Annotated in this window: 102 protein-coding genes, 1 tRNA gene and 17 pseudogenes (2 of these 120 cut by a window edge); 61 read left to right on the forward strand and 59 right to left on the reverse strand. The window is 43.3% G+C overall.

Annotated elements, in window-relative coordinates; translation table 11 throughout:
- A protein-coding gene (locus tag GQR42_RS26310) for a response regulator (protein ID WP_158202225.1) crosses the window boundary here: on the reverse strand, positions 1 to 693 show its 5' portion. Its footprint begins 21 nt before the window's first position; only the first 693 of its 714 coding nucleotides appear in the window; its start codon is at positions 691 to 693; the stop codon falls past the left edge of the window.
- A gap of 919 nt (positions 694 to 1,612) precedes the next feature.
- The gene (mtnA, locus tag GQR42_RS26315; protein WP_158202226.1) at positions 1,613 to 2,674 is read right to left on the reverse strand and encodes an S-methyl-5-thioribose-1-phosphate isomerase; all 1,062 of its coding nucleotides are present in this window, start codon (positions 2,672 to 2,674) and stop codon (positions 1,613 to 1,615) included.
- Between the two features lie 374 nt (positions 2,675 to 3,048).
- Here mtnA and GQR42_RS26320 point away from each other — a divergent pair, with 374 nt between their 5' ends.
- The 3 genes from GQR42_RS26320 to prmC all read left to right on the forward strand — a co-directional run bounded on the left by GQR42_RS26320 (position 3,049) and on the right by prmC (position 5,562).
- On the forward strand, positions 3,049 to 3,483 hold the full coding sequence (locus GQR42_RS26320; protein ID WP_158202227.1) for a hypothetical protein: 435 nt from the start codon (positions 3,049 to 3,051) through the stop codon (positions 3,481 to 3,483).
- Positions 3,484 to 3,871: 388 nt separating this feature from the next.
- Positions 3,872 to 4,672, forward strand: a complete 801-nt coding sequence (locus GQR42_RS26325) for a Tic22 family protein (protein WP_158202228.1) — start codon at positions 3,872 to 3,874, stop codon at positions 4,670 to 4,672.
- A 5-nt stretch (positions 4,673 to 4,677) separates the two neighbouring features.
- Positions 4,678 to 5,562, forward strand: a complete 885-nt coding sequence (gene prmC, locus GQR42_RS26330; RefSeq protein ID WP_158202229.1) for a peptide chain release factor N(5)-glutamine methyltransferase — start codon at positions 4,678 to 4,680, stop codon at positions 5,560 to 5,562.
- Here prmC and GQR42_RS26335 read toward each other — a convergent pair.
- The 5 genes from GQR42_RS26335 to GQR42_RS29685 form a co-directional block, all read right to left on the reverse strand.
- Positions 5,559 to 6,095, reverse strand: coding sequence for a hypothetical protein (locus tag GQR42_RS26335; RefSeq protein ID WP_158202230.1), 537 nt, complete (start codon positions 6,093 to 6,095; stop codon positions 5,559 to 5,561). The two genes, prmC and GQR42_RS26335, sit on opposite strands and share 4 nt — an antisense overlap.
- Positions 6,059 to 6,760 (reverse strand): orotidine-5'-phosphate decarboxylase, encoded by a 702-nt coding sequence (gene pyrF, locus GQR42_RS26340; protein WP_158202589.1) that lies wholly within the window; start codon positions 6,758 to 6,760, stop codon positions 6,059 to 6,061. Before pyrF ends, GQR42_RS26335 begins: the two co-directional genes overlap by 37 nt.
- Positions 6,761 to 6,863: 103 nt before the next feature.
- A complete protein-coding gene (locus GQR42_RS26345; RefSeq protein ID WP_158202231.1) occupies positions 6,864 to 7,328 on the reverse strand; it encodes an MEKHLA domain-containing protein in 465 nt (154 codons plus the stop codon).
- A gap of 22 nt (positions 7,329 to 7,350) precedes the next feature.
- Positions 7,351 to 8,532, reverse strand: coding sequence for a M20 family metallopeptidase (locus GQR42_RS26350; protein ID WP_158202232.1), 1,182 nt, complete (start codon positions 8,530 to 8,532; stop codon positions 7,351 to 7,353).
- A 31-nt stretch (positions 8,533 to 8,563) separates the two neighbouring features.
- A complete protein-coding gene (locus tag GQR42_RS29685; protein ID WP_257792607.1) occupies positions 8,564 to 8,692 on the reverse strand; it encodes a hypothetical protein in 129 nt (42 codons plus the stop codon).
- Between the two features lie 20 nt (positions 8,693 to 8,712).
- Here GQR42_RS29685 and queF point away from each other — a divergent pair, with 20 nt between their 5' ends.
- A complete protein-coding gene (gene queF, locus GQR42_RS26355; RefSeq protein WP_002740916.1) occupies positions 8,713 to 9,108 on the forward strand; it encodes a preQ(1) synthase in 396 nt (131 codons plus the stop codon).
- 603 nt (positions 9,109 to 9,711) lie between these two features.
- Here the strand turns inward: queF and GQR42_RS26360 are convergent.
- Positions 9,712 to 10,815: a glycosyltransferase family 4 protein gene (locus GQR42_RS26360; protein WP_158202233.1), complete on the reverse strand. Its 1,104-nt coding sequence runs from the start codon at positions 10,813 to 10,815 to the stop codon at positions 9,712 to 9,714.
- A gap of 585 nt (positions 10,816 to 11,400) precedes the next feature.
- Between GQR42_RS26360 and GQR42_RS26365 the strand changes: the two genes are divergently transcribed.
- The 3 genes from GQR42_RS26365 (at position 11,401) to GQR42_RS26375 (ending at position 16,115) form a co-directional block, all read left to right on the forward strand.
- Positions 11,401 to 13,008 carry an MFS transporter gene (locus GQR42_RS26365; RefSeq protein ID WP_158202234.1) on the forward strand — a complete coding sequence of 536 codons (1,608 nt, stop codon included), beginning with the start codon at positions 11,401 to 11,403 and terminating at the stop codon, positions 13,006 to 13,008.
- 967 nt (positions 13,009 to 13,975) lie between these two features.
- Positions 13,976 to 15,775 (forward strand): acyl-CoA dehydrogenase family protein, encoded by a 1,800-nt coding sequence (locus GQR42_RS26370; RefSeq protein ID WP_158202235.1) that lies wholly within the window; start codon positions 13,976 to 13,978, stop codon positions 15,773 to 15,775.
- Positions 15,753 to 16,115 (forward strand): acyl carrier protein, encoded by a 363-nt coding sequence (locus tag GQR42_RS26375; RefSeq protein WP_158202236.1) that lies wholly within the window; start codon positions 15,753 to 15,755, stop codon positions 16,113 to 16,115. Before GQR42_RS26370 ends, GQR42_RS26375 begins: the two co-directional genes overlap by 23 nt.
- 284 nt (positions 16,116 to 16,399) lie before the next feature.
- Here GQR42_RS26375 and GQR42_RS26380 read toward each other — a convergent pair whose 3' ends face one another.
- The 3 genes and pseudogenes from GQR42_RS26380 to GQR42_RS26390 form a co-directional block, all read right to left on the reverse strand.
- Positions 16,400 to 17,023 (reverse strand): cytochrome c oxidase subunit 3, encoded by a 624-nt coding sequence (locus tag GQR42_RS26380; RefSeq protein WP_158202237.1) that lies wholly within the window; start codon positions 17,021 to 17,023, stop codon positions 16,400 to 16,402.
- Between the two features lie 136 nt (positions 17,024 to 17,159).
- Positions 17,160 to 18,837 (reverse strand): annotated as a pseudogene (gene ctaD, locus GQR42_RS26385) (cytochrome c oxidase subunit I).
- Positions 18,838 to 18,866: 29 nt separating this feature from the next.
- Positions 18,867 to 19,832 carry a cytochrome c oxidase subunit II gene (locus GQR42_RS26390; protein WP_158202238.1) on the reverse strand — a complete coding sequence of 322 codons (966 nt, stop codon included), beginning with the start codon at positions 19,830 to 19,832 and terminating at the stop codon, positions 18,867 to 18,869.
- Positions 19,833 to 20,146: 314 nt separating this feature from the next.
- On the opposite strand from GQR42_RS26390, the gene GQR42_RS26395 reads away from it, so the two are divergent.
- A complete protein-coding gene (locus GQR42_RS26395) occupies positions 20,147 to 21,067 on the forward strand; it encodes a COX15/CtaA family protein (protein ID WP_158202239.1) in 921 nt (306 codons plus the stop codon).
- A gap of 13 nt (positions 21,068 to 21,080) precedes the next feature.
- On the forward strand, positions 21,081 to 22,031 hold the full coding sequence (locus tag GQR42_RS26400; protein WP_158202240.1) for a heme o synthase: 951 nt from the start codon (positions 21,081 to 21,083) through the stop codon (positions 22,029 to 22,031).
- Positions 22,032 to 22,339: 308 nt separating this feature from the next.
- Here GQR42_RS26400 and dnaA read toward each other — a convergent pair whose 3' ends face one another.
- Positions 22,340 to 23,674, reverse strand: a complete 1,335-nt coding sequence (gene dnaA / locus GQR42_RS26405) for a chromosomal replication initiator protein DnaA (RefSeq protein ID WP_158202241.1) — start codon at positions 23,672 to 23,674, stop codon at positions 22,340 to 22,342.
- A gap of 84 nt (positions 23,675 to 23,758) precedes the next feature.
- On the opposite strand from dnaA, the pseudogene GQR42_RS26410 reads away from it, so the two are divergent.
- Together GQR42_RS26410 and GQR42_RS26415 are read left to right on the forward strand one after the other, a co-directional pair.
- Positions 23,759 to 24,076: pseudogene (locus tag GQR42_RS26410) on the forward strand (peptide deformylase); the annotation flags it as partial.
- A gap of 59 nt (positions 24,077 to 24,135) precedes the next feature.
- Positions 24,136 to 24,981, forward strand: coding sequence for an IS5 family transposase (locus GQR42_RS26415; RefSeq protein ID WP_158202242.1), 846 nt, complete (start codon positions 24,136 to 24,138; stop codon positions 24,979 to 24,981).
- A 796-nt stretch (positions 24,982 to 25,777) separates the two neighbouring features.
- Here GQR42_RS26415 and GQR42_RS26420 read toward each other — a convergent pair.
- A complete protein-coding gene (locus GQR42_RS26420; RefSeq protein WP_158202243.1) occupies positions 25,778 to 26,467 on the reverse strand; it encodes a lecithin retinol acyltransferase family protein in 690 nt (229 codons plus the stop codon).
- An 80-nt stretch (positions 26,468 to 26,547) separates the two neighbouring features.
- On the opposite strand from GQR42_RS26420, the gene GQR42_RS26425 reads away from it, so the two are divergent.
- Positions 26,548 to 26,781 carry a hypothetical protein gene (locus GQR42_RS26425; protein WP_002771307.1) on the forward strand — a complete coding sequence of 78 codons (234 nt, stop codon included), beginning with the start codon at positions 26,548 to 26,550 and terminating at the stop codon, positions 26,779 to 26,781.
- Positions 26,782 to 26,803: 22 nt separating this feature from the next.
- Positions 26,804 to 27,298: a phosphoribosyltransferase gene (locus GQR42_RS26430; RefSeq protein WP_158202244.1), complete on the forward strand. Its 495-nt coding sequence runs from the start codon at positions 26,804 to 26,806 to the stop codon at positions 27,296 to 27,298.
- 207 nt (positions 27,299 to 27,505) lie between these two features.
- On the opposite strand, the gene cydB is transcribed toward GQR42_RS26430, so the two are convergent.
- Together cydB and GQR42_RS26440 are read right to left on the reverse strand one after the other, a co-directional pair.
- Positions 27,506 to 28,519 (reverse strand): cytochrome d ubiquinol oxidase subunit II, encoded by a 1,014-nt coding sequence (cydB, locus tag GQR42_RS26435; protein ID WP_002792975.1) that lies wholly within the window; start codon positions 28,517 to 28,519, stop codon positions 27,506 to 27,508.
- 8 nt (positions 28,520 to 28,527) lie between these two features.
- Complete coding sequence (locus tag GQR42_RS26440; protein ID WP_158202245.1) at positions 28,528 to 29,955, reverse strand: cytochrome ubiquinol oxidase subunit I; 1,428 nt, start codon at positions 29,953 to 29,955, stop codon at positions 28,528 to 28,530.
- Positions 29,956 to 30,313: 358 nt separating this feature from the next.
- Between GQR42_RS26440 and mnmG the strand changes: the two genes are divergently transcribed.
- Positions 30,314 to 32,221, forward strand: coding sequence for a tRNA uridine-5-carboxymethylaminomethyl(34) synthesis enzyme MnmG (gene mnmG / locus GQR42_RS26445; RefSeq protein ID WP_158202246.1), 1,908 nt, complete (start codon positions 30,314 to 30,316; stop codon positions 32,219 to 32,221).
- Between the two features lie 44 nt (positions 32,222 to 32,265).
- Here the strand turns inward: mnmG and GQR42_RS26450 are convergent, their stop codons facing one another.
- Positions 32,266 to 32,406 (reverse strand): CHAT domain-containing protein, encoded by a 141-nt coding sequence (locus tag GQR42_RS26450; protein WP_158202247.1) that lies wholly within the window; start codon positions 32,404 to 32,406, stop codon positions 32,266 to 32,268.
- A 126-nt stretch (positions 32,407 to 32,532) separates the two neighbouring features.
- Here GQR42_RS26450 and GQR42_RS26455 point away from each other — a divergent pair, with 126 nt between their 5' ends.
- Positions 32,533 to 34,353: a DUF262 domain-containing protein gene (locus tag GQR42_RS26455; RefSeq protein ID WP_158202248.1), complete on the forward strand. Its 1,821-nt coding sequence runs from the start codon at positions 32,533 to 32,535 to the stop codon at positions 34,351 to 34,353.
- A gap of 56 nt (positions 34,354 to 34,409) precedes the next feature.
- On the opposite strand, the gene GQR42_RS26460 is transcribed toward GQR42_RS26455, so the two are convergent.
- From GQR42_RS26460 to GQR42_RS26470, 3 genes are all read right to left on the reverse strand, one after another.
- Positions 34,410 to 34,661 (reverse strand): DUF2283 domain-containing protein, encoded by a 252-nt coding sequence (locus GQR42_RS26460; RefSeq protein ID WP_158202249.1) that lies wholly within the window; start codon positions 34,659 to 34,661, stop codon positions 34,410 to 34,412.
- 490 nt (positions 34,662 to 35,151) lie between these two features.
- Positions 35,152 to 35,424: a transposase gene (locus GQR42_RS26465; RefSeq protein ID WP_233271435.1), complete on the reverse strand. Its 273-nt coding sequence runs from the start codon at positions 35,422 to 35,424 to the stop codon at positions 35,152 to 35,154.
- Between the two features lie 159 nt (positions 35,425 to 35,583).
- Positions 35,584 to 36,426 carry a methyltransferase domain-containing protein gene (locus tag GQR42_RS26470; protein ID WP_158202250.1) on the reverse strand — a complete coding sequence of 281 codons (843 nt, stop codon included), beginning with the start codon at positions 36,424 to 36,426 and terminating at the stop codon, positions 35,584 to 35,586.
- Positions 36,427 to 36,603: 177 nt separating this feature from the next.
- On the opposite strand from GQR42_RS26470, the gene GQR42_RS26475 reads away from it, so the two are divergent.
- From GQR42_RS26475 to GQR42_RS29285, 7 genes and pseudogenes are all read left to right on the forward strand, one after another.
- Entirely contained in the window at positions 36,604 to 37,677 is a 1,074-nt protein-coding gene (locus tag GQR42_RS26475) for an extracellular catalytic domain type 2 short-chain-length polyhydroxyalkanoate depolymerase (RefSeq protein ID WP_158202251.1), read from the forward strand.
- 60 nt (positions 37,678 to 37,737) lie between these two features.
- The gene (locus tag GQR42_RS26480) at positions 37,738 to 38,280 is read left to right on the forward strand and encodes a phasin family protein (RefSeq protein ID WP_158202252.1); all 543 of its coding nucleotides are present in this window, start codon (positions 37,738 to 37,740) and stop codon (positions 38,278 to 38,280) included.
- 344 nt (positions 38,281 to 38,624) lie between these two features.
- The gene (locus GQR42_RS26485) at positions 38,625 to 39,830 is read left to right on the forward strand and encodes an FAD-dependent hydroxylase (protein WP_158202253.1); all 1,206 of its coding nucleotides are present in this window, start codon (positions 38,625 to 38,627) and stop codon (positions 39,828 to 39,830) included.
- Positions 39,831 to 39,921: 91 nt separating this feature from the next.
- Positions 39,922 to 39,995: transfer RNA gene (locus tag GQR42_RS26490), tRNA-Pro, on the forward strand.
- Positions 39,996 to 40,126: 131 nt separating this feature from the next.
- A complete protein-coding gene (locus GQR42_RS26495; RefSeq protein WP_158202254.1) occupies positions 40,127 to 42,049 on the forward strand; it encodes a S9 family peptidase in 1,923 nt (640 codons plus the stop codon).
- A gap of 208 nt (positions 42,050 to 42,257) precedes the next feature.
- Positions 42,258 to 42,551 (forward strand): annotated as a pseudogene (locus GQR42_RS26500) (transposase family protein); the annotation flags it as partial.
- Between the two features lie 9 nt (positions 42,552 to 42,560).
- A pseudogene (locus tag GQR42_RS29285) lies at positions 42,561 to 42,791 on the forward strand (IS982 family transposase); the annotation flags it as partial.
- Positions 42,792 to 43,020: 229 nt separating this feature from the next.
- On the opposite strand, the gene GQR42_RS26505 reads toward GQR42_RS29285, so the two are convergent.
- The 3 genes and pseudogenes from GQR42_RS26505 to GQR42_RS26515 all read right to left on the reverse strand — a co-directional run.
- Positions 43,021 to 43,335, reverse strand: a complete 315-nt coding sequence (locus GQR42_RS26505) for a hypothetical protein (RefSeq protein ID WP_233271183.1) — start codon at positions 43,333 to 43,335, stop codon at positions 43,021 to 43,023.
- 228 nt (positions 43,336 to 43,563) lie between these two features.
- Positions 43,564 to 43,833 carry a hypothetical protein gene (locus GQR42_RS26510; RefSeq protein WP_158202255.1) on the reverse strand — a complete coding sequence of 90 codons (270 nt, stop codon included), beginning with the start codon at positions 43,831 to 43,833 and terminating at the stop codon, positions 43,564 to 43,566.
- Between the two features lie 219 nt (positions 43,834 to 44,052).
- A pseudogene (locus tag GQR42_RS26515) lies at positions 44,053 to 44,304 on the reverse strand (helix-turn-helix domain-containing protein); the annotation flags it as partial.
- Positions 44,305 to 44,552: 248 nt separating this feature from the next.
- Between GQR42_RS26515 and GQR42_RS26520 the strand changes: the two are divergent.
- Positions 44,553 to 45,890 (forward strand): helix-hairpin-helix domain-containing protein, encoded by a 1,338-nt coding sequence (locus GQR42_RS26520; RefSeq protein WP_158202256.1) that lies wholly within the window; start codon positions 44,553 to 44,555, stop codon positions 45,888 to 45,890.
- Between the two features lie 3 nt (positions 45,891 to 45,893).
- On the opposite strand, the gene GQR42_RS29690 is transcribed toward GQR42_RS26520, so the two are convergent.
- A complete protein-coding gene (locus GQR42_RS29690; protein ID WP_257792608.1) occupies positions 45,894 to 46,019 on the reverse strand; it encodes a hypothetical protein in 126 nt (41 codons plus the stop codon).
- Here GQR42_RS29690 and GQR42_RS26530 point away from each other — a divergent pair.
- Both GQR42_RS26530 and GQR42_RS26535 read left to right on the forward strand, forming a co-directional pair.
- Positions 46,005 to 46,371 (forward strand): annotated as a pseudogene (locus GQR42_RS26530) (M42 family peptidase); the annotation flags it as partial. The gene GQR42_RS29690 and the pseudogene GQR42_RS26530 overlap by 15 nt on opposite strands.
- Positions 46,372 to 46,681: 310 nt before the next feature.
- Positions 46,682 to 47,027, forward strand: a pseudogene (locus tag GQR42_RS26535) (M42 family peptidase); the annotation flags it as partial.
- Here the strand turns inward: GQR42_RS26535 and GQR42_RS26540 are convergent.
- Positions 47,024 to 47,515: a hypothetical protein gene (locus GQR42_RS26540; RefSeq protein ID WP_158202258.1), complete on the reverse strand. Its 492-nt coding sequence runs from the start codon at positions 47,513 to 47,515 to the stop codon at positions 47,024 to 47,026. The pseudogene GQR42_RS26535 and the gene GQR42_RS26540 sit on opposite strands and share 4 nt — an antisense overlap.
- Positions 47,516 to 47,655: 140 nt before the next feature.
- On the opposite strand from GQR42_RS26540, the gene GQR42_RS26545 reads away from it, so the two are divergent.
- Positions 47,656 to 49,185 carry a hypothetical protein gene (locus tag GQR42_RS26545; RefSeq protein ID WP_158202259.1) on the forward strand — a complete coding sequence of 510 codons (1,530 nt, stop codon included), beginning with the start codon at positions 47,656 to 47,658 and terminating at the stop codon, positions 49,183 to 49,185.
- 28 nt (positions 49,186 to 49,213) lie between these two features.
- On the opposite strand, the gene GQR42_RS26550 is transcribed toward GQR42_RS26545, so the two are convergent.
- A protein-coding gene (locus tag GQR42_RS26550) for an IS1 family transposase (RefSeq protein WP_158202260.1) occupies positions 49,214 to 49,910 on the reverse strand; the annotation gives its coding sequence in 2 pieces (ribosomal slippage) (positions 49,214 to 49,510 and positions 49,512 to 49,910; 696 coding nt in all).
- Positions 49,911 to 49,947: 37 nt separating this feature from the next.
- On the opposite strand from GQR42_RS26550, the pseudogene GQR42_RS28065 reads away from it, so the two are divergent.
- The 12 genes and pseudogenes from GQR42_RS28065 to GQR42_RS26595 all read left to right on the forward strand — a co-directional run.
- Positions 49,948 to 50,163, forward strand: a pseudogene (locus tag GQR42_RS28065) (transposase); the annotation flags it as partial.
- A gap of 256 nt (positions 50,164 to 50,419) precedes the next feature.
- Positions 50,420 to 50,658 (forward strand): annotated as a pseudogene (locus GQR42_RS30225) (transposase); the annotation flags it as partial.
- A 467-nt stretch (positions 50,659 to 51,125) separates the two neighbouring features.
- Positions 51,126 to 51,368 carry a gas vesicle structural protein GvpA gene (gvpA, locus tag GQR42_RS26555; protein ID WP_425311603.1) on the forward strand — a complete coding sequence of 81 codons (243 nt, stop codon included), beginning with the start codon at positions 51,126 to 51,128 and terminating at the stop codon, positions 51,366 to 51,368.
- A 375-nt stretch (positions 51,369 to 51,743) separates the two neighbouring features.
- On the forward strand, positions 51,744 to 51,959 hold the full coding sequence (gene gvpA / locus GQR42_RS26560) for a gas vesicle structural protein GvpA (RefSeq protein ID WP_002735503.1): 216 nt from the start codon (positions 51,744 to 51,746) through the stop codon (positions 51,957 to 51,959).
- A 440-nt stretch (positions 51,960 to 52,399) separates the two neighbouring features.
- Positions 52,400 to 52,939: a gas vesicle protein GvpC gene (gvpC, locus tag GQR42_RS26565; RefSeq protein ID WP_158202261.1), complete on the forward strand. Its 540-nt coding sequence runs from the start codon at positions 52,400 to 52,402 to the stop codon at positions 52,937 to 52,939.
- A 604-nt stretch (positions 52,940 to 53,543) separates the two neighbouring features.
- Positions 53,544 to 54,584, forward strand: a complete 1,041-nt coding sequence (gene gvpN / locus GQR42_RS26570; RefSeq protein ID WP_158202262.1) for a gas vesicle protein GvpN — start codon at positions 53,544 to 53,546, stop codon at positions 54,582 to 54,584.
- Between the two features lie 29 nt (positions 54,585 to 54,613).
- The gene (locus GQR42_RS26575; RefSeq protein ID WP_158202263.1) at positions 54,614 to 55,024 is read left to right on the forward strand and encodes a gas vesicle protein; all 411 of its coding nucleotides are present in this window, start codon (positions 54,614 to 54,616) and stop codon (positions 55,022 to 55,024) included.
- Entirely contained in the window at positions 54,981 to 55,289 is a 309-nt protein-coding gene (locus tag GQR42_RS26580) for a gas vesicle protein (protein WP_158202264.1), read from the forward strand. Before GQR42_RS26575 ends, GQR42_RS26580 begins: the two co-directional genes overlap by 44 nt.
- Before the next feature lie 63 nt (positions 55,290 to 55,352).
- Positions 55,353 to 55,562 (forward strand): hypothetical protein, encoded by a 210-nt coding sequence (locus GQR42_RS28075; protein ID WP_233271189.1) that lies wholly within the window; start codon positions 55,353 to 55,355, stop codon positions 55,560 to 55,562.
- Between the two features lie 101 nt (positions 55,563 to 55,663).
- Positions 55,664 to 56,137: a gas vesicle protein K gene (locus GQR42_RS26585; protein ID WP_158202265.1), complete on the forward strand. Its 474-nt coding sequence runs from the start codon at positions 55,664 to 55,666 to the stop codon at positions 56,135 to 56,137.
- A 15-nt stretch (positions 56,138 to 56,152) separates the two neighbouring features.
- Positions 56,153 to 56,887, forward strand: a complete 735-nt coding sequence (locus GQR42_RS26590) for a GvpL/GvpF family gas vesicle protein (protein WP_158202266.1) — start codon at positions 56,153 to 56,155, stop codon at positions 56,885 to 56,887.
- Positions 56,888 to 56,901: 14 nt separating this feature from the next.
- Entirely contained in the window at positions 56,902 to 57,168 is a 267-nt protein-coding gene (locus GQR42_RS26595) for a gas vesicle protein GvpG (RefSeq protein ID WP_158202267.1), read from the forward strand.
- Positions 57,169 to 57,322: 154 nt separating this feature from the next.
- On the opposite strand, the gene GQR42_RS26600 is transcribed toward GQR42_RS26595, so the two are convergent.
- Positions 57,323 to 57,658 carry a gas vesicle protein gene (locus tag GQR42_RS26600; RefSeq protein ID WP_158202268.1) on the reverse strand — a complete coding sequence of 112 codons (336 nt, stop codon included), beginning with the start codon at positions 57,656 to 57,658 and terminating at the stop codon, positions 57,323 to 57,325.
- A 92-nt stretch (positions 57,659 to 57,750) separates the two neighbouring features.
- Here GQR42_RS26600 and GQR42_RS26605 point away from each other — a divergent pair, with 92 nt between their 5' ends.
- The 3 genes from GQR42_RS26605 to GQR42_RS26615 all read left to right on the forward strand — a co-directional run bounded on the left by GQR42_RS26605 (position 57,751) and on the right by GQR42_RS26615 (position 62,276).
- Positions 57,751 to 58,434 carry a GvpL/GvpF family gas vesicle protein gene (locus GQR42_RS26605; protein WP_158202269.1) on the forward strand — a complete coding sequence of 228 codons (684 nt, stop codon included), beginning with the start codon at positions 57,751 to 57,753 and terminating at the stop codon, positions 58,432 to 58,434.
- A gap of 12 nt (positions 58,435 to 58,446) precedes the next feature.
- Positions 58,447 to 60,348, forward strand: a complete 1,902-nt coding sequence (locus GQR42_RS26610; protein WP_158202270.1) for an ArsA family ATPase — start codon at positions 58,447 to 58,449, stop codon at positions 60,346 to 60,348.
- Between the two features lie 83 nt (positions 60,349 to 60,431).
- The gene (locus GQR42_RS26615) at positions 60,432 to 62,276 is read left to right on the forward strand and encodes an AAA family ATPase (protein WP_158202271.1); all 1,845 of its coding nucleotides are present in this window, start codon (positions 60,432 to 60,434) and stop codon (positions 62,274 to 62,276) included.
- A 418-nt stretch (positions 62,277 to 62,694) separates the two neighbouring features.
- Here GQR42_RS26615 and GQR42_RS26620 read toward each other — a convergent pair whose 3' ends face one another.
- The gene (locus GQR42_RS26620; RefSeq protein ID WP_158202272.1) at positions 62,695 to 64,260 is read right to left on the reverse strand and encodes a B12-binding domain-containing radical SAM protein; all 1,566 of its coding nucleotides are present in this window, start codon (positions 64,258 to 64,260) and stop codon (positions 62,695 to 62,697) included.
- A 669-nt stretch (positions 64,261 to 64,929) separates the two neighbouring features.
- On the opposite strand from GQR42_RS26620, the gene GQR42_RS26625 reads away from it, so the two are divergent.
- On the forward strand, positions 64,930 to 66,030 hold the full coding sequence (locus GQR42_RS26625) for an alkene reductase (protein WP_158202273.1): 1,101 nt from the start codon (positions 64,930 to 64,932) through the stop codon (positions 66,028 to 66,030).
- Positions 66,031 to 66,299: 269 nt separating this feature from the next.
- On the opposite strand, the pseudogene GQR42_RS30230 reads toward GQR42_RS26625, so the two are convergent.
- A pseudogene (locus GQR42_RS30230) lies at positions 66,300 to 66,461 on the reverse strand (PEP-CTERM sorting domain-containing protein); the annotation flags it as partial.
- A 271-nt stretch (positions 66,462 to 66,732) separates the two neighbouring features.
- Here GQR42_RS30230 and GQR42_RS26635 point away from each other — a divergent pair.
- Positions 66,733 to 67,335: pseudogene (locus tag GQR42_RS26635) on the forward strand (Rpn family recombination-promoting nuclease/putative transposase); the annotation flags it as partial.
- Positions 67,336 to 67,364: 29 nt separating this feature from the next.
- Positions 67,365 to 67,523: pseudogene (locus GQR42_RS26640) on the forward strand (DUF2887 domain-containing protein); the annotation flags it as partial.
- A 74-nt stretch (positions 67,524 to 67,597) separates the two neighbouring features.
- On the opposite strand, the gene grrA reads toward GQR42_RS26640, so the two are convergent.
- From grrA to GQR42_RS26665, 5 genes are all read right to left on the reverse strand, one after another.
- On the reverse strand, positions 67,598 to 67,972 hold the full coding sequence (gene grrA / locus GQR42_RS26645; protein WP_158202274.1) for a GrrA/OscA1 family cyclophane-containing rSAM-modified RiPP: 375 nt from the start codon (positions 67,970 to 67,972) through the stop codon (positions 67,598 to 67,600).
- Between the two features lie 14 nt (positions 67,973 to 67,986).
- A complete protein-coding gene (grrP, locus tag GQR42_RS26650) occupies positions 67,987 to 68,886 on the reverse strand; it encodes an extracellular substrate binding-like orphan protein GrrP (protein ID WP_158202275.1) in 900 nt (299 codons plus the stop codon).
- Positions 68,887 to 68,974: 88 nt separating this feature from the next.
- Complete coding sequence (locus tag GQR42_RS26655; RefSeq protein ID WP_158202276.1) at positions 68,975 to 70,144, reverse strand: PQQ-dependent sugar dehydrogenase; 1,170 nt, start codon at positions 70,142 to 70,144, stop codon at positions 68,975 to 68,977.
- A 39-nt stretch (positions 70,145 to 70,183) separates the two neighbouring features.
- Complete coding sequence (locus tag GQR42_RS26660; protein ID WP_158202277.1) at positions 70,184 to 70,966, reverse strand: DUF3226 domain-containing protein; 783 nt, start codon at positions 70,964 to 70,966, stop codon at positions 70,184 to 70,186.
- A complete protein-coding gene (locus GQR42_RS26665; RefSeq protein ID WP_158202278.1) occupies positions 70,963 to 72,147 on the reverse strand; it encodes an AAA family ATPase in 1,185 nt (394 codons plus the stop codon). The genes GQR42_RS26660 and GQR42_RS26665 overlap by 4 nt, the downstream gene beginning before the upstream one ends.
- Positions 72,148 to 72,441: 294 nt before the next feature.
- Here GQR42_RS26665 and GQR42_RS26670 point away from each other — a divergent pair, with 294 nt between their 5' ends.
- Together GQR42_RS26670 and GQR42_RS26675 are read left to right on the forward strand one after the other, a co-directional pair.
- The gene (locus GQR42_RS26670) at positions 72,442 to 72,891 is read left to right on the forward strand and encodes a DUF29 domain-containing protein (protein ID WP_158202279.1); all 450 of its coding nucleotides are present in this window, start codon (positions 72,442 to 72,444) and stop codon (positions 72,889 to 72,891) included.
- Between the two features lie 12 nt (positions 72,892 to 72,903).
- A pseudogene (locus tag GQR42_RS26675) lies at positions 72,904 to 73,653 on the forward strand (amino acid ABC transporter ATP-binding protein).
- Between the two features lie 196 nt (positions 73,654 to 73,849).
- Here the strand turns inward: GQR42_RS26675 and GQR42_RS26680 are convergent.
- From GQR42_RS26680 to GQR42_RS26700, 5 genes are all read right to left on the reverse strand, one after another.
- On the reverse strand, positions 73,850 to 75,415 hold the full coding sequence (locus tag GQR42_RS26680; protein ID WP_158202280.1) for a cation:proton antiporter: 1,566 nt from the start codon (positions 75,413 to 75,415) through the stop codon (positions 73,850 to 73,852).
- 12 nt (positions 75,416 to 75,427) lie between these two features.
- Entirely contained in the window at positions 75,428 to 75,586 is a 159-nt protein-coding gene (locus tag GQR42_RS26685) for a hypothetical protein (RefSeq protein ID WP_158202281.1), read from the reverse strand.
- Positions 75,587 to 75,665: 79 nt separating this feature from the next.
- Positions 75,666 to 78,968 (reverse strand): efflux RND transporter permease subunit, encoded by a 3,303-nt coding sequence (locus tag GQR42_RS26690; RefSeq protein ID WP_158202282.1) that lies wholly within the window; start codon positions 78,966 to 78,968, stop codon positions 75,666 to 75,668.
- A gap of 6 nt (positions 78,969 to 78,974) precedes the next feature.
- A complete protein-coding gene (locus GQR42_RS26695) occupies positions 78,975 to 80,174 on the reverse strand; it encodes a hypothetical protein (protein ID WP_158202283.1) in 1,200 nt (399 codons plus the stop codon).
- A 286-nt stretch (positions 80,175 to 80,460) separates the two neighbouring features.
- Positions 80,461 to 81,594: a glycosyltransferase gene (locus GQR42_RS26700; RefSeq protein ID WP_158202284.1), complete on the reverse strand. Its 1,134-nt coding sequence runs from the start codon at positions 81,592 to 81,594 to the stop codon at positions 80,461 to 80,463.
- Positions 81,595 to 81,887: 293 nt separating this feature from the next.
- Here GQR42_RS26700 and GQR42_RS26705 point away from each other — a divergent pair, with 293 nt between their 5' ends.
- The 4 genes from GQR42_RS26705 to hflX all read left to right on the forward strand — a co-directional run bounded on the left by GQR42_RS26705 (position 81,888) and on the right by hflX (position 86,667).
- On the forward strand, positions 81,888 to 82,067 hold the full coding sequence (locus tag GQR42_RS26705; protein WP_002738058.1) for a hypothetical protein: 180 nt from the start codon (positions 81,888 to 81,890) through the stop codon (positions 82,065 to 82,067).
- A gap of 76 nt (positions 82,068 to 82,143) precedes the next feature.
- Complete coding sequence (locus GQR42_RS26710) at positions 82,144 to 82,491, forward strand: DUF4359 domain-containing protein (RefSeq protein ID WP_158202285.1); 348 nt, start codon at positions 82,144 to 82,146, stop codon at positions 82,489 to 82,491.
- A gap of 115 nt (positions 82,492 to 82,606) precedes the next feature.
- A complete protein-coding gene (gene nblS, locus GQR42_RS26715) occupies positions 82,607 to 84,598 on the forward strand; it encodes a two-component system sensor histidine kinase NblS (protein ID WP_158202286.1) in 1,992 nt (663 codons plus the stop codon).
- Positions 84,599 to 85,023: 425 nt separating this feature from the next.
- Positions 85,024 to 86,667 (forward strand): GTPase HflX, encoded by a 1,644-nt coding sequence (gene hflX, locus GQR42_RS26720; RefSeq protein ID WP_158202287.1) that lies wholly within the window; start codon positions 85,024 to 85,026, stop codon positions 86,665 to 86,667.
- Here the strand turns inward: hflX and GQR42_RS26725 are convergent.
- The 4 genes and pseudogenes from GQR42_RS26725 to GQR42_RS30325 all read right to left on the reverse strand — a co-directional run bounded on the left by GQR42_RS26725 (position 86,664) and on the right by GQR42_RS30325 (position 89,672).
- Positions 86,664 to 86,846: a hypothetical protein gene (locus tag GQR42_RS26725; RefSeq protein WP_158202288.1), complete on the reverse strand. Its 183-nt coding sequence runs from the start codon at positions 86,844 to 86,846 to the stop codon at positions 86,664 to 86,666. The genes hflX and GQR42_RS26725 overlap by 4 nt on opposite strands.
- Positions 86,847 to 87,565: 719 nt before the next feature.
- Positions 87,566 to 89,114 (reverse strand): annotated as a pseudogene (locus tag GQR42_RS30235) (HMA2 domain-containing protein).
- Between the two features lie 12 nt (positions 89,115 to 89,126).
- Positions 89,127 to 89,276 carry a hypothetical protein gene (locus tag GQR42_RS26735; protein WP_158202289.1) on the reverse strand — a complete coding sequence of 50 codons (150 nt, stop codon included), beginning with the start codon at positions 89,274 to 89,276 and terminating at the stop codon, positions 89,127 to 89,129.
- A 183-nt stretch (positions 89,277 to 89,459) separates the two neighbouring features.
- The gene (locus GQR42_RS30325; RefSeq protein WP_442789589.1) at positions 89,460 to 89,672 is read right to left on the reverse strand and encodes a hypothetical protein; all 213 of its coding nucleotides are present in this window, start codon (positions 89,670 to 89,672) and stop codon (positions 89,460 to 89,462) included.
- A 58-nt stretch (positions 89,673 to 89,730) separates the two neighbouring features.
- On the opposite strand from GQR42_RS30325, the gene GQR42_RS26740 reads away from it, so the two are divergent.
- Together GQR42_RS26740 and GQR42_RS26750 are read left to right on the forward strand one after the other, a co-directional pair.
- On the forward strand, positions 89,731 to 90,429 hold the full coding sequence (locus GQR42_RS26740) for an alpha/beta hydrolase (protein ID WP_442789598.1): 699 nt from the start codon (positions 89,731 to 89,733) through the stop codon (positions 90,427 to 90,429).
- Between the two features lie 641 nt (positions 90,430 to 91,070).
- Positions 91,071 to 91,961: an alpha/beta fold hydrolase gene (locus tag GQR42_RS26750; RefSeq protein ID WP_158202290.1), complete on the forward strand. Its 891-nt coding sequence runs from the start codon at positions 91,071 to 91,073 to the stop codon at positions 91,959 to 91,961.
- A 6-nt stretch (positions 91,962 to 91,967) separates the two neighbouring features.
- Here the strand turns inward: GQR42_RS26750 and GQR42_RS26755 are convergent, their stop codons facing one another.
- The 5 genes from GQR42_RS26755 to GQR42_RS26780 all read right to left on the reverse strand — a co-directional run bounded on the left by GQR42_RS26755 (position 91,968) and on the right by GQR42_RS26780 (position 95,336).
- Positions 91,968 to 92,798: a hypothetical protein gene (locus GQR42_RS26755; protein WP_158202291.1), complete on the reverse strand. Its 831-nt coding sequence runs from the start codon at positions 92,796 to 92,798 to the stop codon at positions 91,968 to 91,970.
- 640 nt (positions 92,799 to 93,438) lie between these two features.
- Entirely contained in the window at positions 93,439 to 93,690 is a 252-nt protein-coding gene (locus GQR42_RS26760; protein ID WP_158202292.1) for a hypothetical protein, read from the reverse strand.
- Positions 93,691 to 94,128: 438 nt separating this feature from the next.
- Positions 94,129 to 94,332 (reverse strand): hypothetical protein, encoded by a 204-nt coding sequence (locus GQR42_RS26770; RefSeq protein ID WP_158202293.1) that lies wholly within the window; start codon positions 94,330 to 94,332, stop codon positions 94,129 to 94,131.
- 60 nt (positions 94,333 to 94,392) lie between these two features.
- A complete protein-coding gene (locus GQR42_RS26775; RefSeq protein WP_158202294.1) occupies positions 94,393 to 95,004 on the reverse strand; it encodes a class II aldolase/adducin family protein in 612 nt (203 codons plus the stop codon).
- A complete protein-coding gene (locus GQR42_RS26780; RefSeq protein ID WP_158202295.1) occupies positions 95,001 to 95,336 on the reverse strand; it encodes a hypothetical protein in 336 nt (111 codons plus the stop codon). The genes GQR42_RS26775 and GQR42_RS26780 overlap by 4 nt, the downstream gene beginning before the upstream one ends.
- A gap of 241 nt (positions 95,337 to 95,577) precedes the next feature.
- Here GQR42_RS26780 and GQR42_RS29315 point away from each other — a divergent pair, with 241 nt between their 5' ends.
- The 4 genes from GQR42_RS29315 to GQR42_RS26795 all read left to right on the forward strand — a co-directional run bounded on the left by GQR42_RS29315 (position 95,578) and on the right by GQR42_RS26795 (position 98,450).
- Positions 95,578 to 95,781, forward strand: a complete 204-nt coding sequence (locus GQR42_RS29315; RefSeq protein ID WP_233271194.1) for a hypothetical protein — start codon at positions 95,578 to 95,580, stop codon at positions 95,779 to 95,781.
- A 42-nt stretch (positions 95,782 to 95,823) separates the two neighbouring features.
- Complete coding sequence (locus GQR42_RS29320; RefSeq protein ID WP_233271195.1) at positions 95,824 to 96,012, forward strand: hypothetical protein; 189 nt, start codon at positions 95,824 to 95,826, stop codon at positions 96,010 to 96,012.
- Positions 96,013 to 96,328: 316 nt separating this feature from the next.
- A complete protein-coding gene (locus tag GQR42_RS26790) occupies positions 96,329 to 97,222 on the forward strand; it encodes a ferritin-like domain-containing protein (RefSeq protein WP_158202296.1) in 894 nt (297 codons plus the stop codon).
- Between the two features lie 163 nt (positions 97,223 to 97,385).
- The gene (locus GQR42_RS26795; RefSeq protein ID WP_158202297.1) at positions 97,386 to 98,450 is read left to right on the forward strand and encodes a pentapeptide repeat-containing protein; all 1,065 of its coding nucleotides are present in this window, start codon (positions 97,386 to 97,388) and stop codon (positions 98,448 to 98,450) included.
- 78 nt (positions 98,451 to 98,528) lie between these two features.
- Here the strand turns inward: GQR42_RS26795 and GQR42_RS26800 are convergent, their stop codons facing one another.
- The 3 genes from GQR42_RS26800 to GQR42_RS29695 all read right to left on the reverse strand — a co-directional run bounded on the left by GQR42_RS26800 (position 98,529) and on the right by GQR42_RS29695 (position 100,673).
- Positions 98,529 to 99,281, reverse strand: coding sequence for a Uma2 family endonuclease (locus tag GQR42_RS26800; RefSeq protein WP_158202298.1), 753 nt, complete (start codon positions 99,279 to 99,281; stop codon positions 98,529 to 98,531).
- 119 nt (positions 99,282 to 99,400) lie between these two features.
- On the reverse strand, positions 99,401 to 100,033 hold the full coding sequence (locus GQR42_RS26805; protein ID WP_002737320.1) for a response regulator: 633 nt from the start codon (positions 100,031 to 100,033) through the stop codon (positions 99,401 to 99,403).
- 514 nt (positions 100,034 to 100,547) lie between these two features.
- On the reverse strand, positions 100,548 to 100,673 hold the full coding sequence (locus GQR42_RS29695; protein WP_257792609.1) for a hypothetical protein: 126 nt from the start codon (positions 100,671 to 100,673) through the stop codon (positions 100,548 to 100,550).
- Between GQR42_RS29695 and GQR42_RS26810 the strand changes: the two genes are divergently transcribed.
- From GQR42_RS26810 to GQR42_RS26820, 4 genes are all read left to right on the forward strand, one after another.
- The gene (locus tag GQR42_RS26810) at positions 100,658 to 102,895 is read left to right on the forward strand and encodes a sensor histidine kinase (RefSeq protein ID WP_158202299.1); all 2,238 of its coding nucleotides are present in this window, start codon (positions 100,658 to 100,660) and stop codon (positions 102,893 to 102,895) included. The genes GQR42_RS29695 and GQR42_RS26810 overlap by 16 nt on opposite strands.
- 23 nt (positions 102,896 to 102,918) lie before the next feature.
- Entirely contained in the window at positions 102,919 to 104,430 is a 1,512-nt protein-coding gene (locus GQR42_RS26815) for a glycosyltransferase family 39 protein (RefSeq protein ID WP_158202300.1), read from the forward strand.
- Between the two features lie 216 nt (positions 104,431 to 104,646).
- Positions 104,647 to 104,781, forward strand: coding sequence for a hypothetical protein (locus tag GQR42_RS29700; RefSeq protein ID WP_255520608.1), 135 nt, complete (start codon positions 104,647 to 104,649; stop codon positions 104,779 to 104,781).
- 198 nt (positions 104,782 to 104,979) lie between these two features.
- Positions 104,980 to 105,981 (forward strand): pentapeptide repeat-containing protein, encoded by a 1,002-nt coding sequence (locus GQR42_RS26820; protein WP_158202301.1) that lies wholly within the window; start codon positions 104,980 to 104,982, stop codon positions 105,979 to 105,981.
- A 189-nt stretch (positions 105,982 to 106,170) separates the two neighbouring features.
- Here the strand turns inward: GQR42_RS26820 and GQR42_RS26825 are convergent, their stop codons facing one another.
- From GQR42_RS26825 to GQR42_RS28085, 8 genes and pseudogenes are all read right to left on the reverse strand, one after another.
- A complete protein-coding gene (locus tag GQR42_RS26825; protein WP_158202302.1) occupies positions 106,171 to 106,413 on the reverse strand; it encodes a hypothetical protein in 243 nt (80 codons plus the stop codon).
- 290 nt (positions 106,414 to 106,703) lie between these two features.
- A pseudogene (locus tag GQR42_RS26830) lies at positions 106,704 to 107,273 on the reverse strand (Rpn family recombination-promoting nuclease/putative transposase); the annotation flags it as partial.
- Positions 107,274 to 107,456: 183 nt separating this feature from the next.
- Complete coding sequence (locus tag GQR42_RS26835; RefSeq protein ID WP_158202303.1) at positions 107,457 to 109,097, reverse strand: MBL fold metallo-hydrolase; 1,641 nt, start codon at positions 109,095 to 109,097, stop codon at positions 107,457 to 107,459.
- Between the two features lie 24 nt (positions 109,098 to 109,121).
- Complete coding sequence (locus GQR42_RS29705) at positions 109,122 to 109,244, reverse strand: hypothetical protein (protein WP_002737208.1); 123 nt, start codon at positions 109,242 to 109,244, stop codon at positions 109,122 to 109,124.
- A 393-nt stretch (positions 109,245 to 109,637) separates the two neighbouring features.
- Positions 109,638 to 109,877: an ISAzo13-like element transposase-related protein gene (locus GQR42_RS30240; RefSeq protein WP_158202304.1), complete on the reverse strand. Its 240-nt coding sequence runs from the start codon at positions 109,875 to 109,877 to the stop codon at positions 109,638 to 109,640.
- Positions 109,822 to 110,773 (reverse strand): annotated as a pseudogene (locus GQR42_RS30245) (ISAzo13-like element transposase-related protein). The gene GQR42_RS30240 and the pseudogene GQR42_RS30245 overlap by 56 nt, the downstream one beginning before the upstream one ends.
- Positions 110,774 to 111,425: 652 nt before the next feature.
- Positions 111,426 to 111,821 (reverse strand): transposase family protein, encoded by a 396-nt coding sequence (locus GQR42_RS28080; protein WP_199273365.1) that lies wholly within the window; start codon positions 111,819 to 111,821, stop codon positions 111,426 to 111,428.
- A gap of 34 nt (positions 111,822 to 111,855) precedes the next feature.
- Positions 111,856 to 112,227: a helix-turn-helix domain-containing protein gene (locus GQR42_RS28085; RefSeq protein WP_199273248.1), complete on the reverse strand. Its 372-nt coding sequence runs from the start codon at positions 112,225 to 112,227 to the stop codon at positions 111,856 to 111,858.
- Between the two features lie 566 nt (positions 112,228 to 112,793).
- Here GQR42_RS28085 and GQR42_RS26865 point away from each other — a divergent pair.
- A pseudogene (locus GQR42_RS26865) lies at positions 112,794 to 113,833 on the forward strand (IS630 family transposase).
- Here the strand turns inward: GQR42_RS26865 and GQR42_RS26870 are convergent.
- Positions 113,820 to 115,343, reverse strand: the 3' portion of a protein-coding gene (locus tag GQR42_RS26870) for a putative Ig domain-containing protein (RefSeq protein WP_158202306.1). 3,885 nt of this gene lie beyond the right edge of the window; 1,524 of the gene's 5,409 nt are visible here — the last part of the coding sequence; the start codon falls outside the window, past its right edge — the gene reads right to left on this strand; the stop codon is at positions 113,820 to 113,822. The pseudogene GQR42_RS26865 and the gene GQR42_RS26870 sit on opposite strands and share 14 nt — an antisense overlap.

A 115,343-nucleotide genomic window follows, 5' to 3' on the forward strand; every position in this document is an offset into this window, starting at 1 on the left:
CAGGGCCAGCACTGCCGCTTGAGTGCGATCATCGACAGAGAGTTTATTTAAGAGATTGCGGACATGGGTTTTCACCGTGCCGATGGTGATATAGAGTCGGTCGGCAATCTGAGCGTTACTAAAACCCGCGACAATCAGAGCGAGAATTTCTAGCTCTCGTTCCGTTAGGGGCGCATTTTCCAATAATTGACTATATTCTGGGTCAACGCCGTGAATTGCCACTGTTTTGACCCCGGCAGCCCCACCCACGGCAACATTTTGGCGCACTTGTTCCAGGACAATATTGGCGATCGCAGGATCGATCCAGGGATTGCCTTCGTGGGTGCAATAAATCGCCTCGACTAATTTATCGACGCTAATATCCTTCATACAGTAGGAATCAGCCCCAGCAGTAAAAGCCGCTAAAACCAGTTCTGGGGTTTTGTGCATGGTTAGCATGAGGATTTTCGTGGCCAAGCTGTCTTCACCCCGATTTTGTTGGAAGCGTCGCACTAACTCGATCCCATCGATCGTGGGTAAACCTATATCGATGATCGCTACATCGGGTTTAGTCTCCTCTAGCAATTTCAGTCCCTGTAATCCACTGATCGCTTCTCCCACCACTTGAATACCCTCCCGATACTGGAGAGCCGCCACCAACCCCATGCGGGTTAGATCGTGATCTTCTATAAGGATAACCCGCACTTTATCCATATTTTTTGACCAGTTTTGCTGAATTAAGCGGGGATTTGATAATTTTTGATTTTGGATTATTCAGATTCCCCCCAAACATTGACGTCAATCCGTTCTCCCTTTCTTGAATTCCACTTTCTTATCTTCATTCAGCAATCCCCTTTTTCCGGTTGATTTTATTTCTATTTACTGAAAGCAGAGCTTGCCAAGATACTCGAATCCTCCTCAAATCTACCCAAATCTACACTTTACTGTTCGTATCTTGGTCTTTACCCTTGCATTATAACATCGTTTAAATCTCGATTATATTAAAGATTTAACAGGAATAAATCTTTAATTTTCTTGAATTTTATTTAATATAATCAGAATCTGGTTTAATGATTTTTTTAGCCGATATCAACAAAAATATTTTAAGTCAACAAAAAAGATACATGGCTCTTCTCGTTTCTGTGTGGCAGGAAGAAGAATAGGGATAATTTTCCAGAAATATAGTCTTCAAAGCCTTGCCTAGCAAGACTACTAGGAATAATCAGCACTGATTATCACACAAAGTCGAGAAGAGCCGATACATTTGGAGATTAATTAGGATTATTAACTGAATAATAGTATTTAACTATAGATAAAAGTAAATCTTAATCATTATTTTTATTCATGTTATGGACATAGACCATTTTGGTTTATTTGTCAATAGTGATCTTACCCATTTTTTTCCTTGGCCGTCACCTCCAATTGGATTGAGGCAGAATTTTTCCCCACTGTGCCAAGGGACTTGCGTGGGAATAATATCCCAATCGATCGGAGGGCGCAAGCTTTGCGCCCCTACAGTAACGGATTTTGTCCACAATGTAGGGGCGAACTGCGTTCGCCCAAAAGGTACATTATCAAAGCGCAAGTCCCCAATCCAGATAAAAATGGTGTCAGTAGGGAAAAAGCTCACCCCCTAGGAGTCCTGTAAAAAAATTAATTCAGCCGGCGTTACCGCTCCTTTTTCGGTAATGATAGCGGTGATTAAAGCGGCCGGAGTAACATCGAAGGCGGGGTTATAAAAGTTAACATCTCTAGGGCAAAGGGTAGTCGTCCCCACCTGATAAATTTCGGCACGATCGCGCTGTTCGATCGGTATCCCCGTACCATCCTGAAGGGAAAAATCCACCGTCGATAGAGGCGCGGCCACATAAAAAGGCAGATTATGAGCTTTTGCCACCACTGCGAGGGAATAGGTGCCGATTTTGTTGGCCGTGTCCCCATTGGCCGCAATGCGATCGGCCCCAACGATCACCGCATCGATCAGTTTTTGCTGCATACAGTGGGCCGCCATACTATCGGTGATCACGGTGACGGGGATTCCCTCCCGCACACATTCCCAGGCGGTTAATTTTGCCCCTTGCAGCCGCGGCCGGGTTTCGTCTGCATACACTTGTATTAATCTCCCTGCCGTCCAAGCGGAACGAATTACCCCTAAAGCAGTACCATAACCGGCCGTGGCCAGGGAACCAGTATTACAGTGGGTTAAAATTGTCAGTTTTTCAGGGTGATTCGGCAGCGCCAATAGACCATGATGACCGATCGCCCGACAGGTTTCCACGTCTTCTCTTTGGATATTTTGGGCAGTTTCAAGGAGATTTTTGGTAATTATTGCCACTTCAGGTCCACTTTCCCTGGCCACTTTTAACATTCGCTCGATCGCCCAGAATAAATTCACCGCCGTCGGCCGGGTTTGCGCTAATCGATCAGCTATTCTAGTTAAATCAGCCAGAAATTCCTCTTTCTGGTCGGTGGTAATTTCCTGCGCTCCTAAAACCATACCATAGGCAGCCGCTACCCCGATCGCCGGAGCGCCGCGCACAATCATCGTTTCGATCGCCCGGGCCATGGCTTCACTGCTGGTGATCTCAACTTCCTCATAGTCCATGGGTAAACGGGTTTGATCGATCAGCCAGACTTTGTTATCGTGCCAACGCACGGGATAGATTGAGTTACTCTCGTAAGTGGTTGTGGTCATAAACATTTTTAGATTGAGAATTAGCCAAATTTACCAGTATAGCAGCGGGCTTTCCCCCTTCTCCCCACTACCATGCAGTCTTAACGAGTAATTGGCTCTCTTGGATATTGGGTGAAAAATGTTCACAATGTTACATTATGGGCGCAAGCGTTGCGCCCCTACACTATTTTGTGTTTTTTTGTAAAAAGTAATTTTAAATACAGAAACTTTTTTTAGAATGTATAGATAAGTGACTAGGAAAAATTGAAGAATGCTTGGGTGCATCTATGGTGAGCAGCAGAAGTTATTAAAAGAGGGCGAAGGCAATTCGCCCCTACAATAATATTATTGCGCCGCCTGAGCTTTTATATTAACTAATTCCGAGGATAATTACCGTGAAAACAGCGAAATATCCCGAAAAAATTGCCGCTCTCTGGACAACATTCCTCTTGGGAACTCTATTTCACACCCAACTGGGTTTAATGCCGCTTTTCCATGGTCAATCGATCGTCGAGAGTCAGCAAACCAGCAATCTCGATCCGATTTTCTGGGGAATGTTGCTCTTTTTTTTGCTGCCAATGTTAGCGATTATCGGGGTCAATTTTAGCGAAAGTCGCTCCTTGAGAAAAGTCCATTTCTGGCTGACAATTCTCTATTCTGTCTTGAATTTAGCCCATCTGATCGCCGATCTTTTGGTCAGACCGATCGCTTGGTATCAAATCGCTCTCATGGCAATTTTATTGATCATCGGACTGATTTTAAATCTAGTTTCCTATCAATGGCTGCGGTTAGCGATCCCCCATCCGCACCATCTCTCGGAAAGTCATTAGTAGTGCCAAGATCAAGAGGTGGCCGGTTGACTAACTGATTCAGACCAGAGGATGCCTTTTGATCTTAAGTTGATGCTTATTAGGGTAAAAGCAAGCTTAAACCGGAGCTAAAGCGATTTTTTCTGAAACAATCGCTCAAAAAATCTAATTAATCCCTATTATTTCCTAGATCAGTCCGTAAATTGCCCCTGTTTCTGGGCTGCCGCTGGGACCACATCTCACCAAGTATGGATCTTTTTAGCTATGATAGTTCAGAAGCAAGCCAATAAAGGGAACTTTCGGGGCTTGTTATTCATCAAAAAACTCCTGATCGGAGGAGTTAAGTAGACGATATAGTTCAGATTAACGGCAAATATTGGTTAATAGTAATAACGAGGTAATTATTTTGATGAAATCTCTCATTCGTTGGACGGCAACTCTTGGGTTAGTGGGAACGACAATGTTGACTTCGCTGCTGGGCAGCTATTCTAAAGCACTCGCTTTACCGGAAGAACAAATCGTCAAAACCTTGCAGTCTGTACCTGTCTTCGCTATTGCCGACGATCAAGGAGTTCCCCTAATTGCCGTAGGAGAAAAAGAACAGAAATTCACGGGAGTTTTTATCAGTCAGCAGGACGCACAAAACTTTTTTGAACGCCTGAAAAAAGAGAATCCTGAAGTGGCCAGCAAAGTTAAAGTTCAGGCTGTTTCTTTGGCACAAGTCTATAAAATGCAAACCAGTCAAACCGATCAAAATCGTTTAATTATCGATTTTGTTCCCAAAGAGTCGGAAGTAGAATCGGCGAAAAAACTGCTCAGTGAAAGAGGTCAACAATATCAAGGTGGTGTACCTTTATTTGTGCCGAAAGCAGGAAAAGAGAGTAATTTTCTGGTGGTCAATCGCAATAATCAGGATTTTATTCCTTTCTTCTTTGAAAAAGCCGCCGCTTTGCAAATGGTAGAACAATACAAAAAAGCTAATCCCGCAGAAGCAGCCACGGTGAAAATTGATGTTATTCCCTTAGAAAGTGTCATCGCAACTCTGCAACAAAGTAACGATGAAGCTTTAACTAAAATTCTTCTCTATCCTAGCCAAGAAACGATTAATTTTATTCGGGCAAATAGCAACCAAAATGCTCCCAACCAACCCCCAGCAAATCAGCCACGCCCTAATAATAATACCAATAATCGCCCCGCCCCCAATCGTTAAGCCTTGTGTCTGCTAGTATTTCCGGTCAAGAATTAAGTCAATGGCGCCAACAGGCGATCGCTGATTTAGAGCAAGCGCAACTATCTGCCAAGGAAGTGGATATCTTTCTGCAAGCAGTGACAGATTTAGATACTCTTTCCCTGCGCTTACAATCCTTTCGCGAACGAGAAAAAATCCCTTTGAGTTATTCTTGGTCGGAAATTACTAAACGCTGGCAAAAACGCCTTCAAGCAAGGGTTCCCTTGCAGTATTTGCTCGAATCGGTGGTCTGGCGTAATTTTACCCTGAAAGTCTCCCCAGAAGTCTTAATTCCTCGTCCCGAAACCGAGTTATTAATCGATATTGTTGGAGAAACCGTCAGAGGAGACGACGGGGGAATCTGGGTAGATCTGGGAACCGGTAGCGGTGCGATCGCTATTGGTTTAGCTAGTATCTTGACAAAAGCAGCAATATATGCCATTGATTACAGTCAAACGGCTTTAGCGATCGCCAAAGAAAATATCATCAATACCGGTTTTGCCGACAGAATTATCTTAAAACAGGGTTCTTGGTGGACACCCCTAGAGAAGTGGAAAGGACAGATTAGCGGGATGGTGTCCAATCCTCCCTATATCCCCAGTGCAGAAATCCTCGACCTACAAATTGAAGTGCGGGAACATGAACCCCGTTTGGCCCTCGATGGAGGTGAAGACGGATTGACTGCGCTGCGCTATCTAGTGGCCACTGCACCCGATTATCTGCGATCGGGAGGCCTTTGGCTAGTGGAAATGAGAGCCGGTCAAGGGGAAAAAGTAGCGCAAATGCTAGAAAATCAGGGCAATTATCGACAAATTCAGATTATTAACGACCTAGCCGGTTTCGATCGCTTTGTTTTGGCCGAGCGAATTTAGCGCAATGTCCCCGCTTCGCAGTCCCGCAGCCAGAGACGCACCGCTTGGCCGATGGTGCCTTGACTGGTTTCTAGGGGAGGTAAGGGGACTTGAGCGGGTTCAAGGGAGGCTAATTGACTGTAAATCGTCACTAATCGCCATCCTTCCCCAGTTTTAGTTAAAAATAACCAATGATAATTCTGGAGAGTGACCGAGCGATTTTTGCTATACTGACGCTCTAAAGTCGTAAAAAAAACCTGTTGAGTGTCATCGGCAATTTGACCGGAATATTGACTAGCAGTTAAAGGTAGGGGTGCAAATTCGGGACGACCGGCAATAATCACAAAAACTGGTGTAGATAATTTTTGATCGATTTGGGAACGGGTAATAACTCGATTAGCATAACCGGGTAAATCTGACAAGAGGCGATCGACTAAAAGATTTAAATCCTCCGGACAGCTAGAAAGAGGAAGACTAACTGCTGGGAAGTTAATCCCGAAAATAACCAGCAATACAGCTAAATATCGGCTAATTCTTGACAAATTTTTGCCCATGCTACCTTTGGCTCCTCGGCACCGGTGATCGGTCGTCCAATTACTAGATAATCAGCCCCAGCTTTAAGCGCTTGGGCCGGAGTCATCACCCGACTTTGATCCCCTTTCGTTGACCAGGAGGGACGAACTCCGGGGCAAACTAAGAGAAAATCCTCTCCACAGACGCGCCGCAATTGCGCCACTTCTTGGGGAGAACAAACCGCCCCATCAATTCCCGATTCCTTAGCCAATAATGCCAGATTTAAGGCATATTCCGATAGTTCTAGGGGAATTTTGAGGTCGAGGGCTAATTCCTTGGCGTTAAGGCTGGTTAAAACGGTGATAGCGAGAAGTTTTGGCGGTGATAGCAGGTCAGAGATGGCCCCTTTCGCCGCCGCCAGCGCTTGCCGTCCGGCCGTTGCGTGCAGGGTGAGTAAATCCACTTGATAGCGACTAGCTGAACGACAGGCCCCGGCGACCGTATTGGGAATATCATGAAATTTGAGATCGAGAAAGCTCTTTTTTTGTCTTTCTTGCAGAATCGCCAGAATTTCTGCACCGCTACTGACAAATAATTCTAGTCCCACTTTCCAAAAATTGACTTCCGGCAACAGATCGAGCATTGCGATCGCTGATTCTAAATCCGGCACATCGAGAGGAACAATAATTCGGTCTGAGTTGGTCATATTTGGGCGATACAGTGGGGTAGTGGGGTAGTGGGGGAGTGAGGAAGTGGGGTGTGGGGGAGTGGGGGAGTGGGGACGGAGTTTAAAGGCAGTACAGCTTAAATCAGAGAAAAATCCAATCGGCAAAAGTGGCAGCCTGTCCGCAATAAATGCCATCACGATGGATGATATTCCAAACGATCGCTTTTTCAATGCGAAATAGTTGACCGTTTTTCGTGATCCTTACGCCGTGATAATCGTTGATATAGCCCTGTTTTTTGACTAAATCCAGCATTTTTTGGCGTTCTTGGGCGATTTCATCTCCCTCTACCGTCGCTCGCGAAGGAGTTGCTAATAATTCTGGCCAAGTTAAACCCCAGAGATCGAGGGCGGTGCGATTACCATAATTAAAGATCGGATTAGTTTGCGTACCGTGGGAAACTAGGACAAAAGGGGCATAAAAGAGCATTTTACTCTGTTCTTTGCCAGTACCGATCCGGGGTAAAAGCGATCGCCCGATTAACCGTTCATAACTATCCAGCAGCAATTCTGTCCAAGCTATAATAGCTGAATCTTGCCAAATTTCCATAAAATTATGGTTAAAAACCAGTTTAATCTTCCCTTTGCCAATATTTATAGGCTGCGTAGGCTAAAGTAATCACTCCCGTGAGAATTGCCGACTCATCCACTAAAAATTCCGGATGGTGAAGGGGGGGATTGAGGAGGTGAGGAGAACCCACTCCTAGACGGAACATTGTACCGGGGGCCTGTTGCAAATAAAGAGAAAAATCCTCGGCCCCCAGGGAGGGTTCCGAGAGAATTAAAACCCGATCCTGTCCCCAAGCTTCTAAACCAGCTTCTTCGACTAACCGGGTTAAAAATTGGTCATTTTGCACCGATGGCACCCCCCGACGATAATTTACTTGACATTTAGCGTTATATGTGCTACAGACATTCGTGACCAAACTCTCGATCCATTCCGGGAGATGGGCGTGGGTTTCTGGGTGCAGCGATCGCACGGTTCCTGCCATGCGTACCTGATCGGCGATGACGTTGGGGGCGCGACCACCGCTAATCTGGCCGATGGTAAGGACAATGGGACGCAAAGGGTTTTGAGTCCGACTAATGGCCTGTTGCAAGGTGGTGATTACTTGCGAGGCGATCCAGATAGCATCGATCGCCTCGTGAGGCCGGGCCCCGTGGCCGGATTCCCCTTGAATAAAAATCTCCAGATCGTCGGCAGCTGCGGTTAAGGCCCCGTAACGAACCCCGATCGATCGGGCCGGAATCGAGGGGAAAACGTGCAGCCCGAAAACGGCGCTGACATCCCGCATCACCCCCTCCCGGATCATCCAACTGGCCCCCTGGGCGATTTCCTCTGCCGGTTGAAAGAGAAAGCGTATTTTTCCTGGCAAAGGTTCCGAGAGACGGGAAAGCACCATCGCCACCCCTAAACCGACGGTAGCATGAACATCGTGACCGCAGGCGTGCATAATCCCCGGTTTACGGGAAGCAAAGTCTAAATCGGTTCTTTCTTGGATTGGTAGGGCATCCATATCGGCCCGGATAGCTAAAAGCCTTCGATCACTGCCTTTTCCCGCCAATTCTCCCTTAACTCCCGTTTTTCCCACCGCTTCCTGCACCGATAGACCACAGGAAGACAAAACTCCGGCAATATAGGCGGCAGTTTGATATTCTTGCCCGCTTAACTCTGGATTCGCGTGAATGTGGCGGCGAATCTCCACTAATCGGGGTGCGAGACTCTCGGCTATGTTTTTAATCTCGGAGAGCATGAAACCAGTTTTACAGTATCTTTAGGGTTAATCATAGAGCATTTTTTACCTGAAAATTCGACTTGGCTGATTTTAAGTCTGCATTGTCTTCTCGGCATTCTTTCATCTGTTGATTCGGTAACACCTCTTGAGAGAATATTCCCGCTATGATAGGAAACATTGTCTAGTTAGGAAAAAAACATGGTTCAGTCTTCCGAAAAAATTGAAGTTAAGTACGGGGAAAGAGAAATTGCCGAAGGAACATTAATTACTTTCCCCAATCCACGTCCGGGCAGAAATTACGATATTCAGATCACTCTGCCGGAATATACCTGTAAGTGTCCCTTTTCCGGTTATCCCGATTTTGCCACTATTTATCTTAGCTACGTTCCCGATCAAAAGGTGATGGAATTAAAGGCGATTAAACTTTATATTAATAGTTATCGCGATCGTTATATTTCCCACGAAGAAGCAATTAACCAAATTTTAGATGATTTGGTAGCGGCTTGCGAACCCTTGCAGATGAAAGTTAAGGGGGATTTTCATCCCAGAGGTAACGTACATACCGTGGTGGAGGTGATGTATAAAAAAGAATAGCATAATTGTCTAGTTTGGGGATCGGTTGACCCCCATCTCTAGCTGTTCTAGTTCTTATCGTTGATCTTTTCAAGTGAACTACTCTCAACAGAGTTGAGAGCTTCCTGCTGCAATGGGATGCGCTTTCTACCTCGAAAGATAGCAAGTCTTACCTTCCCTGCACAGGCATCCGTCCTAGTTCCTAAGACCCAGATTTTTTCTGGCAACACGACCCGCCGAAGCTCGGTTATCGCTTAAGGAATAGTGGTCAAGATATATTTGTTATAGCATCGGTTTTTGAGAATTGTCTATATACAAAGTCAGCATTCATGAGGGGAACCCTGGGGCGAATTACTTCGCCCCTTTAAAAGCCCCCTCCCCTCGCACTAAGCGCTTCGGGACGAATGCTGACACTAAGTTAAACGCTTTTTAAGTGTTATTTTTTCACCTCCATTGTTCCTGTGTTTTAAGTGTTTAATTTGGGTAGACTGGTTGAATGATAGGAAGGACGGGCTAGAAGCCTAGCCCACAGATAAAATTAGAGAATCTATCTAGAACAGCTTATCCTGCCAGTGCAGCTCTGGGATGCTCCCCAAAACCCGCAGTAACATAGAGCATAGAGATTTAGATTAACTGCTCTAATTTTGCTCGTAAAGTCTTTTTGCCGAATTTAGTTAGAGTTTGTTGACGCAACCATTGCGGGTGACAACATTGATCCTGACCTAGCAAAATTTCTAAACAAGCTTTAGCCACTTTTTCGGCATCTCGATAGGGAACCCGCCACCCCACCAAACCATCCTGCAGCGGTTCTGCTGAACCGTCCTCATCTCCAGAAATCACGGGAATACCAGAGGCCATGGCCTCTAGGTACACAATCCCGAATCCTTCCCGGGAGGGCATAACGTAAGCATCGGCTAAACGATAATGGTCGGCTAATTCCTCTGTGGGGACAAAACCCGCGAAAATTACCTGTTTATCCACTCCTAACTGCTTGGTTAAAGCTTCTAATCTGGGGCGATCGTCTCCTCGTCCGATAACTAGATATTTTACCTCGGGATAAGTCTCTAGAATTGTCGGCAGGGCCCGAATGGTCACATCTACCCCTTTATGGATATCCCCCGACCACAACCGGGCCACTGTTAATAAAACTTTGGCATTTTCCATATCATATTTTTTGATTAATGTCAAGGACTTTTCGCCTAAATTAAACTTTTCTTCATCCACCACACAGGGGAGAATTGCTACTTTTTTGGGATCAATAGCGTTAGCCTCACACATAAGATCGCGAGTGTAACGGCTAATTGTCCAGATCGATGCGGCCGCTTGCAGGGCCCGTTTTTGCGAATTTGGTAAAGGTTCCCAGACTTCATTGCCGTAGGTGAGGACGGTGTAGGGTATGTCTAAAGCTTGACAGTAAAGACGGGTGAGGGGGGCTAAATTTATATGACCACAAAAAACCCGTTGGGGACGTTTCCGGAGGAGAGAAACTAAAAACTTAAGGGCTAATTGGATGCGTCCGAGAGTTGCTGAGTTATTTTTCAGGTAATGAAAGGTAATACCTTGATTTTTGAAAGGATTAGGACAATCAGGGGCATCCCGCAGTAAAAAAACCTCGGCCGCCTCGGAATCGGGCAAAGTGAGATAAGCTTGCAGGACATCCTTGATATATGATTGAATACCGCCTTCTTGGGAAAAAATCTCTAAAAATAGGAAGATATGAGCCATCATAGAACGTCAGTGTCAAAAAGGTTTAGGTTAGGCGAGAAAAATTTCCCCGATCTCTTATCTGTACTATCACACTTTCTTGATCTATTTCGAGCGTCTCCCAACTAATACCATTTTTCTTTATTCGTAGCAGGTATCTTACTCCCCTCTCCCTTTCTGGGAGAGGGGTTGGGGGTGAGGGCAATTAACCATCTCTGCCATTACTTTTGAAAAATGGTATAACAGATCATAACGGCTAAAAGTCCGAAAAAGAACAATCTAGCCGATCTTCTTGCGTGTAACCGCTAGAATAAGGATAATTCTGATGCTGATAGCTAAAATAACTGATATTAGTCAGTTTAGCTCATAATGCTGGCCAAGGCGATAGATAAAAAGTGAAGGACGGGGAAATAGTCAGAATTTTCTGGGATGCCAAAGATAAAGCTATTTCTCTGTCCCCGGTGTCATCGAGGAATCTTCCCTTTTTAGCGCTGGATATTTTCGGGAATTACTAGAGATAAAAAAAATTAAAGTTCCTCAACTGTTCTGACAAAGGTTACAAATGCCCCCAGAACGGTTAAGCTTATTTTAGTCTCTGTAATTGCTTTTATGGCTCATTTAACTGCTGAAAGACTCAATTTAACCACAAAAATCGCCTATGGCGCGGGGGATTTGGGACCGGCTATCACTGCCAATATCTCGGTATTTTACCTGCTATTTTTCCTCACTGATGTGGCAGGATTATCGGCAGGATTAGCGGGTAGTGTGCTGATGGTGGTGAGAATTTTCGACGCTATTAACGATCCGATCATCGGTATGTGGAGCGATCGAACTCGTACTATCTGGGGTCGTCGCTTACCATGGATGTTATTGGGGTCAATTCCCTTCGGAATTAGCTATTTTTTACTGTGGTTAATCCCGACTAATAACCAATTATGGTTATTTTTATATTATATTTTTATCGGCATTATCTTTAATTTAACCTATACAGTAGTCAATCTTCCCTACCAGGCACTCACCCCTGAATTAACCCATGATTATAACGAGAGAACCCGCTTAAATAGTTTTCGTTTTGCCTTTTCTATCGGGGGCAGCATTCTCTCATTAATTCTCTATATTCTCGTCTCATCGTCCTATGCCAATGATCTCCATCAAGCTTTTTTATTGTTAGGTATAGTTTGTGCTTTAATGTCGATTATAGCAGTTATTTGTTGTGCTTTGGTTTTGCAAGAACGAGGAGCAAAAGCGATTCTCAATTCTCCCCAGAAAAAAGTTTTGGCAATTGCTTGTATAGTTATCGGTGCGCTTGCCTTGGTCTATGGACTAGGAAAAATTGGGGTAAATCCGAGGGACTTTATCGCTATTTCCACAATTTTATTAGGAATAGAAGGGATAGTTTCGGGGTTAACCCTTTACTATGGCAAAACTGAAAATCATCTCAAGGATAGCGCAGCAATTAAACAGAGAGAAGCGGCTAATAATACCGAAACTATTCCCCTGAAAGAACAATTAAAAATAGTTTTTGGTAATCGTCCCTTTTTATACGTTATTGGCATCTATCTTTGTGCTTGGTTAGGAGTACAATTAACCGCCTCGATTTTGGTTTACTACGTCGTCAGCTACATGAGACTATCGGAAGCAGCATCGGGTTTAGTCGCTTTAGCAGTACAGGGAACAGCTTTAGTGATGTTATTTTTCTGGCAAGCAGTTAGTCAGAAATTAGACAAAAAGATAGTCTATTTTTTAGGGATGACATTCTGGATTATTGCCCAAATTGGTTTATTTTTGCTCCAACCAGGACAGATAATTTTAATGTATGCTTTGGCGGTTTTGGCGGGATTTGGCGTATCTGTGGCCTATTTAATTCCTTGGTCAATGGTTCCTGATGTGATTGAATTAGACGAATTAGAAACAGGAAAACGTCGAGAAGGTATTTTTTATGCTTTCATGGTACTTCTGCAAAAAATTGGTTTAGCTTTGGGGTTATTTCTTGTCGGTATTGCCCTAGAAACATCGGGTTTTAAACCGAGAATCCCAGGAGAAGCAATTCCCCTGCAGCCAGATAGTGCTTTAATAGCAATTCGCCTAGCAATTGCCCCTTTACCAGCATTTTTCCTGATCATTAGCTTAATCCTTGCCTATTTTTATCCAATTACTCGCCAAGTTCACGCCGAAATTTTAGATCGATTAGCAGCCAGAAGACAAGAAGAAAAGTAAACATCAGTTGTCAGCCGTCAGGAGATAGGAGATTATTTTGATTTATTCCCGAACTTCCTCCCAAGAAAAATCACGAAACTATTTTATGATCAAACACAGGTAAAGTTTCTACTGCCAAGCGAAGGCTGAGGTCTAACGTTGCATCACCCGCCGCAGATAACCTTAGCGTCATAACCGATTAACTCTCAGCAGTCGCTGTGCATGGGCGTTATTAGCTGGCAATCACTTGCTTCAATTCTTTGAATGAGCATGGTGCGTTCCCCAAAAATCTATCGGTGTAGCAGTTAGGAACCACATTCGGGAACGCACCCTACAGCTGAAAAAGTTTTTCGTGGGGGCAGGGTGTGGGGTGTGGGGTGTGGGGTGTAGGGTTTTACCCATTTTCAGGGGGTCAATGACCTAATTTTTTTTCGGGGAAAAAGTCCCGGAATTTTCCCCCCGATCACTCCCATCGCCGGTACTTTTTGATTGACAAAAGGTCTAAAAGTCTCACCCAACAAAGTTTTTAGATTTATTCAGCCAACCCTAACTAGAGTTTGCTGAATAAATGTGAAATGTATGCAAAGTAAGGGTTTTGGGGCTTTACGAGCGAAACAGGTGCAAGATTTTGAGAGAATCGTGGTTCAAAACCTTGCATCTTCATCGGCCCGCGTCCTGTAGGGGCGAAGCATTCGGGCAATAACCTATCGGTGAAACCGTAGATTTTCTATCCGAATGCTTCGCCCGTACTTTTTCAGCCAACCCTAACTAAGGCGGTTTAATCACCTCAATTTGGGCATAATTACCGCAGAGGACGATCTAGCACCCCACCCAAGTGGGTTCTAGCACATTTAAGGTAAAAGCGAAATTAAAAATTGTTGCTATCGTACAGCCAAACGTCTAGAATGGTCATTAATTTTTGTGAATGGTCGGGTCTTCTAACCGAAGGCATTGACGAAAAACACATTGTATCTGTCCTAGAGGCACTATGAAAAAGCTTAAGCAATACTGGACTGCTGAAGCACTGGAAAAAGACTTAGGCGATCCTCTCAATCCCGATAATCCTCTATCCTACAAGCGGGTGATCGAAATTGACGAGAGCGAAGAATTTCCCCACGAGGAAATTCGCTGGTTATACGACTGGAAACTCCAACACTACTACATTCCCACGGACTGCGGCGGTGAATTCACCTCTTTTGAGGAATTTGTCGCTTTTGTGCGGGTACTTTCCCGACGGGATCAAACTATCGGCATCGCTTTTACTACCCTATTCTGGTCGTTTTTAAACTGGATGGCGGGAACCCCGGAACAGAAACAGAAGCTCGCCCGTTTTATCATGGATGACTATGGGGCGATGTGTCTGGGTTACTCGGAAAAGGAACACGGCAGCGATCTGATCAATGGTGATCTAACCGCGACGAAGGTGGAAGGAGGTTATATTCTCAATGGGGAGAAATGGCCGATTAACCGGGCGACTATCTCTGGAGTTTCCTTTATTTTGGCGAAAACCGATGCTAACGGCGGGCCGAAGTGTTTAACCCTATTTATGGTCGATAAACGGCAATTAGACCCCGAAAAATACTATAATTTGCCGAAAATATACACCCATGGCGTGCGGGCCTCGGATATGAGTGGGATTGGTTTTAAGGATTGTTTCGTCCCCGATTCTATGCGTTTACGGGAGGAGGGAGACGGTTTAGAATTAGCTCTGAAAGGTTTCCAGATTACCCGGATGTTGTGTGCTGCTTTTTCCCACGGGGCAGCCGATACCGCTTTGAGAACTACCCTCAGTTTTGCCGTTAATCGGGTAATTTATCAGAAAACTGTGATGGATTTGCCCCAACCCCGGCGCACTCTCGTGGATGCTTTCCTTGACATCCTTATTTGTGATTGCGAGACGATTCCGGCCGCAAGAGGTTTTCATATCATCCCCGAACAGTTTAGCGTCTGGGCTTCGGTGGTAAAATATTTTGTTACTGTCCGTCTGGAGGAGATGGTTAATAGTGTTTATGTGGTCTTGGGATCGCGTTTTTATATGCGAGAAGAACACGAATGCGGCATCTTCCAGAAGCTACTGCGGGATAATTCGATTATCAGTATGTTTGACGGCAGTTCGATCGTCAATCTTCATGCTTTAATCCTACAATTGCGTCCTTTAACCAAATATCGGGCTAAACGCAACTTGCGCACCATGTCGGCGTTAAAAACCCGTTTAGAGGCGATTTTTAGCCTAGAAAAGTCAGTTCCTCCCTTTGAACCCAATAATTTAGAATTATTTGGCCGGGGAATGGATGATTCCCTGCAAGGTTTAGAGATTGCCCTTGATATGGTGGAAGGATTGAAGGATTCTCAGGAGGTGGACCAGGAAGTATTAGAAAATCTATTGATGTTGGGTAATTTAGTTTTAGAGGAACTAAATGCTCACGATGAACAGATTAGTCAATCGAAATTCGAGTATGGTCATGACCAATCACCCGAATTGTTCGAGATTGCCAAGAAATACTGCACTTTACACGCTGCTTCCGCTTGTTTACACACTTGGCTTTATAATCGTTCCATCTTGGGTGAATTTTTTGCCCGGGGGGAATGGTTGGTGTTGAGTTTACACCGATTACTGCGAACTCTGCGGCCGCTGCCTTACACTCTATCTGAGGTGTATGTAGAAAATGTTGCCCAAGAATTGCTGAAATTATATCGAGAAAATCAACATTTTTCGATCGTGCCTTTTCAATTAGCCCATTCACAAACTACCGAGGAAAAAACCCATGAACTCCAACTCCAATCTTAATAATCTGGTACAAAATTGGTTAGTTAAACAGTTAGCCGATCAGTTATCTTTGGATGCACAAACGATTAATGTAACTGAACCTTTAACCCGTTATGGTTTAGATTCGATCGATGCGGTAACGATGGTGGGTGATCTAGAAGATTGGGTTGGTCAAGAGTTACCTTCTACCCTTTTCTGGGATCATTCTACTATTGAAAAAGCGTCTCTTTTCCTAGTAGAAAACTACGATCTTTCTAATCTTTCCGGTGAGGAAACCCCCGCAGAAGTTGCCCCCGTCGCTGAAAAAGCTGAACCGGCCGTTAGTGGTGGCAAAGGTTGGAGTTTATTCGGTCGTCGTTAATTATCAGTGATCAGTTATCAGTGATCAGTTATCAGTTACTCGGTTATCAGTTACGGCATTTCTCTTAAAAATGAAGTATAACCTATAATACTAAATCTGGTTATTAAAGACTGATTATTTATTCCCCTTTTTGCATGAGTGCGTGAGCAGAAAACGGGTTTCTCGGAGAAACCCGTTTTCTGTGCGTTACTCAACGGATTTAGTATAAGATAACGGCTGTAAATTGAAATATACAAAAAAGGGCGCTCAATTGAGCGTCCTTTTCTCCTACTAAATAACAAAAATTATCTCAAGATATACACCAGTAAAAACAGGATAATCCAGACCACATCGACGAAATGCCAGTATAATTCTGCCGCTTCGACACCAAAGTGAGATTGACTAGAATAGTGGTCTTTTTGACGAGAACGCCAGAGGACCGATAGAATTAGCACTAAACCAAAAGTAACGTGGAGACCGTGGAATCCGGTTAAGGCATAAAAAGCGCTGGTGAAAACATTAGTTGTCAGACCGAATTCAGCGTGATAATATTCGTATCCTTGACCACAAAGGAAGATAATTCCCATCAGGGCAGTAATGCCGAACCACAATTGTAAACCGGCATTATTGTTTTGTTTAATCGCCTTTTGTCCTATGTGCATAACAAAACTACTGGACACCAGAATAATCGTGTTAATTGTCGGTAGGGTTAATTCTAATTCGGGCGTGCCGGCGGGGGGCCAAACGGGTAACATGGTACGGTAGAACAAGAAAGCGGCAAATAAGCCTAAAAAGATGGAACTTTCCGCCACTAGAAACAAAACCACACCGAATAGGCGATGATCTGGGTGGCCATGATGTCCGTGTTCCACCGTTTCCTGATGATAATTGACAGAGAGTTGAGACTCTTCGAGCGTTGAACCTTGCATGATTGAATGTCCTTAGTTTACACGGGAGACGGGGAGCTTTTTTTCAGTGGGAAGTGGGAAGTGGGAAGCTTTTTTTCGGTAAACAGCAATCAGTGAACTGATAACTGATAACTGATAACTGATAACTGATAACTGATTATTGCGATTCCGCACCCACTTCAGCGAGGAGATCTTGTACTGATTCCTCTGCTTCCGATTCTTCCATATCAATACCGTAATCGTAGGGGCCAGACCAAAGAATCGGCATTTCCTCGAAATTCTCGATAATTGGGGGAGAGGAGGTTTGCCATTCTAGGGTTAAAGCGCGCCAAGGATTACGGCCGGCGGGTTGACCTTTAAAGGCACTCCAGACCATATTAATAGCGAAGGGAATACTCGATATACCGAGAATATAAGCTCCTGCGGTACTAAGAACATTTAAACTCTGAAATTGCACATCATACAGGGCAATACGACGGTTCATACCCAATAATCCCAATTCGTGCATCGGCATGAAAGTTAAATTCAAACCGATAAAAGTGAGAACAAAGTGGATACGACCGAGAGTCTCGTTATACATCCGTCCGGTCATTTTTGGGAACCAATGGTAAACGGCAGCAAACAGGGCCATTGCCGTACCACCGAATAGTACATAGTGGAAGTGACCGACGACAAAATAGGTATCGTGGACGTGGATATCGAAGGGAACAGAAGCCAACATAATCCCAGTCAAACCACCGATGAGGAAGGAAGACAGAAAACCGACCCCAAATAATAAAGACGTATTGAGACTAAGTTTACCCCCCCCAAAGAGTGGCACACCAACTAAAGATTTTAATGCCCGTGGGAACGGCGATTAACATGGTTGCCGCCATGAAAAACATCCGTAACCAACCGGGGGTACCGCTGGTGAACATATGGTGGGCCCAAACGATTAAACCCAAGAAACAGATGGTGAGACTGGAATAGGCGATCGCTCGATAACCAAAAATCGGTTTGCGGGCGTGAACTGGTAATATCTCCGAGATCGTGCCGAAAAAGGGCAAAATCATGATATAAACGGCAGGATGGGAGTAAAACCAGAACATATGCTGATAAACCACCGGATCGCCGCCGCCGGCGGGGTTAAAAAAGCTCGTGCCAGCGATTAAATCAAAGGACAAGAGAACGAGAGCAGAAGCAAGAACGGGGGTGGAAAGCAGCACCAGAGTCGAGGTAGCCAGCATTGCCCAACAAAATAGCGGCATACTGTACAAATCCATCTCAGGAATCCGCATTTTCAGGATCGTGGTGATGAAATTAATCGAGCCTAAAATCGAAGAAGTCCCGATCAATAAAAGGCTCAAAATCCACAATTCTTCCCCCCATTTGCCGCTAATTAAGCTTAAAGGTGGGTAGGAAGTCCAACCGGACTGGGGAGCGCCGACAAAGAAACTGGATAATAATAGCAGCCCGCCGGGGGGATTAAGCCAGAAAGCCACAGCGTTAAGACGAGGAAAAGCCATATCTTCCGCCCCAATCATCAGGGGAATGAGATAATTGGCAAAACCTGCCCCAACCGGAACGATCCAAAGAAAGATCATGATCGTTCCGTGCATGGTCATGAATTGGTTATATAGTTCTGGGGAGACGAAATCGGGGTCGGGAGTGGCTAATTCTGTCCGCAGCACTTCTGCGAAAGCACCGCCAATAAAGAAGAAAAGAAAGGCAGTCACCAGATATTGAATACCGATGACTTTATGATCGGTGCAGAAAGTAAAGTAATCCGTCCACTTGCGGTGATGGATCACCTCGGGAACGGTTGCTGGGGTGGTTATTTCCGTTGATGCTGTCATAATGCCAAGATTTTAGATGACAAGAAAAATTACATTTGGTGCTGATGGGGAACTTGGGCGAGGATTTCAGCGTCTATGCCCATTTCTTCGGTGTAGGGGGTCAAATATTGACTATCAGAGCGATCTTTAGCGGTCATAGCTACGGTTTGATCGCTGTCAACTTCGGCGATCGTGTTATCCTGCACCCATTGGTCGTAATCTGCTGGGGAGTGAACCACAAAGCTAGATTTCATGCCGCCGTGATAGGCCCCGCAAAGTTCCGCACAAATGATCGGATATTGACCAATTTGGTTGGATGTGAACGATAACACCGTTTCCTGTCCGGGGATAACGTCCTGTTTTAGACGCAATTGGGGAACCCAGAAAGCATGGATCACATCTCCCGCTTCCATATTCAGTTGCACGGGGCGATTGACGGGAGCGTGCAGTTCCCCGGAAACAATGCCGGTTTCGGGATAGGTGAAGATCCAAGCGTATTGAATACCTTTAACATTGACCACTAGGGGGGGGACTCCTTCACCATCGTAGGAATTGCCGATACCTAGGGCTACCCTGCGATCGCCGCCCAAGGCCATCATCGTGCCGTGGTGATGACCGTGGTGGGCGATTTCTCCTTTGTCACCCTTGGAAATCAAGGGATCGAGACCGCCGATATTGTTATAAATCTCGAAGCTATAGACGGCAAGGATAAAGACGATTACCGTCGGGATGGCTGTCCAGAAGATTTCTAGGGGGACATTGCCCTCCACTGCTGGCCCGTCGGTTTGATCCCCCGGTTTACGGCGAAAGCGAATCACTATATAAATGATCACGCCTTCAACTATTAAAAATAGTCCCGTAGAGATGGTCATCATCAGATTAAAGATATTATCTATTTCCTTGGCATCTTCGGAAGCGGCCACGGGCATTAAGCCATGATTTTGGCCATACCAGAGACTAATTAAGGTCAAGGCGATCCCGAGTACGAGCGTCAGGATACTGCTGGGAATTTTCACGGTCTTTTCAATATTTTCAATAGTGGCTACTTATTCAAGGCTAAAACATGATTCCCCTATAGATGGGAAATTTAACCAGCATCTTCTGAGAATTTTATCTTTTCTTTGGGATCGTTTTCAGGGAAAGTATTTAAAATAACTAATTTTTATGTTTTATTCTGAGTTTTTGTAAACAAATGTAACGGAAATGGCCAGAAATCTAAAGAATATCTAAAAGGTTTTACCAGTCGTAAAAAAACTCATTCACAGTGATAACTAACTGGCAAACAAAGCCAGGATCTTTGATGACAGACTCCTTGAGAACAGGCAAACCGATGACCGAATCTGTTTTTAACCCGACACCCCTAAGAGAAACTGGCAATATTCAGGTGTGGATGCGCCGCTTAGTCTGGAAAATTGCGATCGCTACTTTCGCCCTCATGGTGGTGGGCGCTGCCACCAGAGTTATGAACGCCGGTTTAGCTTGTCCCGATTGGCCCCTGTGTTACGGTCAATGGATTCCCAGTCAGCAGATGAATCTACAGGTATTTCTGGAGTGGTTTCACCGTCTCGATGCCTCTTTGATCGGGTTTAGTACGATCGCTCTCGTCGGTCTGTCTTGGTGGCATCGTCGCCATCTTCCCCCTTGGCTGTTTCCCTCTGCGATCGCATCTTTAGCTTTAATTCTCCTGCAAGGAGTCCTGGGAGGATTAACCGTCACCCAATTACTGCGATTTGACATCGTAACCGCCCATTTAGGCACAGCTTTGCTCTTTTTCTCCACCCTAATCGTCATTGCTATCTGTCTGACTCCCTATCGTGGCACAGGTACAGTCGGGAAACTAACTGGGATGGGAATGGTCGCCACCGCTCTAGTTTATCTGCAATGTCTCCTCGGCGGTCTCGTCGGTTCCCGTTGGGCAGCCCATCAGTGTTTAACGGTTTCCCAACTCTGCACGGTGATGAATAGCCACATTATCGGGGTTTTTCCCGCAACTATCTCGGTTTTAACCCTAGTTTTCTTCGCTTGGCGAACTGCCGCTATCCATCCTCTCCTCAAAAAACTAGCTTTTAGCGCCGGGGGATTAGTCGCCCTACAGGTGTTTTTGGGCGTTGCCACCCTGAAACTGCATCTACAGGTGGAACCCTTAACCGTTACCCACCACAGCATCGGTGCGCTATTGGTGGGAACCCTCGTCGCTTTTACCACTTTTGCCCTTCGCGATCGTTATTTCGCGCCTATAAGCCATCTCTAAGGATTTAATCACGATGACTGGAACTCAAGCCCTTCGCCACCACGATAATTTTTTACAAGTCGCTAAAAGTTATTATCAACTCACTAAACCGCGAATTATTCCTCTACTGCTGATTACCACGGCTGCTGCTATGGAAATCGCCTCTAAAGGTCAGGTTTCCCCCCTCTTACTCTTTCTTACCCTCCTCGGTGGCACTCTCGCCGCCGCCGCCGCTCAAACCTTAAACTGCATCTATGATCGCGACATCGATCACACCATGCTTCGCACCCGCGCCCGTCCCATTCCCTCCGGTCGCGTGCAACCCCTCCACGCCCTCATTTTTGCCCTCGTTTTAGCCTCCCTTTCCCTAGCACTTTTTGTCTTTTTTGTCAATACTTTGAGCGGATTTTTAGCAATGACCGGCATCGCATTTTATATGCTGATTTATACCCATCTGCTCAAGCGTCATAGTATCCAAAATATTGTTATCGGTGGCGCAGCCGGCTCGATTCCTCCCCTCGTCGGTTGGGCGGCAGTAACGGGCGATCTCGGTTGGATTCCCTGGATTTTATTCGCAATTATTTTCCTCTGGACTCCTCCCCATTTTTGGGCTTTAGCTTTAATGATCAAGGATGATTATGCAGAAGTGGATATCCCGATGATGCCCGTAGTTAAAGGGGAAGAAGCCACTAGCGAGCAGATTTGGCTTTATACTTTAATCGTTGTTCCTTTCACTTTCCTCTTGATTTATCCCTTGGCTGCCTGTGGTGTGGTTTATGGTGTAGCGGCTTTATTTTTAGGGTTTGTTTTCCTGAAAAAAGCTTGGCAATTAAAACAGAATCCTTTTGATCGGGACATGGCTCGATCGCTGTTTAAATATTCCATTCTTTACATGATGTTATTATGTACAGCTATGGTGATCGATAGTTTACCCATGACCTCTCGTATCCTCGCTACAATTGCCAGTTTATTCCCCTGTAGTTAATCTCAGTTATCAGTTATCAGTTATCAGTTATCATACTAAATCCAGTTATTAAAAACTGATTATTTATTCCCTTTTGCCTTTTGCATGAGTGCCTTTTGCCTCTCCTCATAACTAGCCTGTACTCAACGTATTTAGTATCAGATGTGAGTTTTCAGTTCACTGATTACTGTTCACTCTTCGCTGAAAATACTCCCCACTGCCTGCTCCCCATCTCCCCAATTCATAATTGATAATTCATCATTCATAATTCCCACTACCCCATCTCCCCACTTCCCAATTCATAATTCATCATTCATAATTCCCCCTGACTAATGATTGCGACTAAGAGAGTTAATTCGATCGATTAGTTGGGCTAAGATTTCTTGTAATTGTCGATCTTGATGTTGGGAAAGGTTGATTTTATCACAGCTATAAATAACGGTGGTGTGATCTTTGCCGCCAAATTCTTCGCCAATGCGCGGTAAGCTTAAATCCGTGTGTTGACGCATCAAATACATCCCAATCTGTCGGGCAAAACTAATTTCTCGTCGGCGGGAATTTCCCTTTAGATCAGCGATCGAGAGTTGAAATTTTTCTGCTACTACCGCCATAATAATCTCAGGAGAAGTGGCAATTTTGGCCATTGGTGGATTTAAAACCGGTGCGATATTTTCTACCGTCATCGGCAATCCAGAGATAGAAATATAAGTAGTAGCCCGAATTAATGCTCCCTCTAATTCGCGAATATTAGAAGTATAATTAACGGCAATATATTCGATAACTTCTCGTGGGAGACGCAGATTTTCGTACTCGGCCTTTTTTTGTAAAATTGCCATACGAGTTTCGATATCTGGTGCTTGGATATCGGCGACTAATCCCATAGAAAAGCGAGAAATTAAACGATCCTGTAAACTGGGAATCTGTTTAGGGAGGCGATCGGAGGCTAAAACTACCTGTTTTCCCGCTTCGTGCAGGGTATTAAAGGTATGAAAAAATTCTTCTTGAGTGTATTCTTTTCCTTCAATAAATTCCAGATCATCCACTAATAATATGTCCGCATGGCGATAATGATTACGAAAACTTTCCATACTATCTTGACGGATAGCGGTGATTAAATCATTAGTAAATTGTTCCGTCGATACATAAAAAACCCTGGATTGGGGATATAATTCCAGACGATAATGACCGATCGCTTGCATTAAATGGGTTTTACCTAACCCCACCCCACCACAGAGAAAAAGCGGGTTAAATTCCCTTCCGGGTAATTCCGCCACCGCTAAAGCGGCCGCGTGGGCCATGCGATTAGTTGGCCCGACAACAAAACGGGAGAAATTATATTTAGGGTTAAGTTGATTACTGGGGGATAGTTCTAATTCTAAGCTAGTGTGAGGCTGGAAAATAGCGATCGAATCCCCCTGTTGTGCCGTTAGTTGAATCTCGACGGGATAACCGACGATATCCTCCACTACTTCGGCAATTGTTGACAGATAATTTTTCTGAAGATGGTTAAGAATAAAAGGATTGGCAGCCTGAATTACTAAGCGATCGTTTTGCCATTCTTTAACCGTCGCCGTTTGAAACCAAGTCTCAAAAGCGGGACGGGTTAATAGTAATTTTAGACGCTCTAGGAGATTATGCCAAAGTTGTTGGGGGCTGCTATCCACGGTTAATTTTGATTAACAAAGTTGCTCTAGTGCTGCTGCGGGGAAACCTTATCAGTTTAGCGAGATTTTTCCGCTCAAGATAAAATGATTTTCAGAGGGAAACAATTAATCCTTATACAGATGACACAAGTTTTAACAATCACCCAATTAGGAAACCCAATTCTACAGCAAAAAGCAGCAGCGCTCGATCATCTTCTCGATTCTGACTGTCAAGATTTGATCGATTCCCTGATTACCACCGTGCAAGCTGCCCACGGGGTGGGAATCGCCGCACCCCAAGTTGCTCGGTCTCTGCGTCTGTTTATCGTTGCTTCTCACCCCAATCCTCGTTATCCCGACGCTCCGATCATGTCACCCACTGCCATGATTAATCCGCGTATTTTGCAGGTCAGCGAGGAATTAGACCTCCTGCAAAAATAGGAACTGATTATGTATCATAAAGTAAAACACTCAGAAAAACCATGACTTACGAAAAAGTAAAAAATTTGAATCCAGAAGAGTTTAAACGCTTTTGTGGAGTATATCCTGAAACATTTAAGGATATGGTGAAGGCTTTGGCTGCCGAAAAAGTTCTGCAAAAAAAATCGGGAAGACCAAGTAAATTAAGTCTAGAAGACCAAATCTTGATGACCTTAGAGTATTTACGGGAATATAGTACTTATTTCCATCTCGGAATTAATTGGGAGATTAATGAGACAACAGCCCTAGGAATCACTAGAAAGGTAGAAAATATTCTGAGCAAATCTGGATTGTTTAATCTGCCGGGGAAAAAGACAGTTCACCAGGCGAATAGTGACCTAGAGGTAGTGGTAGTAGATGTAGCAGAGCCTGAGATAGAAAGACCTCAAAAAAAGCAGAAAGATTACTATAGCGGGAACCAAGGCTATCATACAATAAAATCGCAAGTTCTTGCGGCTCAAAAAACAGGAATGATAGTCTGTACCGCTCATGGAAAGGGAAGAATACATGACTTTAATCTTTGGAAAAATAGTCAAATTGGGATCGATAAAAATATTGAATGTTTAGCAGATAAGGGCGATCAAGGAATTCAAAAGCTGCACAAAAATAGTAGAATTCCTAACAAAAAAAAGAAAAATAAAGAATTAAGTTTAGAAGAAAAAGAATTTAATTGCCAGTTATCAAGAGAAAGAATTGTTATCGAACCTATTCACAGAAGTCTGAAGAGATTTAGAATTTTATCATCAAGATACAGGAATCGGAGACGACGTTTTGGTCTGAGATTTAATTTAATCGCTGGCATTTACAACTACGAACTTGCTTTAGGCTATAATCAAGTAGCTGAATAAGACTTTTGCAGGAGGTCTATTATCAAAGCGCAAGTCCCTTATTGGAAGGGGACTCTCGAAGGCTCTCCCCTTACTTAGAGTGATCGGCAAACCTGATCGATCGGAGGGCGCAGGTTCCTTGCGCCCCTACAGTAACGGACTTTGCCCACAATGTAGGGGCGAACTGCGTTCGCCCAAAAGGTACATTATCAAAGCGCAAGTCCCTAAGCTAAGACGCATTTAAACCGCTTATTCTTAGATTAGCAGAATCTCCCCCAATCCCTTTGCTGTTGCAAGAGTGCAAGAGTGCAAGAGTGCCTCGTCTCAACAAGCAATTTAAATAGGGGTTGCTGAATAAATCTAAAAACCTTGTTGGGTAAGACTTTTAGACTTTTTGTCAATCAAAAAGTACCAGATCTGGGAGTGATCGGGGGGAAAATTCAGGGACTTTTTCCCTGAAAATTAGGTAATTGACCCCCTCAAAATCGGTAAAACCCCACACCCTACACCCCACACCCCACACCCCACACCCCGTCCCCACGAAAACTCTTAAAACAGGGGAGTAAGTCTTTTCCCAGACTGAAATAAACTAAAAACATTTTGCCGTAGCAGATAGGGTAGGGCAGCTCCGAATCTTGGTTGAAAGACCAAAACGCTGGGAGAGCTATCCACAAGTGGACAACTAGATAACAAGTGATATTCTAGTCGGTTCGGATAGGACCTAATCGTGTAAGACGTGAGTAGGGGAAACCAGAAAGCGCAGTGATGAGCTTCGAGAATCCCTCGCATGAGCGCTTCGGGGAGTGTCAAATCCAGACTAACCGTTAGCAATCACCAGACTTTTAAGCACATTTTCGGTCATGGCCGCTAATTGATCCAATTGTTCCTGATAGCGTTGTGCCTGTTTTTTGGCTTCTACCTTGCGTTTCAGAGCTTCCCGGGCTAAATCATCGCGATTTCTGCTTAAAGCTTCGATCGCTACTCGATGCCATGTTTCTGCTTCTTGAATGGCTTTTTTGTACTGGGGTTGAATTTCATCCCAACTGACCTTAAGATTGCTTAAAGCGCCTTTTAATAGGGTTTGGGCATTGTTGGGGTCGGCTCCGATGAGGGATTTTTTCAGAGGTTCGTAGAGTCCCACCGCTTGTAAATGGGTAATAATCGGGATAAATTCTTCTATCTGTTGACTTTTGCTAATACCAGTCTTACACCAAGTGGCAAAATGTTCGCAGTTGTTAAAAAGAAGATTATATTTCTGCTCCCCCAGACGACTTAGCGCCCTTTCTACCACCACATCGGGGATAAAGGAAAATCCCACCTCTACATGGCGCACCACATAGATTTTACCGCCCCTAGCAAAGGTTTCTAGGGAAGTTCGTTCAACAACCTCGCTCGGTTTTCGGTAATGAATGACGCTACCATCACCGCAATCGATGCCATGATGGGCATAAACACCCTGAAGATTGAGCAATTCCCGATAGGCGTATATTTGATCCCCTCTAGCCATATTTTTTTAGTGATAAAGTAAACAAGGAGATTATCTATTGACCTAGTTTTTCCAGTTATTAATCTTATATTTTAGAGATTATGGATGCTTTTAGTCCCTTTCCCCCTGACTGGACAGAGAATGCCGTTCACGCCTACAATTTTTGTTGTCCTTACTGTGGGGCCAAAGCTAAAGAAGCTCAGGCCGTTTGGATCAATCGCCGCGCACCCGTTTTAGGAGAAGATTCCCGTCGTAAATGGCAGGAATTCTATCATTGTCAATGCGATCGAGTTTGGTGGGCCTGGAGTAGTGATCGACCTGCCGAAAATAAGTAATTCTGAATCGAGAATCGAAAATATGGCCGATGTTTATGTTTCTTGGGATGAATACCATCGTCTGATCGAAAAATTAGCAGTAAAAATCGATCGTTCTGGTTGGCAATTTGCTCAGATTGTCTGTTTAGCTAAGGGAGGATTGCGCGTCGGTGACATTCTCTCTCGTCTTTTTCGTCAACCCCTAGCCATTCTCTACGCTGCTTCCTACGGGGGGCAAAATCATCAAATTCGGGGAGAATTAACTATTTCCTCGAATTTAGCCATGATCGAACCCAAATTAAAGAGTCCCTTGTTGTTAGTGGATGATTTAGTCGATTCGGGAATCACTCTCCAAAAAACCTCGATTTTGTTACAGGAAAAATACGGGATTACCAATATCAAAACTGCGGTGATCTGGTACAAAGCAGCATCAAGAATCAAACCTGACTATTATGTGGAATATTACCTCGATAATCCCTGGATTCACCAACCCTTCGAGCGTTACGAGTTAATTCCACCCAAAGACCTCCTAGAATAAATTCAGTTTAGCATCAGCGGTGAGCTAAGACGTATTTAAACCGCTTATTCTTAGATTAGCCGAATCTCCTCCAATCCCTTTACTGTTGCCTTTTGCCTTTTGCCTGTTGCCTCGTCTCAACAAGCAATTTAAATTACCATCAGCTTAGAGAGTCTCCCCTTAAAAATTTCACCAAAGAAGATTGATATCTGAAATCGGCAACGTCATCTATTCTCCGTAGGATTCAGCAGTAATTTTACCCCGAAAAACGATGTAATTATAAACTGTATAGGCTAGTAAAATTGGGATTAAAAAACCCACAAAAGTCAGCATAAACACCAAAGAACTGGGGGCGGCTGCCGCTTGATAAATTGTCACGGACGGGGGAATAATATCGGGAAAAATCAACAATCCCAAACCGATAAAAGAGAGCATAAACAGCAATACTGTCCAGACCATGGGGGTGTTTTCTTCCTTTAATTGCAAACTCCGCAGTAATAAACCCAGTAAGACCACAGCTAAAATCGGGATGAGGATAAAAATGTAAATTAGTCGAGGGTCAAATAAACGCTGACGGATATGGTCGGAAAGCAGCGGCGTACTGATGGTGATAAAGATAGCACCGATAAAAGTGGTAATAGCGGCAATTTTTGCCGTTTTATAGTGAACTTCCTGTAAATTACCCGTAGTTTTCAGAATTAGGTAAGTGGAACCCACTAAAACATAAGCTTGGATTAAAGTTAGAGAAACTAGAATCGATCGCCATGTTAACCAATCAAAGGGACCGCCGGCAAAATGACCCAATTCATCCACTTTAATCCCCTCAAAAACTGCACCGAGGGCGAATCCTTGCCCCAAAGCGGCCAAAAAACTGCCGAGTCCGAAGGCATAATTCCAGAACAACTTGCGACGAGAATGTTCACGAAACTCGAAGGAAACCGCCCTAAATAACAGCCCCACCACCATAATCACTGCTGGCAGGTATAAAGCGTTTAAAATTGTCCCGTAAGCTAGGGGAAACGCCCCAAACAGGGAACCCCCCATCAAGACAATCCAAGTTTCGTTAGCATCCCAAACATTGCCCAAACTGGTCATTAAAATACTGCGACGCTTCTCGGAGGAGGAAGTCAGGGAAAGAATTCCCACCCCCAAGTCAAAACCATCGAGAAGGACGTAGAGAAACAGGAATAAACCCAGAATAAAAAACCAAATTTGTGGCAGAAAATACTGTAAAGGTTCCATAGTTCCTCCTATTGTTGCGCTTCTAGGGGACGAGGATTTAGTTCTGGTGAGGTCACTTTTTCCTCTTGAGTCCCCGGCAGTGGTAAGTTAAGATTGGGTCCCTGACGGATAATACGACTGCCGAAATAGAGAGCAGAAACCAAGAAAACGACATAAATCGCCGTAATTCCGATTAAAGAGGTTAAAATCTCGCCCGCAGGCAGTTTAGAAGCAGCATCCACCGTCCGGATTTGATTGTAAACTGTCCAGGGTTGACGACCGACACAACGGACAATCCAACCGGTTTCCACCGCAAGATAACCCAGAGGGGCCGCAAAAACCCAAGCGCGCAGTAACCATTTTTGACTGTCGATTTTTTCGTTAGATAATTGACCGCGCAGCCATTGCCCGACAGTTACAGCCATTAAAGACGCGAGAAAAAGACCGATAGCGACCATAATCCGGAAGGAATAATAGATTAGCCCCACCATGTGCGGTCTGTCTTCGTATTTCCACGTTTTTAAGCCGAGAACAGGTTCCGATAACTTGGGTTTTAATTCCAAAAGATAACCCAAAGCATTAGGTATCTTCACTTCCCAGCTATTTGTCTCCGCTTTATCCTTGGGTAAAGCAACCAAACTCCAACCGGCAGTTTCTCCCGCAGGAATGGTTTCCCATTGCGCTTCCATGGCGGCTAATTTAGCCGGTTGATAGTGATACACTTGTTCGGCACTAAGATGACCGACAAAAATTTGCAAGGGAGCGATAACAATCGCTAGAGTAAGAACAATTTTGAGAGAACGACTAAAAAAGCTAATGTGACGTTTATTGAGCAAATACCAAGCACTAATCCCACCAATGACGAAAAGAGAAGTTTCCAGAGTAGCGAAAAACATATGCAGGAAACTATTAACCATGAAGGGATTGAGAATCGCTTGTAGGTAATCTTGAACGATAAATTTACCATCCACGAAGATGCCACCAGCAGGGGTTTGCAGCCAAGAATTAGCGGTTAAAATCCAGAAAGTGGAAAGATTAGCCCCGAAAGCGACGAGAATTGTCGCTAGGAAGTGAATTAACGGGGGAACTCGTCCCCAACCAAACAGCATAATTCCCAGAAAACTAGCCTCTAGCATAAAGGCCATGGTTCCCTCGAAACCGAGGATAGTTCCGAAAAAGTCCCCCACTGCTTCCGAAAAAGGCGCCCAATTCATGCCAAACTGAAAAGCCATCGGTAAACCAGAAGCAACTCCAATGCCGAAATTGAGAATGTAGAGTTTTGACCAGAAGCGAGCGTGATGATAGTAGTCAGGATTGCGGGTTTTTAGCCATAATCCTTCGACAATGACTAGATAAATGCCCATACCAGTGGTTAACACCGGCCAAAGCATATGGAAAATAGCGGTGATAGCGAATTGTATCCGCGACAAAGCAACGGGGTTGGCAAGTAAATCCATGATTACAATCTTTGAACGATCGTGAAGATATGATCAGCACCTATAATACTTAGCCAGTAATGCCCTGAAAAAGCAAGGGTAAATAGGGATTATATAGATTGTTTTTAGATTTATGCGATCGCTTTGGTGGTAGTCAATACTTTTAATTAGTAGGTTTGTATTATATTGGAGGGAAAACTCAGAAAAATTGCTAGAATATTAGCCTGATTAATTAATTTTCCCCTCGAGCGACTATGCTAAGACGCATTTAAACCGCTTATTCTTGGATTAGCCGAACCTCCCCCAATCCCTTTACTGTTGCCTTTTGCCTCTTGCCTTTTGCCTCGTCTCAACAAGCAATTTAAATTACGAACAGCTTATGACTTTCTCCTCAGCCGCAGACTTTCAAGACGAATTTGATGTCATCGTCGTCGGGGCGGGCCATTCCGGCTGTGAAGCGGCCCTAGCTTGCGCCCGTCTCGGTTGTCGTACCCTTCTCCTCACCCTTAATCTCGATAAAATCGCTTGGCAACCCTGTAACCCCGCCGTCGGTGGTCCGGCTAAATCCCAATTAACCCACGAAGTGGACGCTTTAGGCGGCGAAATTGGCAAAATGGCCGACCGCACCTATCTGCAAAAACGGGTTCTTAATGCCTCTCGCGGGCCGGCAGTCTGGGCCCTACGCGCCCAAACCGATAAACGGGAATACGCGGCAATTATGAAAGGTATTGTCGAAACCCAAGCAAATCTGGTTATTCGGGAAGGCATGGCCACAGACCTGATTTTAGGGGCAAATGAGCAAGTTTTAGGGGTAGAAACCTATTTCGGCACTTGTTTCGCCGCTAAAGCCGTCATTTTAACCACTGGCACTTTTTTAGGCGGCAAAATCTGGATTGGCGGCAAATCTATGGCCGCCGGACGGGCGGGGGAATTTGCGGCGGTGGGTTTAACAGAAACCCTAAATCGTCTCGGATTCGAGACCGGTCGCCTAAAAACTGGCACTCCTGCCCGTGTGGATAAGCGTTCGGTGGATTACTCCCGCATGGAACCGCAACCGCCCGATGACGAGGTGCGTTGGTTTAGTTTTGATCCGGAGTTGTGGATTGAACGAGAACAAATGAACTGTCATCTCACCCGCACCACGGCGGCAACCCATCAATTAATCCGAGATAATTTACATTTATCCCCCATTTATGGCGGTTTTATTGACTCCAAAGGGCCGCGTTATTGTCCTAGTATTGAGGATAAAATCGTCCGTTTTGCCGATAAAGAAAGTCATCAAATTTTTATCGAACCGGAAGGGCGCGATATTCCCGAACTTTATATCCAAGGGTTTTCTACGGGACTGCCGGAAAATGTTCAATTAGCCATGCTGCGGACTTTACCCGGTTTAGAAAACTGTGTGATGTTGCGTGCTGCCTATGCAGTGGAATACGATTATTTACCGGCAACTCAGTGTTATCCAACCCTGATGACGAAAAAGATTGAGGGGTTATTTTGTGCGGGACAAATTAACGGCACAACTGGTTATGAAGAAGCGGCAGCCCAGGGACTGGTGGCGGGGATTAATGCGGCCCGGTTTGCTTTGGGAAAAGAGTTAATTGTTTTTGCCCGGGAGGAAAGTTATCTGGGAACTTTGGTCGATGATTTGTGTACGAAAGACCTGCGGGAACCCTATCGAATGTTAACCAGTCGTTCCGAATATCGGTTAGTATTGCGATCGGATAATGCCGATCAAAGATTAACACCTTTAGGGCGAGAAATTGGTTTAATTGATGACCGGCGTTGGCAATTATTCCAAACTAAACAGGCTAATATTATCGCCGAAAAAGAACGCCTACACGAAACGAGAATTAAAGAACGGGATCAGGTGGCAATTGCCATCGTTAAGGATACGGAACAAAAAATCAAAGGTTCTCTCTCTTTAGCTGATTTACTGCGTCGTCCTAGCTTCCATTATCTGGATCTTGATCGCTATGGTTTAGGTAATCCCGATTTAAATTTAGCCGAAAGAGAAGGGGTAGAAATTGAGATTAAATATTCCGGTTATTTGAAACGACAACAAAATCAAATCGACCAAATTAGTCGCCACAGTAACCGTCATTTATCCCCCGATATTGACTACATGAAAATCGAAACTTTGTCAATGGAATCTAGGGAAAAATTAACAAAAATTAAACCCGCCACCATCGGCCAAGCCTCGCGAATTGGCGGAGTCAATCCCGCCGATATTAACGCTTTATTAGTATATTTAGAAATGCGGCAGATGTCGGGAGTTAAAAGTTAGGAAATAATCTCGATTTTAAGCGATCAAGAGTTATTATCAGCTGCTTAATTAGCAGCCCCAAGCAAAATAAATGGCGACCAAAAGAAAGGATGGGGATACTTTTCGATCAGGCTTAATTTTGCCTCTCTCATCGCTGCGCTTTTGTTCATTCCTTTCTGGAGATTTTGATAGAATTCAGCCATCATAATCGAATTAATTGCCTCAGAGTATTTGTCTTCCCCTGCTGGGGTATGTTAGCATTAAATAGGATCAGTTAGTTCTTTTCCCTTTCTAGATACTGTACTGAAATGTTCTATAGGCTTAGATGAGTTATGAAGATTGAACCCACATACACATCGGTCGGTGTACTTTTTAAGCGTCAATCTACGTTTTTTATTCCTAAATATCAGAGAGCTTATGCCTGGGAATCAGAATCAGTCTCAGATTTTATCAAGGATTTACTTAATTGCTTTGAAAAAAGAAAGCAAAATTCGCCAATAAATCTTTTTTTTGGTGGCATTCTGATTGTCAAACACCCTGTTGTTGGAGCATTTGAGCAGCATAAATATGAAATAATTGATGGACAACAAAGAATAGCTACATTTGCTTTGTTGGTTGCTTGTATAATTCACACTTATCAGAACCTAGAATCAGAGGCTCAAAAGTCACCAGGGGAAACTTCTTTAGTATCAATTATCAACAAACGTATTCAAGATTTGTCAAACAGATTTATTAAATTCGAGCAAGAGATTCAAAGACAAGTAACCCCTGTAGAAGTTTTAACACTTTCAAAAGCTGATGACCCTTTTTATCAAGAATTAATTGGTGATAGGAATCCATCTGTATCAAGAGATTCACACCGTAAAATTTCAGATGCACATAAAACTTTGTTAAAGGAAATACAAGGAATAATTAATGTTAATGATACGATAGAAGATAAGATAGACAATCTCGAAATTATTCAAAATATATTAGACAATGATTTTACAATTTTGCACATGGTAACTGAAAATAGAGAGGATGCTTTTAGACTTTTTCAAGTTATCAATGATCGAGGAACCAATCTTACAGATGGAGATTTATTAAGAGCTAAAACATTGGAACTTCTCGAAGGCTATTCCAGAAACCAAGATTCTGTAGAAAAATTATGGGACAATATCCTGTCCGATTCACCAACCGACACAACTGATTATTTAAATTGGATTTATGATTCTTATCAAGGTAATAGACCAAAACAGAATGCCGTGTTTGATATGTTTCTTGATAAATTTTTCCCACAACATAAGCAACAAAATTTTACAGAAGATGATGCCGAACAAATTTATCAAGTAGTAAAAAAGACTCACGAAGACATTTTGAAGTGTAGAAAACTGGTAAAAGGAGAATGGTTGTATGAACTTCGGCAACCTCTAACCAGTTGGGATAAAACTCGTTTGAACATTCTTATAGTTGAACTTGGACATACTTTATCAATTCCTTTATTACTGGCAGCATCTGAACTCAATCAAAAATCATTCTCAGAAATAGTTAATATTTTAGAAAAGGTATTCTTTCGGTATAAAATAGTATGTAATCAACACATAACACCGCTTAAAAATATCTACGCCCAAGAAGCTCTTAATATTCGCAAAAATCCCAATAATTATAATGTTAATAATCTCAGAAATGAGCTACAAAAACTTATGGAATTAAAGGCATCAGATCAAAAATTAAGGGATAACCTAGTTACCCTTGAATATCAAGAATCTGGTGGTAGCAACAAGCCTCTAAAATATTTTTTAATGACAATTGAGTATTACTATCAATGGTACAAAGACGGTGCAAGTGGTGAGTCTGTATGTCTTGACAAAAGCAGATTATATGACTTTGCTGGCACATCGATCGAACATATATATCCTCGTAACGCTGGTCAATCTGACCAAGATAATGAGCTTGACCAACTCAAAAATTCTCTTGGCAATCTTACTATTTTAGACACTGTACAAAATAGTATTGGAGGCAACGACAATTTCTCTACTAAAAAACCGCTCTATCAAAAATCTTCAGTTTTATTAACTCAAGAGATAGGCTCAAAGACAGCTTGGACAAAGAGTGAAATTGAGGCTCATCAAAAATTACTCATAGATGCTGCTGTTGCCATTTTTCGTCTGTAGCTTACGCAGGGAGAAAGGTCGGCGTTGCAGAAAATTTCCTGAATTTCTCACATCACTTAACAATTTAGTATTAACTTTCCGAACCATTGTCTAATCTCTTGTTTTTCACTCTCTTCCAACAGAAAATCAATATTTTTAAATTGTTCAGCCGTTCTCTGCTTGACTCCTAAAATCTCAATCCCCACAATCCTATCCGTCTCATCGTAATCATAGACAATTCCAGGCGCTACCTCCTCAGAATCAATAACCTTTCCCTCAAAACGACGAATATAAGCGGCATTAGCGGCTTGATCATAGTCTATTTTCATAGTTTCCCCTTTAATCGGCGTTCAAAATGGACAGTTACAACCCTGCAAGGTGCAGTAGTAAAATTATCAACAACCTTTAAAACACGCCCTCCAGCTTCAGGAATAACCCCATAAAGACAGATGAGAGTCGGATAGATCGGGTGATCCTCTGTCCTTTGAGGGTTAAAAAGAACCTCCTCAACCCAGATAGAGGTATTTCACGTTCATCACGCCTTTTTTGGCAATGCTCCGTCAGTTCCTAGGCAAAGATAGTCAAGACAACCTCTAAGTAGGGCTGGCTGAATAAATCTAAAAACCTTGCTGGATAAGACTTTTAGACTTTTTTGAAATCCAAAAGTACCAGATATGGGAGTGATCAGGGGGAAATTCAGGTACTTTTTCCCTGAAAATTAGGTAATTGACCCCCTCAAAATCGGTAAAACCCCACACCCTACACCCTACACCCTACACCCTGCCCCTAGGAAAAACTTTTTCAGCAGACCCTAAGTAGCTAGGCAGAATTAAACTTAAAACAGTGAGTTTCGTATCCTCCTTTTTGAGCGCGAGCTTCGATCCCTTGTTTAACAGCGATCGCTAAATCGGACTGATCGGGAAAAATTTGACCTGCCAGTTCGTGAGTTTTCAATTGATGCCATTCAGTTTCAATAAGATTCATTTCAGAGGAATATTTGGGCAGTTGAAAGAAAAATAATCCTGGCTGCTGCCACTTATCCCAATATTCTCTGACTTGCTTACTCGTAAGTGGGTGGGTGGAATTAAATATAAGATGAACGTAGGTTGGGTTGAAGCATGAAACCCAACACCCCCATGGGTTACGAAGTGCGCTAACCCATCCTACAAATAATTGTGCCTCCCCTTCAGGATGTACATCTCTTAAGAATCCCCGTCCGTTTTAAGGCGGGGATTGTCAAGGCCAAGCTGATTATTTCTTCCCTTGCAGTAAGCCAAAACGAATTAAACCCGACTCGTAACCGCGCCGCATTAACCCTAAAGATAAAGCTCCTTGGATAGTAGTGTAACCGCTTGCTAACAAACCAGCGATCGCATCTGTGGTTAAGGCCGAGTCAATCACCACATCCCAAAAAGCGGCCACCGATAGGGACCAATCATCGGTTTTTAGGTCTCGAAAGCCAATTTCATGGGCAATATCGGCGTATTCTGGCAAAGAAATCACATAGGGCAGACAATAAACCTGATAAATCTCGTTTAATAGCTTAATCTCCCCTGCCGTTAAATTACCAGCCAGGGAAGTGGTGGGACGATGACACCAAGTTGCCATCAAAAAAGTCCCCCCGGGCTGCAAAACCCGATAACATTCCCGCAGAAATTGCCTTTTATCGGGCATATGTTCGCCACTTTCCAAAGACCAGACCAGATCAAAATTATTCTCAGGAAAGGGGGTTTTTAGGGCATCAGCCACACAAAAACTCACTTGTTCTTCTAAATTGAACTCTTGCGCTCTTTGGTTGGCTCTAGCGGCTTGTACTGGGGATAGGGTAATCCCCACCCCTTGGCTGTGAAATTTTTCGGCCAGATAAAGGCTACTGCCACCAATACCACAACCCACATCGAGAATCTGATTAGCGCCGGTGACATCTCCCCAAGTTAATAATTCTTCTATTAAATCAATTTGTGCCTGACGGCGATCGAGTTTAATCTTGCCGCCGCGACCGTAGTAACCATGGTGCATATGTTCGCCCCAAATCCTTTCCCACAGTCCACTAGAGGAGTCATAAAAATCGGCTATTCGTTGATCAAGTTCCATGGTGATTTCCTAGTTAAGAGAGGCACTCTTGCCAGAGATTAGCCAGATATGTTGCACCAAATCCTGTTTAAAAAGTACGGCAAAGTGGGAACTGGGAAGAAGGGATTGGGTTTTTAAATTTCGATCTGTTTTACTTTATCTTATATATCATAGGTTCCGATTTTTGCAAGAGGTCTTATGATTAAGGCAGGATTAAAACTACTGGCTGTTTTGATTTTTAGTATTTTTAGCTTCAATGGGGCGGTCTTGGCCGAGGAAGCACCCAAGCTATCTGGTTATCAGGCAGATTTAAGCCAAACATCTGTTTCTGGTCTTTCATCAGGGGCCTTCATGACGGCTCAATTCCATGTCGCCTACTCAGATAGGCTGGTAGGAGCAGGTATCATTGCTGGCGGTCCTTTTTATTGTGTAGGTTCTTACGAGACGGACCCAGAGCAATTTCTCGAGCAAGCGACATCAACTTGCATGAATCCTCTGACTGAGTCAGTAGGACCGGATGGAAAAAGATTATTTAAAAAAGCTCAAGAACTTGCCAAGGCTAACAAAATTGCCGATCTCAACAACTTAAAAGATGATCGAGTCTATCTGTTCAGTGGTTCAAATGATCGCGTAGTTAAAACTGTCGTCGTTGACGAAGTAGAAGATTTTTATCAAGCTGCTGGCTTACCCTCAGAAAATATTAAATACGACAAGAATGTCAATGCCGGTCATGCCATAATTGTCGAGCAGTCTAGGGTGTCATGTTCGGATACTAAGTCACCCTTTATAAACGACTGCGATTTCATGCAATCCCATCGGATTTTAGGCCATATTTATGGCCAGTTGAATCCACCGGTTGACTCTAATAGATTAAGTGGCCAGATTATTCGGTTTGACCAGAGCGAGTTTATTGACGGTAAAAAGACGAGTATGAGTCGGGAGGCTTATGTTTATGTACCTGAAGCCTGTAAAAAAGAAAGCTGCAAAGTTCATGTAGCTATTCATGGTTGCAAACAGGGGGCAACGGAAATTGATGATACTTACTACACTAAAACTGGTTACAATGAAATAGCTGATACCAATAGGATAATTGTCTTATATCCCCAGGTTGAACCGTCAGCATCAATCCCTTACAATCCCCAGGGATGCTGGGATTTTTGGGGATATTCTAGTGCAGACCCAGACAATCCTGTCTTTTATACTAGAGAGTCTCCCCAGATGAGGGCAATTGTCGCTATGTTAGAACGTTTGGCAGAACCGCGCCCTCAATAATTTAATCTTTTTGCTGGCACAGACAGAGAAATACATTAAGCAGTTTACGAGGCAACTACCATGCAAAACGAGCTAGTTAAACAGTGGATTGACTCAAACAAATTGGCAATAGAGTCCTTCAAGAATATTACGTCAACTAATGTGAACGCGATGGATGCCATGTTAACAAGTTTTGTTAACCCCAGCGCCTTCGCTGAACTAAGTAAGAGTTATCTAAGCTTGACCAAAGAATTGGGGGAAGTTTATACTGATAGTATTAATGAACTATTTCAAAGCCAACTGAAGCTGGTGAATTTACAGGCAACCTCTGATTCTTTTAAGGACTTGGGTGAAATTTATGTAAGTTCGATGACCAGTCTCGGACTAAAGCAAGCAGAATTGATGCGCCTGTATCTAGAAACTACAGCCAAGTATCTAGAGATATTAAAGGGCGCTCAAAAAGTAGATGATCTATTCAATGTCCAAACCAGTATTTTTAGCGAACTTCAAGAAAAGTTGCAGGGGAACATGATCGAAACAATGGGAGTTTTTAACTCTATCAATACTGCTCTGGACAATTGGACTCAAAAAAGCCTTGACGCATTCGCATCTGATGAGAGTTAAAAAAACTTGATCTTGCGGGTTATGTCTTTAGCCAAGTTCTCGGGTTGTTGCCCCAAACATATCCGCAACGGTGGGCAAGTGCCAGCGCCGCTGCATTACCCGTCGGGGTATCCAGGAAGACTGGCACCCCAGGAGCATCAGCTAACAGAGCTTGTAGCAGCTTGTTATCGCCCTTCCAGAAGTCTAGGAAGAGCGATAACCCGAAACTCTCGGCAACGGACAAAACCCTTTCAAGTCTATCCATGGCTAGGTGGGGTGAAGACAATCAAACCCGACAGCAACCCCGAAAATCGTGTCAGAATAGATCAGTGTAGTCACTGATTATCTTTGAGAAAAATATTTATATGTTAGGACGGGACAACTACGATTTAATCATTGTCGGGGGCGGCATAGTCGGAACCACCCTAGCGGTGGCTTTAAAAAATACAGGACTAAATATCGCTATGATCGAGGAACGTCCCCTAGAGGTGGCCGCCTCCCGTCGTCAAGCTTATGCCCTCTCGCTGATGTCGAGTCGGATTTTTACAGGCTTAGGTATCTGGGATAAAATCTCGCCCAATATCGGTAAATTTCGTCATATTCGCCTTTCTGATGCCGATTTTCCGATTTTTGTCCCCTTTGTGGTCGATGAGCTAAAAACCGATTATTTGGGCTATGTGGGCGAACATCAAGTGATTCTAACCGCCCTGCACAATGCCAGCCAAGATTGCGATCGCATTGACTGGTTATCCCCTGCTAAAGTGTTAGAAGTGGAGTACGGAGCAGAAACAGCCACTGTCACCCTGGAAGAAGCCGGTCAAACCCGAAAAATCACCGCAAAATTAGTTATCGGGGCCGATGGAGCCAAATCCGCTATCCGGCAAGGGGCGCAAATTAAAACCAAAGGTTGGAAATATTGGCAATCCTGTGTCGCTTTCACCATTAAACATCAACGCGATCGCAACGATACCGCCTTTGAAAGATTTTGGCCCACCGGTCCCATGGGCATTTTACCGCTCCGGGGTAATCGCTGTCAGATCGTTTGGACAAATCCCCATGAAGAAGCGAAAAAACTGCAAGAAATGCCCGAAGCGGAATTTCTTGACAAATTAGAGGCATATACGGGGGGATTACTGGGAAAAATAGAATTAGTTAGCCCCCGCGCTCTCTTTCCCGTACAGTTAATGCAGAGTGATACCTATGTTAAACCCCGACTGGCTTTAATTGGTGATGCCGCCCACTGTTGTCATCCCGTCGGTGGTCAAGGTTTAAATTTAGGCATTCGCGACGCAGCCGCTTTAGCGCAGGTATTAAAGGAAGCAGCGGAAAAGCCAGAGGATATAGGAGCGCTTTCTACCCTAAAATCCTACGAAAAATGGCGTAGATCGGAGAATTTAGCGATTTTAGGCTTCACGGATTTTCTAGATCGCCTGTTCTCCAATAACTGGCCGCCCATCGTTGTCATCCGTCGTCTCGGATTGGCAGTTATGCGCGGTTTTCCCCCGTTGAAATTGTTTGCCCTGCAATTAATGACGGGATTAAAAGGACGTATTCCCCAATTAGCTAGATAGCTGGCCACTAATTCCGGGGATGGGGGAGAAAGGAAGAAAAAAAAGCTTGCAAAATGCTGCGATTATCGCTATGATGGTTAAGGTTCAATATCGGGGCGTAGCGCAGCTTGGTAGCGCACTACTTTGGGGTAGTAGGGGTCGTGGGTTCGAATCCCGCCGCTCCGATTGCAGAAAAACAGAGAGTCAGGTAGGGATGCACCTAATCCCTACTTTTTTCTGTTTACTCGAAATTTTCTTAATTTATCAGCGTTTCTGATCAAGTTAGTTCACCATTAGAATCACTACTCTAGGAGAAAATGTCTAATCAAATATCAGCTTACGGTTCCTGGAAATCACCGATTACCTCCGATCTAATTGTGGCAGCATCGATTAGTCTTGGTGGTGTAATTGTAGATGGAGAAGATATTTATTGGTTAGAAGGCAGACCACAGGAAAAGGGGCGAAATGTTTTAGTTAAATTAAACCCCGACGGCACAACCACAGACATCACCCCAGCACCTTTTAATGTGCGAACTCGTGTCCATGAATACGGGGGAGGTTCCTATCTAATTGTTGCCGGAATTATCTATTTTTGTAATTTTGCTGACCAAAGAATTTATCGCCAAACTGCTGATAGTTTACCCCAACCTCTCACCCCAGAAAATTCCTGTCGTTATGCGGATTTAATTCTCGATAAATTTGGCAATCGTTTAATCTGTGTTTGTGAAGATCATAGCCAAAAAGATCGAGAACCAGTTAATAGTATTGTCAGCATCGATGTGGATACGGGAGAAATAAAAACTTTAGTATCTGGCGATGATTTTTATACCTCTCCTCGCTTGAGTGCCGACGGTTCTCGATTAGCTTGGATTAGTTGGAATCATCCTCATATGCCCTGGGATAGTTCTTTTCTCTGGGTGGCCGATATTAATAATCTTTATTTGAGTGATATTCGGGTCATTGCTGGCGGTGAAAATGAGTCGGTATGTGAACCGCGCTGGTCTGCCGATGAACAGTTATATTTTACCAGTGATCGCAATGATTTCTGGAACTTTTATTGCTTTAACCACGATGAACAAATAGAACCAGTTATCGAACCGATTGAGGCTGAATTTGCCTATCCTCATTGGGTTTTTGGGTTATCTAACTACGGTTTCGCCGGGGAATCAAAGATTATTTGTAGCTATACAAAAGATGGACGTTGGTATTTAGGGAGTATCGATACTGTTAATCGAGAATTTCGAGAAATTATTACTGATGATACTAACATTTCTTCCCTACAAGTTAGGGAGAGTAAAATAGTTTTTATTGGCGGTTCTTTCAGGGAAGTAACGGCGGTTGTCTCAAGGGATTTAGCCACAGGAAATAGAGAAATTCTCAAATCTTCCAGTAATTTAACTATTTCTAGCGATTATTTCTCGATTCCAGAAATGATTGCTTTTCCCACCAGTCAGGGACTAACTGCATCTGCTTGGTATTATCCCCCCAAAAACCCCGATTATACCGCCCCTAATGGCGAATTACCGCCCCTTTTAGTCAAAAGTCATGGTGGACCGACGGCTGCGGCGACCTCTAGTTTAAGTCTAAGGGTGCAATACTGGACCAGTCGCGGCTTTGGCTATCTAGATGTCAATTATGGCGGTAGTACGGGTTATGGTCGTCAATATCGTCAGCGTTTGCTGGGAAATTGGGGAATTGTCGATGTGGAAGACTGCATCAACGGGGCAAAATATTTGGTTAATCAGGGATTAGTCGATGGGGAAAGATTGGCAATTTCTGGAGGCAGTGCCGGTGGTTATACAACTTTAGCAGCCCTAACTTTTCATGATACTTTTAAAGCAGGAGCTAGTTATTACGGAGTTAGTGATTTAGAGGTTTTAGCCACCGATACCCATAAATTCGAGTCGAGATATTTAGATAAATTGGTGGGACTTTATCCTCAAGAAAAGGAAATTTACTATCAGCGATCGCCTATTCACTTTACCGCTCAGTTATCCTGTCCAGTGATCTTTTTCCAAGGTTTAGAAGATCGAGTAGTTCCACCCAATCAAGCAGAAATGATGGTAGAAGCTTTAAAAGCGAAAGGTTTACCCGTTGCTTACGTTCCCTTTGCGGGGGAACAACATGGATTTCGTCAAGCTGAATCGATAAAACGAGCATTAGATGCAGAATTTTATTTCTATTCCTGTCTCTTTGGTTTTACTCCTGCGGATAATTTAAAACCCGTAGAAATTAAGTAGGACTGGCTGAATAAATCTAAAAACCTTGGCTCTTCGGGATTTGTTATGCAAATAATTAATTTAAAATAAAATTCGATGAAAGCGCCTACGCCTAAAAGTAGCTGAAATCCATATAGGGAAAGACTTAAGACAAAAACAGGTTAATACCAAAAGATAGACAATCGAGTTAAGATTTGATATAATACTCAAAAACGAGAGTATTTTACTTATGATACTTGACAAATTTTTGAACCTAAAAGGAACGTCTATTCAAGGCTATCGACACCTAGAAAATATCGGTATAGTCTGACGAATCGAATCGAAAAATCAAAAAGCGACCTGTCCTCGTTGTGGGTTAGAGAGCGATAAACTACACCAAAATCATCGATATTTAGTCAAGGATTTACCAATCTCAGGACAACCAGTGTACCTACAAGTTAATCGTCGTCAATTTAAGTGCGATAATTGTCGAAAACCCTTGAGCGAAGAGTTAGATTTTGTCGCCAGTAAACGAACCTATACGAATTAGTAAAGTGATGCGCAAGAGCCAAGTTTTGTCCGTCTGCTTAGTCGTTTCCCTCGTCTGATTGAAACCGTCATCGGACAACTGTGTGGGCGGTTTAACTTGGAAACTGTCTGGGCAAGAAACTTGTGGCATTAGACCAGTCGCCTCAATCGTAAATTATTGGCTCATACGGTTTGTTTTTGGCTGAATCGTCCCTCTTGTGAGCCTCTTCAGTTTGACCAGCTTATCCCTGAATAGTTGCACACGGGGTATAGCACTGAGTAAGCTAAGACGTATTTAAACCGCTTATTCTTAGATTAGCCGAATCTCCCTCAATCCCTTTACTGTTGCAAGAGTACAAGAGCGCAAGAGTGCCTCGTCTCAACAAGCAATTTAAATTACGAACAGCTTAGCATCTAGGGCGACGAGTAAGTTGCCCTCCAACGCCTCAAACCCCCTCAAATAGCCTTGGTCTTTCAGCCCTTGCTCAATCCATCTGAACCAGGGGATAAAGATGCTTTGCGGCTATTCCATCGAGGATGTTCCGTATCTGTTCTACTGTCGGGATATTGACCAGACCAAACAGACTTTGAGCATTATCTCGTCCACAACGACTATTCAGTTGACGCTGATATTCTAGAAATGATTCATTCTGGCGAAAAAAGGCGGCAAATGCCCCTAATATTGCGTCTTTCAAACTGTAGCGGGTGGCATTGCTGGCACTTCGAGGGTCAGTTATCCCAGCGATAACTACTTGGAAATAGCTCAGCATCCCCATAAAACCCAGTTGTTTGACTTCCATTCCCCCGAAACCCACTGTTCAAACCTTTCACTCCATTTTGAAAGGCAAGAGTAAGACTGGTTCTGTATTCTGTGCTACCGTTTGAATTTGCAATTGCTGGCATCGAACCCCTCAAATTGCAACGCTCTAAGGCTCGACGGCTCGACTGAGCATCGCCGAACGTCCGAACGTACTCCCCACGCAAGGGCGAAGTGGCGTGGGGACTCGCGCGGATTCGTTGACATCCGTTTAGGTGGATTGACTGGCCAGAAATTGTCGTTGATAGTCTAAAAACTCGCCATGCCATTCCGCAAAACGCCGCTCCCCATCTTTGACTAAAAATTGGCGGTAGGCCTCCGAGGAAATCCAGGGCTTTGTTGGACGTTGTTGGTCCCAACGAGCTTGGTATTCAGCCGTTGATTGACGGCAGTGGTTGTGATAATTTTGATGCCATTCGCGATAGCGCCGTTCTCCATCCCGCACGAGGGCTTGGCGATAGGCTTCTGAAGATAGGCTCATGGTGTTACTCCTTTTCAAATCCCTTGATGGCTTGGCCAGGATTATAACACAATGCGTGAACTACCCAGCGCTGAACTCTCGTCAAGGTACGATATGGGCCTTTGCCCTCAGTTGCAAGGTTTCTTTGCTATCTCAACTGCTGCATTTTGTCCCGCTTTGCGTTGCTACCCTTTAACCAGATTTAGTACGACCAGCAAAGAAATTAGTAAAAGCTGTTTATAGGTGTCTTAAACCTTGTGGACAAGGGACACAGCTAACCTCATTCCAGAAGTCTAATTCTTCTTGTTTTTTCTCCTAGGTTAACATTGAAGAAGTTTGACTGTATCCTACTCTTTCTTGTCTTTCGTACCAAGCTTGTGTTCTCACATAGAGAGCTTTATTGTCAACTAATCTTACACAACCAAATGTGGGCAGCAATAGCGACTCTTGTTCTGGTGTGGGGTAAAATCGAAACGAATAGACTTTCTCCACGCCTCACATTCTAGCGTATATCGTGTAAATGCGCTAGTATTTAAATTAAAGCCAACCTAAAACGGCGGAGTTGCGGACCCAAATTTTCGATGATCTTGTTTAATTTGATCGTAACCTATTGTAGGTAGAATATACACTTTAGTTATCAATATGGTAATTTTTTTGCCCTGGGGAGCCTGATTTGGTAAAGAAATGCTATATTTCTATTAGCACCGTTGCCAAAATATCTGGAGAGTTGAGTTACTAATATGGTTAAAATCATCAGTCGTCAATTCTTGGGAACCCAGTCTGTTTACGATATTGGTGTAGAGAAAGATCATAATTTTTTACTGGCCAACGGGTTAATTGCCTCCAATTGTTTTAATAAATCTCACTCCACTGCCTACGCTTACGTTACCTATCAAACCGCTTATTTAAAAGCTAATTATCCTGTGGAATATATGACGGCGTTACTAACTGCTAGTAGCGATAATCAGGATAAGGTGGAAAAGTATCGAGAAAACTGTCAGAAAATGAATATCGATGTCGAACCTCCCGACATCAATCGATCGCAAAAACATTTTACCCCAATTGGGCGTAAAATTCTCTTTGGTTTGTCCGCAGTTAGAAATCTGGGCGAAAATGCGATCGAGGCTATTTTAAAAGCGCGGGAAGCAGCGGGGGGAAAGTTTACTTCTTTAGGGGATTTTTGCGAGCGTGTTGATTTGCGATTGGTCAACAAAAGAGCTTTAGAAACGCTAATTTATTGCGGTGCTTTTGATAAAATTCAACCTAATCGCCATCAATTAATTGAAGATTTAGAATTAGTAGTTGCTTGGGCGCAAAAACGCACCAAAGAGAAAGAAAGTGGTCAAATGAATATTTTTGATATGCTAGGAGGTAGCACAGAAAATAAACAAGAATCCGAGTTTGAACAGTCTCCCAGTGCAACCCCAGTGGAAGATTTTTCCCTACAAGAAAAGTTAAGACTGGAAAAAGAACATTTAGGTTTTTATGTTTCCGAACATCCTTTAAAAGCTTTACAAAGAGCCGCTCAAGTCCTATCTCCTATCAATTTAGCTGACTTAGAAGAACACAAAACCAGAAAAAAAGTCAGTGCCATTGTCCTATTAAATGCCGTCAAGAAAATTATGACCAAAAAAGGGACTCCCATGGCCTTTTTAACCCTAGAAGATGCCTCGGGACAATCGGAAGCGGTGGTTTTTTCCGATACCTACGAACGTCTGCAAAAATTATTAGTGGAGGAAGCAACTTTAATGGTGTGGGGAAAAGTTGATCGCCGAGATGATCGGGTACAATTAATTATCGAAGATGCGGAACCGATCGAAACCATTAAAATGGTGATGGTTAATTTATCGCTGCAAGATGTTGTCAACCAAAATCGTCAAAATCTTCTTAAAAGTATTCTGCAATCGGGAGACAAACAAAAGGCAAAAGTTCCCGTTATTGCCACCATCGGTGCGGGAACTCAGCGTCAATTTGTGCGTTTAGGGCAAAACTATTGGGTAGAGGATGAAAATTCGGTGCTAGAGTCTCTGAAAGTTGCGGGTTTTCTGGCTAATTCTGCACCTCTGATTAATCATTAAATGCTAACTGGCAATCACCCAATAGCCATGGCTGCGCCAATATTGTTCCTCTAAAACCTTCTCGATTTCCTGTTTCGATAATAATTCTCTTTCGACCCACAAATCAAGATAAATATGGATTTTGATCACCTCTTTGATACTATTGCCACTCTTGTCCTCCATCATTCTCCTAGTGGGATGGAAACGGAAATCGATCGCTTTTTACTAGAACGCTTTCAAGAGTTAGGATTAGAAACATGGCAAGATCAAGCGGGAAATGTCATCGGCAAGATTAAAGGACAGGATTCGACCCAAAAAATTGCCATTACTGGTCATAAAGACGAAATTGGCGCAATTGTTAAGGCAATTAATTAATCCCGATGGTACTCGGCAAATTCGCCAACTCGGAGGAGCTTTTCCTTGGATTTACGGAGAGGGAGTGTTAGATATTATCGGTGATCAGGAAACAAGATCGGGGATTCTCTCCTTTGGTTCCCGTCATCGAAAATTTTGGGTGGGAAACCCCGCCGTTCTAGGTTGGCTTTACGTTAGAATTAAAAAGACCGTCTCGAAAACCAAGTGGGCGGACAGCACCTTGAAAACTCGGCTTAGGGGGTTCCGTTCAGAAAAGCTTGTCCGGGTAAAAAGTCGCGCGCAACAAGTACAAGAAGCGTTTAGTCAGAACCGTACCGTGGGACACAAGGAATCGGGCTTCTGAAAGGTCGCGAAAGTCTGTGGACTTTGTGTAAGACAGTACATGGTTTTTTAACCGTGGTATGCAACGGTGGTTGAAGCAGAAACTTAAATCGTGAGGTTTAGGAATCGCCGCACTTTTAGGGCGGCGAGGATGTCAAATTTCCCATCAATCCCCGCAAAAAGTGCAGCAGGAAAACACTCCCGTCACCTGGGAATCCGCATGGATAGAGACGAAATTGACTCCAGAAGAATTAGACGCTTGCGGGGTGCGCGCCGGTAGTCGAGTCGTGGTGGGAAAACACCGAAAACAACCCTTTCGACTAAAAGACTACATTGCCAGTTATAGCTAAGGCCGCTTGCTTAGGTTTTCCCACCCAAAACACCCACGGTTATGAAATCGCCCATTTAGGAGCCATAGCCAACTGCATTAGCATATTAGAAGCTTATTGTCAACTAATTTAGCTATTTTTAGCAAAAAACCAGAGCATCAATAGAACAATAGCGATCGCCAGTCCGCTAAAAACAGTATTTTTATGCTGCTCTAACTGCATGGGTGGGGGGGATTCTTCTTTTTTCTGTTTATTTGTCCCCTTTTTAAATTGTGGTGTGCTATCGGGAAGTTTATCTAAATCGGGAATTTTCGTCATCCACTCATCTGGGCGTTTGAGACGGGGAGCTTCGATAATATAAAGTAGACGCTTGGCCTGTTCGCGAATTTGATAGATAGGATGGGTAATAAGTTGCCTACAGATTTCACTAGCTTTCTCCCCCTCCCCTAACCCCTGATGGGCAGAAATTAACCAAATTTGTATCTCACCCCCTGCTCGGGATCCTAAGGAAATTAAGGCTAAAGCCGCATTTAATTGCTGGATACTAAGACGATATTGTCCACGCTCAAAGGCACTGATTCCAGCTTGATAAAGGTCTTGAAAAGAAAGATTTTCGGCCACGGAGTCAAGATCGAGATAAATGAAATTTTACATAAGTATAGCAAGAGGTAAGAAGCAAAAGGAAACTCTCGGCCATTGAGAATGAGAATCTTGACAAAAATCTGGTACACTTTCTACAAAACCTGTTCAAGCTGCACGGTATGAAAGAGAGGAACTCTCTGTTACTGGTTGTGTTAGTGATCGCCACTACAATAATTAGTCTAGTTTTGGGGATTGTATTTGACGAAAAAGCAACTTTATTAGGGATTTTGGCAGTTCCTGCCATGGTCGTTTCTTTTATCCATCCCCGTCTGGGATTATTAGCCCTAATCATCTATATTCCCCTGAGTAGTACCATCGCTTTTGCCGTGGTGAGAGTTTTTCAGGTAGAGGGCAACCTAGTGCGCTACGATCAGTCCTATCTTCTCTACAACATCGCGAGGGATGCCTTTTATATCCCCGCTTTAGCAGCAATTTTAATTAAAACCAAAACTTTTAAGCAATTAGTCCCCCAAATCAAGCCTTTTCTCATCGTAGCTTTGATTTTAATTGCCAGCAGCTTGTTAACTTTTCTTTTTGTCAATCTGCCCCAGGGAGAAATTGTCATGGGAATTGTGGGATTGAAAACCCTCCTAAGTTATATTCCCCTAGTTCTCTGTGGCTACTATCTAATCGAGGAAAAATGGGATTTATTCGTGGTTAACCGGGTTTTAGTCGTGATGATATTAGTCTGTTGCGGTTTAGCTCTAATTCAATACTTCTTACTCGTCCAAGGTATCTGTCCTGACAATGAATTCCTCAATCAACTGGAAGTCCTTGTCCCGAAATCCGACGGCCAATTTTATCCGGATATTACCGAAAAAGCCAGCCTGAAAGCTCAATGTTTTGTCGGCGGTTCAGTGTTGTATAATCCCGATCGAGGCTTAATTCGTCTCCCCGGCACATTTTCTGATCCTTGGAAATGGGGTTGGTTTTTGGTATCTAGTAGCGTCATCAGTTACGCAGCCAGTTTTAGTGATCCGCAAACAAGATGGCGCGTCGCTGGTTGGGTGGCAATGGTTTTAGTCTTGCTTGCGACTCTGGTTTCTGGACAAAGATTACCTTTTTTGCTAGTACCTTTGTTTTACTTGGTTCTTTTTATTGCTACTAGCAAAAGTAAACGAAAGTTACCATTAAAATTGGGAATCTTGGGACTGATTTCCCTGCTCGCGGTGACGTTAATTCCCTTTATTCAGGAAAGAGGGCTAAATTTTATCGGTCGCTGGCTATATTCGTCTCCCATTGACTTTGTAGGCGATCAAATGCAGTGGAGCTTCAGATATGCAGAGCTTTTTGGTTTTGGTTTAGGCAGAGCCAGCAGTGGCGCTCGTCATGTAGCGGGAAAAGAAGAGATAAGACTAATTGAAACCTACTACGCTAAACTCCTCCACGAAATCGGTATCGTCGGTTTGATCGCTTTTATGGCACTGGTGACAATTCTCTGTATTCTCACCTTTAAAGCCTATTTAAAAGTAAAAAATGCTGCTTTAAAGCATTGGGGTCTCTGTATCTGGATTTTACTGCTTTTTATTAGCTATAACCCCTACTATTATCCTCTCAGCGTCGAGCCTGTTTCTGTTTACTATTGGTTATTCGCCGGACTATTGCTAAAACTGCCAGAAATCAGCGAGAAGAATGAAGTGGAGAATTAATACTGGCGTTGCTGAATCAAGCTATGAATCAGTAAGGAATAGGCACTTCTTGAAACTTCAGATAATGAATTAATAAACGAATAGAGTATCCTAACATTTCTCTAGACTTAGAATAGCAGAGTGTTTGGCGATGCAATCGGGCTAGATAATGTCTTAAACCTGTGTTCTCACCCTCTACTCTGGTCATATAAGTCTTACTAACTATATGGTCGCCCTCTGCTATAAAACATGGATAAACTGACCATCCATCACTCACATAAAAATAGCATCCCCAAGACTTAACTAATTCCCATAAGGGGCGAAACGTTTCGCTACTATGGTCTGGGGATTCCCCAACCTAAAATTCCTTTTTTAAAGTGGTCAACGGCTGTCCACACCCAGATTTTGTTTTTTTTTGAGCCAACAAAGGTTTCCAATTCATCTAGTTCCCCTACTTCAGGAATTGTTTCCGGGTCATAGGCGACTGGCAATAAATTTCCCACAGATTTTACCCAATTAATTATCGTTGTATGATGAACTCCCTTCAACCGTTCTATACCTCGAAATCCCATCCCTTTAACATAGGCAGTTAGGCATTCTCGCTTCGTTTCTTCGTCATAGCCTTTCTGTTTTTCATAGCTATCAATAAATTGACGACTACAGGTGACGCAAATATGATTTTGTTTACCTTGTTTATTGATGCCATTTTTACGGATATGGGTAGATTCACATTCAGGGCATTGCATTTTGATTTCCTCCATTCATATCTCTATTATGCAACGCCAAAAACTCAATCAAGAAATTGAGAAATTGACCCAAGCTAACCAACAATGGCCCGAGAAAGTCAATTTACTAAAAACCGTGCCGGGGATTGGTCAAGTAATTTCCACTACTCTCGTCTCCGACTTACCAGAACTCGGTCAATTAACCGCCAAACAAATCTCTCGCTTAGTCGGTGTCGCACCGATTAATCCTGATAGTGGTCAACATAAAGGTAAGGGACTTGCGCTTTGATAATGTACCTTTTGGGCGAACGCAGTTCGCCCCTACATTGTGGGCAAAGTCCGTTACTGTAGGGGCGCAAGGCTTGCGCCCTCCGATCGCTCAGGTTTGCCGATCACTCTAAGTAAGGGGAGAGCCTTCGAGAGTCCCCTTCCAATAAGGGACTTGCGCTTTGATAATGTGCCATCTGGCTGGTCTGATTCTTCTACAGAGCGATTTTCAAAGCTGGGATATTATTCCCACGCAAGTCCCTAAGCGAATGATTCAGGGAGGTCGCGCTCAGATTCGGGCGACTCTTTACATGGGAGCGGTGGTAGCTATGCGTCATAATCCGGTGATTCAAGCCTTTTACGAACGCTTAGTTGGACGCGGTAAATCAAAAAAACTGGCTTTCACTGCTTGTGTGCGGAAAATCTTAGTCATTCTTAATGCAATGGTTCGCCAAAATCAGCCTTGGCAGCAACAGACAATTTACAGCCTCTCTGTTCCTAGAGATTCACCCCTTACTAGTTATCTCTTGGTAGAGCTTGAGCCGATGGTGCTTTCCCCCAGGCGGCTTAGGTTGTCATGCTCTTTTTTTCTGCTTGAGATTTTGAGTTTTACGGCAACTGCTTGAGTTTTTTTGAAATTCCCCCTTGACAATCAAGACAGTCGCTACGTTCATCTTATATTTAATTCCACCCACCTACTTAGGTGCGCTCGCCCTGCTGTCCAAATGGGAAGTTTTGCTTAGAAAAAAGGGTACCAGCAACGACCTTAACCCGCCTTTTCTGAGAATTGACTACATTTCTTAAGCACAAAAATGAGAAATGACTACACACTTCTTAACGAAAAAAATCGAGATTAGATATTGACAACGACAAAATAAAGGTGTTATTCTTAAAGTTGCGGAAGTGATGAAGGCAGAAAAACAAAGTGAATTTCTGAACCCTTGATGATTTCGGCACTGTACACTCTCTATGAAAACAACAAAAAGGTCTATTACCATGGCAGTTGAAAAAACCAACTCTTCCTCTAGCTTGGCTGAAGTTATTGATCGTATCCTTGACAAGGGGATCGTTATTGATGCCTGGGCTCGCGTCTCTCTGGTGGGTATCGAATTATTAGCGATTGAAGCTCGTGTAGTTATCGCTTCGGTTGAAACCTACCTCAAATATGCTGAAGCCGTTGGTCTGACTCAATCTGCAGCGGTTCCTGCTTAAGGATTGATCCCAGATTCTCCCGTCTGCTGAGTTAAAACCCTACCGGGTTTTCCAGATTCTCGGCTTTTCTTTAAGTCCCTATTGAGTTTAGTTACCCTTCTCTTGGGGCGCAATAGTCTATAATCGATCAGGTTGGCACGGCAACGGATAGCGAAAACAAAGCTAGACCCATGCAAGTTATTTTTGTAACCGTGATTTTGACCTTTGTAGATAGGTTTACCGCCCATCGCCAGAATGTAAGGCTGACTGTTTTTCGCAGTAGAAAGCAATTCTTTGGGTAGGAGGCCGCGCCCCTTGGTCTGGGGTAGTTCACCATCTAAACTTTTGGATCAGCGCTGTAAACTCTCTATACAACTAACAAAAAGGTCTATTACCATGGCAGTTGAAAAAACCAACTCTTCCTCTAGCTTGGCTGAAGTTATTGATCGTATCCTTGACAAAGGTATCGTTATTGATGCCTGGGCTCGCGTTTCTCTGGTAGGAATCGAATTATTAGCGATTGAAGCTCGTGTAGTCATCGCTTCGGTTGAAACCTACCTCAAATATGCTGAAGCCGTTGGTCTGACTCAATCTGCAGCGGTTCCTGCTTAAGGATTGATCCCAGATTCTCCCGTCTGCTGAGTTAAAACCCTACCGGGTTTTCCAGATCCTCGGCTTTTCTTTAAGTCCCTATTGAGTTTAGTTACCCCTCTCTTGGGGCGCAATAGTCTATAATCGATCAGGTTGGCACGGCAACGGATAGCGAAAACAAAGCTAGACCCATGCAAGTTATTTTTGTAACCGTGATTTTGACCTTTGTAGATAGGTTTACCGCCCATCGCCAGAATGTAAGGCTGACTGTTTTTCGCAGTAGAAAGCCGTTCTTTAGGTGGGAAGTTGCGCCCCTTGCTCTGGGGTAGTCCGCTACCTCAACTTTGGGATGATAAGAGAAGTCGAAATCTACTGTCTCTCCCCCAGTCCCCGTGAAGTTTTTTTTAACGGGTGATTGGGTCTAGCCCATTCCATAGTATTTAGTAGTTGAGGACAACCCCATGCCTGCTCTCATGGAAAAGTTCCGCCAGGAGCGTTTATCGATTGCTGAAGAAGTAGCTAAACTCTCGCAAGAAGTCCAAGCTTTTTTGTTGGATGTCAAAACTGAAAGACAAAAACAAGCGCAAGAACAAGCAACTGCTTTGCGCGAATCTTTCCAAAAAGTTCAACAAGACAGCCTCGCGTTTTTAACAGCTACCCAAAAACAGCGTTTAGCTCAAGCGGAAAAGCAAAAAGAGGATTTACGTCAATTTCAAGAACAGCGTTTAGCGGCAGCGAAACAGCTAGCTGACGACCTACGTCAACAGCGTCTAGAGCGAGCCAAACAGCTAAAAGAGGATTTAAGTCAATTTCAAGAACAGCGTTTAGCGGCAGCGAAACAGCTAGCTGACGACTTACGTCAACTTCATCTAGATCGAGCCAAACAGGTGAAGGATGATTTAAGTCAATTTCAGGAACGACGTTTAGCGGAAGCGAAACAGCTAAAAGACGATTTGCGTCAATTTCGTCAAGAGTTGTCCCTCTACGTTTTTGGCAAATAAATCTCTAGGTTAATTCCAACCCACTTAAGCCTAGGGCTAGAGTAAAAACCCTCTAGTCCCTTTTCCTGACTAAACTAGAGGACTATCTAAGAATACAACAATAAGCCTTTGGTTTTCAACCTACCATGCTGATCCTGCTTTTCTAGATTTCTAGACTCGACGTGGGAGTGGTGGGTTCCTGTTTAGGCCGCTCTAAGGCTCTGGTAAATTAAGAAGTATTATCGAAAATTTGGGTTAAAACCCCGTCCTTTGAGGACGGCTTGAAGCTACAATGGAAAAAGCGATAACCAAGCTAAAAACTGAACCTTGACCAGAGATAGTAGGGGGTTTCGTTCAGAAAAGAAGTCAAATTCGGACCTGAACGAGTAAGACTTTCTAGGAAATAAGGTTGAACATGAGATTTTTTCGACTTGTTCAAAGTGGCCGTCGGGCATTCGGACACTCAAAATGGGCGTGGAGAAAGTGTCAGACTTAAGCAATTAAGCGTTTTTCGGCGAAGCGTCAACCCCATTCAGCGACCATCCTAAAAAGGTGGCGTGGTGAGGAATCACCGTCCGTTTACGGCGGTGAGGATGTCAACAATGGTATTTACTAGATTTCAACTATGACATTTACTGAAACTCAAACAAGAAGATCCGTCCTCTGCCTTCGCCCTGGTCAGTTTGTTGTTACGCCTTCGATTGATCAAGTTGCCACTCGCGCCTTACGTTATCTAAACGCTGGTTTTTCCATCCATCTATGTGGTCCAGCAGGAACGGGAAAAACCACCTTGGCAATGCACCTGGCCAATTGTTTAGCCAGACCTGTGATGCTGATCTTTGGCGATGATGACTTTACCAGTTCCGATTTAATTGGTAGCCAGTCTGGTTATACCCATAAAAAACTGATGGATAACTATATCCACAGCGTTCTCAAAGTTGAAGACGAGCTAAAACACAATTGGGTGGATTCTCGGTTAACAATGGCCTGTCGAGAGGGGTTTACCCTAGTTTATGATGAGTTCAATCGTTCTCGACCTGAGGTCAACAACGTTTTACTCTCTGCCTTAGAAGAAAAAATTCTCACCCTGCCGCCCACTAGCCATCAACCCGATTACCTACAAGTCAATTCTCAATTTCGGGCAATTTTCACCTCCAACCCAGAAGAATACTGTGGGGTTCATGCCACCCAAGATGCTTTAATGGATCGGTTGGTAACTATCAATATGCCTGAACCGGACCAACTAACTCAGACTGAAATTCTTGCCCAAAAAACGGGGATTGGTCGAGAAGATGCTTTATTTATTGTCAACCTCGTCAAAACCTTTCGTGTGAAAACTGCGACTGAAAAAACGTCGGGTTTGCGCTCTTGTTTAATGATTGCTAAAGTCTGCGCCTCTCACGATATTGCGGCCAACTCCGATGACTCGGACTTCCGTGATATCTGCGCCGATGTTCTTTTGTCCCGCACAAATTTGTCTGTTGATAAGTCAAGAGCGATTTTATGGGAAATACTCGAGGACAATCCGTTAGAATCCTTATCCTTTGTCGAGGAAACGGAGCCTTCCGATGCCCAAGCGTCAACTTCTGAGCCTTCCACAGGAAATCAGTCGTTAAAAGCCATTCAATCTTTACTGCGAGGCAACTTGCCCCAGCGAAAAGACTAATTTTATACTCTTATTGAGTGAAACCAACCGTGACTTCTTCCACTTTTGCTGGCTCGCTCAAAAACCAGTCAAACAACTCCCTGAAAACAGCAACTCAAGGTTCGAGTTTAGCGGATATCCTTGAACGGGTTTTAGATAAAGGAATTGTGATTGCTGGCGATATTTCCGTTTCGATCGCCTCCACTGAACTTCTAAATATCCGCATTCGTTTGTTAATTGCCTCTGTTGATAAAGCAAGGGAAATGGGAATCAACTGGTGGGAAGGGGACCCCTACCTCCATAGCCAATCCCAAGCTTTACTAGCAGAAAATCGGGAACTTTCACTCCGACTCCAAACCTTGGAAACTGAGCTTGAAACCTTAAAATCCTTAAGCCAATTGAGTGCAATGGAGAGCCATGATACCAGTCCGAACGATGAAGCACATTCCCCAGATGCGTGAAATTCCTCACCTGAATCCTCAAAGGTTAGGAAATTTACACGAGACGATTACCCCCCTTGATAAAGCAAGGGAAACGGCGATTAACGGCTTGCAAGGTTATCCCTACCTCCCTAGCCAATGCCAAGCTTTATTCGCAGAAAACCTGGAACTTTCACGCCGACTTCAAGCCTTAAAATCCTTAGCCAAATTGAGTGCAATGGAGAGCCGTGATACCAGTGCGAACGATCAGTCACATTCTTTATATACATTGAAATTCCTCAATTGAATCCTCAAACGGTCAAGAAGTTTACACCAGTTGAGGATTGCCTCTGTTGATAGAGCAAGGGAGATGGCAATTAATAGGTGGGAAGGCGACTCCCATCTCTATAGCCAATCCCAAGCTTTATTAGCAGAAACCCCAGAAGCTGAACTTCAAGCCTTAAAATCCCTCCCCAATCGGGGGCAATCGAGGGTCATGATACCAGTCCAAATGATCAAGCACATTCCTGCTGTCGGGGAAATTCGTCACTGGAATCTTCACAAGGCAGCGGAAAGTTGACATTGTTTAATTACATCATTTTTTCCCTCAGATAAAATTTCTTGGCCAAGCTCCCCACTAGAGACTCACCGTCAAAAACTGCTCATTTACCAATTCCAACCATGACACTTGCTTGCACACCTTACGATTCTGATAATCAAGCCTTGCTGACCCGTCCAGAAAGTAATAGCCAAGCTGGTTTAGCCCCTTTACTGTTAACTGTCGTGGAACTGGTACGCCAATTGCTCGAAGCCCAAATCATTCGCCGGATGGAAAAAGGGGTTCTCAGCGAGTCTGATTTGGATAAAGCCGCCGAAAGTATCCAAAAATTACAAGAACAAATTCTCCATTTGTGTGAAATTTTTGAGGTTGAGCCAGAAGAGTTAAATGTCCACCTAGGAGAGTTTGGCACTCTTTTACCGGAAGCAGGGAGTTATTATCCTGGAAAGGAGGGGATTAAGCCTTCTGTGTTGGAATTAGTGGATAGACTCCTCAATACAGGAGTTGTTGTGGAAGGAAATGTTGATCTGGGTTTAGCTCAACTAGATCTAATTCACCTCAAGCTTCGTTTGGTTTTAACTTCTCAGCCGCTTTAATTTGGGAGAATACTGATGACAGTGGGTCTTTATTTATATGGAATATTTCCCGAACCAGTTCCTGACGGACTGGTTTTGCAAGGGATTGATAATGAACCAGTTCACAGTGAGATGATTGATGGTTTTAGTTTTCTCTACTCCGCTGCTCATAAAGAGAAGTATTTGGCATCCCGTCGCTATTTAATTTGCCATGAAAAAGTCTTAGAAACTGTCATGGAAGCAGGGTTTACAACGTTGTTGCCCCTGCGGTTTGGCTTAGTTATCAAAACCTGGGAATCCGTTACCGAACAACTAATTACTCCCTATAAAACCCAACTGAAAGAATTATTTGCTAAACTGTCAGGACAACGAGAGGTTAGCATTAAGATTTTTTGGGATAATCAGTGGGAGTTACAAGCTGCTTTGGAGTCTAATCCTAAGTTAAAGCAAGAACGGGATGCGATGATGGGGAAAAACTTAAATATGGAAGAAATTATCCATATAGGTCAAATGATTGAAGGCGCTGTATTGCAACGGAAACAAGACATTATTCAAGTCTTTAGAGATAAATTAAATCATTGCGCCCAAGAGGTGATTGAAAGCGATCCGATGACGGATGACATGATTTACAATGCAGCTTATTTAATTCCCTGGGAGCAAGAGCCGGAATTTAGCCAAAACGTTGAAGCGATCGATCAGCAGTTTGGTGATCGCCTAAGAATTCGCTATAACAATTTAACTGCACCCTATACCTTTGCCCAACTTATCTAAGGAGAGTATTAGTTATGTTTCTCGATCTCTTACTTCTTCCTGTTACCGGTCCTATTGGGGGTCTAATCTGGATTGGGGAGAAAATTCAAGAGCGTGCAGATATAGAATATGATGAGGCGGAAAATTTGCACAAATTATTATTATCCTTACAACTAGCTTACGATATGGGCAATATTTCCGAGGAAGAGTTTGAAATTCAGGAAGAAGAACTTTTATTAAAAATTCAAGCCTTAGAAGAAGAAGAAGAGGAGGCAGAAAACCAATCTGAATCTTCTCTCTAAAATTTTTCTATACTTCCCAGTTTCAGAACTGGCAATCTTTCCCACCCTATAGGCCATGAACAAAATCACAAATTGTAGCGACGCTTAGTAAGGGCGGCTTTGACAAGCTCAAGAACTCGTTGAAGCTTGGTCAGAACTAGCCCTTGATTAAGCCTTAATATTCTAGGTAAAAAGCTTGGAAATTACTAGAATTATTATTAGAGGAGTGAGCAACAGTTTTGGGGTAATCAGGTTTTTTAGCTACAATAGGAGGATTGACTGTACGCAAATTTTGAATACTTTGTTCTGTAGTCTCAATTTGATCTGTCACAAACGTCAGACGACTTTTTAACTGCTGAATCTGCCGCTCCATCATTTCTAATTTTTCTTGGATACGTTGTTTTTCAGTAATTAACTTATAAAGCTCAAGCTGCTGATCTGCTTCAGATTGTTTCCGAGGCATAGTGCTAATTTTAGATCTAATTGGTCTGGGTGAACGAGTGGTTGTCATAACAATCCCTGAATAACTTAGAATATTCTAGCATATCAACGCCCCAATATAAAAACTTGTAAAAAATCCTAAGTTTTCTTTTGGTAAACCCTATGAAATTGTACAATCTATATACTTACGCTTTTTTGAAAACCCCCAGAGAAAGCCTAAAATTACCGGTTGGAATGGCTAACCCATTGTTACTGATAACTGGTGGAGACCTCTCGGCCGTAGTCGAAACCGAAGTTTGTTTAGACACTTTACAAAATGATGATGAACGCTTGATTCAATCGGTTTTATGTCACGATCGAGTCATCTGTCAATTATTTCAACAAACCACTATTTTACCCCTACGTTTTGGCACATCTTTTTTAGAGGCAGAAAATTTATTGACTCATCTTTATTCTCATGCCCAAGAATATCAAGAAAAAATTGAAGAACTTGAGGGAAAAGGAGAATATCTTTTAAAATCTATTCCCCGTAAGCCAGAGGAGCCTGTACTCTCTTCTGAAAGCAGGGGCAGACAATATTTTTTAGCCAAAAAACAGCTTTATGAAGCCCAACAAGATTTTTATACTTTGCAAGGTTCAGAATGGCAAAATCTCGGGCATTTAGTGACCCAAAGCTATCCGTCAACGAGGATTATTACTGCTCCAGGGACAGAATCACGAATTTATCTTTTAGTTAGTTTTCAAGAAGAACCTTTACTAATCGAGCAAGTCTTGCATTGGCAGAAAGCTTGCCCCCGTTGGGAATTACAATTAGGACAAGTTTCTCCCCCCTATCACTTTACTTAACTTGATTTCTCTATGACTAACTTTAACTTGGTAAATAACTCTCTAAGTCGTTATGACACTCGACATTTAGTTATGTTTAGTGGCAAAGGAGGAGTGGGAAAAACTACCCTTTCCTGTGGATTTGCTCGCCGTTGGGCTAAATTATTTCCCGAGGAACAAATACTATTAATCTCAACCGATCCGGCTCATTCTTTAGGGGATGTATTGCAAACAGAAGTTAGCGATCAAGCATCACCTGTAAAAGACTTATCCAACTTAAAAGTTAGGGCATTAGATGCGGAAAAATTGCTCTTAGAATTTAAAGAAAAATACGGAAAATTTTTAGAACTTTTAGTAGAACGGGGCAGTTTTGTTGAAGGAGAAGATTTAACTCCTGTTTGGGATTTAGACTGGCCAGGTTTAGATGAAATTATGGGTCTATTAGAAATTCAACGATTACTAATCGAGAATGTTGTAGATCGAATTGTTGTTGATATGGCTCCCTCTGGTCATACCTTGAATTTATTGGGAATTAAAGACTTTTTAGAGATTATTTTAAATTCTCTAGAGTTGTTTCAAGAAAAACATCGTGTTATTTCGCAAACTTTTTCAAAAACCTACAATGCCGATGATGTGGATGACTTTTTAGTGAAAACACAATCAGAATTAACCGAAGGCAAACGAATCCTACAAGATCGGGATTTTACCCTTTGTTTAATTGTGGCAATTGCCGAACCGATGAGTTTATTAGAAACCGAACGATTACTCAATAGTTTGCATCACTTAAATATTCCCTGCGGCAGCTTATTCATTAATCGCATTTTAACGGATCCTAATCAAAATTTAGATCGCTATAGTGAGCAACAGCAACTCCTCGATAAATTCCTAAAAATTCCAGGTCAGGAGACAATTTTTACCCTGCCCCAACAGGCAAAAGAACCCCTAGGAGGTGAAGCATTAGATCAGATCATGAGTCAAATTAAAATCCTCGAACAAGTAGAATTTATTGCGCCACCTCCTATTCAATGGCCGCAAAAAATTCTGCCGAGTTTTAGTGATTTTATTGACGACAAACGCCAACTAATTATCATTGGTGGCAAGGGGGGGGTGGGAAAAACCACCGTTGCCGCAGCCATTGGTTGGGCGTTAGCTAATCGTCATCCCGAGCAAAAAATTAGAATTATTTCTATTGATCCAGCGCATTCTTTGGGAGATGCCTTTGGGACAAAGTTAGGACATCAATCCACACAATTAACTGATAATTTAAGTGGTCAAGAAGTTGATGCTAATATCATTTTAGAAAAATTTCGGGATGATTATTTATGGGAACTGGCAGAAATGATTAGTGGTGAAGGTAAGGAAGAAGGGAACATCAAACTAGCTTATACTCCGGAAGCTTGGCGACAAATTGTTGCTCAATCTCTGCCAGGAATTGATGAAATGTTATCCCTAGTAAAAGTAATGGAGTTATTAGACCAGAAACAACAAGATTTGATTATTTTAGATACGGCTCCTACCGGTCATCTCCTGCGATTTTTGGAAATGCCAACGGCTTTAGGAGATTGGTTGAGTTGGATTTTTAAGCTTTGGATGAAATATCAAAATGTCTTAGGGCGTGTAGATTTAATGGGACGATTGCGAACCTTAAGACAACAAGTGATGTCTGCCCAGAAAAAACTCAAAGACCCCCAACATACAGAATTTATTGGAGTTTTGCAAGCCCAAGATGCTATCGTTGCCGAACAACTGCGATTGACAGCATCTTTGAAAAAAATGGGAGTCTATCAACGTTATGTCGTGCAGAATCGTTATCATGCTAATGAGGAAATTGATCGGGATTTATTCCCGGATCAAACTTTGATCCGCTTACCCAGTTTACCCCGGTCAGTAGAACCTCTAGCCCGGGTAAAAGGCGCAGCAGATCTGTTATTTTAAAGGTAATTAGTCTGATCAAGTCGGACTTCTTAACCCCATCTATCACCCAGTCCCCATCTTTCACTTGACTCAGGAGAAATTTTATGGCAGAATTATTCAAAGGCTTCGAGCAATTAGTCGAACTGGCTAAAATCTTGGAAGAGAAACTGGAAAAAGGGGAAATTAAAACCGAAATGCAATTTAATTCTCGTCCCTTGAGTAATATTCCCCGTTCTGGCGGTATTCCCCGTTCAGGGGGAGTTTCTCGTCCGAGCAATTCTGGCGGGGATGATTTTGAGGTCAATCGCCATCGCTCATCCTCCACTGATTCAGAGGTTAAAGACAGTATGACACCGCCCGAAGGACCGACCACGGCTTCCCTGAAAGATGTTGGTGGCTTGACGGAAGTGATTAAAGAACTCAAAGAACTAATTGCCATTCCCCTGAAACGCCCCGACTTGTTGGCCAAGTTAGGACTTGAACCCACTCGCGGCGTTCTCTTAGTCGGACCACCTGGAACCGGTAAAACCCTGACTGCCCGTGCTTTGGCCGAAGAACTCGGTGTTAACTATATTGCCTTAGTCGGACCTGAGGTGATCAGCAAATATTATGGGGAAGCCGAGCAAAAACTGCGGGGAATTTTTGAGAAAGCCGGTAAGAATGCGCCTTGTATCGTTTTTATTGACGAAATTGATAGCATGGCACCCGATCGCAGTAAAGTTGAAGGGGAAGTAGAAAAAAGACTGGTGGCCCAATTGCTGGGTTTAATGGATGGCTTTGCCCAAAGCCAAGGGGTGATTGTTCTAGCGGCGACAAACCGTCCCGACCATCTTGACCCTGCCCTCCGTCGCCCTGGACGGTTTGACCGAGAAGTCCTCTTTCGGGTGCCTGACCGCAAGGGCCGTTTAGAAATCCTCCATATTCTCACCCGTTCCATGCCCCTAGATGAATCAGTTTCCCTAGATTTGATTGCCGATAATGCGGTGGGATTTGTCGGGTCAGATTTAAAAGCCGTTTGCCAGAAAGCGGCCTATAGTGCTTTGCGACGCCAGGTTCCTACGATTGACTCGCAAATTCCGGAAACAATGACGGTGGTTCAAGCCGACTTTTTGCAAGCCCTTAAAGAAGTTAAACCGGCGGTATTGCGGTCTGTGGAGGTGGAATCTCCCCATGTGGCCTGGGACAATATTGGCGGACTTGAACAGATTAAACAAACCCTACAGGAGTCCGTGGAAGGGGCATTACTCCATCCGCAATTATATACGCAAACCAAAGCCCAAGCTCCCAAAGGGATTTTACTTTGGGGTCCCCCCGGAACGGGAAAAACCTTATTGGCCAAAGCGGTTGCATCTCAGGCGCGAGCTAATTTTATTAGTATTAATGGACCTGAGCTTTTGAGTAAATGGGTGGGTGCGAGTGAACAAGCGGTGCGTGAGTTGTTTGCCAAAGCTCGTCAGGCAGCCCCTTGTGTGGTTTTTATTGATGAAATTGATACTTTAGCACCAGCAAGAGGTCGTTATAGTGGGGATTCAGGCGTGAGTGACCGGGTTGTGGGACAAATCCTCACGGAGTTAGATGGGTTGCAAACGGGGGCAACGATTTTAGTGATTGGAGCCACTAATCGCCCAGATGCCTTAGACCCAGCCTTATTGCGAGCGGGACGGTTGGATTTACAGTTAAAAGTTGATTTACCGAATGCCTCTAGTCGTTTAGCAATTCTCGGGGTTCATAATGATGAACGTCCTTTAGAGGATGTGGATTTAGGCTATTGGGCCGAGGCAACCGAAGGCTGGAATGGCGCAGATTTAGCGTTATTATGTAACCAAGCGGCACTGATGGCAATTCGTCGTTATCGCCATCAGGGAATGACTGACCCGGCTGAGATTCGCATTACAACGGCTGATTTTAATCATGCTTACCAACTGTTGGTTGAACAGCGTGCCAATTGATTTTTTTTCCCCCTACTTAGGGTTTGCTGAAAAAGTAGGGGCGAAGCATTCGGATAGAAAATCTACGGTTTCACCGATAGGTTATTGCCCGAAGGCTTCGCCCTTACAGGACGCGGGCCGATGAAGACGCAAGGTTTTGAACCACGATTCTCTCAAAATCTTGCACCTGTTTCGCAAAACAGGACCCTAAAACCCTTACCTCGTCTATATTTCACATTTATTCAGCAACCCCTAATTAGGGTTTGCGGCAATAAGTTTTTCCTGGGGGCAGGGTGTGGGGTATAGGCTTTACCGATTTTGAGGGGGTCAATTACCTAATTTTCAGGGAAAAAGTACCTGAATTTTCCCGCCGATCACTTTTGGGGCAGGATTCAAGAGCGCTGTTTAGGGATAAATGACTGTTCCTCGGCAATATTGTCTAGCTTTTGAGCGTTTTTTCCAGCTGGGCTACCCTTGCTTTCTGTTGCTTCAAATCGGCTAGTTGTTTTAGTAATTGTTCTCTGACTTCATAGCGATAGGCAAAAAAATGCTCACCTATCCCTAGGGTCGCTAGATACTCTTCTAGCAGACGGGGCTTGACCCAGGCAATCACCGCCAGTTGCCACCAGAAACGGAACCGCGTCGGTCGGACAATCCCCTGCCGCCAGAGCAAGGAACGGAACAATTGCCACTGTTGCCAATCTAATTTACGGTTCGATTTGCCGCGCCATCCCCCCATGATCATGAAATGGTTGAAGGTTCGTTTCAGGTAGTTAACAGGATCGTAGATTTCCCAGAAAGCATCGATGTATTCTTCGGTAATCTCTTCCACTGGGCGAGTTGGCTCAAAGTTCATCATCGCTCCCTGATGAAAAGTACCCATACCATCCACCAGACGACCTTCCCGTTGCAGGCGATTCCACAGGGCGGTATTTTGCAGTGCTTGGAGCAGGCTAAACTGCCCCTGGGGAATACTCGCCTCCATAATAAACTCTTTGATCCGCTGCCCTGCGCCTGGTTTCTCATTGTCAAAACCGATAATGAAGCCAGACATAATCTGCAGCCCCATGCGGGTAATTTTGTGACAGGATTCGATCAGGGATTGGCGGGTGTTTTGAACCTTGTTAATGCCCATTAAGCTATCGGTATCTGGGGTCTCAATCCCCATAAACACCAGCATAAAGCCGGCCTTGACCATTAACTCGATCAGTTCGCTGTCTTCGGCCAGATTAAGGGAAGCTTCCGTAATCAGTTTAAAGGGATACTGATGTTGTTCCATCCAGGGGATCAACTCCCGCAGAAACACCTTGGCATTCCGCTTATTGCCAATGAAGTTGTCATCGACAACAAAAATGTAGCGCCTCCAGCCCAGTTGATATAACGTCTCCAACTCAGCCAACATTTGTTCTGGGGTTTTGGTGCGCGGTTTGCGGCCATAGAGGTTGATGATGTCACAAAATTCGCATTGAAAGGGGCAACCGCGAGAAAACTGCACGGTAATCGCCAGATAGGCATCCAGATCTAGTAGATCATAGCGGGCGATCGGTGTCATGGTGACATCGGGTTTCTCGCTGGCTCTAAAGACACCACTCGGTTCACCCCGCTCCAGGGCCGCCAGGAACAGCGGGATTGTCAGTTCTCCTTCATCGAGAATCAGGTAATCTGCCCCAGCTTTTTGGGCAACTTCTGGATAGGAGGTGGGGTAAGGCCCGCCCACAGCCACTTTTTTACCCAACTGCAACCCTTTGGCAATCAATTCTTGAAAGTCCTTTTTCTGAATGATCATGGCGGAGATGATTACCAGATCGCACCACTCCCAATCCGAAGCTGTTTCTAATCGGACATTGCGATCAACAAACCGGATTTCCCAATCGGATGGTAACAGGGCTGCCACCGTAATTAAACCCAGGGGCGGATTAGTTGATCTTAAACCGGCTAGATCTAAAGTCTCTTGATAGGACCAAAAGGAGTTGGGCATCAGCGGCCACAGTAATAGGGCTTTCATTCAGGTGTCTCCAGTGAAGAAGCTAGATGCTTTACATACTAGCCACAAAGCCCAAGTCGATCAAGACTTTTTTAACATCTTTTTTGACTAATAAATTAGTTCTAAATAAATCGTGAAAAAACAGCAATTTTTTCGAGATTAGCCCAATTAAATGAACAATGGTTGCTAAAAACTCGTGTTTTACCATTTTTATCAAGGCGCTGTAGTATCTGTGGGCATCTTTTGGGTATTTTTGGGTAGGTTCCCTAAAAAATGCTGATTCTGACAAACCCTCTTAAAATTCGCAAGCACCGAATAGTAAGGGTTTCAGTCCCTAGGAAGTCTGTTTGATCGGTAAAACACGAGTTACTAGACATCTTCACAATGACTATTTCTGGTCAGGTAAACATAAGCGTAATTACAATATTTTATACCGAACCATCATGACTCAACTACCAGAAAATATAGTTTATGTCTCTTTAATTTTCGACAATGAATAAACTAAATAACTGGTAATTATGGTCAAATTTATGACCAAGATCAATTATAGTCAGCTACTTGATCCGATTAATTCTCCTCCCTTAGCAGAGGAACAATCTCGCAGATAGACAGTCAATCATCCTTGGGTGCGATTGTCTGGTTTTAACTAACTGCGGTAGAATTAACCTAAACTCTCTATCGGCAAATTCGATGACTTCCTTCACTACTTCCCTGGCTCTTTTAAGTCAATTTAAATTGGGAGATTTAAACCTAGAAAATCGTCTTGTGCTTGCTCCCATGACGCGAGCGCGAGCCGGAGAAAAACGTCTTGCTAATGAGATAATGGCCGAGTATTACCGGCAAAGGGCCAGCGCCGGATTAATGATTACAGAAGCGACGGTAATTTCTCCCCAAGCTAACGGTTGGCAAAATACCCCCGGTATCTACACCGATGAACAAGCGCAAGCATGGCAAATGGTGACAAAAATCGCCCAAAGAAAAGGAACACCAATTTTTTGTCAATTGTGGCACTGTGGTCGCGCTTCTCATCCGAGTTTTCAGGAAAATGGGGCTTTACCCGTTGCCCCTTCCGCAATTAAGATTAAGGGTGAGTTGCATACACCCAGGGGCAAACAGCCCTACGAGACCCCTAGAGCCTTAGAAACCGAGGAAATCCCCGCAATTGTCGCCGATTACCGCAAGGCCGCTCAGAGGGCAAAATTAGCGGGGTTTGATGGCATAGAAATTCACGGGGCTAATGGTTATTTAATCGATACTTTTCTACAATCGGCCACTAATCAGCGTCAGGATAAGTACGGTGGCAGTTGTGAAAATCGCTATCGTTTTTTACAGGAAGTAGTCGAGGCAATTTTAACTGTTTTTCCCAGTCATCGGGTGGGGGTGCGTCTGTCTCCCAATGGCGTTTATAATGACATGGGTTCCGAGGATTTTCGAGAAACTTTTCTCTATGTTGCCCAAAGATTAAATGAGTACAATTTAGCTTATTTACATCTGCTAGATGGCTTGGCTTTTGGTTTTCATGAAAAGGGTCAACCGATGCTTTTATCCGAGTTTCGGGCTGTTTTTAATAGTGCTTTAATCGGCAATTGTGGTTATACAAAAGAAACTGCTGAAGCCGCTATTCAGTTAGGAGATGCGGATTTAATTGCTTTCGGTCGCCCCTATATCAGTAATCCCGATTTGGTGGAAAGATTCGCCAATAATTGGCCCCTTAATCCCGATGCCGAGATGAAAGATTGGTATTCTTTTGACCAGGAAGGTTATATCGATTTTCCCAGTTATAAACCCTAGTTATACTAAATCCAGTTATTAAAGACTGATTATCTATTCATCCTTTTGCCTCTTGCCTCTTGCCTATCCTGATAAGTAGCCTATACTCAACGGATTTAGTATTAGATATGTGTAATTAATTGTGTCTAGCTACTTATCCATTATGTCCCAAAATTAAATAAGCGAGAGCGCCTTTGTCCCTAACCAAAAAGGAAGGCTTTTAAACCTTCCTTACAGGATAATTGGTCATTTATTGACGTTTGCGAGCCAATACACCCAGAGAACCCACCGCTAATAACCGCAGTATCACCGACATTAACGTTATCGACAGTAGCAGCGGAAACAGTACCCGTATAGGTAGCGGTAAAAATGGCGGCATGGGCGGGAATGGCACTGAAAACGGCACAAGTCACCGCAGGAAGGCCAAGGGCTTTTAGCAGTTGATTAGTCATTTTTGATTAATTGACAAGTTAATTTCATGGCTAATACTTGGGAAAAATTGCTATTTATACCCCATAAATCATTGCTTAACAGCAGCAATAAGCATCCCTATTCTACCCCCCCCCGAATTTGTCAAGTATTCTCCGTTTTTTATTGATGAATCTGGAAAAAAGCCCATCGGGGAGAGACTGGAAGGGGTCGCCAAGGAAACATCAGGCATGAGTAGAAAACGGGTTTCTCGGAGAAACCCGTTTTCTGTGCGTTACTCAACGGATTTAGTATGAGGTACAATTTCAAGAAGATAAGGCTTTTTATCAGCGCTTTTTCACTGAAATATTCTTATATCTCAGTAAAACCGACTTAACCAATGATTGGCGGGGTGTGATTGTCTATCCTAGCCCTCAAGTAGAAACCAATCAAGTTCAACGCTATCGGGAACTCCTCAACTGCGAGCGAGTCAGACGGATTTATCTGAATGAATTAGAAAACATTCCTCAAACTTCGATTGGTTTAGCCACAGTCCAATTAATCACCCTATCTAAAGCAAAAGCACTTGATAGCACCCGAAAATTAATCCAAAGAGTGCGGGAAGAATTAACCCCCGACCAAAAACCGCAAGAACTCTTACAATTAATAGAGACGATTCTCGTTTATAAGTTACCGCTTCTTAATCGTCGGGAGATAGAAACTATGTTTAGTTTAGATGAATTAAAACAAACTCAGTATTTTCAAGATGTGCGCGAGGAAGCGCGTCAGGAAGGCAGACTAAACAAAGCATTAGAGGCTGTCCCTCGTTTGTTAACCTTAGGGTTAAGTGTTGAGCAAGTCGCATCCGCCTTAGAGTTAGAGGTTGAACAGGTTAGAGCTATACAAAACGGGAGATAAAAAATGCGATCGCATTGTAAAATAAAATCATGAAAACTGACACGATTTTTGATCAACTCTTTCAATCTTTCCCCTCTATCTCCTTTGAATTAATTCAACTCCCTATCAACGAAGCGAATAACTACCGCTTTGACTCAGTGGAAGTCAAACAACTTTCCTTTCGTCTTGATGGAGTCTTTCTGCCTCAAAATAATCACCCGAGATTTCATCGTCAAACTGGGGTTGGGACGAGGATAAAGTTATCACCTCACCCAACCTTAACTTACCAACGATTTAAGAAACTGCCACCATTACCCCAGCGCGGTCGGGAATTAAAGAAACTGCCACCGTCAGACCAACCATTGCGCCAGGGCTGCGCATTAACGAAGCTACCACCGCGACCATCTCCCCAACCACCGACACGACTATTCACCCAACCGCGACCGCGACCATCTCCCCAGCCTAAAGCTTGTAAACTAGGATCGGCAGTACCTTCCGGCAGTTGGTTAACCCGTTCGCGTACAGCGCTAGATAGACGACTTAAACGCGCTTCAATGGGATTAGCCTCGTCTGAGGCGGCCTGAGCGGTGCTAGTCAGACCGAAGGCAGATAAAGCAAGAAGAAAGCCGACTAAACCGGTTTTATTGCTGATATTCACCTGAATTTATGCTCCTATTTGGCTTCTTGGGGATTAATTTGGGCGTGTTCGATAACTTTGAAGGCAAAAAACCCCTTTAATAATTCTGGGGGGATGGGAACCATGCCTTGACTACCGAACCAGCGATCGATTTGACTAACGGTGGCCGTATCATTGCTGATGTAATCCTGCATCATTTTAACAATGGCATAGTTGACATCATCCAAAAAAGTAGAGTTATCTTCGGGAACCATACAAGCAATGCCAAAATTAGCTAAAGCTTCTTCAGGGACGATTTCGTAAGCTTGAGGGTTATCTCTGAGGATTGTTCCCGCTAAAGAAATGCTATCCCCCGCTATTGCGTCGATTTTACCAGTTTTTAAAGCTTCGATCGCTTCTTCTACGGTGCTGTAGGTAGCAACAATTGTCGCTTGCGGTTGTACTAATTTAATCACATCGACGGCCGCAGAAGTGGGAACCAAGGCGATGCGTTTACCGATTAGGGATTGAGGAGTGGAGAGATTGCTACCTTTTTTGGCTAAAATCCTAATCCCAGAAATGCTGTAACTGGTAGAAAAATCGACAACTTTCGCCCTTTCCCAAGTAAAAGCCGTACTACAAGCGATATCGATTTCCCCGCTACGAATGAGATTAATTTTCTCTCCGGGTTGGTTCGCTTCAATCATTTGCAGGGTGACGGGACGACCGAGACGAGTTTGCAATCGTTTTCTAATTCGTTCCAACACATCCATAGAATAGCCGACTAATTCCCCCTTCTCATTGACGTAGGAGTAGGGAATCGCATCAAAACGGGTTCCTACGGTCAAAAATCCCGTGCGAGCCACTTTTTCCACCACTGTTTCCGCTAAACTCGGACTGGTTAGAAGCAGCGGCAAAAGGCAACTAATTCCCGCTAACTGTAAAATTTTCTTCATAAATCGAGTGCTTGCTCCCGTACAAACATAACTATACTAGAATTCACTAAAAAATCTTCAGGGTTTTCATAATAATTTCTGTGAACTTTTACAAATTAGATGGCGGTTCAAGGCGAATTAATTGACCGTTACCTTCATCGGTGAGCAGGTATAAAAATCCGTCGGGACTTTGACGCACATCCCGCACCCTCTGACCGATGGGAATCGCTTCTTGATTGATAATTTCACCGGATTTATTCACTGACAGACGACGAATATCCCTGGAAACTAAACCACCGGCGAATAAATTTCCCTGCCAATTAGGAAAGCGATTACCAGTATAAAAGACCAATCCCGAAGGAGCGATCGCAGGTGTCCAAATTGTTTTCGGATCAATCAGATATGGTCGAGATTTTTCGCTAGAAACTGGGGTGTTAGTACCGTACTCTTGACTAGCAGAAACCACTGGCCAGCCGTAATTTTTACCTTTTTCAATTAAATTTAATTCATCCCCTCCTTTCGCTCCGTGTTCTGTTGCCCAGACTCTTTTAGTCATCGGATCAAAGCTGATTCCTTGAATATTCCGATGGCCATAACTCCAAATTTTAGAACCCGCAAAAGGATTATCTTTCGGTAGAGAACCATCGTCATTGATGCGGATAATTTTACCTAAATGACTTTGCAGATTTTGTGCCTGTTTTCTAATTAAATCTCCTGCTAATTGTAGGGGAGGATTACCCCCGTCCCCAATCGCTACCAATAAAGTGCCATCCGGTAGCCATAATAACCGCGAACCGAAGTGTTGAGAGCCGGTTTTTGCCTGGGAAACTTCAAAAATAACCTGTACATCTCGCAAACTTGTACCATCATAAACCGCACGAGCGACGCGGGTACGATTAGCCTCCTGGTCTCCGTGAGCATAAGTTAGATAAATCCAGCGATTTTGGGCAAATTGGGGATGAATTGCCACATCGAGCAATCCTCCTTGTCCGAAGGCAAAAACTTCGGGAACTCCAGCGATGGCTTTTGGCTCTAATTTACCCTCTCTAACCACTCTTAAACGACCGGGGCGCTCTGTGATCAGGATTTCCCCGTTAGGTAGCCAAACCATCGACCAGGGATGTTCTAAACCCTCGATTACGGTCACTTTTTGCCATTGATTTCTCTGGGAATTATTCGCTAAATTAAATACATTTGTTCCTTGACAACTGGAGATAATTATGGTAGCAAAAACGCTAGAAACCAGAGGCAAGAAAATCCGATTGAGAGAATTAAGCATTAGTTGGCAACTCCTCAAGTTTTCAGCAGATAAATATAATTATATTGATTCCATTTTAAGGAGTTGTTTCAGGAAAGTTAAGAGATTTCGTAGTGATGGTATTTGTGTTGAAGTTTGCTCGCTAATCCAGCGAGCATCAGAAATAGTTGCGGTGTTGGTTTTTCCAGGTTTAAGAATACTAGCAACTGCGGCAATAGTGGCTTTTTCTTTATCAAAAGGTTTCCAGCCAATTTGACTAATTTCTTCCTCGGAAAATTGTTGAATATATGCTTTTGCTCTGTTCATATATTCAGGATAGGCTATTTTTCCACAATCACAAAGTAGGGTATCTAAGACACCTTGATCAACATTATTAGGCAGTATATATAATCCGACTCTTGGTCTATTTTCTTGAATAGTTCCCGTGGCAGCTACTCCCCTGGGAAAGTCGGGAAAATATTCCCGAAAACCCTGATGATATTTGCGAGCAACTTCTGCTGGGTTATCTTTATCCGCATCGGCAATAATGGCAAAAGCTGATAATTCATTGTTATAATCCATATCGGCAAGTTTATTGGTTAAATTTTTAATTAATTCACTGCCACCCCCGGCATAAATTGCCACGGATAAAGTCTCAGTATAAAGAATAGATGGCATATCGAGTCTGATGTAAAGTTTTCCAGTTTTAGGAGGAGGATATTTCGGAATAAATTTTTTCCAAATTGGTTCTAGATTTGAGAGTTCTTCACATTTAGAAAACCCCAGCAGTTTACACATAACTTTCACCAGAAAAGCTTGATCATGATTACCTTCCACTCCAATCAATATATGTTCTCGACTCACCAACGAACCTCCTGTCCTAAGTCTTCTCGTAAACTTTTTAATCGAGTCCAATCATGTCTAACTACTCTAGTATAATTTTCCTTTGGTTCGAGACGATAAAGCACCAAATCTGATTCTGGTTCAGTAACTTCTAACAGAGCATCAACAGCTTCTAGACTGTGGGTAGTAGCAAACAGTTGTACATTCATTTTTTGACACCATTTAACTAACCAATTAAAAGAACTTTGCAGGGCCTCTGTATGAATAGCTGATTCTAATTCATCAATGAATAAAATTCCACCTTTAACACTGGCAAGTTTGAGAGCAATATGAAGTAAGCGACGCACCCCGTCACCAAAGGTACTAACGGGTACAAGTCCCAATTTTTCGTGTTGAATATAAATGTTAAATCTGGAAGATAAAGAATGAGGAGGTAAGAGAATTTCTAAGTCAGAAATATTACTGTCCATTTGACGCAGTAAATCGATAACATCTGTTTTAAAATTGGCAAATCTCACCTCTGAAAGCAATCGAAATTGACCAATATCAGAACGATGAGAAGCGGGACTAACCAGAGAAGTTAGTAAGCTAGGTTCTTTTTTTCCCGATAGTCTAGAGAGAGAGCTATTTTCCCAAAGTTGATAGTTTTCTTTCAGGGGATTTTGGGGATAATTAATTAAACTTATTAATTGTTCTTGAGCCAAAAATACTGTTATCGATAAATTTATACCTTTTCTTGTTTCCCATAAATCTTCATTATTATCGATTAAATCTTCGTTTTCTTCGCTAATTATATCCTTAGGATGAAGCTTGTCTTCGGGGTTGTCAATTAAAATAATTCCTTCGAGTTCTTCATAAATTGCCTCGATTTTCTGAACTTTAAAGGAGCCATTTCCTGTGATTGATATAACCCCGTGATCAAGTTTTTCTTGCTCAACAATTGGATCGTGAGTAAATAACCACTGTAGGGAATCTAGATAAGGAGTACGAGAAACTCTGTACTCTTGTTCTCTTTGTCTAGCAGTATTTAGCCAAACTTTTAGATCTAAGGGATGACAGTAAATAGATAACGCTTCGAGAACGCTGGTTTTTCCCGAATTATTAATTCCCACAAGCAGGTTAATCTGTCCGAGATTCTTGAGCTTCAGATCTCGCAGTCCTCTAAACTGGTGAATGGTAATGTTTTCTAGGCTTTTAGTCATAAACTTAGTTTAGCTGAAAAGGGTGACAAAAAACTAAGTCATCTACTCAAATGTATTGAAGTTTGAATTTAATCAACTTCTTCGGGTAAAGTCAGGATTATTGCCTCAATCAATTCAGGTGGTTATTTGGTGTAAACATGAAAAAATCTGATAAAATCAGTTAATTATGCGGAAATATCTCCGTTTAAAACTAAATAAAAAAGATTTACACTAATCCAGTACCATCCAGACCTTTTATGCTATCATACTTAGTAAAAGGTTATTTTAAATAATGTCTCCATTTGATCAAAGACAATGCTTGCTTTAGAACAGCTTTATGAAAAAGAATATGATCGCTGGTTAAGCGAGACGATCGAGTTATTAAAAAATCGCCAGTTTGATCGGGTAGATTACGAACATTTAATCGAGGAGTTGGCAGCTTGGGGACGAAGCGAAAAAACTGCTGTTAAAAGTTTAAGTTTACAAATAATAATCCAGATCCTACTCTATCAATTTTGGACGACTGAAAGAGAAAGAAATAGTAATCATTGGGCAGCAGAGATTATCACTTTTCGAGTACAATTAGAAGATAAGCTCACCACCAATTTAAGTAAATTTCTAGAACTAGAGTTAGGGAATATCTATGAAAACGCTCGCTTAATTGCCGAAAAAAAGACAGGATTAAAAAATTTACCGATAATTTGTCCCTACTCTCTGAGACAAATTCTTGAGAAACAGTGGTTTCCCGATACAGATAATCAATAAACTCTCAAAAATATGGACTCTCACAACAGGGAACCGATTATAATTGCCGAAGCGGTGGAAAAATGGTACGATAACCGCTTTCATGCTTTGCGGGGAGTCAATCTCACCGTTAATAAACAGGAATTTGTCGTGATTATGGGGCCGTCCGGTTCAGAAAAATCCACCTTTATTCGCACTTTTAACGGGTTGGAATCCTATCAAAAAGGCCGCATTATTATTGACGGAATAACTGTTTCCCACAACCTGAAAAATATCGAGGCAATCCGTCAGGAAGTCGGGATGGTTTTTCAACAATTTAACCTCTTTCCCCATCTGACGGTATTAGATAATGTCACCCTCGGTCCGATATGGGTTCGCGGTTGGAAAAAAGCGCAAGCGGAGGAAATAGCGACAAAACTCCTCGAAAAAGTCGGTATTCTCGAACAAGCGCTTAAATATCCCCCCCAGTGATCGGGAGGACAACAGCAGCGGGTGGCAATCGTTCGCGCTTTGGCCATGCAACCGAAAGTGATGTTATTCGATGAACCGACCTCAGCCTTAGACCCAGAAATGGTGCGAGAAGTCTTGGAAACGATGCAAAGTTTAGCCAAATCGGGGATGACCATGGTTTGTGTCACCCACGAGGTAGGATTCGCGCGAGAAGTGGCCGATCGAGTGGTATTTATGGATCAGGGTTTAATTTTGGAAATTGCCCCCCCAGCAGAATTTTTTAATCATCCCCAATCCGATCGAACTCAGCAATTTTTAGCAAAAATTCTTTGATTTTCCATGACTTGATGAGGCTGCATCTCAATTTTGTCGAAATATCTATATTAGATTTGGGCGCACGCGATGCGCCCCTACTATTGGTGCGATAATATTATTGTAGGGGCGAATTGCCTTCGCCCTCTTTGAATAACTTCTGCTGCTCACCAATATGTGACAGAAAGTCACACATAGGAGATGCACCCCTTGATGATTAAACCATCTCTTTTTCTGCTTCTACCTCCACTAAAAGGGGGACGAGATTTTCATTTAAACGACCTGCTCTAATTAATTCTGCGTAGGTATTAGCTTCGATATCGAGTAAAGTATCTTGAAATTGTTCGGCCACCACATCTTTTAATTGTGGGTGTTCCTGTAGTAATTTTTGCAACTGATCCCCCAAGGACTTTAATTGTCCTTCCACCAGAGTTTTTTTATAGCGATAAAATTCGGGATCGATATCGGGAAAACGTTCTGGTTGTTGCAGATAATTAGACACCCTAGTTAAAGCAATTTGACGAGCAATTAAGGACGAATATTCGGTGCGAATCGGTTGATCACCAATAAGATTGAGGAAATTTAACAGCCATTGTATAGATAATCCTTGCACCAATAAAGTAAATAAAACCACACCAAAAACCACGTCAATAATTTCTTGACGGTAGGGGATAGACGTGGGAACACTTAACGCTAGGGCGATCGAAACCGAACCGCGTAATCCTCCCCACCATAACACCGTTCTTTCCTTGAAATTGATTTGATTGCCCGTAATTAGATTACTAATTCCCCCTAGTCCAAAAATTGAGAACAGACGGGAAACCACCATAGCGGCGATCGCTATCAAAATCCCAGTTAAGTGACTACCAAGACTCTCAAAACGGGTTTGATCGCCGATCAATAAAAAGATGATAGAATTGACAAAAAAGGCGATAAATTCCCAAAATTCGCTAACTACCAGGCGCGTGCGGGGACTCATACCAATGCGCGAACCGAGATTACCGAGAATAATCCCAACAATCACCACCCCAATCACACCAGATCCGCCTAATTTTTCCGTGACGAGATAGGTTCCATATGCAGAAACTAGAGTCAGAGACTGTTCCACAAAAGGCAAATCGAAGCGTTGGGTAAGGTAAGAAATGCCGAAACCGATCACGCAACCGACACCGATCCCAATACCGACAAAGGTGCAGAAACGAGCGATCGTGACGGGGACGGAAAAGGTATCGACTCCCAAGGGAATCCCTACCAAGAGGACGAAAGCGACCACAGCGACCCCATCATTAAAGAGACTTTCCCCTTCCATTAGGATCGTCAGTTTTTTACTGGCCCCCAATTCTTTAAAGAGGGCAATTACAGAGACGGGATCGGTGGCAGCTAGGGCAGCACCCAAGAGAAAAGCGATCGATAGGGGTAAATTAGCAAAGATATGTAGGGGATAGGCGACTCCCAAAACGGAGATAATCACCCCGATAACGGCAAAAAGGACAATAGTAACCCAATATTCCTTTAATTTCGCCCAGGGAATATTCCATGCGGCTTCAAATAACAGGGGAGGCAGAAAAATTTCCAGGATTAATTCCGGGGAAAGATTCACCAGACGCAAATCTAAAAAAGCCAAACCCATACCGACAATAACTAACAGCAGGGTGTAGGGAATTTTGCGGAGGAAGGCAACGGTTCTCGATAAAGTGGCGACACTCAAGGAAATGGTCAAAACTAGCAGGAATTGCTCTAAATTATGAGCGATCGCCTCATTAGCAGTAGATTCTAGGGTCATTATTTTCAGTTATCAGAGATGGGTGTGGGGTGTGGGGTGTAGGGTGTGGGGTGTGGGGTGTGGGGAGGTGGGGAAGTGGGGTGATGGGGAAGTGGGGTGATGGGGAAAGTGGGGAGACCACTTCGTGCGCGTTCGTTGCGGGGGAGAAGTGGGAAGGTGGGGGAATTTCAACTAATACCCTAATACCCTAAAACCCCAAAACCCCAAAACCCCAAAACCCCAAAACCCCAAAACCCCAAAATCTAACACCCTAGTCATTCCCAGACTGAGGAGAGATTTTCAAAGAGGAAATGGCCGCTTCTTCTATGGGGGTTTCTGATGTATTCCTTTCCTGATCGAGAGAAGGGGTTTTCTTGCCGCCAGAACCGCCACTTTTCGGGGGTTTCGAGGAGAGGAATCGGGCCTCGAACTGTTTGATCAGCACATACAACACCGGGACAAGAAATAAACTCAACACCGTTGAAATCAGATAACCGCCTAAAATTGCAGTTCCCAGGGACCAACGACTCATCGCCCCGGCGCCGGAAGCGATAACCAAGGGCAAGAAACCGACTAAACCGGAAATAGCCGTCATCAGAATCGGTCTTAAGCGTTCCGTCGAGGCCCGGGCTGCCGCATCGGGAATACTTAAACCCAAAGTACGGGACTGGTTAGCGAATTCCACGATTAAAATCGCATTTTTTGCCGCTAAACCGATCAACATGACCAAAGCCACCTGAGCATAGATATTATTATTCACCGTCGGGAAGAGACTACCCACTTGTAGGAAATTCGCCCGCAACAGTAAGGCCCCCATGGCACCCAGGATCGCTAGGGGAACGGTAATCATGATGATAATCGGGTCGATATAGCTTTCGTACTGGGCCGCGAGGACAAGGAAAACCACAATAAAGGCTAATCCGAAGATAACCGGGGCTGCCCCGGCGGAAGTTTTTTCTTGGAAAGCTGTACCCGTCCAAGCGTAACCGAAACCGGGCTGCAGGACTTTCCGACAGACATCTTCCATCACTGCGATCGCCTGTCCCGTACTAAAACCGGGGGCGGGATTACCCTGAACGCTAATCGAGGGATAGAGGTTAAAGTTAGTGATAATCGGTGGATAGGTGAAGCGTTTGACGCTAACTAAACCCGATAGGGGAATATTGGCCCCGGTACGGGAACGGACGTAAAGACGGTTAATATCTTCGGGATTAGAACGATAATCCGCTTCTGCTTGGGCAAAGACTCGATACAAGCGATCGCCCAAGACGAATTGGTTGACGAAGTTAGAACCGAGATAGGTTTGCAGGGTGCCGAAAACGGCCTGCATATCGACGTTTTGTGCCTGTAGCTGGTTGCGATTGATGGAAAGTTCCAGCATCGGCGTGTCGGTGGTAAATTGGGTGAAAATTCCCGATAATTCCGGTCTTGTTCGGGCCTCGGCCATGACTTTATTAGCGTTGGCAATCAAAGCGTCCATGGGGAAAGAAGCGCGGTTTTGGATATAGATCTCGAAACCGCCGGTAGAACTTAAGCCATCCACAGGGGGCGCATTAACGGCGAAAGCACGAGCATCTCGGACTTTAGTGGCTAATTGTCGGTTAATTTTCCGGAGAATACCGAAAACTGACTTATCTTCGCCGGGCCGTTCCGACCATTCTTTTAACTTGACAAAAAATAGCCCTTGGTTACTGCCACTCCCAGCAAAACTAAAGCCCGCCATACCGACAAAGTGTTCGATTTCTTCGATACCGTCGAGAATTTCTTCGTTAATCTGACGGATAACCCGGTCGGTGTAGCGCAGGGAAACCCCGGGGGGCGCTTGCACCAAAACGAAGGCATAACCTTGGTCTTCTTCGGGGATAAAACCCTGGGGAGTGGTGCTATAACTCCAAGCTGTGAGAAAGAGGGCGGCGATAAAAAAGGGTAAGACCAGAAACCGGATGCGGATCAGAAATTCGATCGAGCGTCGATAGCCCTCTTTAACTGCGTTGAAACCCCGATTAAAGCCCGCGAAAAACAGTCCCAAGGGTCCGCGGGTGCGTTGGGGCGGTTTCATGATAATCGCCGACATGGTGGGGGAAAAACTGAGGGCGTTAAAGGTGGAGATGATAATTGAAGCGGAGATGATGACGGCAAATTGTCGATAAACGATCCCCACCGTACCGGGGAAGAAGGTGACGGGAATAAAAACCGCTAGTAGTACAAGAGAACTAGCAATAACCGCCGAGGTTAACTCGCCCATGGCATCGAGGGCAGCTTGAAATGGCCGCATTCCCTGCCGTAATTTTTCCGATACCGCTTCTACGATCACGATGCCGTCGTCCACCACTAAACCGGTGGCCAGAATGACGGCAAACAAGGACAGGTTATTGAGAGAATAGCCTAAAGCCAGGGCAACGGCCATGGTTCCGATCAAAGATACGGGAATAGCGATCGCCGGAATGATCGTGGTGCGCCAATCCTGAAGGAAGATAAAAATCACCAGAATAACCAGTAAAATCGCCTCCACCAGAGTGCCAAAGGCTTCTTCCAGGGAAGCGGCTACAAAAGCCGTATTATCGAGGGTGATGGCGATATTTAACCCCGGGGGGAAACTTGGTTCTAGTTCCGCCATTTTTTCTTTTACCAGTTTGGCAGTATTCCAAGCGTTGGAACCGGGTAACTGATAGACGATATAGACAACGGCGGGGGATTTGTCGAAATAGGCGGCGGTACTGTAGCTTTCGGCTCCGATTTCTGCCCGTCCTACGTCTTTAATTCGGATTAAATCGCCATTTTCCCCCACTTTGACGACGATATTTTCCGCTTCCTCCCCGGTGGCAACCCTACCAACGGCGCGAATGGCGATCTGGAATTGCTGATCCTCGGGACTGGGATCACCGCCAATTGTCCCTGCACCCACCTGAATATTCTGTTCTCGGATTGCCTGTACCACTTCGAGTGCCGATAGCCCCCTAGCGGCTAAGGCATCAGGATTAAGCCAAAAACGCAGGGCGTATTCCCTCTCCCCGATGATGGTTGTACTACCAACCCCCTCGATCCGGCGAATCTCCGCATCGATAACCCGATCAACAAAGTTACTTAAAAAGACCGTATCGTAGGGATAATTGCCCTTTTCGTCCGGTTTGGCGGAAATCCCGTAGGCAAGGGTAACGCTGGGGGATTGGGTATTGGTGGTCACCCCCTGCCGGTTCACTTCTTCCGGTAAACTAGCGGCGGCGGTACTGACGCGGTTTTGTACCAAGACTTGGGCAATGTTACGATCCATTTCTACTGGGAAATAGACATTCACTGTACTTTGTCCCGTGTTGGTACTCTGGGACTGCATATAAACAATCTGTTCTGTCCCGTTAATCTGCCGATCGAGTACCGTGGTAACGTTATCCTGTACGGTTTTGGCATCGGTTCCCAAATAGTTGGCATTTACCGCTACCTGAATAAATGCCAACTGGGGCAGTTTTTCTAGGGGTAAAAAGGGAATAGCGATCGCTCCGATCAAAACGATTAAAATCGAGCAAACTGTGGTCAGAACGGGTCTTTTAATGAAAGTATCGGCAATACTGAGGATCATAGGGCGTTACTGGTTCATTTTTTCTAGGATAGTTGCGGCGGTGGGAGATTTACGAGTCAGATAGTTAAATATTAATAGTTTAAAGATGGTATCTAGGATAACGGGAACAGTGGCCACAAACAAGCTAATAAATGTAATATTTTCCCGCCAACCAAAGTGCCGGAACAAAGTTTCTAAGATTACCGTCCAACCCTCCGCCGAGTGAAACCCGACAAATATATCGGTAAAAAGAATAAAGATAAAGGCTTTGGTAATATCATTTAAGCTGAGAAAATAACGACTAACATAGGCTTGCGTAATTGCCAATTGTTGACGACCAAAAATTAGGATCGCAATAAAGGCTATTAATCCGGTAATATCGGAGAGTAAGTTTTTCCAACCATCTTGACTTTCATAACCCGCTTCTTTAAATAATTCCTGTACCTGTTCCCGAAAGGTTTCTTCTGATTCATGTCCTGCTTTTGCTACTCCTAAAACGTGCTTGATTTCTTCAATTTCTTGAAGTCTAGCAAATTCCCTGAGATATTTTTCGCCTATTTCCTGAGAAATATAAACTTCTGATATTTTCGCTCTATCCACACCAAAATAGTTTAAAACAGGGCTAAAAATAAAGTTTCTACTAATAACCTGCACCGAGAGAGGCACTAAAATAATAATCAGGATAAAACGAATAGCGATGCGCTGCTGTTGTCGTAGGGTACGGAGTTGTTTGATGACAGTTTGTTCGTATTCGGGGGTTAATTCTTGCCGGAAGTTAAAAAATTTATTACTGGTTGCAGGAGAAATTGTCTGGTTAGTTTTATCGCTAGAGCTATCACCAGTGAGATTCGCTTTAGGCAAATTTGGGGTTTGATTATTCGGTAATGGGGGCAGCAATTCCTCTAAGTCTAGGCGATATTTACCGATAATATCCTCGATCGCTTTTAAAGTCCCTAGGATGTTATTATTTTCTGGGTTAGTTTGCGGGTTAAGAAAATTACCCAGACGCACTTGAGTTAAATCGAGACGTATCTGGAATAATTCTCGTTCTAGGGTACTTTGAAAGTAATCATAAACACTTTTTCCTCCCACGGCAGCCGGGGAAATTTTTTGTCCCCCAAAATGTTTATCTTCGATCGCTTTAATTTTCAGCGCTCTCTGATAAGCTGATTCTAGGGCCACTAAAGAGCGTCTTTCTACCCATTGATTAACTCGATTCCAAGGCACGGCTATAATCCTCGCTTTTCTGTCATCACAATCACCACGGTAAGCTATCAGCGTTGGCTAGATATCCACTTTCGAGAAATATCCATAATATTACATTTTGAGCGCAGGTGATGCACTCCCACCACTGGGGAAATAATATTATTGTAGGGGCGAATTGCCTTCGCCCTCTTTGACAACGTTTCTCATCAAGATAAAGTGTAACCTAATTTGTTATCGACCACCGATGACTGACTCCCTAAAACGAAAACTTCCTAGCTCACCATTAAGATAACTGCTATCATTAAACTTAGCAATAACTTTTAGATATTGAATGTTCCTCGACAAATAAACTATAGTTACTTTGAAAGATTTCAGGAGTAAATTTATTAGCCTGTTGCCGACAATTTTCTGGAGCAATTTTATCACCGTGATCGACAAAATATTTAACCGCTTCTACCAAAGATTGGGGATTTTGTTCCCCAAAAAGTAATCCCGTTCCTTGGGGAGAATTTTCCCGCAGATCCCGCACGGTTTCTAAAGCACCTCCGGCAGCAAATGCAATCACGGGAGTACCACAAGCTTGCGCTTCCACTAAAGCAATACCAAAATCCTCACAAGCAGCATAAATAAACGCTTTTGCTTTCGACATATATTCTGCTACCATTCGATCAGAAACCGCACCTAAAATCTGAATATTATCCCTCGCTAACTGTCGAATCAAAGCCATCTGAGGACCATCTCCAATAACCACTAGGGGTAATCCCAATTGATTAAACGCTTCCACAATTAAAGGGACTTTTTTATAACTAACTAAACGAGAGACTACTAAATAAAAATCTTCTTTTTTCTCTTGGTAGGGAAAACGCTCGATTTGTACGGGAGGATAAATAACTTTTGCCTCCCGTCGATAACAGCGCCAAATTCTTCTAGCGGTGTGGTGGGAATTAGCCAGAAAATAGTCCACACGATTAGCAGAAATCACATCCCACTGACGCAACCCATGCAAAAGATAACGGGTGAAAATACCGGGTAATCCCTGTCCTAACTTGCTATTAGCCAGATAGTCAAAAGTTAAATCCCAAGCATAACGCATCGGAGTGTGACAATAACAAATGTGCACCTGATCTGGTCGAATTAAAACCCCTTTAGCCACACAATGGGAGGAGGATAAAATTACATCATAATCCTCTAAATTTAACTGCTCGATCGCTAGGGGAAGAAAAGGTAAGTATTTTTGGACGCCATTGCTCGCTTTCGGGAAATTTTGCAGAAAAGTTGTCCCGATCGAGCGACCATAGAGATAACTATCGGGATTAGTGGACTCAAAATCGATCAAAGCGTATAAATCCGCCTCTAGACATTGTAAAATCTCCCTAACCACTAATTCTGATCCCCCCGTCGCCTTTGGGGTTAACCACTCGTGAACCAGAGCGTACTTCATAGGATAATCAATAATCTCAGCGGTTATTATAGCAGTAAGGGATCAGCAGTTTAATAGTTCGCTTTCTGGCTTTCTCTTGCCCAAAATTACCGACACATATCAGATCACGGTAAAAAACACTAGAAAGAAATTATTAAATTTTTATTGAAAAATTGCAAAGTTTAGTAAAAATTACTAGCAAGATCAGATGAGCGACTCCATAATGGGGATCAAGGAAAAAATAGACTTAAACCGATTGGGATCAAGAAAAACTAGCTTTATATACAGAAGATAACTAATTAATGAGGTTTGCTATGATCACCCTGCAACAAGTGCGCTGTCCTAATTGTGGAAATTTTGCCGAAAGACAGCATATTTTAGAACACCATCTCGTTAGCACCGCCTGTTCTCACTGTGATTATCTGTTAGTTAGTTGCAGTCTCACAGGAAATGTACTAGAGTGCTATGCACCCGGTATTGGTTTAAGAAATTAACACCGCTCCCTAGCCAGATCGAAAATGTCTTGTCAAAATTAGAGTGGAGAAGACAAAATCAAGGAGCTAAGTAGCTATGGGGGGTAATTTCTTCAAGGCAGCGATCGCACTAGGGGTGGTAGCGGGGGTGATGGGATTGACCAATCCCCCCCAAGAACTTTACAGCGAATACGCCGCCGAAAAACTCCTCGCTCATGCCGACAAAATCGCTTGCGAGAAAATCAGTCTCTGTGGCTCGATCGATTCTTTGCCAGTGGCAGCCAGAAATATCATCAAAAATCAAATCTTAAAACCAGCGATCGAAACCTCTAGTCAACGGCAAAATTTAGGTGTGTTCAGTATTTACACCACAGAAGTACCGGGGGTAGCTAAAATTAGAACTCTTGGCGCTTTTGGGCATTTCTTGACTTTCTCGGAGACTTAGGCTTTGATTAGTGCCGGTTTAACCGCTACCGGCTTAATAATGAGTTAAGATGATCATGTTAACCCGCGATTTGAGCGATAGACTCCTCAAGAACACCGATTAATGCTGCCTAACCGTGTTTAATTTTCTGCCCAGTCTCCGAGAAGCGATCGCCCGTTGGTGGTCTGAGTTCACCCTCCAAACTAAATTAATGGCTGCGGCTACTTTAGCCGTTTCTTTGTTGATGAGTGGTTTAACCTTTTGGGCGGTTAACACGATCCAGCAGGATGTGCGTCTCAATGATACCCGTTTTGGCCGGGATTTAGGGCTGTTATTAGCCGCTAATGTCTCCCCCCTCATTGCTGAGGACAATTTAACCGATTTAGCCCGTTTTTCAGCCCGTTTTTATAGTAGTACCTCCAGTGTGCGTTATTTGATCTACGCTAACGAGGAGGGTCAGATATTTTTCGGCATTCCCTATTCTACCGCCGAAGTTAAAAATTCCCTGACGATTGAGCGTCGCATTCAATTACCGGAAAATTATGGCGAAAATGCGGAAACTCCCCTCGTCCGTCAGCATAAAACCCCCGACGGTGAAGTAACCGATGTCTTTGTTCCCTTAAATCATGAAGGCAAATATTTGGGAGTATTGGCGATCGGGATCAATCCTAACGCTATTGTGGTCGCTTCTTCTAATCTAACCCGTGATGTTACTATTGCCGTTTTTGTCTCGATTTGGGCCATGGTGATTCTCGGGGCAGTTTTTAATGCTTTAACTATCACCAAACCAATCAAGGAGTTATTAGTCGGGGTCAAAAATATTGCAGCGGGAAATTTTAAGCAGCGCGTTGATTTACCCCTGGGAGGAGAGTTGGGGGAATTAATTCTCAGTTTTAATGAAATGGCGGAAAAGTTAGAACGATACGAAGAACAAAATATCGAAGAAATGACCGCCGAAAAAGCCAAACTAGATACGTTAATGTCTACTATTGCTGATGGGGCAATTCTCTTAGATACTAACTTTCAATTATTATTAATTAATCCCGCAGCTCGGGAAATATTTGGCTGGGAAGATCGGGAAATTATCGGTCAAAATGTTCTACATCTTTTTCCTCCGGAGTTAACGGTTAAACTAACTAAACCTCTCTATCAAATTGCGGCAGGAGAAACCCTCCAGCCAGAAGAATCCGCTAATCAAAATCAGAAAAATGCTGTTATTGATCAGGAAAATAATAACTATTCCCCAGCAGAATTTAGATTATCTTTAACTAACCCGAAACCCTGCACAATTCGCATTTTGTTAACTCAGGTATTCGATCAGTATCGGGAGAATGTCCGGGGAATTGCCATGACGCTACAGGATATCACCAGAGAAGCAGAATTAAATGAGGCAAAAAGTCAATTTATTAGCAATGTTTCCCATGAGTTAAGAACCCCTTTATTTAACATCAAATCTTTTATTGAAACCCTGACAGAATTTGGAGAGGATCTCAGCGATACAGAAAAAAGAGAGTTTTTAGAAACCGCCAACCATGAAACCGATCGCTTAACTCGTTTAGTTAATGATGTTCTCGATCTTTCTCGGTTAGAGTCCTCCCGTAACTATAACTTAGATGCGATCGATATCGGACAATTAATTGAACAAACCCTAAGGACTTATCAACTAAATGCTAGGGATAAAGGACTAGAATTAAGCTCGGAAATTGAAGCAAATTTACTACCAATTTTGGGCCATTATGATCTACTTTTACAGGTATTAACTAATCTAGTCGGTAACTCCCTAAAATTTACTCCTGCTGGCGGCAAAGTGATGATTCGTGCCTATAAAATAACCAGAGATAATCCCCAAGAAACTGTCAAAATTCGCGTGGAAGTATCCGATACTGGTATTGGCATTGATGCCGAGGATCAAAGTGCCATATTCGATCGCTTCTATCGGGTAGAAAATCGCGTTCATACCCTAGAAGGGACGGGATTAGGATTATCGATCGTCAAAAATATTATTGAAAAGCACTATAGTCAAATTAATTTGATTAGTGAAGTGGGAATTGGCACAACTTTCTGGTTCGATCTAGACATATATCAAGGCTCGATCGCCAGCAAGAAAATTAACGACGTGAGTTTATAAAAGCCGTAAACGGCTCTTCTGGTTTCTGTGTGGAAACGAGGTCTATACTGATAGAATATCCGCAAAATAGTCCTAAAAGTCTTGCCCAATAAGCACTTTAGTATTCCATAAGCAAAAATTATCACACAAAGTCGAGAAGAGCCAGATAAAATACTGAAAATAACCATTGATACTGCCCAATTTTACCCTAATTAGGGCTGGCTTCTAGAGAACAGATAAGTGGCTAGACACAATTAATTACACATATCCAACTACCTCTTACATGAGTGCATGAGTGCCTATCCTAACCAAGAAGTTAATTTTGCCCTATTACTTAAAAGAGCAGCGAGTGTCAAAATCGCTACAATAATACATAAAATCCGGCGTTGTGAGGAAAGCCTATCGATACCATCTTCGGTAATACCCAGGGACTGAAAGCCAGTCAAATGAAACAGCTACAAAGGCTGTACCATGAACGCTTGCCCATCGATACTCTCACCACCCCAGAATTCGCCCAAAGACTGGCGGCTATCAGTACCGATATCCATCAACCCCTCTGCACCTATATCAACCGTCGCGGCCAGGTAATTCGTGTGGGAGTGGGAACCCCCCGACAAACCCAATTTTCTCTCTTGGAACTACCCCGCTACGGTTCCGAGCGTCTTTGCGGAATTCGTTGCATCGCCACGGAACTCAAGCAGGAATCGCCAAAAGAATCCAGTTTAACCGCCATGGCTCTGCAAAGATTAGACGCACTGGTGATCTTAACTCTAACCGGTACAGGCATGATCCGTCGCGGTGGTGGGGCGACCGGTTATGTGGAGCAAGTCTATCTGGCTCATCTCATACCACAAAGTCAAACAAATGTCAATAGTAATATATACTGGTCTGTCTCCGCTCCCTTAAATCTAGAGGATTTAAGCAAACAGGACTTTTTAGAGTTAGTCGAAGGACTAGAGGCGGAGTTTCAGCGAGAATTTACCGCTATAACCGTTGATAAAGCCGAAGATCGGGTGCTATTGGTTGGTTTAATGACCGAGGGGATGAGCGATCGCCAGTTCGAGGACGGTTTAAGCGAATTAGAACGTTTAGTTGATACCGCCGGGGGTAAAGTTTTGCAAGTCACCCGACAAAAACGGGATCATCCCCATCCTCAAACAGTGATCGGTTCGGGAAAAGTGGCAGAAATAGCCCTACAGGTGCAAACTTCGGGGGCTAATTTAGTTGTATTCAATCGGGACCTTTCTCCCGCCCAAATTCGCAATCTAGAGAACCAAATCGGGGTGAGAGTGGTTGATCGCACCGAGGTAATCCTGGATATTTTCGCCCAACGGGCCCAATCCCAAGCGGGTAAACTACAGGTAGAATTAGCCCAATTAGAATACACTTTACCCCGTCTCACCGGGCGCGGATTAGCCATGTCGAGATTGGGGGGAGGAATTGGCACTCGCGGACCGGGGGAGACAAAATTAGAAACAGAACGCCGAACTATTCAACGTCGTTTATCCCGTCTCCAGGATGAGGTGGATCAACTGCAAGCTCATCGTTCTCGTTTACGCAAACAACGGCAAAAACAAGAGGTGGCCAGTGTGGCGATCGTCGGTTACACCAATGCGGGAAAATCTACTTTAATTAATGCTCTCACCGCTGCCGAAGTTTATACTGCCGATCAACTGTTTGCTACCCTTGATCCCACCACCCGACGCTTAACTATTACTGATACCCTCACCCAAGTCTCTCACACCCTTTTACTAACCGATACGGTGGGTTTTATCCATGAATTACCCCCCTCACTGGTGGATGCTTTTCGGGCAACTTTAGAGGAAGTAACGGAAGCAGACGCCTTACTCCATCTGGTGGATCTCTCCCATCCAGCTTGGGAAAGTCAGATTGCCTCGGTGTTAAAAATCCTCTCGGAGATGCCGATTCAAACTGGTCCGGTGTTAATGGTGTTTAATAAGTTGGATCAGGTAAAAAGCGAGGATTTGGAAATAGCCAAGGAAAAATATCCCCAAGCTGTTTTTATCTCGGCTATTCGTCGGCTAGGATTGGAAACTTTAAAACAAAAGTTAATCGATTTAATCGCTTAAGTATAGCAGTAAGCCGTCAGGAGCCAGTCCTCAGGAGACAGCAGATTGCTTTTATTTATTCTCCCCACTTCATAATTCCCACTTCCCACTTCCCACTTCCCACTGATAACTGAATTGTCCAGAACTGAATCCAATAGAGAGACTAGGGGAAGAACTGAAAAAAGAGAGCAAATGGTCATGCTTTAAGCCTTTAGAGGAATTGGAAGTCAAAGTAGATGAATTATTTAAGAAGTTAACACCCCCAGAGAGTTGCTTCTCTCACAGGATTTCCCTTCATCCTTGATGCTCTATCTGCAATGAATACAATTTAATTTGGTATTATTTGAAGGTGGAACATGACGCAATCGCCAATAAAAATGCCAGGTTTTTGAACCACGCTTTGCTCAAAACCTTGCACCTAAGTTGACGCTTTTTCAGCAGAACCTAATTAGGGCTTGCAGCAAAAAGCGTCAATTGGCTGGTGATGGGGTGAGTTTCGTAGTGGTCTGTCAAAGGAAGAATGACGGATAATAGGAGAGTTAAATTCAACCCAATGAGTACCAATTATGCCAGCTAAAAAATATATCGTCTCTCTAACAGAGAATGAGCGAGTCTATCTGCAAGAATTAACCCAAAAAGCAGCAATTCTCATTTTGAAATAAATGATGAATTAACCCCTATTGTGAACCTCAAAGTTTAGTATAAAAGAATTATGTTGTCAGATAAATGAGAATTGCTGGGAAAAAAGCTTAAGCTTTGCGAGAATTGGCCGCCTCCCACTTGTCCTAGCCGACTTGGCTGTTGGTATATATTTACTCCCTCAAGAAATCAAGCATACAATTTAAATTGTAAAATGTCTTGACAAAACTCCAGAAAAAGTGGACATTAAATCAATAAAAGTCGACAAAAGTGGATCAAGTTAGTTTGATAACGACGGGGTTTTAAACCCATTTACTAATACTCCACCAGAATGTCCACAGCGGTTAGGTTTCAGGGAGCGCAGGCTGTTCAGTTCTGCGAGGATGGCTGAACTGCCGTTGATTGCGGCGGCCGCCACCGGATTGAGTACCCAAAACGCCCCGACTGCCACCACTAACAGGTTGGGCAGAGTAGCGATCGCCAAACTCCTGTATGCAGTCGCAAGGGTATGCCGCGCCGGGGCAAAGGTGTAGCCGAGGGGCTGGATATCTTGGCTGTGCAAGATGACATCTGCGGCCGCTTCAAAATCCCCTCTCCCTAGAGAAATGACCACCTGATTCCTCCTGGGCAGCCAAGTAATCACTACCACTGTCGGTTATCCAAGCGACTCGCTTGCCTTGGTAGCGCAACTGTTCTCGGAGGCACTCAACAGCAGCCGCATCGGTGGCGAAGTAGATGCACTCAGAAGGGATGTCCCAACTCACCGGCAGCTCCGGGGTAATCAAGCCCTGGAAACTTTCGCAAGTAAAGGCCAGAGTATCCACCTGAGCCAGCTTTTCCAGTACCCTGGCATTGCGGATGTAAACGCCTTGTCGCGCTGCCGCCGTCAGGGTAGAAACCACTGCCAAGGGAGTAACGCCCCGCAGGGAAACCCCGATGTCGAGGGGCAGCACCGCACTCGCTCGCCCCAAGTCTCCCGTCACCATTGCCAAAGTGCCGCTCAGGAGCAAAGTGGGGACGATCGCTCCTTGGGCGACGGGTTTGAGGTTCTGGAGTAGTTCGGTTTTTTCGACGGAATGTAGCCACCCTTCTCGATCTGCTTCGGGAACGGGCGCGAACCGCTGCCGGTCAGAAAGCCAGTGGATTTCTGCATCTTCTTGCTGGAACAGCAGGTATAGCTCGTCTTCTAGCTGTTGGAGCTTGCCCGGTTGCAGGCTCTCTGCCACTGCGGCCAGATTGAGGGCGATCGCACCAGCTACGCCGTTGCCCTGGAGCAGTTGGGCACTTAACCAGAGGGCATCGAGGCAGTCTATTGTCACTTGTCCCTGCTGGGTGAGGGCTTAGCCAACCCTCTGCCAGAGAGGAATTGAAGCCGCAAGGACAATTCCCCCCACAATCGAGAAGGGCAGTTCTAGGGGAGCAGCAGCGATCGCCACGGCTAAGGCTAAGGCCGGCAGCCCTAAAGTTGGCCAAGTCCCCTGATTCCTAGCCCCGACTTTCTCCCTTAGCTCTGGCTCTCTTTCCCGGCCGGCCGCTGGGATGGCCGCTTGCAAGTAATCTAGGATGGCCGTTGCTGACAGCGCTTCCGCCTGGTAGGAGACAATCAGGGAGCAGGCGGCGGCATTGATGCGGCTCTCGCTGATGGCAGTGGTTCTAAGCAGCGATCGCTGCAAGCGTCTGGCAAATTCGTCATCCCAATTGAGGCGGGGAATGCGAATTCGCAGCCGTCCCGGAATTTGATGGGCGACTTGCCAATCTACCCACTCAGGGGGTGCTGGGGAATTTTTTGCCGCTTGAACTGGCGCGGGAGTCAGAATTGTTGTCGTCATGGTGAGGTGATTCTAGAGAGGCCACCGACCAGCAGCGACGATCAGCAGCGGGACGAACAAGACATTCAACAGCAGGCTGGCAGCGGCGACGACGGCAGCGACGTAGATGACATCAGTCATAAATTTGGCAACGCCAGCAAAAATATCGGCAACCCAACTCATGGTTCTGTCCTCCCAAGGGAATTTTCAAGGCTATAATATTGAATTGTAGCAATAATTTTGGTCATTGCCTCAACGGTCTAGTGGCGGCGGCTGCCCCCATCGGGAAAAGTTATCTTCCCATCCATGGAACCCATCAGTCCCTTGTCATGGGTTAGACCAAAAGAGAGCAAGTGAACTTTTGCTTTAACTCAGCATTTGTATGACAAATTTCAAACAAAAATTAGGGCGGATATTAGGCTTAGGAATGCTTTCTCTGCTTCCCTCTTTCTCCTTACTGGCCGCAGAAAAAATCACCTTTTCAGTCTTCCCAGCAGGGGAATTTAATATATCGTTGAAAAGTTTAGAAAACTTTGCTGAAACTGGTAAAATAAGCTCCGATTTAGTTTGATTTACCAAGGATTTTTCCCCTGAAGACTTAGTACAACTCCGTCATGTACTTAATGAATCTTTCCCCATTAATGAAGTAGAGGCATTTAGGTTTTTTAATACTGCCTTTGGGCAAGAATTGATCAAACAATTCAGTCAATTGATCAAAAGTCCACCGGATCAAAGTCAACCCTTATTAGAAGGTGCTATTATCTCATCTGTCGCCAATCTTGATGGATTAAACATCATTAATGTTCTCAAAAACTATGATAGTCCAACCCTAGCTTTAAACTTAGAAACTGTCCGCAATAGCATTGATGAAGCCGACCAATTATATCAAGCAACAGAACGTATTTTTAATTGGTTAGATCCTCAAGCGCTGGCCGAAGATATCCCCTTACCCTCCTCGATTAATTTATCTAATTTAGCAACCAAGGGAAATCAAACTTGGACATCAGAAACCTTAAGGATTCCTCGTCCTAATAGAGACCCTTTAACCGTCTTTGTTTATCTTCCTGAAAAATCCAGCAAACCGGCTCCTTTAATTGTCATTGCACCTGGCTTAAATTCCGATTTTCAATCCTTAAGTTATGTCGCTCAACATTTAGCTTCTTATGGTTTTGCCATAGTGGGAATTAATTTTCCTGAAAGTGATGCCCAAAGGCTGTATGATGCTTTGCATGGGTTAGATACTTTGCCCACACCTAATGTTTGGATGGAACAGCCGAAAGACATAAGTTTAGTATTAGATACCTTAGAACAAAAAATGCAATCAGATCCCAATTAGCAAGGTAAAATAGACACCCAAAATACAGTAATTTTGGGTCAATCCTTAGGAGGATATACCGCAATTGCCACAGGAGGGGCAAATATTGAAGGTTCTTCGGTAGGTAGTATGCTAGGGACTCTTTGCTTATCCTGAAAACCTTATGCGTCAAGTCCAGAAGAACCGAATACTTTAAATGAAAAAAACCATTGACTAATCGCAGTATTGAGGTTTTTCCAAAGCCGTTTTTACCATAAATAATAGTTATTCTTTCCTCCCTATTGAGATGAATTGTATCAAATATGCCAAAAAGATGCGTAACTGTAATTTGTTTAATTCTCATAATTTCACGGGATCAAGTGATTAAACTTAGACGACTCTATACATTTCTTTCACTAGACGCACTCTACTACTCATAAGTTTAGAGGATCGAGGCTTTGAAGCCAGAAATTTTGGCAGACGTTTTCAAAAAACGCCTCTAGATACTGTATCATACCAAATCCGTTTTTAATAGTATGATTAACTCCTCATCGAACTTTAAAAACCCACTCCCTTCTCCCTTCTCCCTTCTCCCTACTTCCCACTTCCCCTCTCCTAGCCGCCACTTAACCTGACAGTATATATTAAGAAAAGCAACAAATACTTTACACATACAACAAAGTATGCAGCAAATTCTAGGATTAGAGACACAACCAAAAATCTGGCATTGGCGGGGATTCAAAATCACCTATCAAAGTGCGGGGGAGACAGGACCGGCGATCGTGCTTGTGCATGGATTTGGGGCATCTTGGGGACATTGGCGAAAAAATATCCCCGTTTTAGGCGAAAAATGTCGCTGTTTTGCCCTAGATTTAATTGGTTTTGGCGGTTCCGACAAACCCGAACCAAAAAACCAGATCGATTACACTTTCGAGACTTGGGGGGCGCAAATTGCCGATTTTTGTCGGGAAGTGGTGGGGGGTCCTGCTTTTTTGGTGGGTAATTCCATCGGTTGTGTGGCCATTATGCAGGCTGCCGTCGATTATCCCGATTTTGTCCTTGGGGTAGCGGCGATCAATTGTTCCCTCAGACTACTGCACGAAAGAAAACGGGGGAAATTACCCTGGTATCGTCGTTTAGGTGCAGATATTGCCCAAATAATTCTCAAAAATAAAGCAATTGGGGCTTTTTTCTTCCAACAGATCGCTAAACCCCAGACAGTGCGTAAAATTCTCCTCCAAGCTTATCGGCGCTCGGAAGCGGTAACGGAGGAATTAGTAGAAATAATCTTAAAACCCGCCAGAGATCAGGGAGCGATCGAGGTTTTCCTCGCTTTTACTGGTTATTCTGGCGGCCCGCTGCCAGAAGACCTACTGCCGATTCTTCCCTGTCCGGCTATGCTGCTTTGGGGTAGCGAAGATCCTTGGGAACCCTTGCCCTTGGGCCAAGAATTAGCACGATTCCCGACAGTAAAACAGTTTATCCCCTTAGCCGGTTTAGGCCACTGTCCCCAGGACGAGGCCCCAGAAATAGTTAATCCGATTTTATTAGACTTCCTGCAAGCTCATATCTAAATCCCTCTAGTAACCAGAAGGCCGGGCATTAATGGGTTGTTGGATGGAGAAACCTCGGTTATTACTTGGAGGGGGAACTTGATTGGGGGTGCCATTATTGTTCGGTGGCATTCCCTGATTGGGATAACCAGTGACGTTAGGTTGATTGCCGTAGACGGGGGCCTGATATATGGGGGGTTGATAATAGTTGGATGGGTTGCTAGAGCCGGAGACCGGGTTAGGGTTGGCATTATTCCAGGAGCGTGGGGGCGGAACATTTTGTTGTTCAGGGGAATAATTTCTCTGGGGGTTGACTGGATTCGGGTTGCCGCCAGGGTTGAGATTAGGAGAATTATTCGAGTTAACAGTCCGCGAGCGATTTTCGATTTCCCTTTGTAAAGGATAATTGCTAGTGTCGCCACTAATCGGTCGCACTTGAATCGGTTGCAGACTTTTACTAGCCTTCGGTGCCTGATTTTGCTTAGTCGGCGGCATTAACGGGGCGAATAAAGATGGTTTCTGGTTGTTATCGGTATTAGTATTTAAAGGATCAAAAGGCTGCGTCGAGGCTGGTTTCTTCAGGGGAGCGGTATTATTATTGGCAGGAATGGCCGGCAGTGGTACAGCAGTGGGGGGAGGAGCATCGGTAATCTGGTCAGCCTGGATTTCCCGTTCCTCCAAGGACATTCCTGGGGTATCCAATACCGAACCCAACCATTCAGGATGCTGTTGATATACCCAGAAAGCAATTAGAGCCAAGGAAAATATCCCTAACGGTAGCCAAAATAAAGGTTGGGCAAAGGGTTTTAATCCTGCCAAGAAATAGCGCATGGAAGAAGAATCTTTATAGCCACTCATACCGCTTCACTCTCTATAGGTTCTCCTCTATGCTATCAAATCAGTGAGCAGTTATCAGCACCCGAAGGACGCTACGCGCCCTAAAAAGAAAAAGAGAAACCTAGGGGTCAACCCTGATGTTCTCAACCTGGAAGTATCCCGAACTGGTAGTGATTCGCTAGATGAACCAGCTAACCCTATTACAGAAACCGATCAGGTTTTAGGGGTTGACTTAGGGCGAACAGATAAGCTGTTGACTATCTAGGGGTTGCTGAATAAATCTAAAAACCTTGTTGGGTAAGTCTTTTAGACTTTTTTCCCCTCAAAAAGTACCCGATCGGGGGAGTGATCGGGGGGAAAATTCAGGGACTTTTTCCCTGAAAATTAGGTAATTGACCCCCCCAAAATCGGTAAAACCCTACACCCCACACCCGTTCGGCAAAAGCTCACGGCCGAAGCCCACACCCCACACCCTGTCCCCACGAAAAACTTTTTCAGCAGACCCTACTAAATTACTCGTTAAGACGGCAAGGGAGCGGGGAGCAGGGAGAGGCAGTTTGAGCATTTGTACTAAAATTTCCCAGACGCAGTTTAAATTCAGTGCAGCTTAACTTAGGAAAGATTAATAGACCTGAATCTAACTGTTTCAATCTTAGCGGACTTAATTTTCAATACAAATGATGACATCTGCAAACTGAGAACCGTCTTCGATATAAAATTCCGTATAAAAGAATGTCTTGTCTCGCTTTGGAAGAATTTTCTTGATTGAGAAATTTGCCTTGAATGAGTGACTATCAACTGGCTTAGAAAATCGAGTATTAAATCGTACAACCAGCGTTCTTTCATCTACTATTGTTGGGAAGAAATAATCTTTTGAAACTGGCTCAAAATTATATCTTCCATTAACTAACACATCGGATAATGTTGCATAGGTAAATTTGTTCGTAGGTGATGATAGCCTCCGCAGCATTTAGATGATATTTTCTCCCCTTCACTGCGTAGCGGGTAGCTGGCATAGAAAAAATACCAAAGGATTGTTTACCATCTAAATCAAACTCCAGCTTATTCAGATATTGACATTCTTTTTCGTAAACATCTAAGGTTAATTTGGTTAATTTGAGTCAGTCTTCTTCTTTAGACATATCTTAACTGCTTGAGTTTTGGTCTAGGAGACTCTATCAGCTTTTAGGTGGGATGTCAAAGGGAACAGGGAACCCTAAGTAACCTGAGTTCGGGATAACGCTATCTTATGGGACTGTGGGAAAACCTTGGTTAACAGGCGATCGCTAACAAGAAACCCGACCGACCGATGGACTGGGTTTTACCTCAATCTGCTTAACCCGAACTCAGGTTAATAAGAAGTAAAACCTCGAAACATATAACCGACAATAAAACCGATTAATAAAGCCCATGCTTGCCCAGTTTTGAGGAAATTTGAGAAGGCTTTCTGGACATTGCCGATGATATCCACGTCTTGCTCCGAAATAGTCATCAAGACATTGGTAAGGGGCGAAAAGTCGCTCGAGACGGATAGATGATGCAAGGTGTCGATCACGATGGCATTCCTCAAAAACGAAAATCTACAGAACAAGTTAACACAAAGAGGAGGTCACTTTCAAGATGATTGAAATTGCTGGTAATAGGACAATAATAAATTGCCCGCTTTTTCTAAATCTTGCCCAAAGGCGATAATTCCTTCCTCATGACCACTCATCACTAAAATTTGCTGCTCCTCTAGACGCTCTTCTTGACATAAACGGACAATTTCTGCGGCCATTTCTGGGGTTCCATAGGCGATATTTTCTTGAGTGGTCGGCACGCGATACATCAAATTTTGCCACAGGTGGCGATGATGAATATGAATAACCGCATTAATCTGGGGATTCGCTTCATAAATCGCTGCATGGGTGAGAGTTTCCGAAGAAGCGGCGATTGTTCCTCGACAAGTGACGCGATTTTCTCTCCAATCGTAGTCTATAACTGTGGTGTAATGGGATTCATTTAATACTGGTATCCCCCCGGTGTTAGTGCCAGAAATAATAATTTCTTTGTCTATTGTTCCTCGTTGACTCACATTCCCAAAACCGATTCCGTTATCGTATTGACCGATTAATCCCAGTTGATAGAGGTGATTGCGCCAATAATTTAATTCCTCGATCTGTGAGATTATTAAGGGACGGTCAGGAATCCAAGTACAATTGTATTTAACGTAACCTTCATCAATCATAAATTTTTCTGAAAATATTCGGGATAATTTTGACAAATTTTCTGCACAAAGTCCTGGAGAGGATAGGAAATATTAGTGATATAATTATTTTTGATAACTTGGGAAAATAGGGGTAAAACTTCCGTATCTAAGGCGGGTTTAAATAAGTCCATCGGCAGGATTAAATCGGAACCTTCCCGCACATCAATTGTCTCAAAATTATCGGCTACAATTAACCAAAGAGGACGCACCCAAAGAGCCGAACGACTTTCGATCACCTGAATTACTTCTCCGTATAAAGTTCGATTTTTGCAGAATAAACTAACAATTTGATGGGGAGTGAATGTGTTCATAGACAATTCTAGTTTTCCTCGATACTATAGCAGTTATCTTAATGGTGAAGTACAAAGTTTTTCTTTTCGGGAACGACGGAACTGCGGAACAGTTTAGTGATCGTATTTTGACATAGATTGTAATAAACTGACAAATTACTTAAAATAATTTAAGCTTTTTTCGCAAAAAAATGTTAAAACCTTGACATAAATACTAATTTACTCATGTTTGAATGATACTAATTAGGCGTAGGGAAAGAAAATGAATGTATTAGGAGAGACAAGATTTGAGCAGGAAGTAATTAATATGTCCTTGATCAATAGGTGCGATCAAGATAGCTATGTAGGTCAAGAACTAGGCAAAGTTTACCACGATTATCAAGAGGAAAACCAAGAAGCGATCGGCAATACTTGGCAGGACTGCTATCAATTTACCATATACGTTCCCCATCCCGATCGGCAATAGGAAGAAATCAGCCGAGAAGAAGGTTTAAGTTGCGGTTACAATGTGGAAGGCAAGCGCATTATTAACAGAAGTCAAATTCCCTATAAAATTCCTGAAGGGTGGCATTTTGTTGTCGTGCTTAAACAGGTAAAATTAGCAGGAGAATTTAAAATTGCCGCCCCAGGAATATTTATCCGTCCTTTAGGAATGCTCAATCTTGATCTTATCGTCGATCTGGATGAGAATCAATAGCAACCACTGGGGATCAAACATCCAATTATCTGCGATAATCCCAGGGATTGGGAAAACAAATTATTAAGGTTTCTCAAACAGGAAATTACCTGGCAAGAATTACCCAACATCGTTAATTATGTGGACTGTTATTTTAACCCGGATTATCGTCGTCCCCACTGGAGGGAAGTCTATCTAGGTGCCACGGGATTTAGTGGTTTTTAAGGCAACGCTCCCCAATCCCCCAATTCCCCAATTCCCAATTCCCGCTCCCTTGCCAGATCGGGGGAAAACTCCGTTAGAATACGGGAAGCCGTTTACAAAACGATACAAAATCATGACCGTTGCTTACCCTCGTAAATTCAAGAAGACGATGAGCGCTCGCGACATCATGAAGCGTGTCATTAGCGATCGCGAAATTCATCTTGTCACCCTCAACCGCTACCGCTACAACGAACAACGTAGCTGTAAAGACCTGACCGAACTGATCGAAACCTTAGACGGACAACCGCAAGAACTAATACAGGATCTTTCCCACCACGTCGCCGATGAGGCGCGCCATGCCTACTGGTTAACCGATTTATTGATCGAATTGGGGGCCGATGTGGGGAAACCGCCGGGGTTGTCCTATATCGATGAATTTGAACGTCTTCTCGATCAAGATCAATTCCAAGGTGAAGAACAAAGGGAAGATGGACTGATTGCGGCCCTGGCGGCAATTAACGTCACGGAAAAACGGGGATGCGAATACTTTGCCGCCCATATTTATGCTCTCAAAGCAGGGGAACAAACCCCAGAAAATCTGAAAATTCAGGAAACGATCGCCAAAATCTTTCCTGAAGAAGCCGGTCATGTGCGTTGGGGCAATCGTTGGTTAGCCAAAATTGCCCAAAAAAGCCCCGAACATCGGCAAAAAGTCGAAAAAGCTAAGGCCAAATACTCAGCGATCGAACAGGCCGCCTATGAATCGGGTATGGATATCACCCTGGGGGCAGAATTGCGCCGCGTCGGTCATTTAATGGAAATCGCCGCCACTATGCCGCTTTGGGAACGTCCTCAATATCTGATGGAACGTTTACCCCAAAGCCTTCTCGACCCGAAATTGCAATTATTCCGGGTAGAAGCGGCTCAAAAAGCCTGGAATCGTGATCCACAAATGTTTATGGAACGCTTTTTGCCGATGTTTTTTAATGCGGACGACAAGCTCGGCAAAAAAGAGAAAGTCAACTAATTTAACCTTGATTTTCAGGGGCAATCATTCAGCGATCGCCGAAGAAATGTTCATCGAGAATCGAGAAAATCGGCTATTGTTTTAAATGGGGGTGAGTTCTCGGCTTTAGGGCCAGAGAAACACCACTTTTTTACTGTTTATTTTGGCTTTTCTCTTTTAGATTATGCGTCTTTTAGCTGCCTTTGATCGCTATCCCGATAGTGTATCGTTAACCCTAGAACCAGTAGCCACCGACTCGCAAAAATTTGATTTATATTTAACTTTACACCTACAAGCTCAAATTCAATCTCTCCTCGGCGGGGAAATCAAATGGGGACTAAAAGGGGGAAAATTAGATTTTCTTTTAGTTAATTGTCGCCTAACACCAAATCCTCTTTCTAGTCAAGAGTTATACATAAATCGTATTAATAATCATCAATGGCGGTTATCTTTCAAAAGTCCTCAGTCAATATTTACAGGAGCGATCGAAAGGACTAACCTAGGAACCGTTAGTGTGGAGGAAGAACCTTATCATCTGACGGTGCAATTTTCGCTGACAGCTGCCGATATCTGTATCACGGAAACATCGGGATTATGGAAACACGATCTAAGTCCCAATAAACATAGTATTTTAGAGCGAAAGTTAGCATTTTTCCTGATGGAAAATCAATTTGATGCTTTTTTGAGTCGTATTTCTTTGGGTTCATCGCAGGTAGAATTAGATACTATTCGAGTTGAACCGCAGCCGGCAGCATCAGAAAATTTAGAGAAATTGCAGGCACAAATCGAGGGAATTTATGCTGCTGTTAGTGATGATTTTCTGGAATTAGCCCAATTAGCTGAACTTAATCCCCTAACGGATTTTACAGGGGCAAATCTCCTAGCAGCGGAATTAAGTGGTATGTCTTTAGGTATGGCCAATCTCTATCAAGCTAATCTGCGGGGGGCCAATTTAACCGATGCTGATTTAAGTGAAATTAATGGCAGTCATGCTAGTTTTAAGGGAGCGGATTTAAGCGGAGCCTTATTAGCTAATGCCGATTTAAGTTATGCTGATTTTTACCGTTCTAGTTTGGCGTTAGCTAATTTAATTGGCTCTAATTTAGAAGGAGCTAATTTGGTTGAAGTCAACATCACTCAAGCGAATTTTAGCGGGGCAAAAGTGCAGGGGGCAAAGTTTGCCGACAATGTGGGTATGACCGAGGAATTGCGGGAAAACTTACGCTTGCGCGGAGCTTTCTGCGATTAGTCAACTATTCAGCCTCTAAATGACACCAAATACGCTCACCTCTCACCGAAAATAGCGTTATTGAATAACAAAAGAAGATTAGAGATTTTCCTCGGTATCTATGCCCAATTCCCGCAGTTTAGCCGCTAATTTCGCCGCTTTTTGCTTTTCTTGCTGTACTTGGTTTTCTGCCTCTAAAACCCGATTTTCTGCCTCTAAAACCCGATTTTCTGCCTGTTGTGCCGCTTCTGCGGGAGTGGGTACTAATTCCCCTTCGGGGGTAAAATAGCGCAATTTATTGGCAGATAAACCCAAATATAAGCCTAATTGTTGACTCCAGAGCCATCCCTGGGCATTGGGGGTAATCGGTTGATATTGACCGCTAATTAGGGTAAATCCTTGAAATTCTAGGCTTTCTGGGTCAAACCAAAAATAATCGGGAGTGCGAAATATATCTTGATAAATTCGTTTTTTCTCCTCTCGGTCAACTTTGGCGGTACTATCGGAGAGAATTTCGATAATTAAATTGGGATATTTGCCCTCTTCTCGCCAAATTACCCAACTTCTGCGGTTAGGATTGGGATTTGTCCCCAAAACGACGAAAAAATCGGGACCACGGAAGAATTCTGACTTTTTCTGGTTGGGACTGTAATAGATAGTTAAATTGCCGGTGGCAAAATAATCTTCTCGCTCGCGCCACCACCATTCTAAACACTGAATTAATAAAATAATTTGTTGTAGATGTAGGTTACTTTCCAAGGGTGGTTCATCACTCCAAAATTCGCCTTCTGGGAAGATTATCTCAGGGTTGACATGAGACTCGACTAGGGGCAAGCTTTGAGCGATAGTCATGGTTTATCCAACAGAGATAGGTCAACAACTTATTATAAATCATTGAAGGGATTTTTTGAGCAATTGTAGCAGTAGCAATTGAGGTAGAATATTCCTGTAGGTAAATCGTCATTTTCTCGTTAAACAATACCAGATCGCAGGGCAATTACGGCCGCTTGTACTCGGTCGTCCACGGCCAATTTATTCATAATTCCCCGCACATGGGTTTTAATCGTATTGGTGCTTAAATAGAGTTGTTCGGCGATTTCAGCGTTACTTTTGCCCTCGACAATTAACTTTAAAACCTCCATTTCTCGCTCCGATAAAAGTGCTAGATTGGGATTAGGTTGCACCGCCGGCGGTTTGAGATTATCCATAACTAAACGGGCAATTTGAGGGTCTAAATAGGTGGCCCCATCCTTAGCTGCTTCAATAGCGGCCAAAAGGCGATCGAGACTCGCTCCCTTGATACAATAGGCATCAGCGCCACTGGCCAGGGCTGCGATCACTTCCTGTTGGAGAGTGTGGGAAGTGAGCATAACCACATGAACATTAGCTAAACCTTCCTTAATCTGTTTAGTTGCCGCAATGCCATCGAGACGGGGTAAACCGATGTCCATGACCACTAAATCCGGCCGTAGGGATAGGGCTAATTGTACCCCTGCTAGACCATCACTCGCTTGACCGACGATCTCAAAATCTGGCTGTTCACCGAGTGCTTGTTCTAAACCTAACTGCATTAAAGGATCGTCTTCAACAATTAAAATCCGCATAATCTTTGATTCCTAAAAGGAAAATGTACGGTTTTCACCCATCTGCATGAAGCAGAACTACTCCTAGTTTAGGCAATCTGGAGATAGATTAACAGTGACCAGTGACCAGTGACCAGTGATCAGTGACCAGTGACCAGTGACCAGTGATCAGTGACCAGTGATCAGTGACCAGTGACCAGTGACCAGTGACCAGTGACCAGTGATCAGTGACCAGTGACCAGTGACCAGTGACCAGTGATCAGTGACCAGTGAAAGATACTAAATTTATTGAAAATTGAAAACTTAAACCTAATAACTAGGAGTTACGCACTGTACAAATTCACCATGATGTGTATGAACGAAAATCCGTCGTTTCAGACTTTTGGCGATTAACTTCTGATCGATAGCGATCGCTCAAAAGTCATCAAAAAATCACGTTAAAATGCCCGAAACCCATACCTCATATTTGGTCGATCCTGTCAATGCGTAAGTCCTATAACTTAAAACTTAAAACTTAAAACTTAAAACTTAAAACTTAAACCTGATAACTGATAACTGATAACTGATAACTGATAACTGATAACTGATAACTGATAACTGATAACTGATAACTGATAACTGATAACTGATAACTGATAACTGAAAATGCTACGGATTTCATCAGATCGGTCGAAAATTGTGCTTGTTGCCCTAGTTTATCTGGGTGTTGGTTGGCTAGGCTATCTCTGCTTAAATTTAGGGTCGCGACCTGCCCCAATTTGGATGAGTGCTGGTATTGGCTTAACTGCTGTTTTTTTAGGGGGAAAAAGGCTAGTTTTAGGCGTTTTTATCGGAGATTTGCTTCTGACCTTCTTTTTAGGGGGCAGTTGGCCTATAGCTCTATTTTCGGCGCTCGGTAGCAGTGTATCGGCTCTGTTAGGGGCGCAATTCTTGCATTATCTGAGATTTTCCGCCACTTTACAGCGCATTCGCGATATCCTTTTGCTGGTATTTTTAGCGGCCTTATTGGCCTCGGCAGTTAATGCCACTATCGATACTTTTGCCCGTAGTTGGCTAAATACTTGGGATTGGCGGCAATTTGGACAGTCTTGGGGCATGATCTGGCTCGGAGATAGTACAGGAATATTAATGACCACGCCGCTGCTGTTGCGTTTTTGCTTCAATCGTCACTCCCTGAGGGAACCACGACAACCCCAACGCTTTGGCGAGGCCTTACTTTGTCTGAGTTTGCTAACGGGGGTGACTTCTGTGGTTTTTGGTGGTCAACAGAATTTTCTTAACCCCGACTGGAGTATGGTGCAGTACCTCGAATATCTGCCTTTTCCTTTTGTGGTTTGGGCTGCTATGCGTTTTCAGACTTGGGGAGCGGTAATAGCCAATTTTTTGATATCTATTTTAGCTTTGATGGGATTGGCTGGGGGAGTCAGCCCTTTTATCCTACAGGCCCCCGACCATACCAGAGGTGTCCTGATCTTACAAATCTTTTTAGTCATTGTCATGTCAACTTCTCTGTTTTTATCGGCGGCGATTACCGAAAGACAACAGATCGATCGAGCTTTAAATGAAACTTTAGAACGAGAACATTTACTAACACAAGTTGCTTTAAAAGTCCATCAATCTTTAGATATAGATCAGGTTTTAAATACCATTGTTGAGGAAATCAGACATTTTCTCGATGCCGATCAAGTCTATATCGGGCGCTGTCAAGAGGGGGGTTGGTCTAAGGTAATCGTCGAGTCCCGTCGTCCTGAGATTCCCTCACTGATGGGTTGGTTTCCCGAACCAGAATTACTGGAAGAATTGGGACAATTGTTTTCTTTAGATAAGTTAATTATTGCCGATAATACCGCTAAGGTGCAAACTCTACCCACTCTCAAGGGTTATTACGAATATCTGCAAGTTAAATCCTCTTTAGTTTTACCCCTAACGGTTAATAATCAACATTTAGGTGCTTTAGTTGTCCATCAATATTCCCATCCCCGTCATTGGCAAAAAAGCGAGGTCAAATTACTAGAACAGTTAGCCACCCAAGTTTGTATTGCTATTGGCCAAGCGCAACTATATCAGAGGGTGCAAAGATTGAATAATAATTTAGAACAAGAAGTGGCAGCAAGAACCCTGGAACTGCGGGAAAAAGTCCGGGAAATTCAGCATTTATACGAAATGAAAACGGTTTTTTTACAGGCAGTATCCCACGATCTTCGCACTTCGATTATGGGATTAGTGATGTTATTAAACAATTTACAGTGTCGGCAAACAGAAAAAGTAACTATCTCGCGAGCAATGCTCGATCAGGTGGTGCGTAGTTGCGATCGACAATTAACTTTAATTAATGCTTTATCAGAAAATCATTTTGCTGAAGAACGGCCTTTAATCTTGCATCGTCAACCTCTATCTCTAAAAAAACAGGTGGAAATTTGGCTCAAAGATTGGCAAAAAGATTTTGATTTATACCAAGCTACTTTTATTAATCTTCTCCCCGATAACTTACCCGCTATTGATGCCGATCCTTGTCAACTAAGAAGTGTTTTTGAGCAATTATTAAATAATGCCTTAAAACATAATCCTCCACCGATTCAATTAGCTTTAGATGCTCGTATTGACCAAGACATGATCTACTGCACTTTAAGCGATAATGGCATTGGCATGGATGAGGAACAATGTCAACATCTTTTCCGTTTATATGTAAGAAATCTTCATAATCAACACCTAACGGGAATCGGTTTAGGTTCCTACCAATGTCGGCAAATTATCGAGGCTCACTCCGGGAGAATTGGGGTAAAAAGTACCCCGCGGGTTGGCTCACAGTTTTGGTTTAGTTTACCGATTGCCCATCAAAATTATAGAGTGATTAAGCAGGAGTTAGTCAACAGTAATTATTGATTTTTAACAGGATCAAGATAATTATGCTTACCCGTCAATCTGGGATTAGATTTGCTTTAGGTTTATTGATTATTTTCAATATTTTCTATTTTGTCCATCTCGCCTACTATAGCTATGTTTGGCACGATGAATCTTTGGTCTTACTGCATCTTTCTGGTTACACACCTGAACAGTTAATTAACTATCTGTTCGACGGACAAATTAAATCTACAGAACAACTCTGGCAATTTCAAGGGGTTAATTCCGTGAAAGGGTTTCCCGATACCTTAGCCTCTCTTTATACTAGCTCGAATTACGATCTACCTCTCTATTACAGTTTCCTCTGGTTTTTAGCAAGATTATTAGGCAACTCTTATTTAGTCGTAAGGGGATTTTCGGTAATTATTTGGCTTGGTATTTTATGGAGTTTTTACCATTTAGCTTTGACTTTATTTAAAAATAAAAACGCCGCTTTAATCGCCGCTACAATTATCTTCTTTTCCCCGCGTTTTACTGGTTATGCTCTGGGAATTTGGGAATACGGACTATATGTTTTCTTTTCGATACTTTCTAGCTGGTTATTTCTCAAAGCTATTGATTCGTCGCAACCGAAAAAAGATTGGTTTTTCTATAGTTTATCCCTAATTGCTGGTTTATATACCCATGTTTTCTTTATTTTTGTTGTAGTGGTTCATAGCCTATATTTTCTGCTGCAGCTGAATTATTTTAACTCTTTAACCAAAAAATACTATAGCATCAGCTTACTTGCTTCCCTGTGGATTTATTCAATTTGGTTAACCCGGATTTTTACCAGTCGATTTACTATCTTTGGATGGTCAAAAGGCAGTTTACCCCTAGAGGTACTTTGGCAAAGATGGGTAACAATGATCGCTCGTTTATTTTATAATTTTAGTTTAGCCAATCCCAGCAGCACCCCTATTATTGAATACTGCCTAATTATCCTCGTCATCATCTCCTTTATTTATCTGGGCAAAAAAGCCGATAAAAAAGTTTTTACCCTGATCATTCTCCTGACCATTATCCCCTTTTTCTCTCTTTTAGCTTGGGATCTAATCAGAGGATTTCGCTACACAGCTGTGGGCAGATTTTACTTACCGAGTTTTCTCGGTATGCTGCTGGCAGTTACCTTTTTACTAAGTAAGGGATTACAGCATCGCCAAATCTGGGCAAAAATTCTCTTAATATTATTGCTAGTTTTCGGATTAATTGCCAAAATTCCCTATCCACCGCCAGCCACTAGATATGTGGGCTATGGTAGTAATATTCCCAACGCTTATACGATGATTAATCGCAGTCAAAAACCTCTAATTATTTCAGAACATTGGTTAGATACCTTGCCCCTGATTCATACCACTGATGCTAAGACAAAGTATTTATTTATTCAGTCGGATCTTAGAGTTTCCATCCCCTCCTTAAAAAATCAATTTACCGATATTTATCTCCTCAATCCTTCCCCCAGTCTCAGACAATATTTAGATAACCGGTCTGTACAATTATCTCCTACGGAAAATCAAGCCTTTTGGCGAATTGATTAAAAAGCCATTAACCGCTCTTGCCAAAACAGACCACAACCTGATATGATCAATAGACTAAGGCTTCAGGGAATAGAATTGGGCAGTTCATCCCTAAGAGGGATTGACTTTTACCGAGTTTTATGATTGCTCAACTGGAGAGTCCCCGAAATCTGGTGATTAAGAGTTTTAGCCTCTTGGCTAGTGGACTGACTAAGCAGACCTAACAAATTCAACTGTATGATACCGAGTCAAGACATCGGCGAGGCAGTAGATTCAGTCAGAAAAACTGACGCACAAGACTTCTCTAATTTAATGCCTAGACCTGGCTGGCAACAAGTGGCGGGTTTAGGTAGAGACTGTTTTTGGTATTGAACCCCGATTCTTTTCGTTCTTTACCGGTTTTAGTGATTGCCAATAGGGATTTTAAGCCCGTAATTGGTTGAAAATTTCTATTTATTCGCAAAAATTCCCAGTCGCTCCCTGTACTAATCCTAGGGATCGACTTCATGATCAGTAATTTTCCCCAACCAATTCTCTGGAAATCAGCTTCCAGAACAATTTAGTTATTTTATGAGTAGCAATGCCTTAACCAATCGTGAACATCTAATCGAACTGTACAATCGAGGAGAACGCAACTTTGCGGAAGTCAGACTTAGCGGAGTCAATTTAAAGAGACAGTGTTTAAACCAGATTAACCTAAGTCATAGTTACCTAAAACGAGCCAATTTAGCCGAAGCTTGTTTAATTAACGCTAATTTCAATGCCGCTGCCCTCGAAGAAGTCAATTTAAGCAAAGCCTGTCTTATCGATGCTAACCTGACTAAAGCCGACCTTTCTGGGGCAAATTTGCGCCAAAGTCAACTAAGCGGCGCAATTTTGAGTAATACTGTTCTCAAAAAGGCTGATTTAAGTTCTGCCTGTTTAATTCACAGTAGCTTACTTTTTGCTCAACTGTTCAAAGCGAATCTCGAAGCGGCTAATCTCACCTCAGCCACTTTAACCCATGCCATGGCGGGGAAAGCTAACCTAAAACGGGCTATTCTCACTCGTGCTATTCTTAGCTCTGCTAATCTTAGCCATGCTAACTTAAAAGAGGCTAACTTAATTCGAGCCTATCTCTATCAAGCTAATCTGGAAAACTGCCACCTTCAATACGCCGACCTCAGCTATGCTGATTTGCGCGGGGCGGATTTACGGGGGGCGGATTTACGTTATGCTAACCTCGAAGGTGCTAATCTGACGGGAGCTAACCTCAATTGTAGCGATTTTGAGGGAGCTAACTTAACTGGAGCCGATTTAAGCAAAACTGACGCTAATAAAGCCAATTTTCGCCAGGCTAACTTAACCGGTTGTAATCTTCTCGGCGCTAATTTAGCCTCCGCTAACCTTTCTGGTGCTAACCTACACCAAGCGGGATTACTCTTGAGTTATTTAGTGGGAAGCAATCTTAAACGAGCTAATCTCAAACAAGCTAACTTAATTGGGGCGATTTTAACTGAAAATAATCTCCTTTCCGCTTCCCTCGAAGAAACTATTCTTCCGAACGGTAGTCGCGGTAATCTCCTTTCCTAAAATACTGACTCCTCACCCCACCAACAAACCGTTTTAGCAGGCCTTGTGTGGGATAGCAAATTCAGACCCTTCAAGGCCATGAAACGAAGAGTTCTCTGGGTGTATTGGCTTGCAAACGGCAATAAATGACCAATTATAGTGTAAGGAAGCTTTAAAAGCCTTCCTTTTTGGTTAGGGGGCGATATAGTCTTATGTCCCCTTTTGTATAGCTCTAACCTGTTTAACCTCTAACTCTAACGCGGATGCGACTTGCTCAACGCTTAACCCTAAGGCCAACAAACGAGGAACAGCCTCTAGTGCTTTGTTTAGTCTGCCTTGCTCAATGCCTTGCTCAATGCCTTGCTCAATGCCTTGCTCACGACCTTCCTGACGCGCTTCCTCGCGCACATCTTGAAAATACTGAGTTTGTTTTAATTCATCTAAACTAAACATAGTTTCTATCTCCCGACGATTGAGAGGCGGTAAGGGACTTGCGCTTTGATAATGTACCTTTTGGGCGAACGCAGTTCGCCCCTACATTGTGGACAAAATCCGTTACTGTAGGGGCGCAAAGCTTGCGCCCTCCACGCGGAGGGGGTTTGCTGATCACCCTAAGTAGGGGGAGAGCCTTCGAGAACCCCCTTCCAATAAGGGACTTGCGCTTTGATCCTGTGCCATCTGGCTGGTCTGATTCTTCTACAGAGCGATTTTCAAAGCTGGGATATTATTCCCACGCAAGTCCCTAACTTATAAATGAGAATCGTCTCTATTAATTGTAAGAGTTCTTGCGGTTTTTGGTCGGGGGTTAATTCTTCCCGCACTCTTTGGATTAATTTTCGGGTGCTATCAAGCGCTTTTGCTTTAGATAGGGTGATTAATTGGACTGTGGCTAAACCAATCGAAGTTTGAGGAATATTTTCTAATTCATTCAGATAAATCCGTCTGACTCGCTCGCAGTTGAGGAGTTCCCGATAGCGTTGAACTTGATTGGTTTCTACTTGAGGGTTAGGATAGACAATCACACCCCGCCAATCATTGGTTAAGTCGGTTTTACTGAGATATAAGAATATTTCAGTGAAAAAGCGCTGATAAAAAGCCTCATCTTCTTGAAATTGTACCTCACAGAAGTAGATAGGAGTCTGGGGGTGATTATTTTGCGGCAGAAAGACTCCATCGAGACGAAAGGAAAGTTGTTTGACTTCCACTGAGTCAAAGCGGTAGTTATTGGCTTCGGTGATAGGGAGTTGAATTAATTCAAAGAAGATAGAGGGGAAAGATTGAAAGAGTTGATCAAAAATCGTGTCAGTTTTCATGCTCTTATTTCTGAACTTCTCCCCTAGGAATATACTAGCTATGGCTAAAAGTCTAGGAGAGCCTGAGTTAAAATCTTCATAAGGGTTTTGTTAATTTTTTAGTATTTCTGTATGGAGCAAGTCCAGGAATACTGACTCCTAAAGACCGACTCCTAACCCCCAAACTTTTTCAGCCAGCCCTAATTATATATTGGCTTCAAAAACGGGACAATAGCCTTCGGGAACCACTTTAAAACCGTAGAGGGGAGAAGCGGGATTCCAACAACGCTGACTTTTGTAGTGGACACAGACACGACAGCAATCCATCTCCTCTAAAGCTTTGGTGATGCGATTGGGATTCTCGCTTAATAATTCCCGTTGGGAGACTCCCCGCAATAATAATTCTTCCCCTTGCCAGCGCGCTTCTACCAGTCCCGTATCGGCGAAATTCCTCCACCGGGGATCCCGGGTGATCGGCTCTGGTAAGGTGATAGTGACGATCGAATCCGATTCATTTAATTCTCCCTCATAGTGACTGGGGGCCGGGGGTGTCGGTTGCATAAAGCGATCGCCAATGGGCAATTCCACCAGGGTTCCCACGGCCGGAGAATGGAGTTGATAACGGCTTTGTAATTCTTCTAAACTGGTCAAATCCGCTAGATATAGGGGTGAACCATGGACGAACATGATATGCTGCGGTCGCAGGTTATGGATCAGTTGGGTGGTGTTGCGACTATCGCTATGTTCCGCGAGTAGATAGGTTTCTTGGCTAATTAATCGCGAACGCCGTGCCGCTTTTAATCGGGGATTCTCCGGGTTGATATCGTGCAGGTGTTGGGGAACTAACATTAACCAAGGTTTATCCCCTTGCAGATATTCACTCACCTCCTCTAGGCGATCGATTAGTAAAATTATCGGAGTGGTTCCCCCTAGGGGTGTCGGTTTTTCTGGCAACCTTCGCAACCGGGGACAGATGCGCTCATCCCAAAATAAGGGCTGATGTTTGGCAAAATTCTGGACAGATGCGGGAAATTGTGGTAAAATCTCTAGGTAAGCATCGCAGGCTTTAGCGATCTTGCCCCCAACCCAGATATCAATGTCGCGGCCCGTGAATTGGTGGTGCGACCGCAGTAATTTTAAAATTTCTTGACCCAATCCCAAAGCGGGGACGGGTAGTAAGACATTTTGCCCCTCAGCGATCGCCTGATAGATGCGATTCATCAACTGTTTTTCCTGCTGTCGTCGGTGGGGATGGCGTTCTGTGCCGTAACTGCCTTCAATAATCAGCACATCGGGGGATATTCCCCGCAGCAGATCGATCGATAATCCTTCCACCAGTTGAAAATTAGACAGGGAAAAATCGCCGGTATAGAGGACTTTATAGGTGCGTTTGGGGGTTTTGTAGGTGAATAGGACCACGGCAGCCCCAGGCAGGTGGCCCGCTGGAAAAATCTCGACGGTGAGATCCTCAAAGAGAGCGATCGGCGATCGCCATGGCCAACCCTGACAGAAACTGCCGATTTCCTCGGCAGCATCGGGCCATTGTAGGGGCAGCAGTTGTACTGTCACCTCACTGGCATAAACTGGCAATTGGGGATAGGTCTGATGGAGAGCCATTAACCCACGGATGTGATCGCTGTGGGCGTGACTACAGAACACCAGATCCATGGGGGGTTTTTTGTTTTGGGTGAGGGGTTGCATATCGGCCAAACCGCAATCTAAAAGTACGCGATAGGGACCGATTTTCAGCAGGAGACAAACCCCTTCCGACGCATGACCGACACCAAAAGGTAAACAGGATAAAAGAGATTTTGACCCCCAGACGGCAGTAGAGCGTTGAACCATGGCAACCCTGATCATGATGACTGGTTAGTGAGCCGAACCGTTGCCATCGTAGTTATCGCTATCATAAAAACCGTTGCGGGTGCCGAAAAAGAGACAAGAGACGGTGAATACAGCCGTCAATGCCAACAAGATTAATTTGATGTCCATATAATTAGTGCAACTCCTCAGAGGGTATCTACCCTAATACTAACCCAACTTTTTCGGTTGTTAGCAGCTAGGTTTCGGGTTTGGCCATGGGCCCTCACCCTCTTTTAATAATTAAACTTGCCAGTAATTTGTTTTGATTCCATCAAAAACTACTGATAATTATCTGAATTAATTAGCATTTTTTGTCATGATAATCAAGAAACTTTAACAAAAATTTAGCTGGCTTTACCAGCATTTAGCCTGACTTTAAATTCTCCTTTTGTAGTCATTCTCAAATTGATCAGATGTAACTAAGGGACTTGCGTAAAAATAAGATGCCAGCTAGGAGGGCAGAACCGTCACATCCCATTTGGGCAAAGTTTCAGAACGCTGCGTTGAAAGGTTGCAATTGTTCTAGTTCTTAGCCAAAACCTTCACCCCTTTTTCATAAGTTCCTTCTCCCAAATGCACTAGAGGTTTTATCCCCTTCCAAGTCATGTTAGAAGCCCAATTAAGAGCCGCATCAATTGAATCTAAAATTGCCCCATTCCAATAGTTCTCTAAGACGGTCCAACACCTTTCAATTGGATTATATTTACTAGGGCATTTGCGGGTAATAGATGAGCCGTATTTGCCACTGAGTTTTTCGGGCAAAGTCTACCATTCTTTTGATAAATTGGCTGCGGTTGCTGCGAGTGGCTGCCCCTCCATCTAAATCAATGACTAATTCTTCTAACCCTGGATAGATTGCTTGATTTTCTTGCCACCACAACTCTAAACAATCTGCTACAAAATCTGAGGTTTCAGCCGATTGACCGAAATAAATAGACAGGCGTTCTCCCCTCATATCTAGAATTCCTAAAGGGACTAAAACAGCCATCCATTCCCTATCATGATCATTAGCTTTTAATGGCTCGAGATAGCGGGCTTTACCCTGACGAGATAAATTGCCTATCTTAACTTTAGCTTTGCTATCCAAGGAAATTCTCAAAGATTTAGTCTGGTTGTCAGCGGCTTGATTGGCCCGTAGCTCCGTTGGCAAAAATTGCCTCGGTTTCTGGGATTTTTTTGAGCGGTTTTATTTTTTGTGTTTTTTTTAAACTATAGCCCATTCGATTCAAAATATCTCCAATGGTTTGACGAGAGGGCAATTGTTCATCTCGATAGCCTTTTTCTTCTCTTAATGCCTCTCTTACGGCTCTGGCACTGATTTTAGTAAAGGCAAAAGTTGATGGGAATTTAGGGTATGCTTGCGAGTACATCTCCACTAAACTTTTAATATCTGCCTCTAAGTTTGGTAGCAGTTCCTCCGTTTTTTTTCTCCCCCTAGCACGATAATTATCAACACAAATAATTCCAGTTTCTAACTCTTTCAATCCCGTTGCTATTGCCTGCCTAGACCATCCCAATTCTGTTTCGGCTTGGCGCGGCGAAGAGTTAAAATAGTCTATAGTTACTTGCGCCATAAAAGCCCTTTTCTTAAAACCTGTCAGCTTTTTTGCCGCATCTTTCAAGCTTGATTTGATTTTTTCAGTCAGTTCAGTTACCATAGTTGAGAGTGGGAGTAACAAGTTGCTTCTCTAGTCTAGATGGTAATTTATTAATACGCAAGTCCCTTAACTCGAGGTATTGACTATTTCAAGTTAAAACCGTCGGAACTGCCTAAGACGACTATTCTTGTAGATAATGGTTATCATCCTGACAAAATAGAGAAGGAGTTGGTTAAGGTCTATCCAGAGATAATGACTAAAATTCAGTTTGAACTGTCTCCAAAACCGTCAAAAACCGAAAAAGCGGAGAAGGGTTGCTCAGGATTCGTACCTGTAAAAACTCGATGGGGGATTGAAAGAAGTAATTCTTGGATGGAACGCTGCAAATCTTTAGTCAAAAATTTTGAGCGCACTTTAGAACACTCCACTACCAAAATTCATCTCTGTTTTCTTCGACTTCTACTACGACGATTAGCTGTATCCTAAGATACCAAATGGATTCTATAGGCCTCTGTTCTAAATTTTTGAAGTTCCAGAATGTTATTAGACCTGTTGGGAAATAAAAAAGAAACAGAAAGTTTGCACAGTAAGGATTTCATTATCTCTTACCAATTAAGCAGCATCCAAATAGAAGTTCCATAAACCAGTAGAATTCAACATCAAGCGGTCATCAAAATCAGGCACACGATTCCTATAAACAGCCGTTACACAGTTATATCGCTTTATTCGGAGCATGAGCGTGTTCACATTTCACTCGTTCTCGACTCAATTCTCTATTTTGTATCTTCTGAAGTGCACTTAACTCTTTTCCTTTTGGCTTTTTATGCGGGAGATAAACATTTTCATATTCTTGTTCCAATCCCTTAAACCCTAAATCTCCCTCTATTGCAACGTCATTGGGGATATATTCTCCTAAATTTTCCTCGTCCAATTGTTTTTTATCATGGGCTTTTCCTCCCCTCGCTTTACTCAAGTAGATGACACGCTTTTCATCTGTACTGCCTGTAATGTGTTTCCTCGTATGTCGTTTTTTCTTCCCTGAATAATACTCTTTCTGTTTCTCATTATCTTGCGGGCGTTGTACTGGACGCTCTGTTCCATCTAAGATGACTTTTTTGACGAAGGGAAATTTTTCGACAAATTCAGTAGATGCTTGTTAACTGACGAACTGGCAACGCTTTTTTGTCACCTAATGATACCTCTAATATCGGCAACAGTCGATGTACCCATTGGTGAGCGCAGGAACGGTCAAAATTAAATAACACACTCATCAGGTCGAAAGTCGGATAACATTTGCAGTACAACAATATATAGAACAATTTGTCTTTCATTTCTCTCAATGTTGCTTTTCTCCCTCCTCCCATTGCCCGTTTTCTTTTTATTTCGGGTTTGATTAGACTTTTTTCATACGCTTCTGTACTCCTTGGTAGGAGTGCATTGAAGGCTTTGCTATTTAGCCCTGTCATCGCCCGTATTAAGCGATCTTGTTTGAGTATCCTTTCTATATCTAGCATTCTTGGATTTTCTGATCATTGCTTTTTTTCTTATTATCCCTTATAACCCAACAAGTCTATTATTCATCTAAGGGAGTTTCTTTAATGCTTGTATTTTTTATTTTCTCCCTTTTTGTTATTCTCGCTTTATTAATATATGTAGGGCTTGCTGAATAATGGTAAAACCCTTTTAAAATAAGGCTTTTGACCTGTTAAAATTCGGTGTTAGTGCTGCGAAAATCGGATTGGGACTCTCAAAAACCTGGCATTATCCTTCTTGTAGTACATAGCTTGGTACAAAAAAACAGGGCAACAAAGCCTGAGACTCCCGACTCCCGACGACCGACGACCGACTCCTAAACCCACGAACAAACTTTTTCAGCAAACCCTATTTAAATGCGATCGCCGCTTGGGTAAACATTTAGTCTAAACTCCAGTTACTGGCTACAAATCAGGAAAAAGCCCAATAAATCTAAAGCCGCGCAAAATCCTTGTTATACTTTGCACGGCTACAACTTGCATTTTTTACTCAGGGATAATAATATAGTTGGAGAGTCATAATTAGAAGCAAAGCACTCATTAAAAACATGATTAACCTAGAATTCACAGAAGAAGAAAAGAACTCACTGTATTATGAAAGATTTCATCATCCCCATCCCCGGGTTCAACTGAAGATGGAAGTTCTTTGGTTAAAGAGTCAAAAGATACCGCACCAAAAAATTTGTCAGTTAGCAGGAATCTCGCCAAATACCTTATTAACCTATCTTCGAGATTATCAAGAAGGCGGAATAGAAAAATTAAAAGAAATCAACTTCTATCGCCCTAAAAGTGAATTAGAGTCTCAAAGAGAAACCCTCAAAAAATATTTTGAGAAAAATCCACCAGCCACAATAAATGAAGCTGTATGTAGAATAGAAGAATTGACAGGAATAAAACGAAGTCCTACCCAAGTGAGGAAATTCTTAAAATCAATGGGAATGAAATGTTTAAAAGTAGGTTCTCTTCCTTCTAAAGCTGACCCAGATGAACAAGAAGACTACAAAGAAAAAAAGCTAGAACCAAGACTAAATGAGGCTAAAGAAGGAAAAAGGGCTGTTTTTTTTGTTGATGCTGCTCACTTTGTTATGGGAGCTTTTCTCGGTATTGGTGTTTTGAGAGACTTTTCGTTAAGTCACCGAGCGGGCGTAAACGCTTTAATGTTTTAGGAGCATTAAATGCAATAACTCATGAAGTTATTCTGGTAACAAATGACACTTATATTACAGCAACTCAAGTCGGTGAACTTCTTGAAAAAATAGCTGCTTTAGGACTAATAATTCCCATTACTCTAGTCTTAGATAATGCCCGCTATCAGAAATGTAAAATTGTTGAAGAATTGGCTCTTTCTTTGTCAATAGAGCTACTCTATCTGCCGTCTTATTCGCCTAATCTAAATTTAATTGAAAGGCTGTGGAAATTTGTCAAAAAGAAATGTTTATATGGTAAATATTATGAAAACTTTTCTGACTTTTCTTCAGCTATTTATGAATGTCTGAATGATGCCCATCTGAAACATAAAAAAGAACTGGATTCCTTGCTTACTCTACGATTTCAGAAGTTTAATAAATCTCAGATTATGAACGTCTAAAGTATAGCTGACGTTGCCCCGTTTTGTTGAGAGGATCCCGAATAATTCCCACATTGCCTCCCGCAGGACGATAGTTAATATGAGAGAGATAATTAAACCAATCTTCATGACTGTAAGGATTGTAGTTAGGATCTTTAGAAATAACTCCGCCAAAATAGGTATTAAAAGCTGAGACAAAGGCATAATCTACTGTTTGACTTGCGCCTAATGTACCGGCGGGTAAGAAAGCAATCCCAGAAGCATTGTTGACATCTAAGTAATCTGAATAACTCCCTAAAGTTAAGTCAACACTATCAACAAACACATCATTGCGGAGGATACCCAAACCTCTTCGATCTTCAGAACGATTGGTAAACAGCATCACATTGGGTTCTGGGGTTGTAATAATCGCGTAGGGTTCTCTTCCCACCGCGATAACCTTAGTTTGTTGCCAAATTGTCTCTGATTCTGGATTGACATCAATAACAATAATGTTTCCTGATTGAACTTGTTGGTGTTGGCCTAAAATCGATCCAAATCCTCTTTGTGCGGGGGCAGTAGCATAGAGTTTAGTCCCATCACTGTTAAAGGCAAGACGAGGAATACCAGAGGCCGCATCAACCGAGATAGTATGAACTAACTGATGATAAGTGGCTGAATCTGCCTGAATATCAATCACATAGATCAGCGGTTGTAAGCGATCGCTCACATAAAGATAATCTCCATCATTATCGCTAATTGCCCAATAGGGACTAGCGCCAGCGATTCTGATGGAATCAATTTCTGGGGTATTGGGATCGATATCCACCTGCCTTAAGGCTTGCATATCCACAACAGAGATTAAACCATTACCTCTAGGAGCATAAACACGGGTTAAATCAGGGGTTGGCGCAACGGTTTGAGCCGCCATAACGCCATCTTGAAAAGTGAGTCGAGCGACGATATCCCCCGTTTCTTGATCTATGAATCCTAGTCGCTTAAACCCTAGTGCGGAGACTGCATATTTTCCTTCAAGGTAATTTTCAAAAGAAATTCGATTGCTTTCAAAATCTGTTGGTATTTTCTCAACTTGTAAAGGCGTAGTAATGGTCTTAAATCCTGGACGCACGACAGAAACATCAGCTAAACCAATTACAATTGATTGAGGAACGCTGACTTGAATTTTGGTATTAGTAGCTGACAGGATTTTCCCTTCTACTTTAGTACCATTCAGATTGTGGAAATAAACTTTTGGTGTTGCTGCTCCATTAGGCGTGAATAGATCTCCTTTAAAGCGATCGCCATATAAAGTTACTTGAGGTTCAGTCTCAGTAATCTCTAATTTAGCTGAAAGAATCACAGGATCTACTAACGGATTCTTAGGGACTGGGGGCAAAGTAATAGGTAGTTGTAGCGTATTTGTTCCCGGTTTTAATTCTAAATTAAAGGTTGTCTTGGTGGGTAAACCAACTTCAGGAATGGAGCGCACCTCAATTAGTTTATAGCCTCCTGGAACAAATGTTACGCCAAACCCCATCATTCCAATCGAAGC

The sequence above is a fragment of the Microcystis aeruginosa FD4 genome (assembly GCF_009792235.1).
GTDB classification, from domain to species: Bacteria; Cyanobacteriota; Cyanobacteriia; order Cyanobacteriales; family Microcystaceae; genus Microcystis; species Microcystis viridis.

Excerpts from the sequence above, each read along its gene's own strand:
- mtnA (WP_158202226.1), bottom strand. The coding sequence starts at position 2,674 with ATGACCACAACCACTTACGAGAGTAACTCAATCTATCCCGTGCGTTGG.
- GQR42_RS26325 (WP_158202228.1), top strand. The coding sequence starts at position 3,872 with ATGAAATCTCTCATTCGTTGGACGGCAACTCTTGGGTTAGTGGGAACG.
- GQR42_RS26335 (WP_158202230.1), bottom strand. The coding sequence starts at position 6,095 with ATGGGCAAAAATTTGTCAAGAATTAGCCGATATTTAGCTGTATTGCTG.
- pyrF (WP_158202589.1), bottom strand. The coding sequence starts at position 6,760 with ATGACCAACTCAGACCGAATTATTGTTCCTCTCGATGTGCCGGATTTA.
- GQR42_RS26345 (WP_158202231.1), bottom strand. The coding sequence starts at position 7,328 with ATGGAAATTTGGCAAGATTCAGCTATTATAGCTTGGACAGAATTGCTG.
- GQR42_RS26350 (WP_158202232.1), bottom strand. The coding sequence starts at position 8,532 with ATGCTCTCCGAGATTAAAAACATAGCCGAGAGTCTCGCACCCCGATTA.
- GQR42_RS29685 (WP_257792607.1), bottom strand. The coding sequence starts at position 8,692 with ATGTTTCCTATCATAGCGGGAATATTCTCTCAAGAGGTGTTACCGAAT.
- queF (WP_002740916.1), top strand. The coding sequence starts at position 8,713 with ATGGTTCAGTCTTCCGAAAAAATTGAAGTTAAGTACGGGGAAAGAGAA.
- GQR42_RS26360 (WP_158202233.1), bottom strand. The coding sequence starts at position 10,815 with ATGATGGCTCATATCTTCCTATTTTTAGAGATTTTTTCCCAAGAAGGC.
- GQR42_RS26365 (WP_158202234.1), top strand. The coding sequence starts at position 11,401 with ATGGCTCATTTAACTGCTGAAAGACTCAATTTAACCACAAAAATCGCC.
- GQR42_RS26370 (WP_158202235.1), top strand. The coding sequence starts at position 13,976 with ATGAAAAAGCTTAAGCAATACTGGACTGCTGAAGCACTGGAAAAAGAC.
- GQR42_RS26375 (WP_158202236.1), top strand. The coding sequence starts at position 15,753 with ATGAACTCCAACTCCAATCTTAATAATCTGGTACAAAATTGGTTAGTT.
- GQR42_RS26380 (WP_158202237.1), bottom strand. The coding sequence starts at position 17,023 with ATGCAAGGTTCAACGCTCGAAGAGTCTCAACTCTCTGTCAATTATCAT.
- GQR42_RS26395 (WP_158202239.1), top strand. The coding sequence starts at position 20,147 with ATGACCGAATCTGTTTTTAACCCGACACCCCTAAGAGAAACTGGCAAT.
- GQR42_RS26400 (WP_158202240.1), top strand. The coding sequence starts at position 21,081 with ATGACTGGAACTCAAGCCCTTCGCCACCACGATAATTTTTTACAAGTC.
- GQR42_RS26415 (WP_158202242.1), top strand. The coding sequence starts at position 24,136 with ATGACTTACGAAAAAGTAAAAAATTTGAATCCAGAAGAGTTTAAACGC.
- GQR42_RS26420 (WP_158202243.1), bottom strand. The coding sequence starts at position 26,467 with ATGGCTAGAGGGGATCAAATATACGCCTATCGGGAATTGCTCAATCTT.
- GQR42_RS26425 (WP_002771307.1), top strand. The coding sequence starts at position 26,548 with ATGGATGCTTTTAGTCCCTTTCCCCCTGACTGGACAGAGAATGCCGTT.
- GQR42_RS26430 (WP_158202244.1), top strand. The coding sequence starts at position 26,804 with ATGGCCGATGTTTATGTTTCTTGGGATGAATACCATCGTCTGATCGAA.
- cydB (WP_002792975.1), bottom strand. The coding sequence starts at position 28,519 with ATGGAACCTTTACAGTATTTTCTGCCACAAATTTGGTTTTTTATTCTG.
- GQR42_RS26440 (WP_158202245.1), bottom strand. The coding sequence starts at position 29,955 with ATGGATTTACTTGCCAACCCCGTTGCTTTGTCGCGGATACAATTCGCT.
- mnmG (WP_158202246.1), top strand. The coding sequence starts at position 30,314 with ATGACTTTCTCCTCAGCCGCAGACTTTCAAGACGAATTTGATGTCATC.
- GQR42_RS26450 (WP_158202247.1), bottom strand. The coding sequence starts at position 32,406 with ATGATGGCTGAATTCTATCAAAATCTCCAGAAAGGAATGAACAAAAGC.
- GQR42_RS26455 (WP_158202248.1), top strand. The coding sequence starts at position 32,533 with ATGAAGATTGAACCCACATACACATCGGTCGGTGTACTTTTTAAGCGT.
- GQR42_RS26460 (WP_158202249.1), bottom strand. The coding sequence starts at position 34,661 with ATGAAAATAGACTATGATCAAGCCGCTAATGCCGCTTATATTCGTCGT.
- GQR42_RS26470 (WP_158202250.1), bottom strand. The coding sequence starts at position 36,426 with ATGGAACTTGATCAACGAATAGCCGATTTTTATGACTCCTCTAGTGGA.
- GQR42_RS26475 (WP_158202251.1), top strand. The coding sequence starts at position 36,604 with ATGATTAAGGCAGGATTAAAACTACTGGCTGTTTTGATTTTTAGTATT.
- GQR42_RS26480 (WP_158202252.1), top strand. The coding sequence starts at position 37,738 with ATGCAAAACGAGCTAGTTAAACAGTGGATTGACTCAAACAAATTGGCA.
- GQR42_RS26485 (WP_158202253.1), top strand. The coding sequence starts at position 38,625 with ATGTTAGGACGGGACAACTACGATTTAATCATTGTCGGGGGCGGCATA.
- GQR42_RS26495 (WP_158202254.1), top strand. The coding sequence starts at position 40,127 with ATGTCTAATCAAATATCAGCTTACGGTTCCTGGAAATCACCGATTACC.
- GQR42_RS26505 (WP_233271183.1), bottom strand. The coding sequence starts at position 43,335 with ATGGAAGTCAAACAACTGGGTTTTATGGGGATGCTGAGCTATTTCCAA.
- GQR42_RS26510 (WP_158202255.1), bottom strand. The coding sequence starts at position 43,833 with ATGAGCCTATCTTCAGAAGCCTATCGCCAAGCCCTCGTGCGGGATGGA.
- GQR42_RS26520 (WP_158202256.1), top strand. The coding sequence starts at position 44,553 with ATGGTTAAAATCATCAGTCGTCAATTCTTGGGAACCCAGTCTGTTTAC.
- GQR42_RS26545 (WP_158202259.1), top strand. The coding sequence starts at position 47,656 with ATGAAAGAGAGGAACTCTCTGTTACTGGTTGTGTTAGTGATCGCCACT.
- gvpA (WP_425311603.1), top strand. The coding sequence starts at position 51,126 with ATGAAAACAACAAAAAGGTCTATTACCATGGCAGTTGAAAAAACCAAC.
- gvpA (WP_002735503.1), top strand. The coding sequence starts at position 51,744 with ATGGCAGTTGAAAAAACCAACTCTTCCTCTAGCTTGGCTGAAGTTATT.
- gvpC (WP_158202261.1), top strand. The coding sequence starts at position 52,400 with ATGCCTGCTCTCATGGAAAAGTTCCGCCAGGAGCGTTTATCGATTGCT.
- gvpN (WP_158202262.1), top strand. The coding sequence starts at position 53,544 with ATGACATTTACTGAAACTCAAACAAGAAGATCCGTCCTCTGCCTTCGC.
- GQR42_RS26580 (WP_158202264.1), top strand. The coding sequence starts at position 54,981 with ATGATACCAGTCCGAACGATGAAGCACATTCCCCAGATGCGTGAAATT.
- GQR42_RS28075 (WP_233271189.1), top strand. The coding sequence starts at position 55,353 with ATGGCAATTAATAGGTGGGAAGGCGACTCCCATCTCTATAGCCAATCC.
- GQR42_RS26585 (WP_158202265.1), top strand. The coding sequence starts at position 55,664 with ATGACACTTGCTTGCACACCTTACGATTCTGATAATCAAGCCTTGCTG.
- GQR42_RS26590 (WP_158202266.1), top strand. The coding sequence starts at position 56,153 with ATGACAGTGGGTCTTTATTTATATGGAATATTTCCCGAACCAGTTCCT.
- GQR42_RS26595 (WP_158202267.1), top strand. The coding sequence starts at position 56,902 with ATGTTTCTCGATCTCTTACTTCTTCCTGTTACCGGTCCTATTGGGGGT.
- GQR42_RS26600 (WP_158202268.1), bottom strand. The coding sequence starts at position 57,658 with ATGACAACCACTCGTTCACCCAGACCAATTAGATCTAAAATTAGCACT.
- GQR42_RS26605 (WP_158202269.1), top strand. The coding sequence starts at position 57,751 with ATGAAATTGTACAATCTATATACTTACGCTTTTTTGAAAACCCCCAGA.
- GQR42_RS26610 (WP_158202270.1), top strand. The coding sequence starts at position 58,447 with ATGACTAACTTTAACTTGGTAAATAACTCTCTAAGTCGTTATGACACT.
- GQR42_RS26615 (WP_158202271.1), top strand. The coding sequence starts at position 60,432 with ATGGCAGAATTATTCAAAGGCTTCGAGCAATTAGTCGAACTGGCTAAA.
- GQR42_RS26620 (WP_158202272.1), bottom strand. The coding sequence starts at position 64,260 with ATGAAAGCCCTATTACTGTGGCCGCTGATGCCCAACTCCTTTTGGTCC.
- GQR42_RS26625 (WP_158202273.1), top strand. The coding sequence starts at position 64,930 with ATGACTTCCTTCACTACTTCCCTGGCTCTTTTAAGTCAATTTAAATTG.
- grrP (WP_158202275.1), bottom strand. The coding sequence starts at position 68,886 with ATGAAGAAAATTTTACAGTTAGCGGGAATTAGTTGCCTTTTGCCGCTG.
- GQR42_RS26655 (WP_158202276.1), bottom strand. The coding sequence starts at position 70,144 with ATGCTTAATTCTCTCAATCGGATTTTCTTGCCTCTGGTTTCTAGCGTT.
- GQR42_RS26665 (WP_158202278.1), bottom strand. The coding sequence starts at position 72,147 with ATGACTAAAAGCCTAGAAAACATTACCATTCACCAGTTTAGAGGACTG.
- GQR42_RS26670 (WP_158202279.1), top strand. The coding sequence starts at position 72,442 with ATGCTTGCTTTAGAACAGCTTTATGAAAAAGAATATGATCGCTGGTTA.
- GQR42_RS26680 (WP_158202280.1), bottom strand. The coding sequence starts at position 75,415 with ATGACCCTAGAATCTACTGCTAATGAGGCGATCGCTCATAATTTAGAG.
- GQR42_RS26690 (WP_158202282.1), bottom strand. The coding sequence starts at position 78,968 with ATGATCCTCAGTATTGCCGATACTTTCATTAAAAGACCCGTTCTGACC.
- GQR42_RS26700 (WP_158202284.1), bottom strand. The coding sequence starts at position 81,594 with ATGAAGTACGCTCTGGTTCACGAGTGGTTAACCCCAAAGGCGACGGGG.
- GQR42_RS26705 (WP_002738058.1), top strand. The coding sequence starts at position 81,888 with ATGATCACCCTGCAACAAGTGCGCTGTCCTAATTGTGGAAATTTTGCC.
- GQR42_RS26710 (WP_158202285.1), top strand. The coding sequence starts at position 82,144 with ATGGGGGGTAATTTCTTCAAGGCAGCGATCGCACTAGGGGTGGTAGCG.
- hflX (WP_158202287.1), top strand. The coding sequence starts at position 85,024 with ATGAAACAGCTACAAAGGCTGTACCATGAACGCTTGCCCATCGATACT.
- GQR42_RS26725 (WP_158202288.1), bottom strand. The coding sequence starts at position 86,846 with ATGACCATTTGCTCTCTTTTTTCAGTTCTTCCCCTAGTCTCTCTATTG.
- GQR42_RS26735 (WP_158202289.1), bottom strand. The coding sequence starts at position 89,276 with ATGAGTTGGGTTGCCGATATTTTTGCTGGCGTTGCCAAATTTATGACT.
- GQR42_RS26750 (WP_158202290.1), top strand. The coding sequence starts at position 91,071 with ATGCAGCAAATTCTAGGATTAGAGACACAACCAAAAATCTGGCATTGG.
- GQR42_RS26755 (WP_158202291.1), bottom strand. The coding sequence starts at position 92,798 with ATGAGTGGCTATAAAGATTCTTCTTCCATGCGCTATTTCTTGGCAGGA.
- GQR42_RS26775 (WP_158202294.1), bottom strand. The coding sequence starts at position 95,004 with ATGATTGATGAAGGTTACGTTAAATACAATTGTACTTGGATTCCTGAC.
- GQR42_RS26780 (WP_158202295.1), bottom strand. The coding sequence starts at position 95,336 with ATGAACACATTCACTCCCCATCAAATTGTTAGTTTATTCTGCAAAAAT.
- GQR42_RS29315 (WP_233271194.1), top strand. The coding sequence starts at position 95,578 with ATGAATGTATTAGGAGAGACAAGATTTGAGCAGGAAGTAATTAATATG.
- GQR42_RS26790 (WP_158202296.1), top strand. The coding sequence starts at position 96,329 with ATGACCGTTGCTTACCCTCGTAAATTCAAGAAGACGATGAGCGCTCGC.
- GQR42_RS26795 (WP_158202297.1), top strand. The coding sequence starts at position 97,386 with ATGCGTCTTTTAGCTGCCTTTGATCGCTATCCCGATAGTGTATCGTTA.
- GQR42_RS26800 (WP_158202298.1), bottom strand. The coding sequence starts at position 99,281 with ATGACTATCGCTCAAAGCTTGCCCCTAGTCGAGTCTCATGTCAACCCT.
- GQR42_RS26805 (WP_002737320.1), bottom strand. The coding sequence starts at position 100,033 with ATGCGGATTTTAATTGTTGAAGACGATCCTTTAATGCAGTTAGGTTTA.
- GQR42_RS26810 (WP_158202299.1), top strand. The coding sequence starts at position 100,658 with ATGCTACGGATTTCATCAGATCGGTCGAAAATTGTGCTTGTTGCCCTA.
- GQR42_RS29695 (WP_257792609.1), bottom strand. The coding sequence starts at position 100,673 with ATGAAATCCGTAGCATTTTCAGTTATCAGTTATCAGTTATCAGTTATC.
- GQR42_RS26815 (WP_158202300.1), top strand. The coding sequence starts at position 102,919 with ATGCTTACCCGTCAATCTGGGATTAGATTTGCTTTAGGTTTATTGATT.
- GQR42_RS29700 (WP_255520608.1), top strand. The coding sequence starts at position 104,647 with ATGATACCGAGTCAAGACATCGGCGAGGCAGTAGATTCAGTCAGAAAA.
- GQR42_RS26820 (WP_158202301.1), top strand. The coding sequence starts at position 104,980 with ATGAGTAGCAATGCCTTAACCAATCGTGAACATCTAATCGAACTGTAC.
- GQR42_RS26825 (WP_158202302.1), bottom strand. The coding sequence starts at position 106,413 with ATGTTTAGTTTAGATGAATTAAAACAAACTCAGTATTTTCAAGATGTG.
- GQR42_RS26835 (WP_158202303.1), bottom strand. The coding sequence starts at position 109,097 with ATGGTTCAACGCTCTACTGCCGTCTGGGGGTCAAAATCTCTTTTATCC.
- GQR42_RS29705 (WP_002737208.1), bottom strand. The coding sequence starts at position 109,244 with ATGGACATCAAATTAATCTTGTTGGCATTGACGGCTGTATTCACCGTC.
- GQR42_RS28085 (WP_199273248.1), bottom strand. The coding sequence starts at position 112,227 with ATGCTAGATATAGAAAGGATACTCAAACAAGATCGCTTAATACGGGCG.